Source organism: Marinomonas sp. SBI8L (genome assembly GCF_001624705.1).
Lineage (GTDB): Bacteria > Pseudomonadota > Gammaproteobacteria > Pseudomonadales > Marinomonadaceae > Marinomonas.
Map to the genome: position 1 here is coordinate 1 of NZ_JSEO01000008.1, position 115,343 is coordinate 115,343.

Annotated in this window: 106 protein-coding genes and 2 tRNA genes (1 of these 108 running past the window's edge); 75 read left to right on the forward strand and 33 right to left on the reverse strand. The window is 40.5% G+C overall.

Annotated elements, in window-relative coordinates; translation table 11 throughout:
* The first annotated feature begins 354 nt into the window (after window positions 1–354).
* Window positions 355–1,113 carry a substrate-binding periplasmic protein gene (locus OA91_RS12925; RefSeq protein WP_197477805.1) on the forward strand — a complete coding sequence of 253 codons (759 nt, stop codon included), beginning with the start codon at window positions 355–357 and terminating at the stop codon, window positions 1,111–1,113.
* Between the two features lie 60 nt (window positions 1,114–1,173).
* Window positions 1,174–1,608 carry a hypothetical protein gene (locus OA91_RS12930; RefSeq protein ID WP_063338777.1) on the forward strand — a complete coding sequence of 145 codons (435 nt, stop codon included), beginning with the start codon at window positions 1,174–1,176 and terminating at the stop codon, window positions 1,606–1,608.
* Between the two features lie 70 nt (window positions 1,609–1,678).
* On the opposite strand, the gene OA91_RS12935 is transcribed toward OA91_RS12930, so the two are convergent.
* The 6 genes from OA91_RS12935 to OA91_RS12960 form a co-directional block, all read right to left on the reverse strand.
* Complete coding sequence (locus tag OA91_RS12935) at window positions 1,679–3,037, reverse strand: ATP-binding protein (protein ID WP_197477806.1); 1,359 nt, start codon at window positions 3,035–3,037, stop codon at window positions 1,679–1,681.
* A gap of 83 nt (window positions 3,038–3,120) precedes the next feature.
* Window positions 3,121–3,783: a response regulator gene (locus OA91_RS12940; protein ID WP_063338779.1), complete on the reverse strand. Its 663-nt coding sequence runs from the start codon at window positions 3,781–3,783 to the stop codon at window positions 3,121–3,123.
* Between the two features lie 115 nt (window positions 3,784–3,898).
* On the reverse strand, window positions 3,899–4,711 hold the full coding sequence (locus OA91_RS12945; RefSeq protein ID WP_063338780.1) for an SDR family oxidoreductase: 813 nt from the start codon (window positions 4,709–4,711) through the stop codon (window positions 3,899–3,901).
* Between the two features lie 145 nt (window positions 4,712–4,856).
* On the reverse strand, window positions 4,857–5,747 hold the full coding sequence (locus OA91_RS12950; RefSeq protein ID WP_082827934.1) for a TauD/TfdA family dioxygenase: 891 nt from the start codon (window positions 5,745–5,747) through the stop codon (window positions 4,857–4,859).
* 144 nt (window positions 5,748–5,891) lie between these two features.
* Window positions 5,892–7,364: an AMP-binding protein gene (locus OA91_RS12955; protein WP_063338781.1), complete on the reverse strand. Its 1,473-nt coding sequence runs from the start codon at window positions 7,362–7,364 to the stop codon at window positions 5,892–5,894.
* A 23-nt stretch (window positions 7,365–7,387) separates the two neighbouring features.
* Window positions 7,388–8,101, reverse strand: a complete 714-nt coding sequence (locus tag OA91_RS12960) for a thermostable hemolysin (protein ID WP_063338782.1) — start codon at window positions 8,099–8,101, stop codon at window positions 7,388–7,390.
* 136 nt (window positions 8,102–8,237) lie between these two features.
* Here OA91_RS12960 and OA91_RS12965 point away from each other — a divergent pair, with 136 nt between their 5' ends.
* The gene (locus OA91_RS12965) at window positions 8,238–8,873 is read left to right on the forward strand and encodes a glutathione S-transferase family protein (protein ID WP_063338783.1); all 636 of its coding nucleotides are present in this window, start codon (window positions 8,238–8,240) and stop codon (window positions 8,871–8,873) included.
* Window positions 8,874–8,960: 87 nt separating this feature from the next.
* Here OA91_RS12965 and OA91_RS12970 read toward each other — a convergent pair whose 3' ends face one another.
* The 3 genes from OA91_RS12970 to OA91_RS12980 are packed head-to-tail and all read right to left on the reverse strand — an operon-like array spanning window position 8,961 to window position 11,368.
* Entirely contained in the window at window positions 8,961–10,121 is a 1,161-nt protein-coding gene (locus OA91_RS12970; RefSeq protein ID WP_063338784.1) for a cytochrome-c peroxidase, read from the reverse strand.
* On the reverse strand, window positions 10,108–10,521 hold the full coding sequence (locus tag OA91_RS12975; RefSeq protein WP_063338785.1) for a hypothetical protein: 414 nt from the start codon (window positions 10,519–10,521) through the stop codon (window positions 10,108–10,110). The genes OA91_RS12970 and OA91_RS12975 overlap by 14 nt, the downstream gene beginning before the upstream one ends.
* 4 nt (window positions 10,522–10,525) lie before the next feature.
* The gene (locus OA91_RS12980; RefSeq protein WP_063338786.1) at window positions 10,526–11,368 is read right to left on the reverse strand and encodes a hypothetical protein; all 843 of its coding nucleotides are present in this window, start codon (window positions 11,366–11,368) and stop codon (window positions 10,526–10,528) included.
* Window positions 11,369–11,559: 191 nt separating this feature from the next.
* On the opposite strand from OA91_RS12980, the gene OA91_RS12985 reads away from it, so the two are divergent.
* Complete coding sequence (locus OA91_RS12985; protein WP_063338787.1) at window positions 11,560–12,048, forward strand: Lrp/AsnC family transcriptional regulator; 489 nt, start codon at window positions 11,560–11,562, stop codon at window positions 12,046–12,048.
* Window positions 12,049–12,109: 61 nt separating this feature from the next.
* Here the strand turns inward: OA91_RS12985 and OA91_RS12990 are convergent, their stop codons facing one another.
* Window positions 12,110–13,303 carry a diaminopropionate ammonia-lyase gene (locus tag OA91_RS12990; RefSeq protein ID WP_063338788.1) on the reverse strand — a complete coding sequence of 398 codons (1,194 nt, stop codon included), beginning with the start codon at window positions 13,301–13,303 and terminating at the stop codon, window positions 12,110–12,112.
* A gap of 311 nt (window positions 13,304–13,614) precedes the next feature.
* Here OA91_RS12990 and OA91_RS12995 point away from each other — a divergent pair, with 311 nt between their 5' ends.
* From OA91_RS12995 to OA91_RS24305, 3 genes are all read left to right on the forward strand, one after another.
* A complete protein-coding gene (locus OA91_RS12995) occupies window positions 13,615–14,055 on the forward strand; it encodes a hypothetical protein (RefSeq protein ID WP_063338789.1) in 441 nt (146 codons plus the stop codon).
* A gap of 146 nt (window positions 14,056–14,201) precedes the next feature.
* Entirely contained in the window at window positions 14,202–14,477 is a 276-nt protein-coding gene (locus OA91_RS13000) for an FAD assembly factor SdhE (protein WP_046016706.1), read from the forward strand.
* Window positions 14,478–14,625: 148 nt separating this feature from the next.
* Window positions 14,626–14,946 carry a hypothetical protein gene (locus OA91_RS24305; protein ID WP_157203841.1) on the forward strand — a complete coding sequence of 107 codons (321 nt, stop codon included), beginning with the start codon at window positions 14,626–14,628 and terminating at the stop codon, window positions 14,944–14,946.
* Between the two features lie 53 nt (window positions 14,947–14,999).
* On the opposite strand, the gene nadB is transcribed toward OA91_RS24305, so the two are convergent.
* Entirely contained in the window at window positions 15,000–16,601 is a 1,602-nt protein-coding gene (gene nadB, locus OA91_RS13010; RefSeq protein ID WP_046016704.1) for an L-aspartate oxidase, read from the reverse strand.
* A 322-nt stretch (window positions 16,602–16,923) separates the two neighbouring features.
* On the opposite strand from nadB, the gene rpoE reads away from it, so the two are divergent.
* The 5 genes from rpoE (at window position 16,924) to OA91_RS13035 (ending at window position 21,132) form a co-directional block, all read left to right on the forward strand.
* Entirely contained in the window at window positions 16,924–17,511 is a 588-nt protein-coding gene (gene rpoE, locus OA91_RS13015) for an RNA polymerase sigma factor RpoE (protein WP_046016750.1), read from the forward strand.
* A 1-nt stretch (window position 17,512) separates the two neighbouring features.
* Window positions 17,513–18,157: a sigma-E factor negative regulatory protein gene (locus OA91_RS13020; protein WP_063338791.1), complete on the forward strand. Its 645-nt coding sequence runs from the start codon at window positions 17,513–17,515 to the stop codon at window positions 18,155–18,157.
* A gap of 12 nt (window positions 18,158–18,169) precedes the next feature.
* Window positions 18,170–19,123, forward strand: coding sequence for a MucB/RseB C-terminal domain-containing protein (locus OA91_RS13025; RefSeq protein WP_063338792.1), 954 nt, complete (start codon window positions 18,170–18,172; stop codon window positions 19,121–19,123).
* A complete protein-coding gene (locus OA91_RS13030; protein WP_046016701.1) occupies window positions 19,123–19,587 on the forward strand; it encodes a SoxR reducing system RseC family protein in 465 nt (154 codons plus the stop codon). The genes OA91_RS13025 and OA91_RS13030 overlap by 1 nt, the downstream gene beginning before the upstream one ends.
* A gap of 150 nt (window positions 19,588–19,737) precedes the next feature.
* The gene (locus OA91_RS13035; RefSeq protein WP_063338793.1) at window positions 19,738–21,132 is read left to right on the forward strand and encodes a DegQ family serine endoprotease; all 1,395 of its coding nucleotides are present in this window, start codon (window positions 19,738–19,740) and stop codon (window positions 21,130–21,132) included.
* 83 nt (window positions 21,133–21,215) lie between these two features.
* Here the strand turns inward: OA91_RS13035 and argA are convergent, their stop codons facing one another.
* The gene (gene argA / locus OA91_RS13040; RefSeq protein WP_082827935.1) at window positions 21,216–22,538 is read right to left on the reverse strand and encodes an amino-acid N-acetyltransferase; all 1,323 of its coding nucleotides are present in this window, start codon (window positions 22,536–22,538) and stop codon (window positions 21,216–21,218) included.
* Window positions 22,539–22,604: 66 nt separating this feature from the next.
* Window positions 22,605–23,756, reverse strand: coding sequence for an acetylornithine deacetylase (argE, locus tag OA91_RS13045; RefSeq protein WP_063338794.1), 1,152 nt, complete (start codon window positions 23,754–23,756; stop codon window positions 22,605–22,607).
* 151 nt (window positions 23,757–23,907) lie between these two features.
* On the opposite strand from argE, the gene OA91_RS13050 reads away from it, so the two are divergent.
* The 4 genes from OA91_RS13050 to OA91_RS13065 all read left to right on the forward strand — a co-directional run bounded on the left by OA91_RS13050 (window position 23,908) and on the right by OA91_RS13065 (window position 30,562).
* Entirely contained in the window at window positions 23,908–24,852 is a 945-nt protein-coding gene (locus OA91_RS13050) for a CYTH domain-containing protein (protein ID WP_063338795.1), read from the forward strand.
* Between the two features lie 78 nt (window positions 24,853–24,930).
* Window positions 24,931–27,921, forward strand: coding sequence for a bifunctional [glutamate--ammonia ligase]-adenylyl-L-tyrosine phosphorylase/[glutamate--ammonia-ligase] adenylyltransferase (gene glnE, locus OA91_RS13055; protein WP_063338796.1), 2,991 nt, complete (start codon window positions 24,931–24,933; stop codon window positions 27,919–27,921).
* 89 nt (window positions 27,922–28,010) lie between these two features.
* Window positions 28,011–28,940, forward strand: a complete 930-nt coding sequence (locus tag OA91_RS13060) for a branched-chain amino acid transaminase (RefSeq protein WP_197477807.1) — start codon at window positions 28,011–28,013, stop codon at window positions 28,938–28,940.
* A 287-nt stretch (window positions 28,941–29,227) separates the two neighbouring features.
* On the forward strand, window positions 29,228–30,562 hold the full coding sequence (locus OA91_RS13065) for an MATE family efflux transporter (RefSeq protein ID WP_063338797.1): 1,335 nt from the start codon (window positions 29,228–29,230) through the stop codon (window positions 30,560–30,562).
* A 66-nt stretch (window positions 30,563–30,628) separates the two neighbouring features.
* Here OA91_RS13065 and OA91_RS13070 read toward each other — a convergent pair whose 3' ends face one another.
* Entirely contained in the window at window positions 30,629–31,978 is a 1,350-nt protein-coding gene (locus OA91_RS13070) for a DEAD/DEAH box helicase (RefSeq protein ID WP_063338798.1), read from the reverse strand.
* A 273-nt stretch (window positions 31,979–32,251) separates the two neighbouring features.
* On the opposite strand from OA91_RS13070, the gene OA91_RS13075 reads away from it, so the two are divergent.
* The 4 genes from OA91_RS13075 to OA91_RS13090 all read left to right on the forward strand — a co-directional run bounded on the left by OA91_RS13075 (window position 32,252) and on the right by OA91_RS13090 (window position 35,371).
* A complete protein-coding gene (locus OA91_RS13075) occupies window positions 32,252–32,497 on the forward strand; it encodes a hypothetical protein (RefSeq protein ID WP_063338799.1) in 246 nt (81 codons plus the stop codon).
* A 245-nt stretch (window positions 32,498–32,742) separates the two neighbouring features.
* On the forward strand, window positions 32,743–34,329 hold the full coding sequence (locus OA91_RS13080) for a peptide chain release factor 3 (protein WP_063338800.1): 1,587 nt from the start codon (window positions 32,743–32,745) through the stop codon (window positions 34,327–34,329).
* Between the two features lie 50 nt (window positions 34,330–34,379).
* Complete coding sequence (gene erpA, locus OA91_RS13085) at window positions 34,380–34,724, forward strand: iron-sulfur cluster insertion protein ErpA (protein WP_046016691.1); 345 nt, start codon at window positions 34,380–34,382, stop codon at window positions 34,722–34,724.
* A 95-nt stretch (window positions 34,725–34,819) separates the two neighbouring features.
* Window positions 34,820–35,371 (forward strand): helix-turn-helix domain-containing protein, encoded by a 552-nt coding sequence (locus tag OA91_RS13090; RefSeq protein ID WP_063338801.1) that lies wholly within the window; start codon window positions 34,820–34,822, stop codon window positions 35,369–35,371.
* 28 nt (window positions 35,372–35,399) lie between these two features.
* On the opposite strand, the gene OA91_RS13095 is transcribed toward OA91_RS13090, so the two are convergent.
* Together OA91_RS13095 and OA91_RS13100 are read right to left on the reverse strand one after the other, a co-directional pair.
* Window positions 35,400–36,173, reverse strand: coding sequence for a hypothetical protein (locus OA91_RS13095; RefSeq protein WP_063338802.1), 774 nt, complete (start codon window positions 36,171–36,173; stop codon window positions 35,400–35,402).
* A 124-nt stretch (window positions 36,174–36,297) separates the two neighbouring features.
* On the reverse strand, window positions 36,298–36,600 hold the full coding sequence (locus OA91_RS13100; RefSeq protein ID WP_046016689.1) for a YhbY family RNA-binding protein: 303 nt from the start codon (window positions 36,598–36,600) through the stop codon (window positions 36,298–36,300).
* 100 nt (window positions 36,601–36,700) lie between these two features.
* Here OA91_RS13100 and rlmE point away from each other — a divergent pair, with 100 nt between their 5' ends.
* The 17 genes from rlmE to OA91_RS13185 all read left to right on the forward strand — a co-directional run bounded on the left by rlmE (window position 36,701) and on the right by OA91_RS13185 (window position 53,825).
* Window positions 36,701–37,321, forward strand: a complete 621-nt coding sequence (rlmE, locus tag OA91_RS13105; RefSeq protein ID WP_046016688.1) for a 23S rRNA (uridine(2552)-2'-O)-methyltransferase RlmE — start codon at window positions 36,701–36,703, stop codon at window positions 37,319–37,321.
* Between the two features lie 70 nt (window positions 37,322–37,391).
* Window positions 37,392–39,368, forward strand: coding sequence for an ATP-dependent zinc metalloprotease FtsH (gene ftsH / locus OA91_RS13110; protein ID WP_046016687.1), 1,977 nt, complete (start codon window positions 37,392–37,394; stop codon window positions 39,366–39,368).
* A 58-nt stretch (window positions 39,369–39,426) separates the two neighbouring features.
* Entirely contained in the window at window positions 39,427–40,260 is an 834-nt protein-coding gene (folP, locus tag OA91_RS13115) for a dihydropteroate synthase (protein ID WP_063338803.1), read from the forward strand.
* Window positions 40,261–41,598, forward strand: a complete 1,338-nt coding sequence (gene glmM / locus OA91_RS13120; RefSeq protein ID WP_063338804.1) for a phosphoglucosamine mutase — start codon at window positions 40,261–40,263, stop codon at window positions 41,596–41,598. It abuts the gene before it with no gap.
* A gap of 111 nt (window positions 41,599–41,709) precedes the next feature.
* Window positions 41,710–42,462: a triose-phosphate isomerase gene (gene tpiA, locus OA91_RS13125; protein ID WP_063338805.1), complete on the forward strand. Its 753-nt coding sequence runs from the start codon at window positions 41,710–41,712 to the stop codon at window positions 42,460–42,462.
* Window positions 42,463–42,465: 3 nt separating this feature from the next.
* Complete coding sequence (gene secG, locus OA91_RS13130; protein WP_157196909.1) at window positions 42,466–42,819, forward strand: preprotein translocase subunit SecG; 354 nt, start codon at window positions 42,466–42,468, stop codon at window positions 42,817–42,819.
* 32 nt (window positions 42,820–42,851) lie between these two features.
* A tRNA-Leu gene (locus OA91_RS13135) sits at window positions 42,852–42,937 on the forward strand.
* 45 nt (window positions 42,938–42,982) lie between these two features.
* A tRNA-Met gene (locus OA91_RS13140) sits at window positions 42,983–43,059 on the forward strand.
* A gap of 210 nt (window positions 43,060–43,269) precedes the next feature.
* Window positions 43,270–43,731, forward strand: a complete 462-nt coding sequence (rimP, locus tag OA91_RS13145; protein WP_046016682.1) for a ribosome maturation factor RimP — start codon at window positions 43,270–43,272, stop codon at window positions 43,729–43,731.
* Between the two features lie 27 nt (window positions 43,732–43,758).
* Window positions 43,759–45,249 carry a transcription termination factor NusA gene (nusA, locus tag OA91_RS13150; RefSeq protein WP_063338806.1) on the forward strand — a complete coding sequence of 497 codons (1,491 nt, stop codon included), beginning with the start codon at window positions 43,759–43,761 and terminating at the stop codon, window positions 45,247–45,249.
* Between the two features lie 27 nt (window positions 45,250–45,276).
* A complete protein-coding gene (gene infB, locus OA91_RS13155; protein WP_046016680.1) occupies window positions 45,277–47,841 on the forward strand; it encodes a translation initiation factor IF-2 in 2,565 nt (854 codons plus the stop codon).
* A gap of 9 nt (window positions 47,842–47,850) precedes the next feature.
* Entirely contained in the window at window positions 47,851–48,243 is a 393-nt protein-coding gene (gene rbfA, locus OA91_RS13160) for a 30S ribosome-binding factor RbfA (protein ID WP_046016679.1), read from the forward strand.
* A gap of 28 nt (window positions 48,244–48,271) precedes the next feature.
* Complete coding sequence (gene truB / locus OA91_RS13165; RefSeq protein ID WP_063338807.1) at window positions 48,272–49,198, forward strand: tRNA pseudouridine(55) synthase TruB; 927 nt, start codon at window positions 48,272–48,274, stop codon at window positions 49,196–49,198.
* Between the two features lie 86 nt (window positions 49,199–49,284).
* Window positions 49,285–49,554 carry a 30S ribosomal protein S15 gene (gene rpsO, locus OA91_RS13170; RefSeq protein WP_009835750.1) on the forward strand — a complete coding sequence of 90 codons (270 nt, stop codon included), beginning with the start codon at window positions 49,285–49,287 and terminating at the stop codon, window positions 49,552–49,554.
* Between the two features lie 204 nt (window positions 49,555–49,758).
* Entirely contained in the window at window positions 49,759–51,867 is a 2,109-nt protein-coding gene (pnp, locus tag OA91_RS13175; RefSeq protein WP_063338808.1) for a polyribonucleotide nucleotidyltransferase, read from the forward strand.
* Window positions 51,868–52,033: 166 nt separating this feature from the next.
* Window positions 52,034–52,633: an LPP20 family lipoprotein gene (locus OA91_RS13180; protein WP_046016676.1), complete on the forward strand. Its 600-nt coding sequence runs from the start codon at window positions 52,034–52,036 to the stop codon at window positions 52,631–52,633.
* A gap of 136 nt (window positions 52,634–52,769) precedes the next feature.
* A complete protein-coding gene (locus tag OA91_RS13185; RefSeq protein WP_197477808.1) occupies window positions 52,770–53,825 on the forward strand; it encodes a DUF3080 family protein in 1,056 nt (351 codons plus the stop codon).
* Here the strand turns inward: OA91_RS13185 and OA91_RS13190 are convergent, their stop codons facing one another.
* Complete coding sequence (locus tag OA91_RS13190) at window positions 53,826–54,146, reverse strand: hypothetical protein (protein WP_046016675.1); 321 nt, start codon at window positions 54,144–54,146, stop codon at window positions 53,826–53,828.
* Window positions 54,147–54,442: 296 nt separating this feature from the next.
* Between OA91_RS13190 and OA91_RS13195 the strand changes: the two genes are divergently transcribed.
* From OA91_RS13195 to OA91_RS13210, 4 genes are all read left to right on the forward strand, one after another.
* The gene (locus tag OA91_RS13195; RefSeq protein ID WP_063338810.1) at window positions 54,443–55,507 is read left to right on the forward strand and encodes a GGDEF domain-containing protein; all 1,065 of its coding nucleotides are present in this window, start codon (window positions 54,443–54,445) and stop codon (window positions 55,505–55,507) included.
* A 101-nt stretch (window positions 55,508–55,608) separates the two neighbouring features.
* Window positions 55,609–56,595: a glucokinase gene (gene glk / locus OA91_RS13200; RefSeq protein WP_046016673.1), complete on the forward strand. Its 987-nt coding sequence runs from the start codon at window positions 55,609–55,611 to the stop codon at window positions 56,593–56,595.
* Window positions 56,588–58,066 (forward strand): glucose-6-phosphate dehydrogenase, encoded by a 1,479-nt coding sequence (gene zwf / locus OA91_RS13205; protein ID WP_063338811.1) that lies wholly within the window; start codon window positions 56,588–56,590, stop codon window positions 58,064–58,066. The genes glk and zwf overlap by 8 nt, the downstream gene beginning before the upstream one ends.
* Window positions 58,067–58,127: 61 nt before the next feature.
* Window positions 58,128–58,748, forward strand: coding sequence for a bifunctional 4-hydroxy-2-oxoglutarate aldolase/2-dehydro-3-deoxy-phosphogluconate aldolase (locus OA91_RS13210; protein WP_046016671.1), 621 nt, complete (start codon window positions 58,128–58,130; stop codon window positions 58,746–58,748).
* 75 nt (window positions 58,749–58,823) lie between these two features.
* Here the strand turns inward: OA91_RS13210 and OA91_RS13215 are convergent, their stop codons facing one another.
* From OA91_RS13215 to rpsU, 5 genes are all read right to left on the reverse strand, one after another.
* Window positions 58,824–60,215 (reverse strand): PhoH family protein, encoded by a 1,392-nt coding sequence (locus tag OA91_RS13215; RefSeq protein WP_046016670.1) that lies wholly within the window; start codon window positions 60,213–60,215, stop codon window positions 58,824–58,826.
* A gap of 298 nt (window positions 60,216–60,513) precedes the next feature.
* Window positions 60,514–62,349: an RNA polymerase sigma factor RpoD gene (gene rpoD, locus OA91_RS13220; protein WP_046016669.1), complete on the reverse strand. Its 1,836-nt coding sequence runs from the start codon at window positions 62,347–62,349 to the stop codon at window positions 60,514–60,516.
* Between the two features lie 111 nt (window positions 62,350–62,460).
* On the reverse strand, window positions 62,461–64,440 hold the full coding sequence (gene dnaG, locus OA91_RS13225) for a DNA primase (protein ID WP_063338812.1): 1,980 nt from the start codon (window positions 64,438–64,440) through the stop codon (window positions 62,461–62,463).
* 79 nt (window positions 64,441–64,519) lie between these two features.
* Complete coding sequence (locus OA91_RS13230; RefSeq protein ID WP_046016667.1) at window positions 64,520–64,966, reverse strand: GatB/YqeY domain-containing protein; 447 nt, start codon at window positions 64,964–64,966, stop codon at window positions 64,520–64,522.
* A gap of 146 nt (window positions 64,967–65,112) precedes the next feature.
* Window positions 65,113–65,328 (reverse strand): 30S ribosomal protein S21, encoded by a 216-nt coding sequence (gene rpsU, locus OA91_RS13235; RefSeq protein ID WP_009835737.1) that lies wholly within the window; start codon window positions 65,326–65,328, stop codon window positions 65,113–65,115.
* Between the two features lie 481 nt (window positions 65,329–65,809).
* Between rpsU and tsaD the strand changes: the two genes are divergently transcribed.
* A complete protein-coding gene (gene tsaD / locus OA91_RS13240; protein WP_063338813.1) occupies window positions 65,810–66,853 on the forward strand; it encodes a tRNA (adenosine(37)-N6)-threonylcarbamoyltransferase complex transferase subunit TsaD in 1,044 nt (347 codons plus the stop codon).
* A gap of 9 nt (window positions 66,854–66,862) precedes the next feature.
* Window positions 66,863–67,219, forward strand: coding sequence for a dihydroneopterin aldolase (gene folB, locus OA91_RS13245; protein WP_063338814.1), 357 nt, complete (start codon window positions 66,863–66,865; stop codon window positions 67,217–67,219).
* 60 nt (window positions 67,220–67,279) lie between these two features.
* Here folB and OA91_RS13250 read toward each other — a convergent pair whose 3' ends face one another.
* The 8 genes from OA91_RS13250 to OA91_RS13285 all read right to left on the reverse strand — a co-directional run bounded on the left by OA91_RS13250 (window position 67,280) and on the right by OA91_RS13285 (window position 75,422).
* The gene (locus OA91_RS13250) at window positions 67,280–68,413 is read right to left on the reverse strand and encodes a tRNA nucleotidyltransferase (RefSeq protein ID WP_063338815.1); all 1,134 of its coding nucleotides are present in this window, start codon (window positions 68,411–68,413) and stop codon (window positions 67,280–67,282) included.
* A complete protein-coding gene (gene glpE / locus OA91_RS13255; protein WP_063338816.1) occupies window positions 68,414–68,734 on the reverse strand; it encodes a thiosulfate sulfurtransferase GlpE in 321 nt (106 codons plus the stop codon). It lies immediately after the preceding gene.
* Window positions 68,731–69,561, reverse strand: coding sequence for a symmetrical bis(5'-nucleosyl)-tetraphosphatase (locus OA91_RS13260; RefSeq protein ID WP_063338817.1), 831 nt, complete (start codon window positions 69,559–69,561; stop codon window positions 68,731–68,733). Before OA91_RS13260 ends, glpE begins: the two co-directional genes overlap by 4 nt.
* An 8-nt stretch (window positions 69,562–69,569) precedes the next feature.
* Window positions 69,570–69,944, reverse strand: coding sequence for a Co2+/Mg2+ efflux protein ApaG (apaG, locus tag OA91_RS13265; RefSeq protein WP_063338818.1), 375 nt, complete (start codon window positions 69,942–69,944; stop codon window positions 69,570–69,572).
* Window positions 69,937–70,743: a 16S rRNA (adenine(1518)-N(6)/adenine(1519)-N(6))-dimethyltransferase RsmA gene (gene rsmA / locus OA91_RS13270; protein WP_063338819.1), complete on the reverse strand. Its 807-nt coding sequence runs from the start codon at window positions 70,741–70,743 to the stop codon at window positions 69,937–69,939. The genes apaG and rsmA overlap by 8 nt, the downstream gene beginning before the upstream one ends.
* The gene (gene pdxA, locus OA91_RS13275; protein WP_063338820.1) at window positions 70,744–71,748 is read right to left on the reverse strand and encodes a 4-hydroxythreonine-4-phosphate dehydrogenase PdxA; all 1,005 of its coding nucleotides are present in this window, start codon (window positions 71,746–71,748) and stop codon (window positions 70,744–70,746) included. It abuts the gene before it with no gap.
* A 111-nt stretch (window positions 71,749–71,859) separates the two neighbouring features.
* Window positions 71,860–73,110, reverse strand: a complete 1,251-nt coding sequence (locus OA91_RS13280) for a peptidylprolyl isomerase (RefSeq protein ID WP_063338821.1) — start codon at window positions 73,108–73,110, stop codon at window positions 71,860–71,862.
* The gene (locus OA91_RS13285; RefSeq protein WP_063338822.1) at window positions 73,110–75,422 is read right to left on the reverse strand and encodes an LPS-assembly protein LptD; all 2,313 of its coding nucleotides are present in this window, start codon (window positions 75,420–75,422) and stop codon (window positions 73,110–73,112) included. Before OA91_RS13285 ends, OA91_RS13280 begins: the two co-directional genes overlap by 1 nt.
* A gap of 93 nt (window positions 75,423–75,515) precedes the next feature.
* Between OA91_RS13285 and djlA the strand changes: the two genes are divergently transcribed.
* The gene (djlA, locus tag OA91_RS13290) at window positions 75,516–76,313 is read left to right on the forward strand and encodes a co-chaperone DjlA (RefSeq protein WP_063338823.1); all 798 of its coding nucleotides are present in this window, start codon (window positions 75,516–75,518) and stop codon (window positions 76,311–76,313) included.
* Here the strand turns inward: djlA and OA91_RS13295 are convergent.
* On the reverse strand, window positions 76,310–77,290 hold the full coding sequence (locus OA91_RS13295) for a DUF3530 family protein (protein WP_063338824.1): 981 nt from the start codon (window positions 77,288–77,290) through the stop codon (window positions 76,310–76,312). The two genes, djlA and OA91_RS13295, sit on opposite strands and share 4 nt — an antisense overlap.
* 59 nt (window positions 77,291–77,349) lie before the next feature.
* On the opposite strand from OA91_RS13295, the gene rpe reads away from it, so the two are divergent.
* Window positions 77,350–78,024, forward strand: a complete 675-nt coding sequence (rpe, locus tag OA91_RS13300; RefSeq protein WP_046016655.1) for a ribulose-phosphate 3-epimerase — start codon at window positions 77,350–77,352, stop codon at window positions 78,022–78,024.
* Entirely contained in the window at window positions 78,024–78,704 is a 681-nt protein-coding gene (locus tag OA91_RS13305) for a phosphoglycolate phosphatase (RefSeq protein ID WP_063338825.1), read from the forward strand. The genes rpe and OA91_RS13305 overlap by 1 nt, the downstream gene beginning before the upstream one ends.
* Before the next feature lie 51 nt (window positions 78,705–78,755).
* On the opposite strand, the gene OA91_RS13310 is transcribed toward OA91_RS13305, so the two are convergent.
* On the reverse strand, window positions 78,756–79,853 hold the full coding sequence (locus OA91_RS13310) for a mechanosensitive ion channel family protein (protein ID WP_063338826.1): 1,098 nt from the start codon (window positions 79,851–79,853) through the stop codon (window positions 78,756–78,758).
* 419 nt (window positions 79,854–80,272) lie between these two features.
* On the opposite strand from OA91_RS13310, the gene OA91_RS13315 reads away from it, so the two are divergent.
* The 24 genes from OA91_RS13315 to OA91_RS13435 all read left to right on the forward strand — a co-directional run bounded on the left by OA91_RS13315 (window position 80,273) and on the right by OA91_RS13435 (window position 110,222).
* Window positions 80,273–81,070, forward strand: coding sequence for a hypothetical protein (locus OA91_RS13315; RefSeq protein WP_063338827.1), 798 nt, complete (start codon window positions 80,273–80,275; stop codon window positions 81,068–81,070).
* Window positions 81,067–83,196, forward strand: coding sequence for an MFS transporter (locus OA91_RS13320; RefSeq protein ID WP_063338828.1), 2,130 nt, complete (start codon window positions 81,067–81,069; stop codon window positions 83,194–83,196). The genes OA91_RS13315 and OA91_RS13320 overlap by 4 nt, the downstream gene beginning before the upstream one ends.
* Window positions 83,193–84,215, forward strand: a complete 1,023-nt coding sequence (locus OA91_RS13325) for an ABC transporter substrate-binding protein (protein ID WP_063338829.1) — start codon at window positions 83,193–83,195, stop codon at window positions 84,213–84,215. The genes OA91_RS13320 and OA91_RS13325 overlap by 4 nt, the downstream gene beginning before the upstream one ends.
* A 3-nt stretch (window positions 84,216–84,218) precedes the next feature.
* Window positions 84,219–86,258 (forward strand): type VI secretion system Vgr family protein, encoded by a 2,040-nt coding sequence (locus OA91_RS13330; RefSeq protein WP_063338830.1) that lies wholly within the window; start codon window positions 84,219–84,221, stop codon window positions 86,256–86,258.
* Window positions 86,259–86,828 (forward strand): DUF6931 family protein, encoded by a 570-nt coding sequence (locus tag OA91_RS13335; RefSeq protein ID WP_063338831.1) that lies wholly within the window; start codon window positions 86,259–86,261, stop codon window positions 86,826–86,828.
* Window positions 86,829–86,837: 9 nt separating this feature from the next.
* Window positions 86,838–87,128 (forward strand): PAAR domain-containing protein, encoded by a 291-nt coding sequence (locus OA91_RS13340; RefSeq protein ID WP_063338832.1) that lies wholly within the window; start codon window positions 86,838–86,840, stop codon window positions 87,126–87,128.
* 59 nt (window positions 87,129–87,187) lie between these two features.
* Entirely contained in the window at window positions 87,188–88,564 is a 1,377-nt protein-coding gene (locus tag OA91_RS13345; RefSeq protein WP_063338833.1) for a type VI secretion system protein TssA, read from the forward strand.
* 403 nt (window positions 88,565–88,967) lie between these two features.
* Complete coding sequence (locus tag OA91_RS13355; RefSeq protein WP_063338835.1) at window positions 88,968–89,495, forward strand: Hcp family type VI secretion system effector; 528 nt, start codon at window positions 88,968–88,970, stop codon at window positions 89,493–89,495.
* 220 nt (window positions 89,496–89,715) lie between these two features.
* Window positions 89,716–90,222, forward strand: a complete 507-nt coding sequence (gene tssB, locus OA91_RS13360) for a type VI secretion system contractile sheath small subunit (protein ID WP_046016644.1) — start codon at window positions 89,716–89,718, stop codon at window positions 90,220–90,222.
* A complete protein-coding gene (gene tssC / locus OA91_RS13365; RefSeq protein WP_046016643.1) occupies window positions 90,219–91,697 on the forward strand; it encodes a type VI secretion system contractile sheath large subunit in 1,479 nt (492 codons plus the stop codon). The genes tssB and tssC overlap by 4 nt, the downstream gene beginning before the upstream one ends.
* Before the next feature lie 19 nt (window positions 91,698–91,716).
* Window positions 91,717–93,138: a type VI secretion system contractile sheath domain-containing protein gene (locus tag OA91_RS13370; RefSeq protein ID WP_231870371.1), complete on the forward strand. Its 1,422-nt coding sequence runs from the start codon at window positions 91,717–91,719 to the stop codon at window positions 93,136–93,138.
* A complete protein-coding gene (gene tssE, locus OA91_RS13375) occupies window positions 93,135–93,560 on the forward strand; it encodes a type VI secretion system baseplate subunit TssE (protein WP_046016642.1) in 426 nt (141 codons plus the stop codon). The genes OA91_RS13370 and tssE overlap by 4 nt, the downstream gene beginning before the upstream one ends.
* Window positions 93,553–95,319 (forward strand): type VI secretion system baseplate subunit TssF, encoded by a 1,767-nt coding sequence (gene tssF / locus OA91_RS13380; RefSeq protein WP_063338836.1) that lies wholly within the window; start codon window positions 93,553–93,555, stop codon window positions 95,317–95,319. The genes tssE and tssF overlap by 8 nt, the downstream gene beginning before the upstream one ends.
* Window positions 95,310–96,272 (forward strand): type VI secretion system baseplate subunit TssG, encoded by a 963-nt coding sequence (locus OA91_RS13385; RefSeq protein ID WP_046016640.1) that lies wholly within the window; start codon window positions 95,310–95,312, stop codon window positions 96,270–96,272. Before tssF ends, OA91_RS13385 begins: the two co-directional genes overlap by 10 nt.
* A 3-nt stretch (window positions 96,273–96,275) precedes the next feature.
* Window positions 96,276–98,891 carry a type VI secretion system ATPase TssH gene (tssH, locus tag OA91_RS13390; RefSeq protein WP_063338837.1) on the forward strand — a complete coding sequence of 872 codons (2,616 nt, stop codon included), beginning with the start codon at window positions 96,276–96,278 and terminating at the stop codon, window positions 98,889–98,891.
* A gap of 16 nt (window positions 98,892–98,907) precedes the next feature.
* Entirely contained in the window at window positions 98,908–99,621 is a 714-nt protein-coding gene (locus OA91_RS13395) for a transporter substrate-binding domain-containing protein (RefSeq protein ID WP_063338838.1), read from the forward strand.
* 26 nt (window positions 99,622–99,647) lie between these two features.
* On the forward strand, window positions 99,648–100,652 hold the full coding sequence (locus OA91_RS13400) for an FHA domain-containing protein (protein WP_063338839.1): 1,005 nt from the start codon (window positions 99,648–99,650) through the stop codon (window positions 100,650–100,652).
* Entirely contained in the window at window positions 100,649–101,173 is a 525-nt protein-coding gene (tssJ, locus tag OA91_RS13405) for a type VI secretion system lipoprotein TssJ (protein WP_082827937.1), read from the forward strand. The genes OA91_RS13400 and tssJ overlap by 4 nt, the downstream gene beginning before the upstream one ends.
* Entirely contained in the window at window positions 101,148–102,509 is a 1,362-nt protein-coding gene (gene tssK, locus OA91_RS13410; RefSeq protein ID WP_082827938.1) for a type VI secretion system baseplate subunit TssK, read from the forward strand. Before tssJ ends, tssK begins: the two co-directional genes overlap by 26 nt.
* A 7-nt stretch (window positions 102,510–102,516) precedes the next feature.
* Window positions 102,517–103,710: a type IVB secretion system protein IcmH/DotU gene (gene icmH, locus OA91_RS13415; protein ID WP_063338840.1), complete on the forward strand. Its 1,194-nt coding sequence runs from the start codon at window positions 102,517–102,519 to the stop codon at window positions 103,708–103,710.
* Window positions 103,711–103,742: 32 nt separating this feature from the next.
* The gene (locus tag OA91_RS13420) at window positions 103,743–107,123 is read left to right on the forward strand and encodes a type VI secretion protein IcmF/TssM N-terminal domain-containing protein (RefSeq protein ID WP_063338841.1); all 3,381 of its coding nucleotides are present in this window, start codon (window positions 103,743–103,745) and stop codon (window positions 107,121–107,123) included.
* Window positions 107,123–107,842: a protein kinase domain-containing protein gene (locus tag OA91_RS13425; RefSeq protein WP_063338842.1), complete on the forward strand. Its 720-nt coding sequence runs from the start codon at window positions 107,123–107,125 to the stop codon at window positions 107,840–107,842. The genes OA91_RS13420 and OA91_RS13425 overlap by 1 nt, the downstream gene beginning before the upstream one ends.
* Before the next feature lie 107 nt (window positions 107,843–107,949).
* Entirely contained in the window at window positions 107,950–109,536 is a 1,587-nt protein-coding gene (locus OA91_RS13430; RefSeq protein ID WP_157203842.1) for an ATP-binding protein, read from the forward strand.
* Window positions 109,533–110,222 (forward strand): response regulator, encoded by a 690-nt coding sequence (locus tag OA91_RS13435; RefSeq protein ID WP_046016632.1) that lies wholly within the window; start codon window positions 109,533–109,535, stop codon window positions 110,220–110,222. Before OA91_RS13430 ends, OA91_RS13435 begins: the two co-directional genes overlap by 4 nt.
* Before the next feature lie 430 nt (window positions 110,223–110,652).
* On the opposite strand, the gene OA91_RS13440 is transcribed toward OA91_RS13435, so the two are convergent.
* Window positions 110,653–111,378: a S24 family peptidase gene (locus OA91_RS13440; RefSeq protein WP_063338843.1), complete on the reverse strand. Its 726-nt coding sequence runs from the start codon at window positions 111,376–111,378 to the stop codon at window positions 110,653–110,655.
* A gap of 210 nt (window positions 111,379–111,588) precedes the next feature.
* Here OA91_RS13440 and OA91_RS13445 point away from each other — a divergent pair, with 210 nt between their 5' ends.
* The 5 genes from OA91_RS13445 to OA91_RS13465 all read left to right on the forward strand — a co-directional run.
* Window positions 111,589–112,134 (forward strand): hypothetical protein, encoded by a 546-nt coding sequence (locus tag OA91_RS13445; protein WP_063338844.1) that lies wholly within the window; start codon window positions 111,589–111,591, stop codon window positions 112,132–112,134.
* Window positions 112,127–113,875, forward strand: a complete 1,749-nt coding sequence (locus tag OA91_RS13450; protein WP_063338845.1) for a replication endonuclease — start codon at window positions 112,127–112,129, stop codon at window positions 113,873–113,875. The genes OA91_RS13445 and OA91_RS13450 overlap by 8 nt, the downstream gene beginning before the upstream one ends.
* A 63-nt stretch (window positions 113,876–113,938) precedes the next feature.
* The gene (locus OA91_RS13455; protein ID WP_046016630.1) at window positions 113,939–114,199 is read left to right on the forward strand and encodes an ogr/Delta-like zinc finger family protein; all 261 of its coding nucleotides are present in this window, start codon (window positions 113,939–113,941) and stop codon (window positions 114,197–114,199) included.
* A gap of 62 nt (window positions 114,200–114,261) precedes the next feature.
* Window positions 114,262–115,089, forward strand: coding sequence for an alpha/beta hydrolase (locus tag OA91_RS13460; RefSeq protein ID WP_063338846.1), 828 nt, complete (start codon window positions 114,262–114,264; stop codon window positions 115,087–115,089).
* A 121-nt stretch (window positions 115,090–115,210) separates the two neighbouring features.
* Window positions 115,211–115,343: the start of a DUF4262 domain-containing protein gene (locus tag OA91_RS13465; protein ID WP_231870372.1), read on the forward strand. It continues 440 nt past the right edge of the window; the window shows 133 of its 573 coding nt (coding positions 1–133); the start codon lies at window positions 115,211–115,213; its stop codon lies off the right edge, out of view.

A 115,343-nucleotide genomic window follows, 5' to 3' on the forward strand; every position in this document is an offset into this window, starting at 1 on the left:
TTTAGCTTTAAATTGTCCATAGTCTCTCTTTGTTAAATTTGTTCGTTTTTTGGTCGAAACAGAATTAATTTAACGAAAGAGGGGCGCCTTTTATATACCCCTTAGACACACTTTATGGGACGGTATGGGAATGCATACTCGCCAGCTTTACAGGCTATGAACTTAATACTACTCGTCATACTTAAGGCAGAACTTAAGACTATGCATTACCACGCAGAGCTGTTTAATATGCTAATTACTCTACCTCTCTTAGCGAGTTACTAATAGCTTCAAATCTCAGAGACATTTTTTAGTAGCTTTGTAACTCATCTCAATCTATAAAGTATGAATCTAGATTCATTTATGGTGAGAAAGGTGAAATACGTTTTAACACTGCTAATTTTCTTCCATCCTCATTTCATCAGCTCTCAGACAATAACAATATGTGGTGCAAGCTTTCCACCTTCGACAATTGTTGAAAATGGCAAACTTACGAAAGGTTATTCGATTGAGTTGATTGCTGAAGCATTCAGCCGTTTACAACTAGAGTATAAATTGTTGGTTTTGCCGTGGAGCCGTTGTTTAAAGCAAGTGCAGACTAATGATATTGATGCTGTTATAGATACAAGTACTCATAACCAGCCTATTATCACTGGAGACTTGGCAATAAGTTATAACCAACTTGCAATATATGTGCGTAAGGATTTCTATGAGGATAAATATTCTGCTGGTTCACTAAAAAAGCATCTCTTGGGAATACCTAGAGGTTACACCAGCTATTTGAATATCGCGAAAGACCATGAATGGAAAACCTTTGAAGCTGACAATGAAGAACACATGTTTATTATGCTAAAAAAGGGGCGTTTTGATTATGTGTTTGCTGATACATCAACTGCCTTGGAAGTCGCATCGAAAGTGAATGTCGCCGTTAAGTCACTTAAACCTGTTGTGACCTCTGAAGCCTATTATCTTGGCTTTAGTCCGAATAATAGAAAACTTGCAACCGCCTTTGACCAAGTATTAGATCAGATGATTAAAGATGGTGCTATGGATAGGATTTACTCACGGTATCTACCTTATAGCTACACAGAGATTAAAAAGATAAATACAGCGTTATCATTGGAAAATGATTAAGCTTGCTTATGGTTTTGAAAACGTTACTTCATTGATTATTCTAGTTTGAGCCTATCACGTATGTCACAAATTGAAACAGCCATGAGCATCGCTTTAGATGCTCATAAGGGCCAAGTAGACAAAGCTGGTGCGGCTTATATTTTACATCCTCTTCGCATTATGGGGAAAATGTCGAATGATGCTGAGCGCATCGTCGCTCTATTACATGATGTACTTGAAGATTCTTCTTATACGGCTAAGGACTTATTAGCTGAAGGAATAAGTACTGAGCTTGTTGATGCTGTGATTGCATTGGCTAAAACGCTTGATAGTAAGGGGCTCCCCATTGCTTATGATAATTACCTGATTCAGGTTAAGTCTAATCCGTTAGCCTGTCGCGTGAAGCTTGCTGATCTTGAAGATAATATGGACTTATCTAGATTAAATCAGGTGACTGAGAAAGATATTAAGCGGGTTGAAAAGTATCAAAAAGCCAAAGCTTTCTTATTAAGTTAACTTACTTGCTTTAAAGCCAGCGCTTTTAATTGAGGGCTAAAATCACTGGCAGTTAAGCTTTTTGAGTTTACTAATTACGGATTGAAACAGGAAGTTTAAATTCGATTAGTAGGCCGCCCCATTCTGACTCTGTAAGATCCCAAGTACCATTGTGAATTTGTACTATTTTATCAACAATAGATAAGCCTAGCCCAGAGCCTTGTTGCCCTGAACCAACCACTCGGAAAAAGCGCTCTTTTATCCTATTTCTAAGTTCTGCTTCAACACCTGGTCCAGAATCGGCAATACTGATGATGACATTTTGTTTAAGGTTATCTAGATGGCAAGCTAGTTTAATTTTACCCTGATCAGGAGTGTATCGGACTGCATTGTCTATGATATTGCGAAGTAGACTTTGCATAAGTGGCGCGTTTGCTTCAAGGTCAATATTTTTATCGCTAATGTTTTTGATAAAAGTTTGTTGCTTCTGTGCAAATTTATCCTCTTCAAAACTGATTGCTTGATGGCATAAAAGTCGAATATCTAGGGTTTCAAATTGCGCTTTATCCAGTTGACCTTCAGTTCTACTTAAAGCAAGTAGCTGATTAACTAAGTGAGTCATACGAGAAATGCCTTTCTTCATACTATAAAGACTCGTCTGAAGCTCAGCTTGGCTTTGCTCTTTTTGCTCTTTACTAAGATCTGGATCTATAAGGCTATCATCAATCGCATTTTCAGCATGAATTAACAAAGAGGCTAACGGTGTTCTTAACTCATGTGCCGCATCTCCAACAAAGCGCCTTTCTCTTTGATGAGCTTCGTCTAAACGATCAAATAAGTTATTTAGCTCTAGTAGGAGCTCATTCACTTCTAAAGGTGCTTTTTCATCTTCTAGCTTCTCGAGATTTCTATAGTGTCTCTTTTTTACTGTTGTGCTTAGTCTATTTAACGGCATAAGACCACGCTTTGTGATAAACCAAACAAGAATGATGAGAAGCGGAACAAACACAAGAATGGGAATTAGATTACTTTGTACTATTTCATTAACTAACTCTTGGCGTATCTCGGTTTCTTCTGCAACCACTAACCACCAACGATCGGACTGAGAATAGAGAGTGAATGTACGCCACTCTTCGCCCCCTACTTCTTTGGTGCTAAAGCCTTCTTTAAAGTCTGTTAGTGATGACCTAGGTGCGAAGGGTGAACTTATTATGAGTGTATCTTTGTCCCAGATTTGGAAAGCAAGCTTGCGTTCATATTCATGTGAATAACCCGGGTCAGAGGCATTGCTAAGGTTTAAGGAGTCTAGAATCTGTTGCTTATTGTGGCTAGTTTGACGCGTTATTACACCATGAAGAACACGGCTAGATTGAGCAAGATTGGCATCAAAAATCTCTTCAACTTCATGGCCTGCTTCATAATAAACAACGAGAGCAGGTATTATGGTCATAACTAATGCCCAAAAGGTTAAATTCAGGGTTAAGTAGCGCTTGATCGAATATTGTTTTTTTGACGCTTGGCTCGGCTTATTTCTCATGCTGGCTTTTCTGCCTTATAACCCATTCCTCTTACTGTTTTGATAAACTCTGGGTAAATTTTCTTTCTGAGGTGGTGGATATGAACTTCAATACTGTTAGATTCCACATCACCGTCCCAACCATAAACGACATCTTCAAGCTTTGCACGTGAGAGAATCTGGCCAGGGTGATTTACAAACTCCATCAGAAGCGTAAATTCGCGCCTTCCTAAAGTGAGATCGTTACCATCAAGGGTTACTTGCATACTAGCGGGGTTAATATTAAGTCTGCCAAAAGCAATGGTTGGCTCACTATGACCATGATGACGGCGGCTTAAAGCACGCATTCGGGCTTTTAACTCGGCAATTTCAAACGGCTTAGGTAAGTAGTCATCAGCCCCAAGATCAAGTCCTTGAATTTTATCGTCTAAACTATCGTTCGCAGTCAAAATTAACACTGGTGTATTGAGTTGCTGTTTACGGATCGCACTTAGTAGCTCAAGACCACCCATTCCTGGCAAATTTAAATCGAGTAACAAAAGGTCGAAGCTTTCTGTTTGCAGGGCTGCTAAGCCCTGCTTTCCATCCATCAACCAATCAACTTGATAACCTTCGCGGGTAAGGGACTTTTTGATACCTTTACCAAGCAGGTCATCATCTTCTACAAGTAAAACTCTCATGCTAATTATCTAATCTCAAACAGTTTTTTATTTATGCTAGGTGGTTTCATATGTGAATGCCACCCTTGGCACATCGAAATGAAAATATCTTACTTATTCCTTAGCTAGGCTTGCATTAAACCAAACCTGCATGGCGGCGTATTGTTGGCAATTGTTTATTTATCGCCTTGCTCACTAGGTTTGGTAGTACTTGGTTAAGTTTACTGAAAAACCTCTCAGGCCAGCCAATTGCCAATTCATGCATATCGCTATCAAGTAAGCGTAAAAGCTGCTCTGCAACCTCATCAGGTGAATCCATAGCAACATTTAGTTCTTTATTCATTGCGATAATATTTGCTGTACTCAGCTTTGTATTCGTTGCTCTAGGCGATAAGTATTTTATTTTCACGTTAGTTTGGGACAACTCACGACCTAGCGCTTCAGAAAAGCCTCTTAGGGCATATTTACTGGCGCAATAACTACTAAAACCTGGATAACCAATGCTACCAAAAGTAGAACCTATATTTACTATTTGTGCATCGTCTTGCTGTTCTAAGTGAGGTAATAGTGCCTTACTCAATAAGATAGGAGTCAGAGTATTTAGCTTGATAATCTGTTCTATTTTTTTATCGGGTGTGTCTTCTAAAAAAGAGAACTGGTTATCACCAGCGCTATTAATTAGCGTATTGATTGGTGTGGGTGAATCTTCAATATATGAGATGAGTCGACGGCGTTGCTCTTCTTCAAGTAAGTCACAGCTAAAAATAGCGACTTGTTTTGAGTCTATACCTTGTTGATTAATCAACTTTTCCTTTAGTTCTAGCAAGGCTTGTGTATCTCTTGCGACTAATAATACGTTAGCACCATTCTCAACGAGATGTTGAGCAAAGCGTTGGCCAATACCACCTGTTGCACCTGTAATGATTGCATTGGTTTTTTCAATCTTCATGGTCTTACCTCATTGCTATTGGTTTATGTGTTTAAGTGTTTAAGTGATAGTGTCAGTATGAATGGCGAACCTTAAATCAAGCTTAAGGAAGTGAGATAAAACTGATTAAACTCTGTTATTTGCTGTAGAACATAATGCCAAATATTCATACGCTTTTTCCCATTGCAATGACTAGCTGGCGTTCATCTGGATTGCCTTGAATTGCACGTCGTCCGTGCATGACGCGGGTATTATCAATAATGATCATGTCACCGTTTTCCCAATCGAGCTCATAGGTGTGGGCTTCTGCATATTCAGCTAGCTGATCTAGTTCTGATTGTTCAATGAGACTACCGTCAGCATGATGATAAACTGGTTTCTGGTAATTAAATGAAGGGCCTAGCAAAGCATTAGCAAATGCGGTTTTACCCTTATGTTTTGATAAAGGGTTTATTTTTAAACTGTAATCAAGCTCCCTTTTTGCATTCAGTGCGCCATCTTGACCAGGAACCATCTTAAGAACGTCTTCTAGATGCTGCCTTGTCACATCTTGTCCTACAGCTAGCTTTGGGTGCTCATTACGGACATAGGCCTTCCATAGTAATTCAGGTAAGGTTCGAGTAACCCTGATAGGTGAATCAAAGCGCTCTTGTATCGATTTAGGCAGAGCCTCGTATAGAGAAACACCATCGCACAGGATTGTTTGAGAACCCTGACGGGCACTTTTCTGACTATAAAATGCTACCAAAGAGGGTGGGAAGGGAGTGTTTCCATTTTCAATATGTAGACCAACCGCTTGAGTACCTGCATCCACTTTTTGACTCATACTAGTGGTAAACTCTCTGGCTGGATCAAATGTTATCTGTTGGCAAAAGTGTAATATTAACTCGTTAAAGCTATCTAGATTATGCTGAAAGCCTCTAAATAATGCCCAACCTTGTTCCTCTAATCCTAATTGTGCTTGGGCGAGATGATGAGATTTGATTGATTCATTTTCTTTTGAAGACACTAAAAAATAGGGGTTAAATGCGGTTATCTTATTTCTAGTATTAAGCATGTTTAGTCCTTTTATAATTAACAGTTAGCCTACTGAAAACTATATTCGGCTTAGCTTAAATGAGTCTTAAATCAGCGATTTCTAATTAAAAAAAGAGCCTATGAATAGACTCTTTTAGATTTCTCTGCTTCTACTTCTAACTTGCTAATATAAGGCATCTAATCTTGCTTTGTAGTGTGAAAAAATAGCATCACGACGTATCCGTCCATTGTCTGTTAAAAGTTGGTTTTGGGTGCTGAAAGCTTCATCGGATCGAATCCACGAATTTACTTGGGCATAATCAGGCAAACCTTGATTGATTTCGTTTAGAGTAAGGGTGATTTGGTCATTAGATGTTGATAAATCTGCAGTAATTATGGCATTTAGCCAAGGTTTCGCATCACCAAAAACCGCAACTTGTTTGATATTGCTTGAATGAATCAGTTCCGACTCTATCCATTCAGGGGCTATGTTTCTGCCAAAACTACTGACTAAAAGGTTTTTGCGGCGGCCAGAAATATAGAGGTACCCATCATCATCTATATAACCTAAATCTCCTGTATGGACCTCATTATTTTTTTGCCCTTGGTTTAGGTCATCTTGATGTAAATAGCCTAACATAGCCTGACCAGAAACTATGATTTCACCCGATTCATCAATACGTACCTGCGTATGAGGTAATACTTTACCAACACTGCCTACCTTATTGTTATCAGGTGTATTCAGACTAACGGTCGCTGCACATTCAGATAGCCCATACCCTTCATAGATAGGCATGCCAAGCTCATGGGCTTTTTCTAGGGCTGACTGAGTACTTTTTCCTCCACCTACAGCGGCAAATTTAAGACTGCTAAAGAAGCTTGGTGTCGTCTGTTTTAGCTGAATCACACTTTTTAGTAATTGGGGTAAAAGAATTAAACTGTCAGGTTGGTAGCACTCGATCGCTTGAGCGAATTTTTCAGGATTAAACTGTGAACTTTGCTCGAACCCTAAATCACTTAAGGGTTCGATTTGAATGCTATTTCCCATAATAAGAGGCACATAAATACCGGCAATATTTTCTAGTAAAGTGGCTAATGGCATAATGCATAGATGATGTTTAATGCCATGATTTTCAATTGTTTTAGCAAGAGCTAGGCTAACGTTCTCTATGTTCTCAAGTGAGAGACAAACACCTTTAGGTTGACCTGTTGAGCCTGAGGTATAAGTGATTTTTGCAACTTGCTGCAATTGCTCTGTATTAGGTTTAGTTAGGTTATTTAAAATAACTAACTGAGCATGGCTCAAAGTTAGTGTTTCTTGAATCGTAAAGATTTCTGAATCAAACTTTTGACAAAGAACTGCTTCAATACCAGCGTCTTTTATTAAGTGCTGAATTTGCCCTTTACTAAAGAATAGAGGGATAGGAATAAGGCTAATGCCAAGTGACATCGCGGCAAGATCAGCAATGACCCAATTAATTGAGTTATCCATATAAAGTGCAATGCACTGGAATTGAAAAGGCTTTAGCTGGTCGGCTAATTCGGTTACAGCATTAAACAGAGCCTGATTATTTAGCGTCGTTTTCCCTGACACAATAGCTGTTTCTTGTGGTTCCTTGTTTGCGCGTTGGGATAATGTATTAAGTAAAAAATTCATAATATGACCTTAAGATAAAGTGGTTAGTGGCTGCTGTTTGTTTGGGTTTTAAGTTCCATAAATCGCTGTCTTGCTTGCGCTACATTAATTAAAATTATTTTGGGTTTATCTTCATAAAAACTTCCCCAAGAATGCTGTTCTTTACCTAATCGAGATTTATCAACATCATGAATAATATGGGCTTTAATCCCTAGGCGACGATAAACCACTCGCATGACACCAGTCCCAGTGGATACAAACCACTCAATACCTTGTTGGTGTAGATAATCTGCTGTATAGGCAAACAGGGCTTTACAGCTTTTTGCATCGGAAGAGGCTAGATTGCCAGTTTCACCTATACTGTTTCTTTCAATGTTTTTACCAATATAGTTCGAGACTAAAGATTCAATGCTTTGGTCTAAATAATGCTCTAAGAAAAGCGATTCTTCTCTTGCGAGGCGGTAACCTAGCGCTGTATCAACTTCATTTTCTTGATTGAAAATGGCAAGCAATGACGGCGCAAAGTGAGTGAGTTCTGCACCATGGTGTTTGCGAAAAATATTTTTAATAAAATCTTCTACTTGCGGGCGACTAGTGTCACCTTTTTTAATAGATCGAACTTTGCTTTCTTGTCCGATGACATAAGGCTTGCTTTGTCCATTAACTAGGTTAGAAGATGTTTTAATCTTAGGTTGCTTTAGTGACCAGTGCGGTTGGCTTTTTAGGTGTTTAGTATTATTTAGGTTTTGTTTGCTCATGACATATAATCCATTACTAATTGGTATGTTGAGCAGAATATGAGATTAACCTTATACGAAACTTAAATTATAAATTACTTAATTATAAAATCTTACAATATGGAAACTTGATATACGTTTGAGAAGGACGTCGACTATGTACCAACTATATTATTATCCGCTTAATGCCAGTATGGCTCCTCATTTTGTCTTACAAGCCATAGGGGTGCCTTTTAAGGCTATTTTGTTAGACCGTAACAAACAGCATCATAAAAGTTCAGAATATTTAGCTTTAAACCCATTAGGGCGAATCCCGACATTAGTTAAAGATGACCTTATCATCACAGAGAGTGCTGCTATTTGTTTATACCTTGCAGAACGCTATTCTGAAGCAGGTTTGATACCAGATAGTGAAGATGTGAAGCGAGGTAAGTGTTATCAGTGGCTAATGTTTTTAACTAATACATTACAAGCTGAAATCATGATTTCTGAGTATCCTTCACGTTATGTATCTCCAGATCAAACTCAGGCATTGTTAGCAAATCAAGAAACACGAATAGGGCAGCTGTTAAAGCAAATTGATAGTCATTTGTCTGAGCATGTTTTTTTCTTAGGGAATGATATTAGTGTCTGTGATTTCTACTTTTTTATGTTAGCCATTTGGGCTGATGAGCTAGAAAGGCCTCCTTTAGCTTACCCTAATATTGCTAGGCAATTGCGTTATATGGCGCAACAAGAAGCCGTGATTAATGTGTGTGAGAAAGAAGGGTTTAGCCTTCGGGATTATCAATAAAAGCGATCAAAAAAGTTAACAAGAAGCGCTATAGAGAAAGAAAAGGAGTAAGGAATAACTTAAAGTTTATTTAAATTTTTTCTTACTTTATAAGCTTTCTAAAAATGCTTTTAAGTTTGCCTTTTCTTCTGCTGACAGGTTAAGTGGCTTTAATATAGCGATACCATCAGTGTGTAGGCGTTCCTCATCTATATTTGAATAGTGCTCTATCACTGCATCTAAATTGGCTAAACTTCCTTGGTGCATATAAGGCGCTGTGAAGATTATGCTTCTAAGAGAAGGCACCATGAACTCGCCAAAATTTCTATGTTTTAATGTCACGTGTTTCGCTAAAATTTTACTCTGATTGCTGGTGTCATCATTATGAATACCTAGGCTTGAAAATGGAGATTTCTTAAGGTTCTTAATGCCTTGATATCTACCCTTATCCACCTTGCCTTCACGGTCAAAATAACTCATGCCAATATCCGCAAATTCGTTATTGCTAAAGAGAGGTCCACTATGACAAAAGTGGCAATTTCCTTTTCCGATAAAGAGTTTTAATCCTTTTATTTTGGCTTGGCTATAACGAGACATTTGCTCTTTATCCTGTTTAAGTAAGGCTTCTCTAAATAGATCAAACTCACTTTTTGAAGATATTAATGTACCTTGATAGCTTGCTAATAATTTACCGATAAAGACGAGTTTATCTTGCTCCGTTTGAGCGTTCTTCCATATAGGATGTGTTACGAGATTTCTATATTTATATTGGTTAACCTGTAAGTAATTGCTTACTTTATTTATATCTAGGCTCATCTCGGTAGAACTTAATAAGGCTCTAATGCTTGCTCCCCATAAAGTGTCTGTATCACCGCTCCAGCCGTACCAATGTTTATACTTAATATTTAATAAGGTCGGGGTATTTCTTATACCTAAGTTGAGCCCAATTGAAAGAGGACTTTGGTCTGTAAAGCTTTTATTTGGCTGGTGACAAGTAGCGCAAGACACCTGGTTGTTAGCAGAGAGGTTTGCATCAAAAAATAGCTTTTTTCCAAGCTCAATTGCCCTTGGGTCTTGATCAAGAGAGTTGGTTAAATCTGGTGTATTAGAAGTCGGCGGCCATGGGCCAAACTGACTAATAACGGCTAATTCACTCGGGCTAAATTTTATATTCTCTTGGGTGTGAGAAAAGGATGAAAAGCTGAGTAATAAGATGCAGCTTAGCCATTTTAATTTCGTGCTTTTTCCTATTTCTCTAAGGTAAATCATAGTTATAAAATAATGCCTGAGGGTGAGAATCCAGGTTAAAACTAAATCGCCATAGCCCCGGCATATGCAATAAGTTGCCCTGAATCAGAAAGCGACCTTCTTCTAGTTGAATGATACTAGGTTGGTAATTCATACCATGTTTATGCAGTGGCATTTGCGCGTTGAATTTAAGTTTACCTGAATAGGGATGCAGGCCTTGGCAAACTGAAACAAACAAACTGAAAGGTTCGCTAGTACTTATAGTGCTTGGTTGGCTTTTAGCACTTAAGGTAACTTGGCCCGATGTGATGGCGATCCATGGGGAGTCAAGCTGGTGGCACTCGCTCTCATCTGCGGCCGCGATTAATTGGCTGTTGATTAAAAGACTGGCTCCTAAGATCAGATATTTGTTTGCTATCACGGGCTTACCTTTTATCTTTTAGAGCCCATTGGGCGAGAGTTTGAGCATTTTTATAGGCAATGTTTTGCTTTAATTCTTGAGGTAAAGTGTTAAGCCATTCTCGAGACCAGTCCGCATGATCTATCACATAATACCAACGTTCTGGTGCATAGGTGTCTGTACCCACCATGAAGCGAAAAGGGTACTTTTTGAACAAGGTAAGCCATTCATCATGAACCTTACCATTTGATGAATGTTCATAACGAAAGGCTAAATCAGCGGATAAGTTAGGGTAGTTAGCAAGCATTTCATCGATAACATGAGGTTGTTCAAAGCCTGAATGGGCCCATAGTACTTTAATATTTGGGTTTTGATCGAATAAGTACTTAACGGCTTCGGCATCAGAATGAGCATGTAAAAATATCTTATACTGAGACGCTAATCTAATGACGGCTTGCATAACGGGTAGCTTGGCATCGTCTCCAAAAATATGGAACTCACCGATACCTGCATAGGTATTAGTGGCAAGTTTGTTTTCCAATAATTCAATGACACTTTCATCTTTAAACCAAGTGCTGAGTTCTCCTCTTTTTCGATAGGGGCGAAGAACTGGCACAATCAGCTCTGGTGCAACTTGGTAGAGTAATTGAGTGCCTTGATCACTAGAGCTTGAAACAAAGGCTTTTTTAAGACCCGCATCTTTAAGCACTTGTACCGCCTTTTTAGGTGGCAACATATCCCAAGCATCATGACTGTAATGTATGTGCGTATCAACGAGTGGGAACACGGGGGTATTTGCATAAGCGGTGTTTTTCAAACCGACTAAGAATAGCAATAAAGAGAACACTGGTATCATGAACTGCTGCATAGGGTACCTAGAAGAGTCATTGAATAAGTCTTTATAATATGAGACAGCTAAAGCATAAAATCAATAATCAGACAGGCACAACACTTCATAGGAATTAGCTTGTACAAGGAAGGAATTGCTAGGTGTTAGTTCCATCTATGGTTATGCTATCTCTATATTCATTTTGTACTGAGCTAAGGTAGTAATTGTTTATGAGTAATCAATTAGCCAATGGTATTGATAATTTTGATCGCCATATTCTAGATATTTTACAAGAATCTAATCGTACCACTTCGGATCAAATTGCAGAACAAGTTGGCTTATCTGCTGCCGCTGTGCAGCGTCGAATTAAACGCATGCGAGAGCAGCAGATTATTCGTGCAGACATCTCTGTTGTGAATCCAAAAGCTGTTGGGCAAAACATTAGCTTGATCGTACAGGTAACGCTAGAGCGTGAAAGGATGGATTTGTTAGATAGCTTTAAAAAAGCCATGAGTGATCATAAGTCTGTTCAGCAATGCTATTACGTTACTGGTAGTTCGGACTTTATTCTGCTTGTGAGCGCTGCAGACATGGAAGAGTACGAAGAATTCACCCGTGAAGTTTTCTTTGGCAATGATAACGTAAAAGGCTTTGAAACCAATGTGGTTATGGACTCAGTTAAGTCTGGTTTGAGTGTCCCAGTACTTTTAAATACCTAATCTTTAATCACAAAAAAGAGGAGCTTGTTTAAGCTCCTCTTTTTGTTTCAGTTAGTAGGACTTAGCCATGTACTAGCTGTTGGTATAGTTCAGGGTCAGTTGCCCCCTCAGTACCGATAACAAGCACCTGACTCTGATCAGTTAGACCTAGTGCTGCGGCTAAATCTTTATCTTGGCTTGCTAGCATGGTAGCGGCTAAACCAGGAACGGCTGACTCACCTGCTTCGATAGAAGGTAAACCATCAAAGCTGTTTGCAAGCATTTGCATGGTTGGGGCTATGGTATCTTCACTTAATGTTAAGAAGTCATCGGCGCCATTTTTAAGAATTTCCCACGCAAGAGCTGATACTTCACCACAAGCTAAACCAGCCATCAGTGTTTCTAGGTCGCCATCCACTACGATTGGTTTGCCCGCTTTAGCACTTAACTGAAGACAGTTGGCTTGCTCTGGTTCAACAATAATAATGCGTGGACGTTTGTCACCCCATAAGTCCCAGAAATAGCCAGTTACTGCTGAGGCTAAACCACCAACACCACCTTGAATAAAGATATGAGTAGGAATCTTAGTTTCAAGTTGCTCAACAATCTCAGCCAACATCACGGTATAACCCAGTGCGACATCTTTTGGGATTTCCATATAACCTTCATAGCTGGTATCCGACACTATGATACGGCCATGTGCTTTGGCTTCGCTATCCGCTAAACGTACAGATTCATCATAGTTGCCCGAGATACGAACCACTTCAGCACCAAAAGCCTGCATTGCTTGCTTACGGCCTTCAGATACATCTTTATGGATGTAAATAACACAGCCACAACCAAACATTTGTGCACCCCAAGCAACGGAGCGCCCATGGTTTCCGTCAGTTGCACAGCTAATGGTTATTTGTGCAAGTTCTGCTTTTAAGCTGCCATCTAATAGTTCATCAACACTTGGTTTTGAACCTAGTTTGTTAGCGAGTGTCTGTTGTAACTGACAAGCGACGGCATAGGCACCACCTAAAGCTTTAAAGCTTTTTAAACCGAATCTTTGTGATTCATCTTTGTAGAAGATACTGCCAACACCAATGTCAGCGGCTAATTGGTTGAGTGAATGCAGTGGCGTTTCAGCATAGGCTGGCCAAGTTTTGATATCGGCAATGGCAGAAATGGAATTTGCCACACTCAAGATGTTTTTTTGTTCAGCACTATACTGGTTATCTTTATGGGCCAATGGATTGGCAAAATGAGATAGTTTTCCGTCAAGTCTTGTCATGTTACTTAATACCTTAGCCGTATGTGATGGATAAATATTACGTTAAGCCTGTGCGGGGAAACGGTAATCTCGACTATGGATTTAAGGATATTCTTTAAAGACACAAGGGTTTTATCATTTTTACTGAATTAGAAGGATTATTCGCTAATCGCTTAGGATCTGTTTGAGAAAAATGACGAGATAGTTGAGAAAATTTAAGAAATTGTAAACTAGGCTCGCCATGTGCTGAGCTTTTTTTTATGATGGCGAGCAAATACTATTACCGCTTTGGTTGTGGTCAAACAAGATTAAATTAATAAGGGCAAAGTTAAATGCTGTTTTACAAAATGGGGTTAGTCGTGACCAGTGCTGTTGCCTTAGCAGCATGTTCGAGTACTTTTTACATCGATGTTCAGAATATGACTGACCAACCTATCTCCTATATAGATGCTAATGGCACCAACTCTAAGATAGAGGCTCAATCAACAAGTAAAGAGGTTTACAGCTTTAACTGCATTCGTATTGAGCGTGATGGTGTGACTTATGAATTCAACTCTGATGTGGCCTTTCCATTACGATACAATCAGGTAGACCTTATTGAAGACGGTTTTAACGCTGCAATAGTTGAGAGTGATGAAACTAGCGAGGCTGGTGAGAAAGCGCCTTTGCGTTTGCTGATGGATGATGGCTTAGGTGGCACCATTGAGTTAGAAGAAGGCTGTAACACAGGTGTGAGAGATAAAATTTTCACAGGTGATTTAAAGAACTTCTAGTTGTGTTTGAGTAACTTCTTAAAACTAAGGAAATCCAAGTCATATTGCGAGTAAGTATTCTCGTTTGCTGACTTTACTCATCTTCTTTAGTTTTCCAATCTAAGTTCAAACGTTATAATGCTGACAACTTAAAGTGAGGTGCAGCAATGAGTGAAACAGAAGAGTCTATCGGATTTAAACGTCTAAAGTGGCATTGTCGTCGTGGCATGCTGGAACTGGATGTCTTGCTAGAGCCTTTTTTAGAAGAAGAATTTGAGAAGCTTGACGATGATGATAAGCGTCGCTTTTACAAGCTAATTCAAGTTGAAGACCAAGAGATGTTTGTTTGGTTTATGCAACGAGAAGTACCTAGCGATCCTGATATTGCACGTATAGTTAAGATTATTCTTGATCGTGTACAGCCTGAAAACTACCAGGCTTAAAACCTCTTTCTATGAAGCGGTACCTTGGCTCTGCTTTTGCTGGGGCCTGGTACTGGCTTGTCATATCTGGTTAAGTCCCCAATTATATTTAGAGCTTAGTTTATTCCACGCTGTGGCTGTAACTTGTCTGCTCATTGCAAGGCGCTTGGTGTATCTTGACCAAGGTGCCATTAGTATTAAGACGAATCTGGCTGTTTTAGATACTAACAGTGGCAGATATAAAGTTGAGTTTAAGAGTTTTAATGCTTGGCGTTTATTAGCGGTAATAACGCCAGAAGACGCTATCCAGACGACATCAAATACTTGGGTAAGCTACTTTAAGTTTTCTTTTTGGCTAACCAAGCTGAAGCGTGCTTTGTTTGAGCCAGCCTATCTTAGTATTTACCACAGCATGTTAAGTAAAGAAGAGTTCGCTTATTTACGTTCATTTGCCGCCTACCAATGTCATACAGGAAAAGATAAAGCTTAATAATTAGGCTTTATCTTTTCGATAAACAAATAAGTAAATGGCTAAACTGAATGTTAGTCTTTAAAGGGAGAGAGTATAGTGGGGCTAGATTCTTGCGCTAAATCTGGGTGATCGAGCGTAAAATGCAAACCACGGCTTTCTTTACGTGTCATTGCAGATTTGATGATTAGTTTGGCAACCACAGCTAGGTTTCGTAACTCTAATAAATCATTACTTACCTTATAGTTACTATAAAACTCGTCGATTTCAGACAGTAATAAATCTACTCTGTGCTTGGCTCTAATAAGGCGTTTATCTGTTCTTACTATTCCCACGTAATCCCACATGAAGCGGCGCAGTTCATGCCAGTTATGGGCAATCACAACGTCTTCATCTGAGTTAGTTACTTGAGTTTCATCCCATGCTGGGATACTCGCTGGGTAGTAAGTAAGTTCGCCTGAATTAAGAATGTCTTGCGCTGCTGACCTTGCATATACAATGCACTCTAATAGTGAGTTACTAGCTAAGCGGTTAGCCCCATGAAGGCCAGTATAGGAGGTTTCGCCAACCGCATATAAGTTGGCAAGATCTGTTTGTCCTTGCTGATTAACTAGCACGCCACCACAGGTGTAATGGGCTGCAGGCACGACAGGAATTGGTTCTTTTGTCATGTCATAGCCATAACTTAGGCAACGCTCATAGATGGTTGGGAAATGAGATTTTATAAAATCACTGCCTTTATGCGTGATATCTAACAGCACATGATTCACCCCTAGACGTTTGATCTCATGGTCAATTGCTCTGGCAACCACGTCTCTAGGAGCAAGCTCTTTACGATCATCAAAGCGAGACATAAAAGCACTACCATCAGGTAGTAATAAACGTCCACCTTCACCACGAACGGCTTCAGAGATTAAGAAGGTTTTGGCTTTGGAGTCATAAAGACAGGTAGGGTGAAACTGATTAAACTCCATGTTTGCTACACGACAACCAGCACGCCAAGCCATAGCAATACCATCACCTGATGCGGTATCAGGGTTACTGGTATAAAGGTAAACTTTACTGGCACCACCGGTTGCTAATGCGACTTTGGCGGCTTTGAAAACATCTACTTCACCGGTTTTATGGTTCAAACTGTATAAGCCGATGCATTCATTTTCACTTTGATTCGCCTGATTGACCTTGTGTTTAGTGATTAAGTCTATGGCAACGCGATCAGGGTAAAAGGTAATGTTAGGGTGCTTAGATGCATTGTCGATAAGAGTGTTCGAGATGGCTTGGCCTGTTGCATCTGCACTATGAATAATGCGTCTGTGGCTGTGACCACCTTCTTTTGTCAGGTGATAATGTTCACCGCCTTCATAACGAGTAAAAGGCACACCTTGTTCTATCAGCCAATCAATACTTTGTTTAGATTGCTCAACCGTAAAGCGCACTGCATCAGTATCGCCCAAATCAGCACCAGCTATCATGGTGTCTTTGATATGAGAGTCGACAGTATCCTTGTCGGATAAAACGGCAGCGACACCCCCTTGGGCATATAAAGTCGCGCCTTCGTGAATATCACCCTTGGTTAAAATGGCAACCTGGTGTTTATCTGCAAGCTCTAAAGCAAGGGTAAGCCCAGCTGCGCCAGCACCTACGATTAAAATGTCAGTTTGATATTCACGGCTCATTATTTGTTCTAATTCAACTGTAAAAGATTAATGGTACTATTGTTAACCTCGCTATGGGAATACTTGCCTGTTTTGAAAACGACGTGATGATGCAATTTTATGCAGCTGGGCAGTAATAATTTGATTGAAAATAGTGAGATTGAATTGATAAAGGCGATTTAGTCCTTATTTCTTAGGATTACTTTGTCCTAAATTTTCTTTAAAGTGACTGGCTAGATGGTTTTAGTCAAAATTTATATGAACTAGTTATTGATCCAGTGGTCAACCAATAACAATAAGGTTGTAAAGGCGCTGGAAAATAATGGTTTTGAATGAGGTGCCTATGCAGCACAGTTCATCTTCCGACCAAGAGTTGGTTGAAAGAGTTCAAAATGGTGATAAAAAAGCCTTTGATTTATTGGTTTTAAAGTACCAATACAAGGTGATGGGCCTTATTGGACGATATGTTTCAGATAAACATGAAGTCATGGATGTTGCCCAAGAAAGTTTTATTAAAGCCTATCGTGCGATTGGTAACTTTCGTGGAGACAGTGCCTTTTATACATGGCTATATCGTATTGCTGTTAACACAGCAAAAAATTACTTGGTTGGACGTAATCGTCGACCTCCAAGTTCTGATGTTGCCTTGGATGATGAAGAGGAATATACGGTATTTGATGCCTTAGCTGATGTGGATACGCCTGACGCAACCTTAAACAAGGATCGTCTTGAAGCAGCTATTTATGAAACCATTGAGCATTTACCTGAAGAGCTGAAAACAGCCATCAGGTTACGTGAATTTGATGGTTTAAGTTATGAGGATATCGCTCAGATAATGGGATGTCCTGTTGGAACGGTTCGGTCACGTATATTTAGAGCACGTGATGCGATAGAAAAACGCATTCGTCCTTTTATGGGCGGGGGAGAGTAAAATGGTGAGCAAGCAAGAGCAGAATGATCGTTTAGCTGAAAGCTTATCAAGCTTGTTTGATGATCACTGTGAGGCAGCTGAGATTGATGAAATCTTAGAGCAGGACGCAAAAGAGTGGCAGGAGAAAATGCATGCCTATGCATTGACCAGCTCTATTTTGAGTTCTGATAATCAAGTGGATCATTTGGCGACAGATTTAGTTGCAAGAGTGCGAGAAGGTATAGAGAGATTAGAAGATGAAGATGCCAAGCAAGGTGAAAATGTGGTGTCTTTTGATCAATTTCAAGCGCCTCAAGCCGCGCCTATAACAGAAGAAAAAGCGCCAAAAGAATCAAAAGTACATTTTATCAAGCAAACCGTGTCTGGCTTGGCGATGGCTGCCAGTGTGGCTTTTGTTGTGATTGGTGGTGGATCATACCTGTTAGAAGGTGAGACAAACCCTCAAACACCTGCTTTAGCACAGGCCCCAAGTCTAGCTTTGCCGATAGATGTGAAACCTTTGCAGCAAGTGAGTGCTGAAATCGAGTTAGACAATAAGCGTCTACAACGTTACTTACGCCAGCATGCAGAGCAATCAACTATGGCGGCGGGCCAAGGTATGTTACCTATGGCGCGTGTTGTTAGCTATCCTGTTGAGCAGAAGTAAGGTGCGTTTTATATGCTTTTAAGACGCATTGGTTTAGTTTCGGTCACACTTGTCGCGCTTTTAGCGAATAGTGTGTCAGCTCAGGATGTTTCGGGATTAGGTTTGATGAACCGTATGGTCGAAGCCTTTTCTACCTTGAGTTATGAAGGCGTGTTTGTACGTTCTCATGATTCTCACATGAATAGCATGCAAGTTCGCCATAGTGTGATTGATGGGGTTGAATATGAAAGCTTATTAGACTTAGACGGAGAAAAGATAGAAGTCATTCGAATCGATGACAGTGTTATCTGTGTTTATCCAAATATGTCCTTTGCTAACAATACAGACCCTATTACGGCACCTTTTAAACGCTTTAAAGAGTTTAATGGCGAAAGACTGCAAAAAGGCTATAACTTTGTTGTGACAGATAAAGGCTTGGTTGCTGGCCGCCGTGCGCAAAAGTTAGAGTTAAGACCAAGAGATCAATACCGTTATGGTCATGAGTTTTGGTTAGATATAGAAACGGGCTTTTTGCTAAAGCACGATACGTTAAAATCGAATGGTAAAGTGCTAGATAGAGTACAATTTACCTCTTTAAATGTATCGCCGAATCTAACTAAAAACGACTTCGTGCCACGTATGGGAACCTACTCGGAGCATGTGATTGAAGTCACACCTAAGTCTGTTACCAGTGATTGGGTGTTTGATTGGTTACCAGCAGGGTTTGCGCCTGTTTGGCGTGGTGCAAGGCAGATAAATGATAAAGCGTCTATGATGCTATTATCGGATGGTATGACATCCATTTCGATTTTTGTTGAAGCGACAAACGTGCAAAAACCGCTAACTATCATGAGTATGGGGACAACAATTGCGGGCGAGAAAAGTAGCATGATGAATGGCTCTCCTTTCTTGCTAACGGCTGTGGGCGAAGTGCCTGATGCGACTATTCGTAAACTCCTTACCGTGATTATGCCGAGGCAAAAATAATGGTAGAAGAAAGTGGCATAGTACTTTCTGTTAGTGATGGCTTTGCCGAGGTAGAAACGGTTCGTACAAGTAGTTGCACTGCTTGCCAAGCCAAATCTGCCTGTGGCCATCATGCCATAGCAAAAGTATCCTCAAGTAATCGTATGCGTATGATGGTGAGTGATACATTTGCTAGCCAAGTTGGTCAAGAGGTGGTTGTAGGTATCCCTGAAGATACTTTACTAAAAGCCTCTATATGGATGTATTTAGTACCTCTTTTAGGCTTGGTCTTAGGTGCTGTTTTACCTAGTTTAGTCAGTGATGAGTCAATATTTGCTGCTATTGGTTCCATTCTCGGTTTAGCGACGGGCTTGTACTTTGCGAGAAAAGTGTCCCTTGCGCATGTGAATGATCCAGACTTCCAACCAAAAATTTTGTCTATCAAGACGAAACCAATCCAAAACATTGATGTCTTACAGTTGTAACCAATTGTTTTATAAGCTTTAAAAATACAGCCTTAAAATAACTGGATATTACTTAAGACTTAATTTTTACTTAATAAAAAAGTGATTTACTCTTTTTATAAGACTTAACAACGAGTCTAAATGCTCTGACGTTATAAAGGAGACGAGCTAATGATAAAACGTTTAAACCCTCTTTATATTGGGTTGCTTAGCTTATTTGCTGTGGCAAGTATGAGCGCCAAAGCAATGCAATTACCTGATTTTACTGAGCTGGTGGAAGATTCATCACCTGCTGTCGTTAATATAAGTACAGAACAGCTACCTTCGACAGCACAAGGTCAACCTCAATTGAACCCAAATGCAAAAGAATTGAACGAGTTCTTTCGTCACTTCTTTGGCCAACAACCATTAGATAAGCAACCAAAACGTAAGCAAAGGAACTCATTAGGTTCTGGTTTTATTATCTCTGCAGATGGTTACGTTCTTACTAATAACCATGTCATTGATGGTGCTGATATTATTCATGTGCGTTTAAATGATAGACGCGAATACGAAGCTAAGCTGGTGGGCACAGATAAAAGGACAGACCTTGCTTTATTAAAAATTGAAGCAGAAGACCTACCAACAGTGACCATAGGTGATTCAGATAATATGAAGCCGGGTCAATGGGTATTGGCTATAGGATCACCATTTGGTTTTGATTACACAGTAACCGCCGGCATCGTTAGTGCGTTAGGCCGCAACCTACCTTCTGATAACTATGTACCTTTTATTCAAACAGATGTAGCTATTAACCCAGGTAATTCAGGTGGACCACTTTTCAACTTAGATGGTGAAGTAATAGGTATTAACTCACAAATCTATACCCGTTCTGGTGGCTTCATGGGGGTATCTTTTGCGATTCCTTCTAACCTAGTCATGTCAGTTGTAGATCAGTTGAAAAACGAAGGGCGTGTAACTCGAGCTTGGTTAGGTGTGATTATCCAAGATGTGAGTAGTGATCTGGCTGAATCATTTGGCTTAGACCGCCCAAGTGGTGCACTTGTTAGCCGAGTTATTCCTGACTCTCCAGCACAAGAAGCGGGTTTGATTGATGGGGACATTATTCTTGAGTTTAACAATGAAATCATTGAGCAATCTTCAGAATTACCTTATCGAGTGGGTGGATTAAAAGCAGGTGATGTTGCTAAGTCAATTATTTACCGTAATGGTAAAAAAATGGAATTGAGCTTCACCTTGAAGAATTATCCAAGTGAGCCTGATCAATTGACTAAAACACAACAACAAGAAAACCGTTTAGGTATGGTTGTGGGTGAAATCTCTGATGACATGCTGCGCCGTTTAAACATTCGTGGTGGTGTTGTCATTGAGCAAGTGATTGGTGGCTCAGCGGCTCGTAATGGTCTACAACAAGGTGATGTAATTACCATGTTAAATGGTACTAGCATTGACAGTGTTGAGCGTTTCCTTGGTAGTGTTAGTGCTATCCCTGCGAATCACTCTGTACCTATGCGTGTGATTCGTGATGGTTACCCTATGTTTATTCCTTTTAAAATTGTGGAATAACAAGTACAACTAAAAGTGAATGTAAAAAAGCCTAAGTAGATGTCGCTACTTAGGCTTTTTTGATGTCACGAATTTATGAGTGATTATAGTTTTTTTATGAAAATCTTAGAGTTTCTTTGGTAGTTATAGAGGCTCTGTTTTGCATTTGGGATTGCTGATAGGCTATCTGCCTTAAAGCCACGTTCGATAAACCAGTGAGCGGTTCGTGTGGTTAACAAAAAGAGTTTATTAAGCCCCTGTTTTCTAGCAGACCTTTCTATGCCTTTGAGGAGCCTATCCCCACGACGTCCGCCACGATAGCTTGGATCAACTGCGACACAGGCAAGCTCGCCTAACGACTCATCTTCAAAAGCATATAGAGCGGCGCAAGCAACAATGGCGTTATCTCTCTCTATCAAGATAAAGCGATCTATTTCATTTTCAAGCAACTCTCTAGAGCGTCTTACTAAAGTACCGTTGGCTTCTAGCGGTGCTAAGAGAGCCATCATACCGCCCACATCATCTATGGTGGCTTGCCTTAACTGTTCGTAGCTATCCTCGTCTATCATGGTGCCAGCCCCTTCACGAGTGAATAGCTCACGGATGAGGCCGCCATTTTCATTAAAGGAGATAAGGTGTGCCCTAGGCACGGCATTACGAACGGCTTGGATACAAGCTTGTAAGGCCAGCTTAATTTCATTATTCGATGAAAGCTTTTCGAGCAAGCGTTCGGCGTCCTTTGCTAATAGTTCAGAAACCAGTTCACCTTTATCCGAGAAGATACCTTCTTCAGAATTAAGCATGATGAGTTTGTCTGCTTTCAGCTGAATGGCGGCTTGGGTCGCTACCTCTTCACCTTTTAGATTGAATACTTCACCAGTAGGTGAATAACCTAAATGTGAAAGCAGCACCATGTTGTCATCATTTAGCAATTTATTAATGGCTTCGGCGTCAATTCGTCTTACTTCACCTGAGTGTCCAAAATCTATGCCATCAACCACACCAAGCGGTCTGGCAATAACATGATTACCACTGCAAATTTTAAGTCGTGTACCGGCCATAGGGGTATTTGCGAGCGCCATGGATAATTGCGCTTCTATCTGCACTCGAACCCCTGCAGATGCTTGAATAATAGGAAGCAGTTGCTCTTGTGGGGTAATGCGGCAAGCTTTATGTAGTTTGCTCGTTAATGCCTCTCTCTCGAAAATACGATTGATCTGTGATCGGGCACCGTGAACTATGACGAGTCGAATACCAAGTGAATCCATCAGTGCAAGGTCACTAATGATATTGGAGAATTGTGCGGATTCAGCCGCTTCACCTGGGATAAAAATTACGAAAGTTTTATCCCTGTGAGCGTTAATGTAAGGCGATGAATGGCGAAACCAGTCAACGTAACTCAAGTCAAAGTTCAGATCGTCAGACACGTTAAACCTCTTGGTCTGGGGGTATTAAATAAAATGTTGCTTAGTGTAACCTGTTTGTTCCATGATTTATGCCTCTAGACAATATCGTCGTACTAAAGATCGAATTAAATCTTGCATAGGCGTAATTTGATCTAGTGCTAAATATTCATTTGGCTGATGGGCTTGATCAATAGAGCCTGGCCCTAGCACTAGGGTTTCCATTCCCATTTGATTTAAAAAAGGCCCTTCAGTTGCGAAAGCAACCGTATCAGCTTTTTTCTTGGTTAAAGCTTCACAGGCTTTGACTATGTCGGATTCGAGACTAGTGGCAAAAGAGGGTACATCAGGGAACAAGTGTTCCAATTGAATTTTGGTGCCAGTGCGCTCCGCTATGATTGGTAGTCTCTGTTCAATTTCTGCGATTAAAGCTTGATTGCTCATACCGGGAAGCGCACGAATATCGAAATCAATATCACAGCCTGCACAAATTCGGTTAGGGCTATCACCTCCATGAATACAGCCTAAATTGAGAGTAGGGTAGTCAATGGCAAAGTCAGCATTCTGATATTGAGCTTTTAGTTCTTGGCGAAATGACATGAGTTCAGACATAACGGCATGCATGGCATCCATAGCGTTATTGCCCAAGTTTGGGTTTGAAGAGTGACCACTTTTCCCTGTCACACGGATACGCTCCATCATAATGCCTTTGTGGGCATAAATAGGTGTCAGAGAGGTAGGCTCACCGATCAAAGCATATCTGGCTTTAAGTTTGCCGCTTTCAACCAAGGCGCGTGCGCCATTCATCGAACTTTCTTCATCTGCGGTAGCAAGTACGATAAGAGGTTGTTTGATCGGGCTCTGGCACATGTCTTTGACCGCATCTAAAACAATGGCAAAAAAGCCTTTCATATCACAGGTTCCAAGGCCAAATAGTTTCTGTTCTCGCTCTGTTAATGTAAAAGGGTCGGATTGCCAACGGCCTTCATCAAAAGGAACTGTATCTGTGTGACCGGATAAGACCAAACCGCCATCGCCTTCTCCAAGCGTGGCAACAAGGTTGTACTTCTCCAAGGGGCCTGCAAGCTTGATAACTTCACATTTAAACCCTAAATGGCTCAGCCAGTCCTCGAGCAACTCGATAACGGCTTTGTTAGACATGTCCCACTGTGATTGGCTACTACTGATAGAAGGGGCAGTAATCAGCTGTCCCATCATATTAATAAGTGTTGGCAATGACATAAGTTTCTCCTTGAAGTTAATTATTTTGCCTGAACCAAGGGTGAAAGCTACTGATTCTGATAAACTGCCAGAACTTTTTTTATTTTTCTCTGTTGCTAGGCTTATATATGCCCCTTTTTATAACAGAGAGTGACACTGATGAGGTTTTATCATGGCAATGGAACTTGAGCTTAAGTTAATGATTCAGAAGGATCACCTTAACTTAGCCTATGACTTTTTAAATGCAATTTGCCAACAGGAGCCTGAGTGTCATGCAGAACCAAGTCTTCAACTGATGAATGGCTACTTTGATACTCAAGATAAAACCTTAATGAATGCTGGCATTGCCTTACGCATTCGAGCGATTAACGAACGCTATATCCAGACGCTAAAGACACGAGGCTCTAACCGTATTGGTATGCATGCTCGTGGCGAGTGGGAATGGGATATTAAAGAAGACAAGCTGGAGCTTGAGCGTTTAACAGATGAGATGTTACCTGAGTCCTTACATGATAGAGCTTGGGAAAAAGGTCTAGAACAAGTATTTCGTACCGACTTTGAACGTCAAATCTGGTTGATTAAAGCCACTAACACCTTGATGGAAGTGGTGTGTGATCAAGGTGAAGTGACTTCTCCCTATGGTAAGGACCAAATCAGTGAACTCGAATTAGAATTAAAATCTGGTGATGAGATTGCTTTGTATGATTTTGCCAGTCGTTTAGCCCTTACTGTGCCAGTACAAGTGAGTACCGTGAGTAAAGCGCAGAAAGGAGTGCGTTTAAAAGATAATAAGATTGAACTACCAGATGCACTCAGTGAAAATGCCAGTGCTATAGAGCAGGGGGCTTTTTGGTATGAAACCTGGTTAGTTTACTGGGAAGCCATGTGTTTTTATGATGATATTGCTTTTCTAACCCCTGTGTATGATGCCATGGATCAGCTAGCTAACTTTGTTAGCCCTTTATTAGCTCAGGACCTAGTGAATCTTGAAACCCTAATGAAACGTAAAATGATGCAGCTTGATTCTGAGTCACCATTACCGCTGACTGCACTTTTAGAAACGGGACAGTCCATGCTAGCCATCGCCCGTTGGCTTAATAGACAAAATAGTCAGTAATCTGGCTGTGTCTTCAGTGACTTTAAATCAAATTATAAATTTGTTGCGATCGATATTGCTCTTGTTGTCGAGGTGAAAATGACAATTTTGTTGCCCCAGAATAATCCAAGTTTGAACCAGTTTTCTCAGTTATTAAATGCATCCAATCAGGACGCACGTTTAGCTCAGCTAATAGAGGTAAGACAGTCACTTGCGGATTTCCCTAATCAGGGAGAGTTAGACGCTGTTTTGAATCTAAGTGACTATGTTTTTCAGCAAGCAAGCCGTTTCCCTGAATGGGTGGATGAATGGGCAACCATGGAGAGTGCTGGTCTATTAGCTATGTCTCCAAAACTGTGTTTGCCTATTGGTGCAGATGAGCTTTTTAAATTAGATGAAAAAACCTTGATGTCGCGACTTCGTTTGTTCCGTCATCAGTGGATGTGTCGACTTATTTATCTTGATATTTTGCAGCGTATTGACTTAAAAGACCTCACTAAAATTCTAAGTGAGTTGGCTGATGTATGCGTACAAACCAGCTTAACCTGGCTAAAAAATAACTATCAAAACCTCTATGGGGATGCGCTAGATAGCGAAGGCAAGTTAGTTTCCATGATAGTCATAGGCATGGGTAAGCTAGGTGGCGGTGAGTTAAACCTCTCTTCAGATATCGATTTGATTTTTGCTTTTCGAGAGCATGGAGAAACACAAAACGGTAAAAAATCCATCTCGCACCAGGAGTATTTCACCAAGATAGGTCAAAAGCTGATTCAGCATTTAGATCAGATTACCTTAGATGGATTTGTCTTTAGGGTAGATATGCGCCTTCGACCTTATGGGCAAAGTGGTGCTTTGGTGCTTAATCTGGATTCACTTGAAAATTACTATCAAGATCAGGGACGTGACTGGGAAAGATACGCTATGATCAAATCCCGAGTGATGGCAGGAGAAGAGTGCGATAAGCTGGCTTTTGAGCAATTAAGACGACCTTTTGTTTATCGTAAATACTTAGATTTTTCAGCGATTACAGCCTTGCGTGATCTGAAAAAAATGATTGCAAAAGAAGTTCAGCGTAAAGGCATAGAGCACAATATTAAGTTAGGGCAGGGCGGTATTCGTGAAATAGAATTCATTGTTCAAGCTTTACAAATCTTACATGGTGGCCGTGATACAGGGTTACAAACACAATCACTTTATCAAGTGCTGCCCTATTTGGCTAAACAGGGTTACTTAGATTCAGAACAAGTGGATGCCCTATGGCTGGCTTATCAGTTACTTCGTCGTACAGAGCATGCCTTGCAAGCGATTAAAGATGAACAGACGCAGTTATTACCAGAAGACGAAGTACAGCAACTCAGAGTAGCTATCATGCTTGGCTATTCTAACTGGTCTGAATTACATCAAGCCCTTGATCAAGCAAGAGAGCAGGTGCATCAATTTTTTGTTGCCTTGATTGATGATGACAAAGAAGAGGATGCAGAAAACTCAGATAGAGAAGCTTGGCGTTTGCTATTTCGAAGTGGCCTAAGTCAAACTCTGGCTCCGCTAAAAAATACAGAGCTTAAAGCAGATAAAACGAGTAGCAGTGCCGCTAGTCAGCCACTTAATCAAGAACATGTGGCGGATCTTATCGCTGAGGTAAGCTGGGATGATCAAAGCAATGTAATTGATCAGATCAGCCGCTTTTTAACCTCTAAAGCCGTTGCTTTCATGCAGCCTATTGGGCAGGAAAGGCTAGCAACATTTTTTGCTGACTTTACCTATGCACTTAAAAGTGAAGCACATCCCGATATTATTTTAGAGCGTGTGTTTCCTATTTTAGAGGCCATTTTAAGGCGAACCTCTTATTTAGTACTCTTGATCGAAAACCCGACAGCGATTTCTCATTTAATACGTTTAAGCCGTGATAGTTCTTGGTTTAGTGAGCTGATATCTAGCAGCCCTATGTTATTAGATGAGCTACTCGATGGCACAACTCTCTTCTCTCCACCTGATAAAGGCATGATGGAAGATGAGCTAAAACAAATTTTATTACGTTTACCCGAAGATGATGAAGAAGCCCATATGGATGCTTTACGTCGTTTCCGCCGTTCTATCATCCTACGTATTGCTGCTTGCGATATTACCGAGGTGTTGCCTTTAATGAAGGTGAGTGATCATCTAACTTGGTTGGCAGAAGTCATTCTAGAGCAGGTAATACAAAAGGCTTGGTACTATTTAATTCATAGACATGGCTATCCGACCAAGAAGAATGAGGATGCACAGCTTGAGGCTGTACTTGCCCCTGAATTGGTCGTCGTTGGCTATGGTAAGTCGGGTGGGTTAGAGCTAGGTTATGACTCAGATTTAGATTTAGTCTTTATCCACAATAGCGATAGAAGCGCTAATACTAATGGTGATCGCAGTATAGATAACCTTACTTTCTATACTCGCTTAGGGCAGCGTATCATCCATATGCTAACAAGCTTTACCTCTTGTGGACGTTTATATGAAGTGGATATGCGTTTACGCCCTTCAGGAAATTCAGGTTTATTGGTAACCAGTTTAGATGCTTTTACTGACTATCAAAATAAAGAAGCTTGGATTTGGGAGCATCAGGCGCTAACCCGAGCAAGAGTGCTGTCTGGGAACCAAGCGTTAGGGCAAGAGTTTGAGGCGCAGCGACAGCAAATTCTGTCTATCGTACGCGATAAGACAGAATTAAAAACTGAAGTCATCAAGATGCGTGAAAAAATGCGCAAACACCTAGACAGTAGTAAGACAGATACCAGCTTCGATCTTAAACAGGGTGCTGGTGGTATCATAGATATCGAGTTTATGGTGCAATATTTAGTATTAGCTTGGTCGGCGACTCATCCTGAGTTAATGCAATACTCAGATAATATACGTCAAATTGAAGCCGCTGTTTTGGCTGGTGTATTGAGCCAAGAAGATGCAGAAAGCATGACCGAGACTTATAAATTGTATCGTGCACAGACCCATAGACTGACTCTGCAAAAACAAACGCGTGTGATTCCAAAACAGCAGTTGCAAGCGAATCAGGAACAGGTTAATAATTTGTGGCAAGCATTTGTCTTAAAAGAGAGTTAAGGTCTCTTACTAGGATGCTAATAAATATAAAACAATAATAAGGCTGGTAACTGGCAGCCTTTGCAAATGTATGAGATAGGAGAAAGAGTATGGCAATGCCAACTATGGCAGATAGAGATGGTTTCATCTGGTTAGACGGTGAAATGGTTGATTGGCGTGATGCAAAGGTGCATGTGTTAACACATACATTGCATTATGGCATGGGCGTATTTGAAGGGGTTCGTGCCTATGAAACACCAAAAGGTCCTGCCATTTTTAGACTAGAAGAACATACTGACCGTTTGTTCCGCTCGGCTCATATTCTTAACATGCCAATGCCTTGCACTAAGGAAGAGGTTAATCAAGCTCACGTCAAATCTATTCAAGAGAATAAATTGGCTTCTGCTTATATTCGTCCTATGTGTTTTTATGGTTCTGAAGGTATGGGGTTACGTGCTGATAACCTGCAAACTCATACCATGGTAGCTGCTTGGGAGTGGCCATCTTATATGGGTGAAGAGAACCTAGCTAAAGGAATTCGCATCCGTACGTCTTCTTATACTCGTCATCATGTCAACATTACCATGTGTAAAGCCAAAGCTAATGGTAACTACATGAACTCCATGTTGGCATTGCAAGAAGCATTGCAGTCTGGTTGTGAAGAAGCCTTGTTGCTTGATAACGAAGGCTATGTAGCTGAAGGTTCAGGTGAAAATATCTTCGTGATTCGTGACGGCATTATTTACACACCTGAACTGACATCATGCCTTGATGGTATTACGCGTCGCACCATCATTCAACTAGCTGAAGAGCTAGGTTATACGGTTAAAGAAAAACGTTTAACCCGTGATGAAGTATATGTGGCAGATGAAGCATTCTTTACCGGTACTGCAGCAGAAGTTATGCCGATTAGAGAACTCGATAATCGCCAGATTGGCAGTGGTGCTCGAGGCCCTATTACAGAGAAGCTACAAACCTTGTACTTTGATATCGTAAAAGGTCGTAATAGCAAGTATGACCACTGGTTAACTTATTGTTAATCAAAATAAAAGCAAGTTTATGATGAACTAGCTTTAAATTATATGTCTGAAGAAACCAGCCAAAAGGCTGGTTTTTTTTGTGCTAAACAAAATACGGTATCCAAACTTTTTGTATAAAAAATATACAAAAAATAAAGTGAATAACTTTCAGTTTTTAAACTTATGAATCATATTTAGGGAGTTGGCAAAAAAATATAAGCGGGTTCAGCTTTTCTTTAAGCTGACAATCAGGATGTCTATATGCAATGGAATCGCAATAAGCCTAAGTCTCACGTGGAATTTCGCTTATGAATGCGGTGATGTTGCGATTAAAAGAGCGTCACATATTCGACTTTGATGCTTTTCAGAAAATTGTCCGTCAATGGCTACCTAATGCCGTTTCCTCTATTGGTTTGCAAAGCCTTACTCTAGTAGACCTTTTGATTATTAGCTCTTTGGGTGCAGAAGCCCTTGGTGCAGCCTCTAGCATGAGCTTTGTCTTCCTTTTGTTGCAATCCATTTTTATTGGCTTTTTTATTGTGGTGAGAACGGAATGTTCTCAAGCTATGGGGGCTAAAAACCTAAAACAAGCTCATATTTGCTTTTCTACCTCGGTACTGACCTGTACTTGTATCAGTTTGGTTTTGATGACACTGCTACTTAGCTTAGCTAGCTATATTGCCCAAGGTTATGTCTCTGATATTTCTCATTCAGGTTTTGCGGAAGATTATCTGGTTTCCCGTATTTGGGGGTTACCTTTTATGGCATTGGGCTTGTGCTTGTCTGGTTATCTGGTTTCTTGTGGCCTTTCTTCTGTGAATATGTATCGCAATATCTCGATTAACCTATTTAATTTAGTGAGTACTTATCTTGCTGTTGATATGGGTTATGGGGTGGCTGGGGCAGGGTTTGCTACCGCTTTTAGCCATATTTTGGGTAATCTTATCTTTGCGCTTTATTCTGTTGCCCGCTTTATTCGATTAGAAAAAATTCAATTAGAGGGGGTTAAACCCATGCTAATGAAAGCGATTATGGTGGGTTTAAGCCAATTTCTATTTATTGGTTACAGCGTGGTGTTACTTGCCATGTTTGCTAACATTTCAGCTACCAGTCTTCTCATTGCGAGTTTGGTGATGCGCATTTCACGTATTTATGTGATTCCGATTAGGGGCTTGGGCAGTGTTACGGGCGCTGTAACGGGTAAGGCGGTGGGGGCTGGCGATACTCACGCAATTCGTAGCGTGTTATATACCGCCTTAACAACAGGCATATTAACTTACTTTTTATTGGCTCTAGCCCTTTGGCCCTTCTTAGGGGCGATTTCGGTTTTATTTGTGGAAAGTATTAGTTTGGCGGATGAGATACGTCAGCTGTTGTTATTAGTCTTGTTAGAGGCTCCCTTAGCGGTATTCATGTCACTTTTTACTCAAACCTTGTTTGGAATGGGGCTACACCAAACTGTGCTGAAATACACAGGGGTTTATCATTGGCTAATTCTATTACCCATCATGGGGATTTTTATCTATTTAGGGGTAGAAAATTTAGTCTTGCTTTGGAGTGTGCAGCTGGTGGCGGGTGTGGGTTATTGCGCTTATTTATTCTCGCGAATTAAAGGGCATATTTTTGCTCAGTCGCATGATTGATCTATTTATTGATTCTCTAGTTGAGAGATTCAATATTGAGTAGATCAATCATGCAAAGCAGAGTGATTAACTGTTATCAGCTGTTTTTGCAGGGCGACGACGGCGCGGCTTACGTTTTGGTGCTAATGGTTGTGTTCTAAGGCCTGGCTCAAGTTTGATTGGGCCTTGATTCTTGTTTGCAGGCTTCTTACTTGAATCATTAGATTGTTGATGATTCTTCTTTGGTTTTTTTGGCTTTTTAGCTTTGATTGGTCGAGTATCTAAACGTGTTTCTGGTACTACATGGTTTGGATCAAAGCCCACTAAGGTCTCTCTAGGAATTAACTTTTTAATGAGGCGTTCAATGTCTTTTAGCTGATCCACTTCGTCAGCGCTCACCAAAGAGACTGCTTTACCTGATGCACCAGCACGGCCAGTACGGCCGATACGGTGTACATAATCTTCTGCAACATTAGGTAGGTCAAAGTTTACCACCTGTGGCAGTTGCTCTATATCTATCCCTCTGGCAGCGATATCAGTTGCCACTAAAATTTTAATGTCAGAGTTTTTAAAGTCTGCTAAGGCTTTTGTTCTTGCCCCTTGGCTTTTATTACCATGAATGGCAGCGGCACTGATGCCTGCGTCATTTAGCTTTTGTACAATTTTATTTGCGCCATGTTTGGTGCGGCTAAATACCAAAGCTTGTTGCCAGTTTTGGCTAATAATTAAATGAATCAGTAAGGCCGTTTTCTCTTTTTTATCTACCGGATGAAGCAGGTGATGTACTGTCGGAGTTGCTGCATTAGCTGGAGAAACAGAGACTTCTACTGGGTTATTCATTAAGCCTTTTGCTAACTGTCTGATGTCATCAGAGAAGGTGGCGGAGAAAAGTAGACTTTGTCTGCGTTTAGGTAGGAGTGCTAACACCTTTTTAATATCATGAATGAAACCCATATCTAGCATACGGTCTGCTTCATCAAGCACCAAGACTTCTAATTGATCAAAGCGTATGGCTTTTTGATTATAGAGATCAAGTAAACGTCCTGGCGTCGCAACAAGAATGTCTGTGCCTTTACGCAGGCGCATCATTTGTGGGTTGATTTTTACGCCACCAAAAACAACGTCAGACCTTAAGTTTAGGTTTTTGCCGTAGGTTGCAACACTGTCTGCTACTTGTGCTGCCAACTCCCTTGTTGGGGTTAATACGAGCGCTCTAACTTGGTTCGGACTCGCCTTAGCGCCTCGGCTTAATATCTCAAGTAGGGGTAAGGTAAAGCCTGCTGTTTTACCTGTACCTGTTTGAGCCGCTGCCATGATGTCATTATTTTCAAGAATGGCAGGGATAGCTTGCTTCTGAATCGGAGAAGGTTTGCTATAACCTGATTCTTTGATGGCTGCGAGAATCGGTTTAGAAAGGCCAAGTTCGGCAAAACTCATAGTGCTTACTCGTATTAATTGATATGGATTACTAATGCTTATGTTAGAAAGCGCGCAGCTTAACTTATAAGTGGAGGCAGCGCTATTGAAACTCCACTTCAAAGTTTAAAACAATAGTATCTAATAAAGGTTAGGTTCTTTAGATTCGAGTAATCGTTAAATTAAAAGTCATAAGGTTAAGTGGTTTTGACATTATATTGATAATGATTCCTATTTGCGTTTTGTTTTGATATCATAATTAGTATTAATTCAATATGTGGTGGTTAAAGATATATGCCTAACAACTCTGTATCGATTCCTGAGAACAAGTTAGCTTTGCGCTCATGTTTGTTGTCTTTGCTGCAGGGCGTAAATGATCTCGATGAGCAAGAGAATCTAGTTTATTACGGTTTGGGTTCTTTGCAAATTATGAATTTAAGTATCTATTGGCGAAATGCAGGCTTAGCCGTTAATTTCATCGATTTAGTGAAAACGCCCACCTTAGCTGCTTGGTGGCAATTGATTGAAGAAAAGCATTAACCCAATTTTGTTTTTGTCAGGCCCCCTGTGTTCTATCTGCCGATAGGGGGGCGTGGCACTTTTAGTGATATTTCCAATATTGTTTTAATCTTCTGTCTTTTATCTCTTTATCTTAGATCTTGCTTTTAAATCCCTGCTTGGATTGTGTATCTGCTCAAGATCAGCGAAAATAGCGCCCATTCAAATTTAATGCTCAGAAGGCTTACTTAATCCAGCCCTCTTGAAACCAAAGAAGATACTTATTCATGTCTAATGCCGAGTTTATAAAGGAAGTCGATCAAAGACGTACCTTTGCGATTATTTCTCACCCTGATGCGGGTAAAACCACCATTACTGAAAAGCTGTTGTTACTGGGTCAATTGATTCAAACAGCAGGTAGTGTGAAAGGCCGTAAGGGCGATAAACATGCAACCTCAGACTGGATGACAATGGAGCAACAGCGTGGTATTTCCATTACCTCATCTGTGATGCAGTTCCCTTATCGTGATCGCATGGTTAATCTTTTGGATACCCCTGGACACGAAGATTTCTCGGAAGATACTTATCGTACTTTGACTGCTGTTGACTCGGTATTGATGGTGATTGACGGCGCGAAAGGTGTCGAGGATCGTACCATCAAGTTAATGGAAGTGTGTCGTTTGCGTGATACACCAATTCTAACTTTCATCAACAAAATGGACCGAGATATCCGTGATCCAATTGAGCTTTTGGATGAAGTGGAAGAAGTCTTAAAAATTAAGGCTGCACCTGTTACTTGGCCAATTGGAATGAGTACCTTTTTTAAGGGGGTTTATAATTTATATACTGACACCATTCATGTATATGAAGGAGGTCGTGGTCATAAATTAACGGATGATGTGCAAATTCAAGGTATCGAGTCTGATGAAGCGAAAGCACATCTAGGTGATTTGTATGATGACTTCTTAGATGAAATTGAATTAGTTCGTGGTGCTAGCCATGAATTTGATCATGATGAATACCTAGCAGGCCGTATTACTCCTGTTTTCTTTGGTACTGCCTTGTCTAACTTTGGTGTACGCGAAATGCTGGATGGCTTTGTTAAATGGGCGCCAGCGCCTAGCCATCGTGCAGCTAAAACACGTGATGTCGATGCTCGTGAAGAGAAGTTCTCTGGTTTTGTATTCAAGATTCAAGCGAACATGGACCCGAAACACAGAGACCGTGTTGCCTTTATGCGTATCTGTTCTGGTACCTATAATCGTGGCATGAAGATGAAACACTGTCGTTTAGGGAAAGATGTTAAGGTAACGGATGCAGTATCTTTCACAGCAGGTGATAGGGAAGGGGTAGAAGAAGCTTTCTCGGGCGATATTATTGGTTTACATAACCATGGTACGATTCAGATAGGTGACACCTTTACTTCAGGTGAAGAGCTTAAGTTTACGGGTATTCCTCATTTTGCCCCTGAACTATTTCGCCGAGTGCGTTTGAAAGACCCTCTTAAGATGAAAGCCTTACAAAAAGGTTTACAGCAGTTATCAGAAGAAGGTTCAACTCAGTTATTTATGCCGCAAATAAATAATGACCTTATTGTTGGTGCCGTGGGTCAGTTACAGTATGAAGTTGTTGCTTACCGTCTTAAAGATGAGTACAAGGTAGAGTGTTTGTACGAACCTGTAAATGTGGCAACAGCCCGTTGGGTTGACTGTGAAGATGATAAGATCTTTGAAGAGTTTAAACGCAAAAATGTGGCTAACCTAGCGATTGATGGTGGCGGGCATTTAACTTATATTGCACCTACTAGAGTTAATCTTATGATGGCCGAAGAGAAATGGCCTGACGTGCGTTTTAGATCGACACGTGAACATTAAATGAAGTGATTAGCCTAGTTGGCTAATTGAAATGCTTCACTGGAGTAGTAATGACAGTACAATCTGTAGAACCCTTTGAGTTTACTCATGCAGCAGCAAGTAAACTTAAAAACCTAATTGAAGAAGAAGAGAATAATCGTTTGATGTTACGTGTTTATGTAACGGGTGGTGGTTGTTCTGGATTTCAGTATGGTTTTACCTTTGATGAAGAGTTTCAAGAAGATGATACGACTGTTGAGCGTGAAGGCGTAAAGATGGTGGTTGATCCTTTAAGTTTCCAATACCTTGTTGGTTCTGAAGTGGATTATCAAGAAGGGCTTGAAGGGTCTCGCTTCACGGTAAAAAATCCAAATGCTAGCTCAACTTGTGGTTGTGGTTCGTCTTTTAGTATTTAGCTTAATAGACCGGAATTGTGACCTAGAAAAGCCGTATTTTATGACGGCTTTTTTTGTTTTTAAATCTGTAAAAAAGGCTGTTTAGGGAGGGTGAGATGAATGTTGGAGAAAGGCTTTATCAGCTAAGAAAAAATAAAAAAATATCTCAGCGTGAACTCGCTAAACGAGCAGGCATGACTAATAGTGCCATCTCTATGATAGAGACGAATAAAGTGAGTCCGAGTATTAGTTCTCTTGAAAAGGTATTAGCGGCATTGGCCGTGCCTTTATCCAGCTTTTTTGATACTTCACAAGCGGACGAGTTAGATTATCAGGTGGTATATAAAGAAGATGATTTGCTAGATGTCAGTCATGATCAAGTGAGTAAACAGCTTGTAGGTAAACACTTCATAAAAGAACGGGCTATGTGTGCGACAGTCCAGCGTTATCCTGCTGGTGCTATCAGCGATGTGGAAGAAAACGCCAAGTTAGCAGAAAAGACAGGTTACCTGATAAAGGGCAAATTGGTTTTAGATATAAAAGGAAAAAAGCACTCACTGGAGGTGGGTGATAGTTTTTATTTTGAGTCTCACTTGCCCCACAAAATTTTCAATCATACTTATACAGAAGCTTTAATGTTTTGTGTGGCTGCAACTGCAAAAAGCTAACGTTACTTTCTAGTTATAGCGATTAGCTTTACGTTTTGATATTGGCGATATAGATAGCGCCTAGACCGGGCTCGCCTAATAGAATTATTTTGATTAAGTCATTGTTGCAGCGCCAAACCCTTAAACCACTAAAAAAGTGATTTTCTGGTAAGTCCTTAAATTTAGTTTTATCCCGCATGTTATTTAAAATTGGTAGAGTTTGATTCTCGTCACCATCTTGATCAAGAAAATAATGGTTATCAGTATTGATGCTCTCTAGGAAGCGACCATTGTATGGGCTAGGAATAACCTCTAGCTGAATGGGTTCTATCTCAGGCAAAGGCCAATGGTTGGCTGCTTGTGTAAACCTAGCCACTCTTAACTCCAAGTAAAACTCAAATTGTCTTCCTGCTGTGCTGGTAACAGGCATGACAAACTTATAGTTAAGTATGTCTGTAGGGCAGGGCTTTACGCCAAGTCCATAGTGGTTTTTGTGGCGTGGAACTGTGTTTGGCGGTTGCTGTAGTGCTAAATGCCACTTGTTGTGGCCAAGATCTAATTCATCGAGCGAATAAATCGGCACCAGAGTTTTATTTAGGTGTTGGATTGCTGCTTGTAACAAGCTGGCTTCAATGCTCATATTAGCATCAAGCTTAGTGTAAGCCTCGCTTGTAAGATTAACTTCAACAGCATGGTTTGCTGCGTCACTTAAAAAAACGCTATCAGCATCTGGTTTTGTGGCATGCTGGTTTGAACGGGCTCTAATTTTAACCTTGTCATTTGCTTTTGCATGCATTTTTTCAAGGGCTTGAATAAATATCACGACATTAATCCTAATAAAAAGCTAATGGGTAATATTGTTATCGGCACTTGTTGGTTAAAGTTTAATCAGTTGGTTTGGGGTAGGAGAAGAAGACTGGTGAAGGTATCACCAGTCTTACTAAAAACTAGCGTAGTAGATTTGAAAGCTTAGGGTTTGGTTCTAATGCTTTGCGGTAAAAAAGGGCTACTTTACCAATAGTTTGTACAACTTCACATTTCATGATTTTGCTTGTTTCTGCAATAAGGTCACTGCGAACTTCACGGTCCATGATGCTAAAACGTACTTTAATGAGTTCGTGATCTTCAAGAGCGCGATCAACTTCAGTTAATACGGCTTCTGTTAAACCATTACCTGCAATCATAACAACAGGGTTTAATGCGTGACCAATAAGTCTATATTGCTTTTTTTGAACGTTGGATATGCTCATATTTTAATTTTCTCATGTTTAGTTACTCCTCTTTGATGGAGGCTTTAGAGGTTAAGATATATTATAACGGAATATTGTTGAATTTAGGTATGAAGAAACCGTGGCAAGATCAAAAAGTAGTGAAAGCTGGATGAAAGAGCATTTTGATGACGTTTATGTAAGGCGTTCTCAGCAAGATGGCTATCGTTCACGCGCTAGTTATAAATTAATTGAGATAAATGATAAGGACAAGTTGCTTAAATCTGGCATGAAGGTGGTAGATTTAGGTGCAGCGCCAGGTGGTTGGTCTCAAATCGCGGGGAGATTGATTGGAGACAAGGGTAAAGTTGTTGCATCGGATATTTTAGAAATGGCACCTTTGCCAGGTGTAACCTTTGTTCAAGGGGACTTTACAGAGGATGATGTTTATCAAGAAATCCTAAAAGCGATAGGAGATGAGCATGCAGATCTTGTAATTTCAGATATGGCCCCCAATATGAGTGGTAATAGCGCTGTTGATCAGCCGCAATCCATGTATTTGGTGGAATTGGCTTTAGATATGGCTTCACAAGTTTTACGACCTGGCGGAAATTTTTTAGTAAAAGTTTTCCAAGGAGAGGGCTTTGATGAGTATTTAAAGGCAATGCGCGGCATGTTTGCTAGTGTTGTAACACGTAAACCTGATGCTTCTCGTGCGAGAAGTAGAGAAGTTTATTTGTTAGGTAGACAATTTAAAGGGTAAATTAGGGATGGGCTTAGAGCTGGTATATACTTGCTGAAGGTCATTTATTCAAACGTTAAGAGGTGTGCTCTTGAACGATATGCTTAAAAATATTCTGTTGTGGTTAGTAATCGCAGCCGTTTTATTAACTGTATTCAAAAATTTTAATACCACGACTGAAACAAGCCGTATGACTTATTCGTCATTCGTAAACTCAGTGCAGGACGGCAATATTGCGCGTGTTGTAATTGATGGTTATACCATCAGTGGTTCCGACAAAAATGGTGTGCCGTTTGAAACTGTACGCCCAGCAGCAGCTGATCCAAAAATTATGGATGATCTGTTGAGTAATAATGTGGTTGTTGAAGGGCGTATGCCTGAGCAGCAAAGCATTTGGACTCAACTGCTTGTTGCGAGTTTCCCTATTTTGCTTATTTTGGCCATTTTTATGTTCTTCATGCGCCAAATGCAAGGTGGCGGTGGCGGCAAAGGCGGCCCTATGGCATTTGGTAAGTCTAAGGCGAGATTGCTGCCTGAAGATCAGATCAAAACCACCTTTGCTGATGTCGCTGGTTGTGATGAAGCAAAAGAAGATACTAAAGAATTGGTCGACTTCTTGCGTGAGCCAAGCAAATTCCAACGCCTTGGCGGTAAAATTCCTCGTGGTATCTTGATGTGTGGACCGCCAGGTACAGGTAAAACCTTGCTAGCGAAAGCGATTGCAGGTGAAGCCAAAGTACCTTTCTTTACCATTTCCGGTTCAGACTTTGTTGAAATGTTTGTTGGTGTCGGTGCTTCTCGTGTTCGTGATATGTTCGAACAAGCTAAGAAACACGCTCCTTGCATTATCTTTATTGATGAAATTGATGCTGTTGGCCGTAACCGTGGCTCAGGCATGGGTGGCGGTAATGATGAACGTGAACAAACATTGAACCAATTATTGGTTGAAATGGATGGCTTTGAAGGTAACGAAGGTATTATCGTTATTGCTGCTACTAACCGTCCTGATGTATTGGACCCTGCTTTGTTACGTCCTGGTCGTTTTGACCGTCAAGTTCAGGTTGGTCTGCCAGATATTCGTGGTCGTGAACAGATTCTTAAAGTGCATTTGCGTAAAGTGCCTTGTGATGAAGATGTGAATCCAAAAAATATTGCTCGTGGTACACCTGGTTTCTCTGGTGCTGATCTTGCGAACTTGGTTAACGAAGCGGCACTGTTTGCTGCACGATCTAACCGTCGCTTGGTTAATATGGAGCAGCTAGAACTAGCTAAAGATAAAATCCTCATGGGTGCTGAACGTAAGACCATGGTGATGAAAGAAGATGAGAAGCTAAACACGGCTTATCATGAAGCTGGTCACGCTATCATTGGTTATTTGATGCCTGAGCACGATCCTGTGTATAAGGTAACGATTATTCCTCGTGGGCGTGCTTTAGGTGTGACCATGTATCTTCCAGAAGAAGATAAGTACAGCATCAGTAAGCGTGGTTTAGAATCACAAATCTGTAGCTTGTATGGTGGACGAATTGCCGAAGAAATGATTCACGGGTTTGATGGTGTATCAACAGGTGCCTCTAATGATATTGAGCGAGCAACAAGCATTGCCCGTAATATGGTTACTAAGTGGGGGTTATCTGCTGAACTGGGTCCATTTGCTTATGAAGAAGATGATAATAACGGTGGTTTTATCGCAACTTCAACTGGCAGTAAAGCTAACTACTTCTCACCTGAAACAGGCATGCGTATTGACGCAGAAGTAAAAGATATTATTAGTACTTGCTACCAGAAAGCGACACAAATCCTAGAGGACAACCGTTCTAAGCTGGATGTGATGGCTGATGCTTTGATGCAATATGAAACTATTGATGCTAAGCAAATTAAAGAGATTATGGATGGTAACAAGCCATCTGCGCCTGAAGGTTGGTCTGACTCTAATGGTGATGAGCCAACTGCTGGCGGTAATGCGCCAAAAGAGACTGTTGATCTAAATACTGGTGAAATTAAAGATGAAAATGGTTTTACGGATGCGCCTGATGCGGCAAATCCTAAAACTAGCGGAGAGAGCTAAGCGCTCTCTTTGCTTATCTGTTTAAACTGGTTTTTATTTAAGAGAGATAGGGAGCCTGATGGCTGTTACTATTTTTGGGGATAAGTCACTCGACTTATCCCGTCCTCAGATCATGGGTATCTTAAATGTTACCCCTGATTCCTTTTCCGATGGTGGATCATTCTCCAACCTTGATGATGCTCTTTTTCAGACCCAGAAAATGCTGTCTGAAGGTGCCTCAATTATTGATGTTGGTGGTGAGTCGACAAGACCTGGCGCATCTCCTGTTTCATTAGAAGAAGAGTTGGGCCGAGTAATACCTGTTGTTGCAGCCATTAAATCTCGCTTTGATGTTGTTGTATCTGTAGATACTAGCTCAGCTCAGGTAATGACTGAGGGTGCAAAGCAAGGGGCTGGTCTAATTAATGATGTACGTGCTTTAACGCGTGATGGTGCATTGGACGCTGCTGTGGAGACAGGTTTGCCCGTATGTTTAATGCATATGCAAGGTAGCCCTGAATCAATGCAGATGAATCCAAACTATTCTGCAGTTTATAACGAAGTTATTAGTTTCTTGTTAGAGAGGGCGAGGGTTTGTCAGGCATTAGGAATGAAGCCTGAGCAGATACTGTTGGATCCAGGTATCGGTTTTGGTAAAACCTTAGAGCATAACCTTGAGCTGTTAAATAATATCGACCAAATTTTAAGTCATGGTTTTGATGTGCTGATTGGTGCTTCACGAAAAAGCATGATAGGTCAGGTGTTGAATGCAGACGTTCAAGATAGATTGTTTGGCACTTTAGGTGCCCATGCTGCGGCTTTTTCAAAGGGCGCAAGTATTTTTAGGGTGCATGATGTGAAACCTCACCATGACATGCTAGAACTCATGTATCGAATTAAGAGAGAAGAATAAATGCGTAAATATTTTGGCACAGATGGTATTCGCGGCAGAGTCGGTGAAGGTGCGATTACTCCTGAATTTATGTTGAAACTTGGCTGGGCAGCAGGGCAAGTATTTAAAGAGCATGGTAAAAAAGTTGTAATCGGTAAGGATACTCGTATTTCTGGTTATATGTTTGAGTCTGCTTTAGAGGCTGGTTTGGTTGCCGCTGGTGTTGATGTGCGTTTAGTTGGACCTATGCCGACACCTGCTATTGCTTATCTTACACGTACTTTTCGTGCAAGTGCGGGTATTGTAATTAGCGCATCTCACAACCCTTATACAGATAATGGTATTAAGTTTTTTTCTGCTGAAGGCACAAAATTGTCTGATGAGATAGAAGAGAAGATAGAATATTACGTGGATCAGCCTTTAGTTGTTGTGCCATCTGATCAGATAGGGCGTGCTAAGCGTATTGATGATGCAGCTGGTCGTTATATTGAATATTGTAAAGGTACTTTCCCAATTGGGTTGCAGCTTAATGGTCTTAAAATTGTGGTTGATTGCGCTGATGGTGCAACTTATCACATTGCGCCGAGAGTGTTTACTGAGCTTGGTGCTGATGTCATTGTTCTTGGTGATAAGCCTGACGGTCTAAATATTAATGAGAATAGTGGTGCAACCAAGCCAGAGTTAATGCGTGAGAAGGTATTAGAGGAAAAAGCTGATATTGGGATTGCGTTAGATGGCGATGGCGATCGTTTGATCATGGTTGATGCCGATGGCGAAGTGCGTGACGGTGATGATGTACTGTACGTTATTGCAAACCATTTAAGAAATATTGGTAAGTTCAGTGGTGGCGTAGTTGGTACTCTGATGAGTAATTTTGGTCTGGAGCTAGCTTTTTCAGAACAAGGGATAGGTTTTGGGCGTGCTTCTGTTGGCGATAGGTTTGTGAACGAAAAATTAACTCAGCTTGGTTGGGTGTTGGGTGGTGAACCTTCTGGCCACATTGTCTGTCGTTCAATTACAACTACTGGTGATGGTATAGTTGCTGCTCTGCAAGTTTTGCAAGCAATGGTTGAAGAAGAGAAAACTTTGACAGAGCTCTTGCAGGGCTTTAGTAAATTCCCTCAAAGGCTAAAGAATATCCGCGTAAAAACACGCTTTTCACCTGCAGAAGTGCCTCAATTGCAGCAAGCTATTGCTCTAGCCAATGAAAAGTTAAATGGTTCGGGAAGAGTCTTGTTGAGGGCTTCAGGAACCGAGCCTTTGGTTCGCGTTATGGTTGAAGGTGATGATTCAGCCTTGGTTGATGAGTTGGTTGAATCTTTAGCGAATGAAGTAGAAGCGTACTCAAAAGCACTTTAATTTCTTAATTTGCTGAGACTTCTTGGTTAAAAAATAAATCATATTAAACAAATACTTGAAAACAAGGCGGCATTTCATTAGAATTGCCGCCTCAAAATAAGAGGTGCAAGAATGGCTCGCCAAAAAATTGTTGCAGGAAATTGGAAGATGAATGGTTCTTCGGAATCAATTAATCAGCTTGTTGTTTGCTTAAACGCTGCAATAGAAAATACTCCTGTGGAAGTTGTGGTTGCTCCATCTTTCCCTTATTTAGCGCAAGTGGATAACTTGTTAGAGAAAAGCTCTATCAAAATGGCTTCTCAAAACGTATCCGAGCAAGGCTCTGGTGCATTCACTGGTGAAGTAAGTATCTCAATGTTGCAAGATTTTGCAGTAGATTATGTTTTGATTGGGCATTCTGAGCGTCGCTCGATTTATGGTGAAACAGATCAGGTGATTGCTGAAAAAGCGAAAGCGCTTTTAGCAACTGAGCTGACTCCAGTTCTCTGTATTGGAGAAAGCCTTGAGCAGCGTGAGCAAAACATTACTTTAGATGTGTGTTTTTCTCAAATTGACGCTGTGCTAAACCTTGTTGGTGTTAATGCGTTTGAACAAGTTGTCATTGCATATGAGCCAGTTTGGGCAATAGGTACAGGGCTTTCTGCTTCTGCTGAGCAGGCTCAAGAAGTGCATAAAGCAATTCGTGAGCACATTGCTAAATCTGATGAAGTAGTTAGCGAAAAAGTAAGAATTATTTATGGTGGTAGCGTAAAATCGAGCTCAAGCTCTGACTTGTTCGCTATGCCAGATATAGATGGAGCCCTTGTTGGGGGTGCATCTTTAAAAGTTGAAGAATTTATTGGTATTGTGAAATCTGCAGGTTAAATGATGGAAGCTTTGGTTTTAGTTGTACACGTGTTAGCTGCTATTGCGATTATTGGTTTGGTGTTACTGCAGCAAGGTAAAGGTGCTGATGCCGGAGCTTCTTTCGGTGGTGGTGCTTCGCAAACTGTGTTTGGTAGTCAAGGTGGCGGTAGCTTCTTTGGTAAACTGACAGCTTTATTTGCATTAGTATTTTTCTTAACAAGTTTTGGTCTTGCTTATGTGGCAAGTCAGCAAGCTAAGCAAGTTTCTGGTCAATTAGACTTTGTGCCTGCTGTTGAAGAAATTCAAGATACAGTAACTGTTCCTGATTTGGCTGAGCCTCAAGCTGGCAATTCAGATGTTCCTGTAGTTGAGTAAACTTACCTTTTAATAGGTTAAGTTTTTGGTATGCCGATGTGGTGGAATTGGTAGACACGCCACCTTGAGGGGGTGGTGGCCTAAGGCTGTGCCGGTTCGAGTCCGGCCATCGGTACCAATGTTGATTTGTAGTGATTATGTGTGTATGATGTGCACACTTTGACGCGGGGTGGAGCAGTTTGGTAGCTCGTCGGGCTCATAACCCGAAGGCCGTAGGTTCGAATCCTGCCCCCGCAACCATTGTGTATTGATCTTTCTAAAGGGGTCTGTTTACACAAAAGAATTCCAACTTGCTTGATGCTAAATCTCAAGTAAGACAATGAGTTAGATTATTCTGATTCATTTGAAGAACCCCTTTATGGGGTTTTTTGTTATCTGGATATAATAAAATGGGCCTAGAGCCCGTTTTTTGTTTCTGAACTTTGACATTTGTTAAATCGGAGAAAGTGATTGTCTAGCAAAGATACTATATTAGAGGGCTTTATTCGTCCTGTAGTAGAAGGACTTGGCTACCGTTTTTGGGGGTTGGAATATATCTCTCAAGGTAAAGATTCGGTGTTAAGAGTGTTTATAGAGAGTGACTCTGAAAATGGCACTGATATCGAGGATTGTGCCAAAGTTAGTCGACAAGTGAGTTCTATCTTGGATGTTGAGGACCCAATTACTGGTGAGTATAGCCTTGAGGTTTCATCACCTGGTCTTGATCGTCCATTATTTGATTTGACTCAATTTGAGGAATACATCGGAGCGATAGTGTCGCTGCGTTTACGTGTGCCATTTGATGGGCGACGTAAGTTCAAAGGTCAGTTGACAGCCGTTGAAGGGGAAGACGTTGTATTGCGTGTAGATCAAGAAGAGTACCTGTTGCCAATTGATCTAATTGATAAAGCCAACGTTGTTCCAGTATTTTAATTTACCCTTTAAAGAGAGGCTAAAAGGATGAGCAAAGATATTCTTTTGGTAGTGGAAGCAGTTTCCAACGAAAAAGACGTACCAAAACAAGTTATTTTTGAAGCAGTTGAAATTGCTTTAGCAAGTGCCGCTAAACGCCGTTTTGAAGAAGAAGCAAAAATTCGAGTTGCAATTGACCAGCGTACAGGTGATTACACCACGTACCGTCAGTGGGATATTGTTGAAGACGAAGATTATGCTCAACCTGCCCATGAACTTACCATCGATGACTCAGTAGAGCAGAACCTAGGTTTGGCTATTGGTGAAATCTTCGAAGAAGAAGTTGAATCAGAAGCATTTGGTCGTATTGCAGCGCAAACGGCTAAGCAAGTGATTGTACAAAAAGTTCGTGAAGCTGAACGTGCAAAAGTTGTTGCTCGCTATAGCGAAAAAGTTGGCAAGCCGGTTCACGGTCAAGTTAAAAAAGTAACACGTGATAGTTTAATCGTAGATTTAGGTGAGAATGCAGAAGCTGTATTGCCAAAAGATCAGCTGATTTCACGCGAAACTTTCCGCATGAACGATAGAATTCGTGCTTTGTTGCTTGAGATTCGTGATGACAGCCGTGGCGCTCAATTAATTCTATCTCGTAACGATCCTGCTTTCATGGTTGAACTTTTCCGCCTTGAAGTGCCAGAAATTGCTGAAGAGATGATTGAGATTCGTGGTGCCGCTCGTGACCCAGGTCTACGTGCAAAAATTGCGGTTAAAACAAATGATCGTCGTATTGACCCTATTGGTGCTTGTGTTGGTATGCGTGGCGCACGTGTACAAGCTGTTTCTAATGAATTAAACGGTGAGCGTGTTGATATTGTGCTTTGGGATGATAATCCAGCTCAGTTAGTTATCAATGCAATGTCGCCTGCTGAAGTTGATTCGATTGTTATTGATGAAGACACTCACTCAATGCAAGTGGCTGTTAGTGCCGATAACCTAGCTCAAGCAATTGGTCGTAACGGTCAGAATGTTCGTTTGGCTTCTAACCTAACAGGTTGGCAGTTAAATGTAATGACAAGCGAAGATGCTGTCGCAAAACAGCAAGAAGAATCCGATAAGCTTATTAATCTTTTTGTGAATAACCTTGATATTGATGATGACCTAGCTGGTCAGCTTGTCGATGAAGGCTTTGCCACATTAGAAGAAATTGCTTATGTACCAATGGAAGAAATGCTTGATATCGATGATTTTGATGAAGATCTGGTTAACGAACTTCGTTCAAGAGCAAAAGAAGCCTTATTAAACTTAGCGCTACAAGCTGAAGAGCAGTTGGAAGAGGCTGCACCGGCTGAAGATCTGCTGACAATGGAAGGTATGGATAACCATCTGGCATTGGTATTAGCGTCTAAAGGCATCTGTACAATGGAAGATTTGGCTGAGCAGTCTGTTGATGACTTAGTTGATATTGAAGAAATCAATGAAGAACGCGCAGCGTCACTAATCATGACAGCCCGTGCACCTTGGTTCGCTGAATCTGAATAAATCTGAGTAGAATAAAGGGGGAACTTAATGACAGTTCAAACCGTAAAAACACTATCCGAGCTGGTGAATACACCAGTAGAGAAGCTGCTGACTCAGATGAAGGAAGCAGGGTTGCCACAATCAAGTGAAAGCCAAGAAGTTTCAGACGCAGAGAAACAAGTGCTATTGAAACACCTTCAACGTGCGCATGGTGGTGATGAGTCTGGTGATAAATCGTCTCAACGTATTACTTTGCAACGTAAAAAAACCTCTACCTTGAAAGGTGGCGATAATAAAACGGTAAACGTAGAAGTGCGCAAAAAACGCACCTATGTGAAGCGTAATGATATTGAAGATGAGGCTGCTAAGCAGCAAGAGCTGTTGGCGCAGCGTCAAGCTGAAGAGCTGGCAAAGCAAGCTGCTGAAGAAAAAGCTAAGTTAGCAGCAGAAGAAAAAGCACGCCAAGAAGCAGAAAGAAAAGTAGCAGAAGAAAAAGCGGCTGCTGAAGCTGCTGAGGCTGAGCTAAAAGCTAAACAAGAAGCTCAAGCTGCTGCTAAGAACTCATCGGACGGTAAGAATTCCAACGTAGGAGCGAAAGAGTCCTTGGAACCTGTAAAACAAGCTAAACCAGCACCGAAGAAAAACCATCATATGACTGCTGATAAAGAACCTTCAAAAGGTAAGAAAGCAGCGCCGCAAAAACAAGACGGTAAAGGTAAAAACCGTTTCGGTGCTGATAAAAAGCGTGGTAATAAAAATATCATGGGTGACGATGAGTTCGGTCGTCGCAATAAGCTTGGTAAGAAAAACCGTAAAGCGGCTCCTCAAGAGCACGGTTTCCAAAAACCAACTGCACCAATTGTGCATGAAGTTGCCTTGCCAGAAAGCATTACTGTTGCTGACTTAGCTGAAAAAATGTCAGTTAAAGCAGCTGCTGTTATCAAAATTATGTTCAAAATGGGTGCTATGGCGACCATTAATGAAGTAATTGACCGTGATACAGCAACCTTGGTTGTCGAAGAGATGGGTCACACTGTTAAGTTCCTTGATGAGAACGCAGTAGAGAATGACATCATTGAAGCGATTGACTACAAAGGTGAAGAAATTAAGCGTGCACCAGTTGTAACTGTAATGGGTCACGTTGACCATGGTAAAACATCGCTACTTGACTACATTCGTACGACACGAGTAGCAGCGGGTGAGTCTGGTGGTATTACACAGCACATTGGTGCTTACCATGTAGAAACGCCTCATGGCATGATCAGCTTCTTGGATACTCCTGGACACGCGGCGTTTACTTCTATGCGTGCTCGTGGTGCGAAAGCGACAGATATCGTTATCCTAGTATGTGCTGCGGATGATGGTGTGATGCCACAAACAATTGAAGCAATTCAACATGCTCGTGCTGCTGAAGTGCCTATGGTTGTTGCTATTACTAAGATTGATAAAGACGGTGCAGACCTTGATCGTGTTAAAAACGAGCTAGTTGCACAAGAAGTTGTACCTGAAGAATGGGGCGGCGACGTTCAGTTCGTTGGTGTATCTGCTAAGTCTGGTGAAGGTATTGAAGAGCTTCTAGAAGCACTATTGCTTCAGTCTGAAGTACTAGAGCTAACGGCTGTACCAAGCGCTCCTGGTAAAGGTGTTGTGGTTGAAGCGCGTCTAGATCGTGGTCGTGGTTCAGTTGCTACCTTGCTTGTACAAAATGGTACCTTGAAGAAAGGTGACATTGTATTAGCGGGTCTTCAAATGGGTCGTGTACGTGCCCTTCTGGATGAAAATGGTAAGCCAATTGAAAGTGCTGGCCCTTCTATTCCAGTTGAGATCTTGGGTCTTGATGGTACGCCTGATGCTGGTGAAGAATTCTTGGTTGTATCTGACGAGCGTAAAGCACGTGAAGTTGCTAACTTCCGTCAAGGTAAATACCGTGAAGTACGCTTTGCTCGTCAATACTCAGCTAAGCTAGAAAACCTATTCTCTGAAATGGGTAAAGACGAAGTTCGTACATTGAACGTTGTCTTAAAAGCTGATGTTCGTGGTTCTCTTGAAGCCTTGAATAAGTCTTTACTTGACCTAAACACTGATGAAGTACGTGTAAATATTATTTCAAGCGGTGTAGGTGGTATCACTGAAACAGACGCAACACTAGCTTTGGCTTCTGATGCGGTAATCTTTGGTTTCAACGTACGTGCTGATGCATCAGCTAAAATCTTCATCGAACGTGAGTCAGTTGATCTAAGATACTACAGCGTAATCTATAACATCATTGATGATGTTAAGCAGGCGCTATCTGGTATGTTGTCTCCTGATCTTCGTGAAGATATCAAGGGTACTGCTGAAGTTCGTGACATCTTCCGTTCACCTAAATTCGGTCTTATTGCCGGTTGTATGGTTGTTGAAGGGACGGTTTACCGTAACAAGCAAATCCGTGTATTGCGTGATGATGTTGTTATTTATGAAGGCGAACTTGAGTCTCTACGTCGCTTTAAAGATGCAACTAATGAGGTTAGCAAAGGCATGGAATGTGGTATCGGTGTGAAGAACTATACCGATGTTAAAGTTGGCGATAAGATCGAAGTCTTTGAGACTGTCGAAGTCGCTCGTTCTTTGTAAGAGGCTAAAATGGCAAGCGAATTTAGTCGTACTAGTCGCATAGGAGACCAGCTTCAAAAAGAGCTGGCTTCTATTATACAGTTTGAAGTGAAAGATCCTCGTTTAGGGATAATCACTATTAATGAAGTCAGAGTAGCTAAGGATCTTGGCTACGCTGACATTTATTACACTGTGTTAGGAATGGATGATAAGCCAGAAAAGCTGGCAGACAGCCAAACCGCACTAGACAGTGCTAGTAATTTTTTACGCCGCCGTGCATCACAGGAAATTAAACTTCGTGTGATGCCTCAGTTACGTTTTCATTATGATGATAGCGTAGTGAATGGTGCAAAAATGTCTGCCTTAATTGATGAAGCAATTAAAGCAGATGCTAAGCATAATCCAGAAAATGACAGTGAATAAACTGCTTAAGATCTAGGTTAGAAGTAAAATGGTAAAACGTACATGGCGACCAGTACATGGGATTGTCTTACTGAATAAACCTTTAGGCTTAAGCTCAAATCAGGCTTTGCAAAAAGTTAGACGTTTATTTCAAGCTGAGAAAGCGGGGCACACTGGAGCCCTTGATCCTTTGGCAACAGGTATGTTGCCATTGTGTTTTGGTGAGGCAACCAAGTTTTCTCAGTTCTTGTTAGATGCGGATAAACGTTATATTACTAAGGTGGCTCTTGGCGTGAGAACGACCACGGGCGATGCCGAAGGTGATGTGTTGACGACAGAGCCTGTGCCTGATTTAACGGATGAAGCATTGGAAACCATACTAGATCGTTTTCGTGGCGATATAGAGCAGATTCCTCCTATGTATTCAGCGTTAAAGCATGAAGGTAAACCTCTTTATGAGTATGCTCGACAAGGTATTGTTATTGAGCGTAAACGTAGAGCGGTGACTATTTCTGATCTGACTGTAATAGAAAGAACAGAGAATAGCTTAACCCTAGATATTTCTTGCTCTAAAGGAACCTATATTCGCACTATTGGTGAGGATGTGGGTGAAGCATTAGGTTGTGGTGCACATTTATCAGCATTACACCGAGTTTCATCGGCAGGTTATGATCCACAAGATATGCTTACCTTGGAAGAGTTTGAGACAATGGCTGAAGCTGGTTATCCTGAATTGGATAAACATTTATTGCCAATGGACTCTGCCGTTATGCATCTTAATAGGGTAGAATTGTCCGCGGCTGATGCTAGGGACATTCTTTTTGGTCGTGCATTGGCCAATGGCACTGAGTTTGAAGAAGAAAGTTTAGTGCGTTTATTCGCGCAAGCTGATCAAAGGTTCTTTGGCTTAGGGCAAATTCGAGGTGAATTTATTAAACCTCACAGATTAATAAATACGAGTGAAAAACAGGGTTAATTCCGTTTTTTACTGTATCTAGGGTGCCTGAAAATATGCTCGGCCATCCTATATTTTTAATAGCATATTATATCGGAGATAAGATAATGGCATTAACTGCAGAATCAAAAGCAGCATTGGTAAAAGAGTTTCAAGTAGCTGAAGGCGATACAGGTTCACCTGAAGTTCAAGTTGCTTTGTTGACTAAGAACATCGAAGGTCTACAAGGTCACTTTAAAGCTCATATCCATGACCATCATTCTCGTCGCGGTCTTATTCGCATGGTAAACCAACGTCGTAAGTTGTTGGACTACCTTAAGCGTAAAGACGCAGCACGTTACACTGGCTTGATCAAAAAGCTAGGTCTACGTCGCTAAGACTGAAGAAAGGCCATAGTTTACTATGGCCTTTTTTTTTAGCCTAAATTAGATAGTTTCATCCCCAAGGGACAGCCTGTACTTCAAATTATTTTTTGCAAAAATTAAATTTAACCCTAGATTTGATTGAGAAATAATCTGAGTACTGGCTCTAAAAGAATGTCTTTGGGTGAAAACAGTTTTTAAATTTAATAAGGAATACTTGTGAGTATTACGACTAAAACTTTTCAGTTCGGTAAAGATACCGTAACACTAGAAACAGGCCGCGTTGCACGTCAAGCAACAGGTTCTGTACTTTGTACAATTGGTGATGTGCAAGTTCTTGCGACCGTTGTAGGTGCTAAAAGTGCACAAGCTGGTCAAAGCTTCTTCCCACTTTCAGTTCATTACCAAGAGCGTGCTTACGCTGTTGGTAAAATTCCTGGTGGCTTTCTTAAGCGTGAAGGTCGTCCATCAGAAAAAGAAACACTAACTTCTCGTCTTATTGACCGTCCTATTCGTCCTTTGTTCCCTAAAGGGTTCATGAACGAAGTGCAGGTTGTTATTACTGTTATGTCTACAAACACAGACACTGACGCTGATATTGCTGGCATGCTAGCGACTTCTGCAGCGCTTTCAGTTTCTGGTATTCCATTCAATGGTCCTATCGGTGCTGCTCGTGTTGGATTCAATGATGATGATGGCTATGTACTAAACCCTTCTTACTCAGAGCTAGATGGTTCTTTGTTGGACATGGTTGTTGCTGGTACTAAAGACGCCGTTCTAATGGTTGAGTCTGAAGCACAAGAGTTGACAGAAGACGAAATGCTTGGTGCTGTATTGTTTGCACATAAAGAATTGCAAGCAGCTGTTACTGCTATCACTGAGTTTGCTGCTGAAGCTGGCAAGCCTCGTTGGGAGTGGTCTGCTGAACCAGAAAACGAAACACTTAAAGCGGCTATCACTGAAGGTTTTGCTGATCAAGTTGAAGCAGCATACGGCATTAGTGAAAAAATGGCACGTTACAGCAAGCTAGACGAAGTTCGTACAGCGGCAGTTGAAGCGTTAGTTTCTGAAGAAGCTGGTGTTGAAGAAGCTGATGTAACGAAAGCATTTGCGAAACTTGAGAAAAACACAGTTCGTCGTCGTGTAATCGAAAGCAAGCCTCGTATTGATGGTCGTGACAACAAAACAGTTCGTCCAATCGAAGTTGAAGTTGGTCTTCTAAGCAAAACTCACGGTTCTTCTTTGTTTACACGTGGTGAAACTCAAGCAATTGCAACTTGTACATTAGGCACTAGCCGTGATGCACAGATGAGCGATGGTCTTGCTGGTGAAAATAAAGATAGCTTCATGCTGCACTATAACTTCCCTCCTTACTCTGTAGGTGAATGTGGTCGTATGGGTGGTGTTGGTCGTCGTGAGATTGGTCATGGTCGTCTAGCGCGTCGTGGTGTTCAAGCGGTATTGCCTTCAGAAGAGGAATTCCCATACACAATCCGTATCGTATCTGAGATCACTGAATCTAACGGTTCAAGCTCAATGGCTTCTGTATGTGGTGCTAGCTTGTCTATGATGGATGCTGGTGTTCCTCTTAAAGCACCTGTTGCTGGTATTGCAATGGGTCTTGTGAAAGAAGATGACGGTTTTGCCGTTCTTACTGACATCTTGGGTGACGAAGATCACCTAGGTGATATGGACTTTAAAGTAGCGGGTACTGAAGAAGGTATTACTGCTCTTCAAATGGATATCAAAATTGAAGGTATCAACGAAGAGATCATGGATATCGCTTTGAGCCAAGCGCTTGAAGCTCGTACTCATATCCTACGTGAAATGTCTAAAGTGATTGGTTATGCTCGTCCTGAAGTATCACCAAATGCACCTTCTATGGCTTCTATCAAAATTGATCCTGAGAAGATTCGTGACGTTATCGGTAAAGGTGGTGCAACTATCCGCTCAATTACTGAACAAACAGGTGCTTCTATCGATCTTGATGATGATGGTACTGTTCGTATCTACGCTGCAGATAAGGCGTCATCTGATGCTGCTTTGGTTCGTATCTATGAAATCACTGCTGAAGCTGAAGTAGACAAGATCTATAAAGGTACTGTAGCTCGTCTAGCTGAGTTTGGTGCATTTGTTACTATCTTGCCTGGTAAAGATGGTCTAGTTCACATTTCTCAGATTGCTGAAGAGCGTATCCGTGCTGTATCTGACTTCCTAGAAGAAGGCCAAGAAGTTTTGGTTAAGGTTCTAGATGTTGATGCTCGTGGTCGTATCAAGCTTTCTATGAAAGATGTATCAGAAGAAGAAAAAGCGGCTTTTACTGAATAAGTAAAGACTCAGCTTCTGATATAAAAAAAGGGAGAGCATATGCTCTCCCTTTTTTGTTCTTGCCTGATAGCTTTATTACTTTTAATATTCGGTAAGGCTAAACTAATTATTTGAGCTATAAAATATATATAAGGTCAGTGCTGACGCTTATTAATAGGGAGATCTTATGAAATATCGCTTACTTGGAACCTTAATGGCTTCCGCATTTCTAGTTGCTTGTGGTTCATCACCTGAAAAGACAGAAACTCAAGCTGTTGCAGCTCCAGTTGCTTCTTGCTTGTTTGCTGATGGTTCTGGTGGCGCTGCCCCTGATTGGGTTTGTGGTGCACCTATGCCTGGTTATGATTTGTCTGCTGTAGGTTATAGCGATAAGTCTGGTGCTGGTCCTAACTTTATGAAGCAGATGGCTGCAACGGCTGCTCGTGTAGAATTAGCTCAAGTGCTTAGTCTAGATATTCAGAATATGATTAAGCAATATGCTGAAACAACAGGTGCAGGTGATGCTGAAACCGTTGATCGTGTAAATACATCTGTGACTAAGCAGATTACAGATCAAACTCTAGTGGGCTCTAAGATTATTCGCCAAATGCCAACGCCAACAGGCGGTATTGTTGTGCTAGTTGCTTTAGATCCTTCTGGTGTTGAGCAGGTCACTAAAGATTTATTGAAAACATCAATGAATAATGACCAAGCTTTATATCAACAGTTTAAAGCGGGTAAAAGCTTTGATGAGTTAGCAGAAGAAATTGCTAAGTCTCGTAAGTAATATCCCCTGTAAATAGAGAAGCGAACCCTTGGGTTCGCTTTTTTTATGCTTAAATTAAGCTGTTCGCTTTGTTAGAGAGTTAAGAATGAAGCGACTAAGCTTATAAAGTCTTGTTAATGTGAGTTGGGAAGTGGTCTTGACGTTTTTCTATTTCAGGAAGTTGAAAGTAAGTTGGTTAGTGATCATAGCTTGTTGCCTTTCCTTGGTTGGGTGTCAGGGATCAAGTGACATTTCTGATAGCCTTAAAACCTATGTAAAGGATTTAAATCGTTACGAACAACTAACTATCGAAGAGCCGGCTAAAAGGTTTCCTGCTTATTCTTTACCGTCATACAAGCTTAAACAGCAGAGTCTAACTCAGTTTGATATTGGACTTATTGATTTTTTGTCGCTGCAGCATTGTGATTTAGGATTTTTGGTTGGAGAGAAAAACAGTGTTTTAGGCAAGGTTATGCCTAATAGTCAGCAGCTGCTGTATGAAGTGAGAGTGATTAAAGCGTTAAATGAATGTGATGCTGTTTCGTCATCGCTGCAAGATAAGCTTAGTTTGGTTGCTAGAGTAAAACGGCAAGAACTAAATAAGGTGTATGCAAACGCCGTTTTTAACTCTAAAGAAACTGATGTGTTCTATAGTTTTTCCAATGGTTACCTACCACTTTCTGAGAACCAATCTAGCTTTCAGGCTTTACGAATTTCGTTAGATAAATTGGCGAGATTAGGGGAGATGATTGAGGCAGAGCAAAGTGCAGCGTCAATTTTAAAGTCTGGTTTATTGGATGACTTTGAAAGTCACTTTAAAGTTATTCATGATAGTGAATACGCGGGTAGACTCATACTAAGCTTACTTCTATTGACGGATTACTTGGCAAAAGTAGCAGACCATTTATCTGTATTAGAGACTGATTCTGCTTTTTGTCGAGGGCCGATGGTATTTTTAAAACAGCAATTCAAAACACATTATTTGGAGCGCATCCAGCCCTATATGGCGCGTGTAAATCGAACCGCTTATGAGGTTCTGACAAGCTTGTCTGTCATTGAGCTTAATGCTGCGCCTTCTGGCGTTGAATTAGCTTCGTTTCTTCAGCAGTTTTCTATGAAAAATGAATCTGAAATATGGCGTCTTTATCAAATGAGTGCACAGCAACATGCTACTCAATGGAATCGCTTATTAAGAGGTTGTCACCTGTTTTAATTAAGCGCTAGCAATGAGTGTGCTGACACTTTCAAGGGCGTCGTAAGGGGTAGAGTTGGCTTCGATTAGAGGTTCTGACCCTAATGCTTTTAATAATGCGATATTTGCTTGAGGGTTAGTGTGTATGGCCTGTTTAAAGCTAATAGGGCGGTTAACTGCATGATAGCTATGTTGATTCAGACTATCCTCATCGTTATAGATAGCCGGTCCTGGTTGAGTAAATAAACTCATTAAAAGCGCAAATTGAGCGTTATTAGAGACACTGCTGCCTGCATGTGTACGCTGGGTAATCTGGCTTTCAACAATATTGATTATATTCATCTAGACACAACTTTTTATCTTTCCTTAACTATCGAACAAATAACAGAAAGCTTTAACTTTTTTGTCATATCTTTATCGCATAAATTGTATTTATTTACTTTAAAGACAAGTATTTGCAGAAAGTAAGTTTATTAATTTTAGGCTAGATATATACTAGGGTGATAAGGGGTCTTGTTTTCCATTGAGATATTAGTTAACAAGAGTTTGCCTATGAGGGAATGAATCCCGTTTGATAAATGATTCAAGGTAATCTTTATAGTGTTTTGAAGTGGCGTGATTAATTACTGGTAGCCTATATGCATGATATTAACCAACTGATAGAAAATGTAAGAGAAAACGAGCAAATAGCTCGTAAGTTCTTTGAAATAGAGCGCTGCATTCTATCGATTGGCCGTTGTGACCAGTTTGTTTCGACATTAACTAAAGAGGTGCAGAAGCAGTTTAATGTGCCTTATGTGTGGGTTAACCTGATTAATGAAGCTCCGCTTTCTCATCTCATGGAAAGCTTAGAAAAAACGCCTAATTTACGCGATAGAGTGATGTTTTCACGCCGTAGTCATATGGTTGATGTTATTAAATCATCGGCCAAAACTATCTTAGTAAATGATGATGTCGCTAAATGCCAAGCTATCATTCCTGCTGTGTATCAAGGGGTGGTGCACTCTCTTGCTATTTCTCCTTTAACAATTGATGGTGCTCTTGTGGGGTTGTTTTGTCAGGCCGATGCAACTCAGGAGCGTTATGACCCTAGGTTAAAAGACACATTTCTGTTAGATCAGCTAGCAATTAAAATCTCCATTTGCCTGAGTAATGTGACGGCTCGTGAAAAACTTGAATACCTAGCAACTAGAGATTCGTTGACTGGATTATTAAATCGTCGTCAGTTGGAATTAATGCTAGATAGAGAGTTTCAGAGAGCGAAGCATGAGCAGAGAGATTTAACGGTAGCCTTTTTGGATTGCGATGCGTTTAAATCAATTAATGATACCTTGGGGCACAACTGTGGTGATGAGGTGCTCGAATATATTGCTAAGCGGCTTTTAAAACATGTGCATAAGCAGGGGCTTGCCTTTCGATTTGCTGGTGATGAGTTTGTTTTTGTTTTACCTGGTAAGTCTTTGGATCATGGTCTGCAGATTGCTGAGTCTTTACATGAATACTTGCAATCGAACCCTTTGCATTACAAATCCAACCTTGTGCCTATTACGATTAGTTATGGTGGTGCGAGTGTTGAGACTGATAGGGTAGGCAACTATAAACAACTGTTAAAATTGGCGGATGAGCGCCTGTACGATTATAAAAATAATCGTAAGCGATCTGTACCAACTAAAGTCTTTAAGTTTTTAAATCGTTTGAAATAATTGTAATTTTATTACAATAATCTTGTTTGAAATCCACTTTCTGTATGTTTTTTAGTGAAATTATGTAGTAAAATTTCATTAAATTTAGATCGAGTCTAGTTATGTCCTATGCACTTATTGCTGATTTGGGTGGCACAAATGCGCGTTTTGCATTGTCTCCAATTGGCAGCACTCAAGTCCAAGAAATTAAAGTGCTACCTTGTGAAGAGTTCGATACTCTTTTTTTAGCGCTAAACGAATACCTTTCCCAATCCAGTGTTTCAATTGAGTCTATTTCTGCTGTCGTATTAGCGATTGCAGGCCCTATTAACCAGCCTTTGATTCGTTTCTCAAATAATAATTGGCAGTTTACTCGTGATGATCTAGTTGCTTACTTTGGTCCAGAGAAAAAACTCGCTTTGTTGAATGACTTTGATGCGATTGGCCACTCACTAGATGTGCTTGAAGAAAAAGATCTTGTAGCCGTTGGTGATGGCACGGTTGATTCATCTCAACCTGCATGGGTTGTGGGGCCTGGAACAGGTTTAGGTGTTGCTTGCGTTATCCCTCAGGCAGATATCGGTTATGTATTGCCAGGAGAAGGTGGTCACGTTGATTTAACAAGCTGTACCGAGCAAGAGGACTATATTTTATCTTACTTGCGTGAGCGGCATCACAGAGTCTCTGCTGAACGTGTGCTTTCTGGGATGGGGATGGAAAATATCTATGCCGCACTGGCTCATAAGCAAGGCTTAGATCAAAGTTTAACTGCGCCAGAAATAGGCAAGGCTTTCAAAGAAAATGATCCTTTAGCTGTCGCTTGTATGTCACAGTTCTTTGTTTATTTAGGGCGTGTCATTGGTGATTTAATTTTAAATGTTGAAGCTCGAGGTGGTGTTTATATCGCAGGCGGCATAGTGCCTAGATATTTAACTGAATTTATTGAAAGTGGCTTTAGACAAGCATTGGAAGAAAAAGGGCGTATGCGACATTTAGTGAGTGCTATCCCTACTTTTGTTGTAACGGCAGAGCACCCAGGTTTAATTGGTTGTGCTAAATATGCTTCATATCTAGTGAAAGCGTCAAATAATGGAGAGAGTAATGAGTAATTCCCGTTTAAAAGATTGTGATGTTGTAATTTTCGGCGGAGGTGGTGACCTTGCCATGCGTAAATTACTACCCGCTCTCTATCACTTAGATATGGATGGTCTATTAACCTCAACAACTCGTGTTATTGGTGCGTCTCGCCGAGATATGACGGCACAGGAGTATCAGGCTAAGGTCAGAGAAGCCTTAGATGAGTTTGTGCCTTCAAGTATTGACGATAATGAAACTTGGCCTAGATTTAAAGAGCGTTTAAGTTATGTATCTGTTAACGCCCAAGAGCCTGCTGATTTTTCTCGCTTTAATGAGCACGGTGTAGGTGAAAACAATAAAGATGTTGTTTTCTATCTGGCAACGTCTCCTGATTTATTTGGCCCAATATCTTCTTCTTTGGCTGCTGTAGGTTTGAGTGAAGATCGTATGCGAGTGGTGCTAGAAAAGCCGCTTGGACGTGATCTTGTTTCCTCAAGAGCAATTAATACTGAGGTGAAATTAAACTTCAATGAAAGCCAAGTTTTCCGTATTGATCACTACCTAGGGAAAGAAACTGTTCAAAACCTGCTAGCGATTCGTTTTGGTAATACTTTGTTTGAGCCGCTTTGGAATAGTGCGCACATAGACAATGTGCAAATTACTGTTTCTGAAACGGTAGGTGTTGAGGGGCGTTGGGGCTATTACGATAAAGCAGGTGCGCTGCGCGATATGGTTCAAAACCACCTAGTTCAGCTTTTGTGTCTAGTGGCTATGGAGCCGCCAGGCAGAATGGATGCAGGTTCTGTACGTGATGAAAAAATTAAAGTGCTTAAAGCGTTACGTCCAATTACAGGTGCTAATGCTTATACCAAAACAGTGCGCGGGCAATATGCAAAAGGTGTGGTAAATGGCAACTCTGTACAAGGGTATTTTGATGAGGAAGGTAGTAACCCTGATTCTCGAACTGAAACCTTTGTGTCTCTAAGGGCTGATATTGACAACTGGCGTTGGGCTGGTGTTCCTTTCTACCTTCGCACGGGTAAGCGTTTAGGCGAGCGTTACTCTGAAATTGTCATCCAATATAAAGCGGTTCCTCATAGTATTTTTAGTGATGAAAGCAATCGCCAAATGCAGCGTAACCAGCTCATTATTCGTCTTCAGCCAGAAGAGAAGATTTCTTTGACTGTAATGAATAAAGTGCCTGGAGCAAGCGAAGGCATGAACCTTCAGCCCGTTGATCTTAACTTGAGTTTAACTGAGGCTTTCCATAATAAGCGTAGCCCAGAAGCTTATGAGCGTTTATTGCTTGATGTTATGCGCAATGATGCAACCTTATTCATGCGCTATGACGAGGTTGAAGCGGCTTGGAAGTGGGTTGATGGCATTATGGAGGCTTGGAGCCAGACAAGTGAGCGACCAAAAGAATATGCGTCAGGTTCTTGGGGGCCAGCGGCATCTATGGCGCTGCCTATTCGTGATGGTCGTAATTGGCACGATTACTAATCCTTGTTGTAAACAACGACTTTTGATTTTTTAACAAACAAATTTATAGAGGATAGGAATAATGGCGAGTCAATTAACAGCTAGAGAAGTGATGACTTCAACACCAGTTGTACCTGTAATTGTGGTTGAGAATGTTGAGCAAGCAATTAACTTAGGTAAAGCGCTTGTTGCTGGGGGTGTACCAGTACTGGAAGTGACCTTAAGAACTGAGGCTGCATTGGATGCTATTGCAGCATTGAGAGAGCAGGTCCCAGAAGCGATTGTGGGTGCAGGTACAGTTTGTACGCGTGAGCAATATGTGAAAGCGGTTGAGGCTGGTTCTCAGTTTATTATTAGTCCAGGTATGACGCCAGATCTATTAGCGGTAGGTAAAGAATATGATGTGCCTTACCTGCCTGCTGTAGCAACTATTTCTGATATTCTTTTGGGTATGGAATATGGCTACGATCATTTCAAATTCTTTCCTGCAGAAGTGAATGGTGGAGTGAAGGCGCTAAAAGCTTTCGCGGGTCCATTGGCAGATATTAATTTTTGTCCAACAGGTGGTGTAAGTCCTGCTAACTACAAAGACTATTTGGCTTTGCCAAACGTGCTTTGTGTTGGTGGATCTTGGATAGTGCCTAAAGATCTGATTGAAGCGGGTAAGTGGGATGAGATTACTGCATTGGCTAAACAGCTCTAGCGTTAGTTGATTCACTAAAAAAGGGAAGCCATTGATTGGCTTCCCTTTTTTGTTTTAAGGGTTTATTAAAGTTAGTTAAAGGTTCTCTTCTGCAAACTCTGCTAGTCGGCTTCTTTCTATGCCGTTTACATGCATTACGCTGGCATAGTTAAAGTGTTTACATTTTTCTACTAGGTAAGTTAAGCCTGAAGTAAGTGGGGTAATGTATTTATTATCAATTTGTGCCAAGTTGCCAAGGACAATGATGCGTGAATTGCTACCAATACGAGTAACAATGGATTTTAGTTGGAATTGAGTGAGGCCCTGTGCTTCATCTACTATGATAAGTGCGTTATTGAATGACCTACCACGCATAAAGTTAAGGGATTTGAATTGTATGTTTGCCTTCTGTTTAACATAGTCAATGCTACTGATGGAGTGTTCATCAGCCCCGTGTAATATTTCTAAATTATCATCAAATGCGGCTAGCCAAGGGGCCATTTTCTCTTCTTCTGTACCGGGTAAAAAACCTATGTCTTCTGCCATAGGTGGGGTTGAGCGGGCTACAATAATTTTGTTGAAACGTTTTTCTTCCATACTTACTTGTAGTGCATAAGCGAGAGCAAGTAAGGTTTTACCTGAGCCAGCTGGCCCCGTCATTATCATGAGATCTGAGTTTTCATGGCGTAATAAGTAAAAAGCCATGGCTTGCTCTAAGTTTCTTGGGTTTATACCCCAGAAACTCTGATGCATTAAAGCTGCTCGATTTAAATCAAGTAGATAAATGTAGTTGTCGTCTAGGTTGCAAACAAAGCCAACGAATTCCGAATCGTCTGTGATAAACATGTTAGTAAAAGCTTGTTCGATAGCATCTCTTGGTAGGAGGTGCACAGTATGCCTGCCGTGATTTTCTGTTTTGACTTTATCTATGGTGTCCCAAAATTGTCCTTCATAATGAACATAGCCTTTACTTAATAAATCTACATCATCAAGTACTTTGTCTTTTTTATAATCCTCAACTCTTTCAAGGCCCGAACCTTTGGCTTTGATGCGCATATTAATGTCTTTGGTAACAAGGCAGACTCTGTCTCTTGGGTTGGTGGCTTGAAGGCTAAGGGCGACATTGATAATGCGATTATCGTTGGCGTGGGCGTGATTACCGTTTAAAAAAGGAATGTTATCTTGTTGTTTGATTTGTTGGTCTGGAAAAATGGCTAAACAACCAGAAAACTTTGAATTGTCGGCGGAAGTGGTTTGAATGGATACGCCAGCTTGTAGCTCTTTAGGTGAGGCGTCACCTACGATTTTGTCAATTGTATTTATAGCCAGTCTGGCTTCTCGGCTGACGTCTTTGTCGCGCCTATCTTTAATGATGTCCAGTTCTTCAAGAACTGTCATGGGGATAACTACCTTGTGCTCTGCAAAGGCGTATATTGCGAGTGGATCATGGAGTAGAACGTTAGTGTCTAAGACAAATACTTTTTCCATATGCATGACTCCTGTTGGATCATTATTTAAATATATCGATTTTGTTAACGCTTCCTTGGGATTAAGTTTGTGTTTCAATTAACGTATGACTAAATTATTTCTCTACACTTAAAAGCTTATATGGTCTTGATATTAAAGACTAATTCACTTTTTGCATAATTATGTTTTAGCGTTAATCCTAATTCATTATGTTTTAAGTTTAAGACAAATTTGTGACAAATGCCCAGCTTTATATGCTAAAAATTAGATATAAAAAAACCGCAGACAAGCTGCGGTTTTTTTTTAACAATAGAAAAATCTATTCGTCTAGGAAGCTGCGCAAATGTTCTGAGCGGCTTGGGTGACGTAGTTTTCTAAGGGCTTTCGCTTCAATCTGACGAATACGCTCACGTGTTACATCAAACTGTTTACCCACTTCTTCAAGTGTGTGGTCAGTGTTCATATCAATACCAAAACGCATACGTAAAACTTTTGCTTCACGTGCTGTTAGGCCAGATAAAACACTTGTTGTTGCTTCTCTTAAACCTTCGATTGTTGCTGTATCAATAGGTGATTCAGCGCCATCATCTTCAATAAAGTCTCCAAGGTGAGAGTCTTCATCATCACCAATTGGTGTTTCCATTGAGATAGGCTCTTTCGCAATTTTAAGTACTTTGCGGATCTTGTCTTCAGGCATATCCATGCGAACAGCAAGCTCTTCTGGTGTTGCTTCACGGCCCATTTCTTGTAGCATTTGGCGAGAAATACGGTTCAGTTTGTTGATTGTTTCAATCATGTGTACTGGAATACGTATTGTTCTTGCTTGGTCTGCAATAGAGCGGGTAATTGCCTGTCTAATCCACCAAGTCGCATAAGTAGAGAACTTATAACCACGACGATATTCAAACTTATCAACCGCTTTCATTAGGCCAATATTACCTTCTTGGATAAGGTCCAAGAATTGTAGGCCGCGGTTTGTGTATTTTTTCGCAATAGAGATTACAAGACGTAAGTTTGCTTCAACCATTTCTTTCTTGGCGCGACGAGCGCGTGTTTCACCAATTGAAATGCGGCGGTTGATCTCTTTAAGTTCAACAATGCTAAGACCAGTATCTTTCGAGATATTACGAAGTTTACGTTGGCTACGCATAAATTCAGCTTCATTTTCTTGTAATGCTGCTGCATATCCTGCGCCTGATGCAACTTGATCAGGGAACCACTGGATATTGGTTTCATTATTCGGGAAACGTTTTAAGAACTCTGTACGTGGCATGCCAGCTTTGCGAACACAAACTTGCATTATAATACGTTCTTGTTCGCGTACTTTGTCCATACGACTACGAACGCGATCAACTAGGTCGTCAAAAATCTTTGGAACCAGTTTAATCGGTGCAAAGCAAACGCTAAGTTCTTCTTGTTTTTCTTTAACAATAGAATCTTGGCGTGAGTGTGTTTCAAGTAATTTCAATAACTCTGTGTGATGACGCTCAATTTCACCGAAACGACGGGCAGTTTCTTCTGGATCTGGGCCGTTATCTGTTTCTTCTTCGTCTTCGTCATCGTCACTTTCTTCGGTTGATTCATCAAGTTCTTCTTCAGAAATTTCTTCAACTAAAGGGGCGTCTTCGAAAACAGGCTCTTCGCCGTCACCATCAATAAAGCCGCTAAAGATATCGCTTAAGCGACCTTCTTCTTCTTTCGTTTTTTCGTATGCGTCAAGTAGTGTTTGTACTGCACCAGGATAGTAAGATACAGCGGCCATTACTTCGCGAGTACCTTCTTCAATGCGTTTAGCGATAGCAATCTCGCCAGCACGAGTAAGTAGCTCTACGGTACCCATTTCACGCATATACATGCGGACAGGATCAGTAGTACGAGCAACATCGCCTTCAACGGCAGCTAGGGCTGCGGCAGCTTCTTCAGCAGCAGCTTCATCAGTAGAGTCGCCTTCTTCCATGAGAAGGTTTTCTTTATCTGGAGCATACTCACCAACCACTATCCCCATGTCGTTAATCATGGCGATGATTTGTTCGACCTGTTCTGGATCTGAAAGGTCATCAGGGAGGTGGTCGTTAACTTCGGCAAAGGTCAAATAACCTTGCTCTTTACCTTTTGCGATCAGCTCTTTGAGGCGTGATTGTTGATTGTCTGACATTAGACGACCTATGTTAGAATGCGTTAGAGAGAATTAGCCGTAAAGTTTAGCAAAATCAATGAGATTTATCTAGATTTATAGTGCTTTTGGCGAGGAAAAGTTAAGCTTAGCCTACTTCTTCTTGCGAATTTGCTCCATAAGTCTTCTTAATTCTTCACGGCTGTTATTATCCTTTATGGTTTCATTACCCTTACTTTTCAAGCGTGTAATTGCGTTATTTAATCCTAAGCTTTCTTCCTTGCTTGTGATCATGTCCTTAACCTCTTGTTTTGCATCGACTAATTTGGATTTGGTGTGGGCGTCTTGATGATTCAAAAGATGATAAATTTTTTCTGTTTGTTCTGTATTGTGCCAAGAACCAAGTAAATGCCCCAAGTTTTTGTCTGGGTGTTTACAGAAATAGCGCCAGACCTTACTGAAAATCTGTGTGTCTAAATCTGGCTGTCTAAGCAGAGGGTCACTCACTTCTATCTCGTTAGCGATATGTGGATGTAGTAACAGGCATAAAATGGCATGTTCTGTTTGATTAAGTGCTATTGCCATTGGAGGAGGGAGTTCTTCCTCATCTTGCCATTTACCTTTACCAAACTGTTTTTTGTTGAATGGTTTTTTGCTTTTCTTTTTTGGGCCAGGGTAGCCTTGCTCAACTGGTACGCTAGAATCTGAGTAAGCATAGTGTGAGTCGTCGTGATCATAGGCTAGGTGATCAGGTAGAGGGATGTCATCATACTCAGCGTATTGAGCGCTTTCATAATCTTGAGTTTGAGTGTTGCTCTCTGGGCTTCTTTGATATTTAGGTTTTTGTGCAGATAGTTTGCTGGTATCAATGCCAGCTTGCTCTTCCAGTTGTTTGAGTAAAACAGATTTATAGGTGATGTCAGGCAATGCTTGAATCTGAGACATGACATTCTGGGCGAACTGAGCCTCACCTTCTTCATCGGCAAGGGTAACTTGATTGCGTGCATGTTCAAAAAGGACATGAGACAGTGAGCTGGAGTCTTCTAATTGGTTTTCAAATCCTTCTTTGCCTATCTCTCTTACTAGTGAATCAGGGTCTTCGCCTTCTGGTAAAAATAAGAAGCGAACTTGCTTCCCGTCTTGCATCACCGGTAATGTTGCTTCTAGACCGCGAATGGCAGCGGCGCGGCCAGCTCTATCGCCATCAAAGCACAGGGTAACTTTGCTAACGAGTTTAAATAATTTACGAATATGATTGCTATTAACAGAGGTTCCGAGAGTAGCTACAGCATTTGTAATGCCGTATTGTGCGAGTACTATAACGTCCATGTAGCCTTCAACAATTAGGATGTGATCTAACTGTTGAGTGTTTTGTTTGGCTTCATATAAGCCGTATAATTCTTGGCTTTTCTGAAAGACAGGGGTTTCTGGTGAGTTTAGGTACTTAGGCTTTTCGTCGCCAAAAGCTCGACCCCCAAAGGCAATGACTCGTCCACGAGAGTCCCGAATGGGGAACATGATGCGGTCACGAAACCTGTCATAATAGTGACCTTCTTGATCTTTCTTTTCGATCAGCATGCCAGCTAATAAAAGCTGCTCTTTTTGCTCTATTTTTTTACCGAGTGACTGTAGTAGGTTATCCCAGCCTGGAGGAGCAAACCCTAGTCCGAATACCTTGGCAATTTGTCCTGAAAGTCCGCGTTCTTGTGCTAAATATTGGGTAGCTTTAGACTTTTGTTCATGCTCAATTAGCTGTCTTTGATAGAAGGTAGCGCTTTGAGTAAGTTGATTAAGGAGGTCTGCGTTTTGCTCGTATCTATCTGGTGCTCCCTGTTCTCTAGGGACTTCCATACCTGCATCTTTAGCCAGCAATTCAATTGCTTCAACAAAATCAAGATGATCATTCTCCATTACAAATGAAATGGCATTTCCACCTGCACCACAACCAAAGCAGTAATAAAATTGTTTAGCGGGATTGACGCTAAAAGAAGGGCTCTTTTCGTTGTGAAAAGGGCAAAGAGCAGTGTAGTTTTGACCTGTTTTTTTCAGAGTGAGGCGAGATGCGACAATATCTGTGATATCAACACGAGCGAGTAGCTCATCAATAAACTGATCTGGAATACGTCCTGCCATAAAACGAAGCTCACTCTAAGTTGCTGACCCCAAAATAGTATAAATCAAACTAATTTGGGGTGAAGGCTTAAGGGGTGGATTATCCTAAAATGGATTTAACTAGTTTGCTAGCTTGGCCCATGTCACCACGACCTTGAACCTGAGGTTTTACGATAGCCATGACGCTACCCATTTCTTGCATTGAGCTTGCGCCTGTTTCGGCAACCGCTTTCTCAATAATGTCTTTGATTTCGTCTTCTGTAAGTGGTTGTGGCAGAAACTCTTGAATGACACTGATTTCAGCCGTTTCAACATCGGCAAGGTCTTGACGACCACCGTCAGTGAACTGTTTAACTGAGTCTTTACGCTGCTTAACCATCTTATCAAGAATTGCCAGAACTCGTGCATCATCAAGCTCAATGCGCTCATCAACTTCAACTTTTTTACATTCAGCTAGCATGGTGCGAATTAAGGTGACGCGAGCTTTTTCTTTAGCGCGCATTGCAACTTTAAGTTGAGCTGAAATTTCTTGTTTAAGTGCTGACATTGTTTGGCTCCATAAGGTGTCTATAAATAAAATGGAAAAAAAAACGGCTAGTATGAACTAGCCGTTTTCTTGCTATAAGTAGAAACAAGTTCCTCTTATAGATCAACATTTGTTTTGTAAGTAAGACTTACAAATAAGGCAAAGGCCTAGTACAAACGTTGGAATTTTTTCTGCTCACGAGAAACTTTTTTCGCGTGACGCTTAACTGCAGCAGCAGCAGCACGTTTGCGAAGAGTTGTTGGTTTTTCGTAGCATTCACGACGACGAACTTCTGCAAGAACACCTGCTTTTTCACAAGAGCGTTTGAAGCGACGTAGAGCGATGTCAAATGGTTCGTTATCTTTTACTTTTACAGCTGGCATGTATTTACCTATATTAAAAATGTTTTAAATTTGTTCACAAAAAACGCGCAGATAATACTCTCATTTTTGTAAGCTTTCAAAAAAAGAATGCTTAATCTTTAAAAGAGTATAAAACTCATTAAAAACGTTCTGTGAAGACATAATGATTGGTCTCTATCTTAATAGTTAGACCTAACTTCATCTCTTTTATCTACCTGTTAAGGTATAGCACTAATTCAAAGCGCTTATATAAAATATTTGACCTAATAAAGAGTGCTTGGCTTAGCCAAAGCGAAGAAAATCACCTGCCTTTTAATTTAATCTATTTAAAACGGAGCGCATTTTAGGCGCTTTGATGTTCAAAGTCCAGTTGTTATGGGGTTAACAAACTAATTTGACTGGATAAAGTGAAATTTTGTCTTGCACTAACCTTTCTACCTGTATGAGATCAGGTACAATGCTTGGCAAATCTATATCGAATTTATAAAGAGAATAAGCCGTAATGAAAGTGCTAGGTCTTGAAACCTCTTGTGATGAAACGGGTATTGCTATTTATGATACTCAAGCTGGCTTGCTAGCGCATAAAATTTATTCACAAATTGAACAGCATGCTGAGTATGGTGGTGTAGTGCCTGAATTGGCATCTAGAGACCATGTACGTAAAACTATTCCTCTGATTGAAGAGGTGTTAGCAGAAGCGGGTTTGAATAAAAAGCAGTTAGATGGCATTGCTTTTACTACAGGGCCGGGCCTTGCGGGCGCTTTAATGGCAGGAGCAACTATTGGCCGTGCATTAGGGTTTGCGTTAGATATACCAGCCATAGGTGTACACCATATGGAAGGGCATTTACTGGCACCTATGCTTGAAGAAAAACAGCCTAAAATGCCATTTGTGGCGTTATTGGTTTCGGGTGGTCATACCCAATTGGTAAGAGTTGACGGTATTGGGGAATACAAGTTGCTAGGCCAGTCTCTTGATGATGCTGCTGGTGAGGCGTTCGATAAGGCTGCAAAAATGATTGCTCTACCTTATCCAGGCGGTCCACAGATAGCAGCGCTAGCGGCAAAAGGTAAGGCAAGAGAAGGTCTGAAATTTCCTCGTCCTATGACTGATAGACCCGGATTAGATTTTAGCTTTAGTGGTTTAAAGACTGCCTTTTTAACGTCTGTTCATAAAGCCATGGATGAAGGTGAAATGAATGATGAGTTTAAAGCTGATGTTGCGTTAGCTTTTGAAGAGGCTGTGGTGGATACTCTCGTGATTAAGTGTAAGCGAGCACTAGAGCAAGAGGGTTTGAAACAGCTCGTTATTGCCGGTGGGGTAAGTGCTAATAAAAGGCTTCAAGCTAGTCTTCAGGCTAAGCTAGCTAAAATACGCGCTAGCGTATTCAATGCCAGACCAGAATTTTGTACTGATAATGGTGCCATGATTGCCTATGCAGGTGCTCAACGATTATTGGATGGTCAGGAATCAGGTTTGCCTCTGGATATTAGGGCAAGGTGGCCTTTGGCTGATCTGCCGGCATTAACGACGAAAAGAAATTAAAGGTTAAATATGACAGATACTGTTTTCATTGAAGGTCTTCAAACAGAGGCCGTCATAGGGGTTTATGATTGGGAAAAAAAGATCAAGCAAGAGCTGGTCTTTGATCTAGTGATGAGTCATGACAACCGTGTGCCAGCTGCCACTGATGACCTATCTAAAACATTGGATTATGAAGCTATTTCAAACTACATAACGGCTTATTGCCAAGAGCATGTATTTGAATTAATTGAAACACTGGCTGAGCGTTTACTTGAATCCTTGATGGTGAAGTTTGCCCTAACTGAGGTTGAGTTAACACTGAGAAAGCCAGGAGCAGTGCCTACAGCAAGAGCGGTTGGTGTAAAAATTAAACGTAGTCTTAATTAAATAGCTGCTTAGTTAAGATCAAAAAAATGCCCAAGTTTTACTTGGGCATTTTTGTTTGTGTTAGTTTATTTCAACTGCTTTTACTAAAGGATTAAGGCTGTTTTCAAGTTTTGTTATTCGTGCCTGTTTGATGGCTTGCCCTAACTCTGCCCCTTTATGTCCCTGTTTCATCATATCTTTTGCGCTAATGCTGGCGATACGTGATCTAAGGTCATACCAGTCATTTTTGTCGGTATTTGTTAGTAGGCTTAAAAGTTTGGCAAACTCATTAAACACTTGAGGCTTTTTTATCGCCGTAAATGATGTTAACCATTGATCCCATTCTTCCGCTTTCATAGGTAGTGTTGCGTTATGCATAAACTCGCTAACAAGGTTGGCATAATGCTTAAATTGATTGGGGCAGGTTAATTTATCAAGTGCGGGTGTCAAATTATTTGGTAGGGTTTTATGGCAAATATAGGCCCATACTAAATATTTGTTATCAAGAGAAGATAACAAATTTTGATCTGCTTGCTTTAGCAGGGTAGCAATCGCAGGCCACTCAAAACCTGCTAAAACATGATCAAGCGCTTGGCAGCTTTTCAATACATTAAAGAAACTTTCAGGATTTGGGTAGCTAAGAGATTTCTCTAGTTCACGCCAAATTCGCTCCTGGTTTAGGCTTTCTAACTCGCCTGATAGGCTTATCTGAGTCATTAGTGCCAATGTTTCTGGTGCTATGCTAAACCCAAACTGTTCAAAGCGAGCACTAAAGCGAGCGACTCGTATGACTCTTAAGGGATCCTCAATAAAGGCGTCGGAAACATGGCGAAAAATGCGTTTATCTAAATCTTTTTTACCTTGATAAGGGTCGATGAGCGTACCGTCTTTATCCTTAGCAATCGCATTGATGGTAAGGTCTCGACGAGCTAAATCTTCTTCAAGACTTATAGTGGGTGAAAAATCACAAATAAACCCAGTATAGCCTTGTCCTTTTTTAACTTCAGTTCGAGCTAAAGCATACTCTTCTTTTGTTTTTGGGTGCAAAAATACAGGGAATAATTTACCTACTTGTTGGAAGCTGTGGGAGAGTAGGTCATCAGGTGTTGCACCCGTAACGACCCAATCTCTATCCTTAATAGGCAAATTTAATAACTCATCTCTCACAGCGCCACCCACTAAATAGTGGGTAAAAGGAAGGTCTGTTTTAGTCATTTAGGATTCAGACTCACAGCGCTCTGGGTGTAGCGCTTGCCACTGGGTAAAGCCACCATTAAGTGAATATACGTCTTTAAAGCCTTGGGCAGCTAGGTATTCTGCCGCGCCTTTACTGCTATTGCCATGGTAGCAACAAACAATTAGAGGTGTTTCAAAGTCATTGTCGTTCACAAAAGCTTCAAGGTTATCATTGCTTAGATGAACTGCATTTTGCATGTGGCCGTTTTGAAAGCTTATTAGGTCGCGTATATCTGCAATGTTAGCTTTTATATCGATAATAGGTAGGGCGTCTTGTATGTCTATGCATTTAAATGTCATGTTATTGGCCTAATCATGGGGCATGGGGTGCTATGGGTCTGCCAATCATCTAGACATAAGGCAGTTAAGCTACCTCCCCAAACACATCCTGTATCGAGTGCATGCACTCGCTTCTTTTTAACTTTGCCTTCAAGTGATGCCCAATGTCCAAATATAATTTGGCAATCCTTGGGAAGTTGAGAAGGAAATTTGAACCACTTTTTAAAGTCTTTATCGCCTGACTTGTTAGTGGCTTCTTTTGATTTAAGGTCTAGTTTGCCCTTTTTATCGCAAAAGCGCATGCGGGTAAGATAATTGATAATGGCTCTAATTCGATCAAAGCCAATAAGTTCTGGGTCCCACTTGTTAGGCTTGTTGCCATACATGACGTTAAAGAAGTCGTTAGCATACTCAGATTGCAATAAGTTGCTTGCCTCTTGAGCATAAGAAAGCGTTTCTTCTAGGTTCCAGCAAGGAGGAACTCCGGCATGGGACATAATCGCATTAAGTTCAGGATCGTAATGACACAATGGTTGAGCTTGGAGCCAATCAAGTAAAGTGTCTCTATCCGGAGCGTTTAGTATTTCTGTCAGGGTGTCGCTGCGTTTCAGGTTAGCTTGGCCTCTTGCTATAGCCAATAAGTGTAGATCATGGTTACCCAGTACAACTTTAATATTATCTTTAATAGAGTAAAGATATCTCAAGGTTTCTAGGCTCTCTGGACCGCGGTTAACTAAGTCTCCCGCTATCCATAGTGTGTCTTTTTTAGAATCAAATGATATCTGTTTTAACAGACTAAGTAGTGGCTGAAGGCAGCCTTGAATATCGCCTATTGCGTAGGTTGCCATAGCTTTTCCTAGTGAACCATATTTGGCACAGCAAGTTTAAAAATGGGTATTTCTACATCAAAATGCTCGCCATTTTCACCTAGCATTTGATAGCTACCTTGCATCACACCTACTTGGGTATCTAATACGGCACCACTTGAATATTCAAAATGACTACCGCTTTCAATTTGTGGCTGTAAACCAATAACTCCCGCGCCTTTTACTTCCTGTACCTTGTCATTCCCATCAGTAATTATCCAATGACGAGAGATAAGCTGAGCTTTACTTTTCCCCTCATTAATAATTTTAACATGATAAGCAAAAACAAATCGTGAAGCTTCTGGAGTTGACTGGTCAGCAAGGTAGTCAGTACTTACTTCTATTCTAATGTCTTGGTTAGGCACTAGTGGCTTCCTTGTTATCAAGGTAATTTGCTATCTTGACGTAATCTGGCACATCAAGTCTTTCTGGTCTTAAACCAGGGTCTATTTCGAGCGCTTCAAAATCTTCATTGTTTAGGATGCCCTTATAGTTGTTTCGCAACGTCTTGCGTCTTTGCTGAAAACCTAGTCGTACAGTGCGCTCTAGGGTTTCCAAGCTATTTGCAAAATATGGCTTCTCTCTATAAGGCGTCATACGAACTATTGCTGAATCTACCTTTGGTGCTGGGTCAAAAGATTCTGGACCAACAACAAATAAAGATTCTACCTGACAGTAGTATTGAGTCATGACGCTTAGGCGACCATAAAGATTGTCTCCAGGTCTTGCTGCTAAGCGATCAACAACTTCTTTTTGTAACATGAAATGCATGTTATCTATGATGTCAGCTTGGCTTAGTAGGTGAAAAATAAGTGGTGTCGAAATGTTATAAGGTAAGTTACCAACAACACGAATGTTTCCTTCTGTTGCAAGTTGCGAAAAATCAAATTTCATCGCATCAGCTTCATGGATTCTAAGATCTGGGTAGCGGAAAAGATTCACTTTTAGGATAGGGATTAAGTCTCTATCTAGCTCTACAACATCCATGGACTCCGTTGCAGCAATAATGCCTTGAGTTAAAGCGCCTTTACCCGGGCCAATCTCAACAATACGTTGACCTTTTTTCGGGGCAATACAGGCAACGATATTTCGGATTACGCCATGATCATGAAGGAAGTTTTGTCCAAAGCGTTTTCTCGCCTTGTGGGGTTGTGTTTTGCTCATTTAGGAAACTTTTTTCGCATTATTAGCCATTTCAATGGCGTGGTTGATCGCAATTATTAAACTGCCCTCGTTGGCTTCGCCTGTACCTGCAAGTTCAAGTGCTGTGCCGTGATCAACTGAGGTTCTTATAATAGGTAAACCAAGAGTGATGTTGACGGCATTGCCAAAGCCTTTGTATTTTAACACAGGTAAACCTTGATCGTGATACATAGCAAGAACACAGTCGCAGTTTTCTAAATTTTTCGGAGAAAAAAGTGTATCAGCAGGTAGTGGGCCAATTAGTGACATGCCTTTTGCGTTTAACGTCTTTAAAACAGGAATGATGGTATCTATTTCTTCCATACCAAGGTGGCCATCTTCTCCGGCATGGGGGTTTAAACCACAAACGAGAATTCTTGGTCGCTCAAGGCCAAAACGAGTAATTAAGTCTTGATTTAAGGCTTCAATTACTTGGGTCAGAGACTCTTTAGTAATAGCGTCACTGATATCTTTCAAGGGGAGGTGGGTTGTTGCCAGAGCGACTTTTAAGCCTTCTGTTGCCAACATCATAACAACTTGATCAGAATGGCATCTTTGTTGGAAGTATTCTGTATGGCCGCTAAAGTGATTGCCTGTATCGCATAATATGCCTTTATGCACAGGTGGCGTAACTATGGCGTCAAATTCATTGTTAAGGCAGCCATCAGCAGCAAGTTCTAAAGACTTAATAACAAATTCAGCGTTACTAACATCTAGTTTACCTGGCGTGACCTCGCATGTCTGTGGGATGTTGATTACATCAAGTTGACCTGCTGAGTGAATCGGTACACTTTCACTGGATTGATGATTTTTTATCTTAACATCAATGCCTAACTGCTTTGCTCTTTGCTCCAGAATAGTTGAAGAGCTTAATACAAGAATTCTTGCGTTAAACGGCTGCTGTAGTGCTTTTAAAATGATATCTGGTGCAATACCTGCTGGCTCGCCACTGGTAATACAAATAGTTGGTACGGATGATGTATTCACTGATCTACTACCTAAATTTATGTGCTGTCTAAATTAAAGAGCTAGCTAAATAAAGAGTGCCTACGAAGAGTAGGCACTTGATTCGGGTATAACTAAATTGATCAGACCGAATTAAGAGTCTGTCTTAATATCAATAAATGCTTTGCTCTTAAGTTCGTCAAGCCATTGGCTTAAAACTAAATCTTGTTTTTGAGCGATAAGAGCTTGTTTGGCATTCGCTTCTTTTATCTTATCACTAATATCTTGGCTACGACGTCCCTCTACTTTAAGTACATGCCAGCCATATTGAGACTTAAATGGCTTACTGACACCGCCGACACTTGTTTCGTTCATGACGGCTTCAAATTCAGGTACCATAGTGCCCTGTACTGTCCAGTCTAAATCTCCGCCTTTAAGAGCAGAACCCTTGTCTTCACTAAACTCTTTCGCAAGGCTTGCAAAGTCTTCACCTTTTAGAATACGCTGGTAAATAGCTTCCAGGGCTTCTTGTGTTTGCTTTTGGTTTCTAATGGCATTGGCTGAAAGCAAAATATGGCGAGCTTTAGTCTGCTGTTGAAGAGCTGTTTGTGATGACTTCTTATCAATTAACCATAATAAATGTTGCCCTGCGCTACTTTCAATTGGTCCGTAAAGTGGCCCTTTGCCGGAATTCAAAGATTTAATGAAAAGTAGTGGGAGTTGGTTCATTGGGCGCCAACCCAGATTACCACCCTCTAATGCAGCTTGGCCGCTTGAATGTGAAATAGCTTGATCGGCGAAGTCTTGCTCTGTTTGTATTTTATTTTTGATCAGCATGACTTGTTCTAAACTTGTGCTTTCAGCTTTATCTCGAACCAGAATATGTCTTAAGTGAACTTGATCTTTGTTGTTAGATAGAGCTTCGTCAGAGTTTAAAAAATCATTGATTTCTTGTTCACTGATAATGATGCGTTGGCGAATAACTTGGCTTTTCACCTTGCCTAATAAAATCTCATTTTTAATCTGGTTTCTATAAATTGTATAGTCAATATCTTGCTGTGCTAAAGATCGCTTTAAACCATTGAGGTCTAGCTTCATTTTTGCTGCCACATTTAAGATGGCTTGGTTGACTTCTTGATCACTAATACGAATGCCAAGTCGATTAGCATAGTTGGCTTGCAATGTTTCATTGATCATCTGAGAGAGTATTTGGCGACGGATATTATCTGTCATTTGCCCATTTGGTACTCTGTCTTTAATGATGTTGAAGCGAGTTGAAATATCGCTTTCTAAAATGGCTTTAGAATCCACAATGGCTGAAATACCATCAATTTTTGTTGCTGCAAAACTGAAACTGCTTGCCATGACTAGGCTAGTGCAAATTAAAGTAACTAGTTTGTTCATTATTCGTATCCAACTTTTCCTGAGTTCCAGTATGTATCGCCTATGCTGCTAACACCATTGTCTTGGCCAATGGTGCTTAAGCTGCGTAAAATAAATTTAAGGTAGATTCCTTTTTGAAATACCTCATCATCATCGCGCCAATGTTGATAACTTAATTGCGCTTTTACACAGCAATTTTCATATCCAACAGCCGCTGTTCTTTTGCTTCTAATGCGATCAATGTAGTCATAGTCTTCCTGGTACATGAAGGTCCAGTTTTGATTAAGAGGTACTATGGTACCAAAGGTGCTTTGCTTGGTATCTGTCACTCTTGTATCTTCATCTATGCTATATAGATAACTTGCATTTAGCCTGATGCCGTTATTTGGAGCAAAGCTGGTAGATATTTTACCAAGTTCTAAATCGTCATCTGAGGTGTCATAATTAAGAGCTAAGGAAGCATGAAAAAGTTCACTATGCTTATAGCTAATTTCACTCAAAAGCGGACTCTCTTTAGATCTATCTGTGCTAATTTCATAGCTATCGTCAGAGTCGTTACTTGGAACACCAGGGTTGATGTCGATTTTTCTATCAGACAGATAAAAAATTTGACCTAATTTGAAGGCCCAACGCTCATTGTTATTTGGGTCATATAAACGACTTTCAACACCTAAAGTGACTTGTTCTGTATCACCAATCCAATCATTGCCACTAAATCGAGTGTGACTAAAAGCTTGTGAATAGGTCAGAGACTTCTCGCTCGTATCAAAATAAGGGATATCACTTTGATCTTTAAACGGCGAGTTCAGGTAGCTGACTTTAGGTTCGAGTGTTTGTCGCCAAGCTTGTGAGTTTATGTTTAAAGTTCTTTCAAACTCGATACTTGAATCCAGGTAGTAGCTAACGTGATTTATGCTTGCGTTATAGTTTGAGTTATTTGTATAACTATGAAGATCGTACTCTCTGTACTGATGCAATATGCCTGGCGTGATAGAACCCCAACTATTTGCTATATCAAAGTTGATGTCTTGGTTTACCACTGTACGGCTACCGTCTGTTACTTCTTCGTCAGGGTCTTCAAAGTTTGTTAATTGAAGCTCTGGACGATAATTTAGCCAATTATTGTAATAAAAGTAAGATGCATCGAACCTAGGGTTCCATTCAAACGGGCTATCGTTTGTGCTAAGTGGTGTTTGGTAGCGTTTTATTGCTGCTGAAGAGGATAGATTGCCTTCTTGATAGTTAAAGGTGAGACTTCGCTCGTAACTATCTTCTTCTTTTAAGCTAATTGAATTAACTTCAGGGACTTTATTGGCCGTTGGATTATCTTCAAACAATGCATGAGCACTAATGTTTTCTGTAATTGTTTGCTTAGATTCTAACTTTCTGAGTGTTTGTTGCTTCTCTGTATCATGGTAAAAGCTCGATTCTTCAAAAGTAGTTAGCCCTCTTTCATTTAAGTATCTCATTTCAAAATCATAGCCAATACCTTGATGCTCAACGAAGTTTGGTGTGATCGTCGCATCAAGTTGTGGTGCAAGGTTGAGATAAAAGGGGGTTGATAGGCTGACACCGTCATCGCTTGAGTAACCAAATGAAGGAAATAGAAAGCCTGTTTTGCGGCGTTGATCTAATGGAAAAGAAATCCAAGGGAAGTAAAAAACAGGGAAGCCTGCCACTCTAATTTGAATGTGTTTTGCGGTGCCAAAGCCTATGTTTGGGTCTAAGACAATTGAGCTGCCGTACATCTGCCAGCCGCCAGAGCCGGGTTCACAAGTTGTATAGAAGCCTTCTTCAATGAAAACAACCCCGTTTTTTGCTTTGCCAATGGACCCTGCTTCGCCTCTTATACCTGTATCATGGAAGACAAATTGAGCGTCTTCAAAGAGAACTTCACTGCCTTCTTCAGAATTACTTACTTCAGCGTTAGAGGCTTTAATTAGTTGTCCTTGTCTACGACTGACGACATTGCCTGAAAGTTGAAGATGTTTATCTAATTCACCATTAATTTCATCTGCAGCGAAAGACTGAGTTGGTTGGAGAATTTCAGCGCCACCTTGAAGTCGCATCTTGCCTTCATTGGTGCGAACAATGACATCAGCTAAAACTCGGGTATTTGGATCTGTGCTGGTTTGCCATTGGTCTAGATAAGCGCCTTGGCAGAACTGCCTAACCGAAGACAGCTGCTCTTGGGTCAAAGCTTCTTTCGGATACCAGTCTAATTCTGCAGCAGAAACAGTGGAAATAAAGAAAATACTGTGTAAAAAAATGAACTTGATACGAATCTTGTTGGTCATGCGATGTATACTGGTTGCTTTAAACAAATTGTGCATAGCAAGGTAGAAATCCCTGTTAGGGTAATAAGTTGGGCTAGATGATAATCTAACCTGTGCTATTTGGGCTACTGATTCTGGAGAAAAGTTCACATGTGGAAGCTGGTTGCGGCTGTTTTGGGTTATTTGCTAATGGGCCCATTGGGTATTTTGCTCGGTTTGGTTGTTGGTCACATTATTGATGCTGGGAAGGCGAACTTAGCCGGCCTCAATATTAAGCGTGGATCAGTACGTCAACAACAAGCTGCTTTCTTTCAAACCTTGTTCCTTTTGATGGGGCGTTTGGCAAAAGCGGATGGTGTTGTATCAACCGAAGAAATTAAACTTGCCTCAGATGTTATGGATCGAATGGGGCTTAAAGGTGATGCAAAAAAACAAGCAATAGAGCTTTTTAACCAAGGTAAAGCGGCTTCTTTTGATTTGGTTGAAGTCTTGGCTAATTTTCAAAGTGTGGTTGGTGAAAGAAGTATTCTTACTCGTACTTTAATTGAAATTTTATTGGTATCAGCCTACGCCGATGGTGATTTCAGTCTGCAAGAAAAGTCTTTAGTTTCACAAGTGTGTGCTCATTTGGGAATCAGTGTTGCGGAATTTGAACAGCTGCATTTACAAATTAAGCAACAGGCTCAATTTAGGCAAAATGGTGGCGCGGCTAATCACTTAAATGATAAAGAAATGTTGCAAGCTGCCTATGATGCAATCGGTGTTAATGCGACTATGACAGATGCAGAGATCAAAAAAGCTTACCGTAAGCTGATGAGTCAAAACCACCCTGATAAGATGATGGCGAAAGGGTTACCAGAAGAAATGGTATTAATCGCCAAAGAGCGGACGCAAGAAATTCAATCCGCTTATGACCTGATTAAGAAAACGCGTAAAGCCTCTGCTTAAGGTGATTGATAAAACAGTGATTTACTGAACTCAGGGAGCGTTTTTAATTGTTCCCTTTGCTGAGTGTTCTGTTTTAAAAAGCCTCTAATACGTTGTACTAGCTGTTTTTGGTCGATCGAAAACTGACTGTTACTGGTTACTTTGATTTGCGTATAGTTAGGTGTTTGACTTTCTCTTTGTAGCATAGCGATACGGCGAGCTTGAGCATAGTGTTTATCAAATTGGTTTGGGCGGATGTAATAGTCAAGGACAGGTTGTGCGCTTCCCTTTAGTAGCTCGGCAAAAGGGAAGTAAGCTAGCTGATTTGGCACGCTCGCGGAAATTAAAATAAGAGCGCCTGTATTTAGTTGCTTGCTAGCACTGTATTTAAGTGCGTAGGTCGCACTTGTACCGTAGCCTAATAAACTAATATTAGAAATTCCTTTCTCATTCGCAAAATCAATGCTGGCATCTATTCGGCCAAAAACCACTTCTTCGTGTGTTAAGAGGGTCTTGTCCTCTGTTTGTTCACTTTCTTCTTTGGGAGTAAAACTAAGAGCTTCTTTTTTTAGGCTATCCGGCACCTCAATAGATATTGTGCACCAGCTGCTTTTAGTAAGTTCTGATCTAACTGGACTGATGACATTCGGCCAATCAGGGTGTTCATTGTTACCATGAAGCAAAATGATGCATCCCTGAGGATCGTTGGTTTGTGCAGCCTTATGCAAGGCTAAAAATGGGTCACCTTGAAAGCTTAAATTTTCTATCTCATTAGCGGCATTCATTTCGAGTTGGCGGGTTAATGCTTCTATACGTTTTACTTGCGATGGTGTGAAGCTTCTTTCCTGAAGTGGTTTGCTGGCAGTTTTATTATCTGTCTCGATTGCGTCTTCATTAGTCTGTGTTTCATCACCTGTCGCCTCATCCGCTGCGAATGCAGAAAAAGAGAAGAGAAATAGAAGAAGGATGAATCCCTTTATCTTATTTTTATGTCTCATAAATACTTATCTTTCAAGCCTTGTTAGAATAAGCCAAATTTTACTCTGGAATTAGCGATATGAATGATTTTGTAATAGCTCCATCAATTCTTGCTGCCGACTTTGCGCGTTTAGGTGAAGAGGTCGACTCTGTTCTTAATGCTGGTGCAGATATTATTCACTTTGATGTAATGGATAATCATTATGTGCCTAATCTAACGATAGGGCCAATGGTATGTAAAGCTTTGCGTGATTATGGCGTTACGGCTGAAATTGATGTGCACCTTATGGTTAAACCTGTTGATAGTATGATAGAGGACTTCCTAAAAGCGGGAGCTAGTTATATTACTTTTCACCCAGAGGCAACTGAGCATATTGATCGTTCATTGCAAATGATTAAAGAGGCTGGCTGTAAAGCTGGCTTAGTATTTAATCCTGCTACGCCTTTACATCATATGAAACATGTTATGGATAAATTGGATATGGTTATGTTGATGTCTGTTAACCCAGGATTTGGTGGCCAAAAGTTTATTCCTGCAACTTTAGACAAACTGAGAGAGGCGAGAGCCTTGATTGATGCTAGTGGCTACAATATTCGTCTTGAAGTTGACGGTGGTGTTAGTGAAAAAAATATCGCTGAAATAGCTGCTGCAGGGGCTGATACCTTTGTTGCAGGCTCGGCAATTTTTGGTAAGCAAGACTATAAAGCTGCGATTGATGCAATGCGATCAGAGTTGGCGAAAGTGGAGCGCTAATGAGAACTCCTAAGCATTTTAAAAAATGGTTCGAAGCTTGGCCTCAGTTAGTGTGCTTTGATTTAGATGGTACCTTGGTTGATAGTGTGCCTGATATTGCTTTAGCGGTGGACAGCTTTCTTGTTGAGCAAGGTCAGGCGCCGGTAGGTGAAGATCAGGTGCGTCAATGGGTAGGGCAAGGTGCTGCGAGTCTTGTAAAAAAAGCAATGTCAGATGCGGGTCTTGATGACGCACTTTATGAAGATTGCTACCGTAGTTTTTTACTTGCTTATAAAAGTAACTTGACGCAAAAAACACGTTTGTATGCAAATGTTCTGGACTTACTGAAAGCATTAAAAGCGAATCATGTGCCTATGGCTTTGATTACTAATAAGCCAAGTGCGTTTGTTAAGCCAATACTTGATCACTTTGAGATCAGTGACTATTTTTCTTGGATCTTAGGCGCGGACACTTTGGAAGAGAAGAAGCCTTCTCCTTTACCTTTGTTGTTCTGTGCTGAAGCTATTGAAGCACAGAAGGATCAATGTGTCATGATAGGAGATTCTCAGACAGACAGTCGAGCGGCTATTTCGGCAGGTTTTAAAAATGTTTTGGTGACTTATGGTTATCATCAGAATGTTGATTTGAAATCTTTAGAAGCGGATTTACTCATAGATGATCTAGTTGAGTTGCTTCTTTAAAGTAAGTGTTTTGTCATTATAAGGCCGCCAAATTTTGTTTGGCGGCTTTTTTTATGGCTCTGGTTGAATGTTTTGCTCTGTTTGGATTTTTAACGTTTGAGTAGGGAAAGCCAGCTCTGCGTTATGGTGAGCAATGATGTCGATAATTTTGAGTAAAATGTCTTGTTTTACTTCATGAAAACGAATCCAGTTTGTCGTTTTAGTAAATGTGTAGACGAAAAAGTCTAAGGATGAAGGGCCAAATTCATTGAAATTAACTATCATTGTTTGGCTGCTATCTATGTCTTGGTGCGTTTTAAGCATGGCTTTAATATCATCCATTATGCTTGCTAAAGCATCAACATCATCGTATCGAATACCTATTTTTTCATAGATTCTACGGTGTGACATACGAGAAGGGTTTTCCACAGAAATAAGTGAAAAAGTTGCATTTGGTACATATAAAGGGCGTTTGTCAAACGTTCTTATGCGAGTTTGACGCCAGCCTATGTGTTCTACAGTTCCTTCGATTTCTTTGTCAGGAGATCTAACCCAATCACCTACTGAAAAAGGGCGATCGAGGTAAATCATCAAACCACCAAAAAAGTTTGCAAGTAAATCTTTTGCGGCAAAACCTACCGCAATACCACCGATACCACCAAAGGCCAATATCCCTGAAATACTAACCCCTATGGTTTGTAAGACTACGAGTGCTGAGATAATAAGTAGGCTTGCTTTAATGAGCTTACCAACGGCAGATACCGTCGTTAAATCCATCGGGTGTTTCATTTTTACTGGGGAAATGAGTATTTGTTCACAGCGTTTTACTAAACGTGAAATAAACCATGTAATGAGAGCGATAAGGCCTATTTTACGAAGTGCATCTATGCTGGTTTGAGAGAATGCGCCTGTTTCATTGTTTGAGGTTTGAGAAATGATTAATAACCCTAGGCCCCAAATAAAGTACTTAATAGGTTGTCTTGCGGCTATTAGAAGTGCTTTGTCCCAAGGGTTTTTGGTAACTTTTAGTTGTAACAGTATGCGAGAAATGAGCTTGGAAATAATGAGATGAATAAAAAGGGTTATGAATAATATAAACGCAATTTTAACTAGCCAATGCATTTGAGACTGTCCAAGCCCCACATAGTTAATAAAGGTATCCCAATTCATTGTGTCTTTCTCGTCTTATGCTTAGGTAAAGTGTGCGCGAATATTTCTTAATAGTGTGAATGTTGAGTAAGTGACATGTCATTTTAATTGGTTTTAAGGAATAAATATCTAAATTCTCATTTTCTGCAAATAAATGTCTTCTAATTAGTATTATGTGAAATATACCTGCTTAATGTCACGTTTTTTTAAGAAACTATGATTAAATAGCTCTTTTACGAATTTTTTTTTGAATTACACGCTTTCTACACAATGATTCAATAAGATAAAAAGTATCTAATTAATCCAATTTTAATATAAGTAATTGGTTTGAATATCGGTATTTTTTGTTTTATGTGTGCTCGATAGATTGATCTATCCTTGATAAGAGACGAAATTGCTAGTGGGTTTGTTTATCGATTATGCATGGAAATAATTGAATAATGAAAATTTTTATTGAGATTCACCTCAGGTTTGTAGCAACTGTTTGGCTGATTCTTATGGCTGTTTTGAGCCTACTTTACCTCATTAACTACATGAAATTTGATAGCTTGATGTCCAGTGTTGTTTCATCAAAGTTAGAGGTGATTTCTTCGTCATTAGAGTCTTCCATCCTAAAGGCAGAGCGCTTAGGCATACATCTTAAATCAGCAAATAACCTACCAGACTTAATGGAGAGGGCGAAATCTAGAGACGTTAATGTGAAGTTAATACACATTATTGGCGATGATGGGGTCATCATTTTCTCGACTGACTCTCAGCTTGTAGGGCAGACCGTTGAAGAAAGCTTAAGTAAAAGAGCGCTTCGCTCTACCGAGGCTAATTGGATGTTGGCAACAGATAAGGATCTTTATAGCGGTTTGCAATTAAAAGACAGCTTCGATGAGCTAATAGGCAGTGTCGTAATCCAGTACGACAAGTCCTCTTTTTCAGGAACTTATGCTCAAGTTAGGTTGCATTTACTCGAAATGACAGTGGGTATCTTCTTAATATTTTCATTGATTGTCTTCTTGGTTATTAGGTTGTGCTTTGGTGATATTAGTGGGGTTATTCACCTGATTGAGCAATATACGGGCGGAGAGAAAGTGACTAAAACATTTGACGCACCAGAAGGCTCGCTAGCGTTTAAATTAGCAGAGCAAATGAAACAGGGTGAGCAAATGAAAGCTCAAGTAACGAGTGAGTTGGATGCCATTCAAACTCTTAAGGAACAACAAAAGACTGAGGGTTTGTCTAAATGAATGAAGTGAAGAGCATGTCCGGCTTTATTAATAGCCGCTTAATCTTAGTAACGGTATTAAGTGCATTATTTGCCTCAGTTTTGAGTACTTTATATACCTTGATTGAATTTGATTTTGCGCTTGAGCCCGAGCTTCTTAAGAAGGCTAACGCTGTTGCAGAAGTTATTCATGATGATGTGCAATTAGCAACAAGTGTTGGGATTCCTTTTGATCAAATTGAAGGCATGGATTCATATCTCTCAGACACACTTTATAAGTACCCTGAGCTAACGTTTGTTGCCATAGTATCTGAGAAAAACAGCCTTCTTTACAGTGCTGGTACAACACCTAATCTGAGCCGAATTAAGCCTGAATCATTTAATATTGAGCACCCGAACTTTTTACAAGAAAACATTGTTGAGCGTTTAATTCAGGGGTCGAAAGAGTTATATGGGATCTTCTTTAGTGATGCCTCTGCTAATCATGATAGAGATCTTTTTAAACTGGAAATGACACTTGAAGATAAAACGCTTGGATATGTACTTGTTGGATTGGATTCTGGTTTTATTCAATCTCAGCTTACCGACGTGTTTTTTGATGTTGTGATCGTTTTGGTTGCTGTATTACTTGTTTGTTTTGAAGTTGTCATGGTTGTGGTGATGTTTTATGTATCAGAACCACTTAAAGAGTCCGAAAGTTTATTGCAACGACAAGCAGAAGGTGACTTTTCGGTTAATGAAAAGGTAATTACAAAAGGGGTTTTTGGAAACTTTATCGGAAAACTCAATCAAGATTCCAAGGATTTACAGGCACAATTTCAATCAGCAGTACAAATTGTTGAGCAAGAAAATGTGCAAAAAACCGAAGTGTCGGCTAAATCTCATTTGCAAAAAATTGCTGAGAAGTTTCGTCTACAAAATGTACTCAATGTAAAAAGTGGCGATATTGTAGACGCGCGTATTCCTTTATTTGTTTTCTCTTTAGCAGAAGAATTACAGAAATCCTTTATGCCCTTATTTGTGGCCGAGCTCTATGAAGCTGATTCTTGGATCTCGAAAGATGTGATGCTGGGCTTGCCGATTTCTATTTTCATGCTTGTCATTGCATTAGCTACGCCATTTGCTGCTGGTTGGGTGGATAGATGGGGGCAGAAACCATTGTTTTTAATTGGTTTAATACCTGCCATTCTAGGATATTTAGGCTGCTATTTTGCACAAGATGCCATGGATATCGTGATTGCTCGTGGGGTGACTGCGTTAGGATATGCTGTTATCACGATCAGCTGTCAGAGCTATATTGCAGCGGTTGTTTCGTCAGAAAACAGAGCTAAAGGTATGGCGATATTTGTTGGTGTTCTAATGACTGCGACCATGTGTGGTACAGCTTTAGGAGCGATTATCGCCGATAGAATTGGTTATCAACCAGTGTTCTTGCTTTCAGCAATTTTATCGAGTTTCGCTGGCGTGTTAGCTTGGAGAATGTTCTCAGGTAAGGTGAGCACAGCATCATCTGCGGCAAGTCAAAAAGCTAAGGGCGGCCTTCTGTTATTAGCTCGTAATGTTAAATTTGTCTGCATTATTATCTTTTGTGCGATTCCGACTAAGATTATTTTGACTGGCTTCTTGTACTTTATGGTACCTCTATATTTGGTATCACTCGATGCAAGTCAATCTGAAATTGGCCGTGTCATGATGGTTTACTCTTTAATCATTATTCCTTTGAGTCCATTAGCGTCTGGCATTGCAGATAAATCAGGCAAGATGAAAGAGCTAGTATTACTGGGTACAGTCCTATCTGGCGGTATTTTGGTTTCTCTTTATGGTGAAGCTTCCTTCTATAAACTTTTGCTGGCAGTTGCTTTGATGGGTGTTGCTCACTCTATTTTAAAGGCGCCACTTATTGCTTCTGCACTTGAAGCTGCTGAGGCTACGCCTGAAGTTGGGCGAACTAAGGTGTTAGGTATTTTAAGAACAGCAGAGCGTATTGGTAGTGTATTAGGTCCTGTATTGGTAGCGACTCTTCTCACTCTATATGATTTTGGTGAAGCTATGGCCATTGTAGGTACAGGTGTTTTGGTATCGGCCCTATGTATGTTTATTTTCCTTCGTGTGCCAGATGCAAAGCAGGATGCAGGAGCTGAATCATGAAACTCTTTATCACACTAATACTCCTATTTACTCCATTTGTAGTGTCCGCGGCTAAAGTTTTTGATGCCGCTAATCCTGCCACAATTTATATGGTGGTTTGGCGTGGCTGTGAGGATGCTTGTCTAGGGTTTAAGAGCTATCTCAAAAATAATGATTTACCTGTTAATTTAATTGTGCGAGATGTGGCAAGGGATAAAACACGTATTGCTGAGTATCTTGCTGAGGCTAAAGAATTAAAGCCTGACCTTGTGGTGACTTGGGGAACGAGTGTATCAAAGGGCATGATAGGTACTATGGGTGAGTATGGATCTCAGACCAAGCTTGGAGATATTCCCGTCATGTTTATGATAGTTGCTGATCCTTTAGGCGCAGGAATTATCTCGTCTTATAAAGAAAGTGGTCGTACTAATGTTACTGGTATTCGTAATCGTATTTCGGAAGATGTGCAAATTAGAGCAATGAGAGAATACTTCCCCTTAACTCGTATGGGGGTTATTTACTCTGAAGGTGAGCTTAACTCGGTATTAAATACCAAGAAATTGCATGCTTTATCTATCGATATGGGGTTTGATTTAATCGAAAAAACTTATCAATTAGATGATAACAACACGCCTTTGCCAGGCCAGTTCGATCAAGTTATGGCTGACATGGCAAAGGAGAATGTCGATGTTGTTTATGTTGGTTCAAGTTCATATAACTTAGAGAATAAAGATGAGTTTACGCGAGCTGCAGTAAAGTATTCTTTGCCTGTTGCCAGTGCTTACGATGTGATGGTTACGGAATCTAATGGTTTAATTGCTGTGGCTAACAAATATTATAATGTTGGGCGTTTGGCTGGAAATCAGGCAAATAAAGTCTTGTTTGAACAGTCGACTCCGGGCGCTTTGCCTATTGCCGAACTGAGTCGCTTCTCTATGTTTATCAACATGGATGTGGCGCGAAACTTATCCTTGTATCCCCCTATTCAGTTATTACGATTTGCTGAATTGATTAATCCTGACTCACATATTGAAGATTAGACTATGGATGAATTATTAGAACCGCAAAGTAGTAATTTGGTAATTGCCAATAGCAGTGGTGATGAATTTGTTGTGACTAGTATGTCAGTAACAGAAGGGCTATCAGAGCTTTCTGTGATAGAAGTTGACGTGCTTTGTCAGGATGTTTCTCCTGAAGATTGGGTAGGTGATCAAGTTACCTGCTCACTTTATTCTGCTCCTGGTGATAGCCGTAGTTCAGTACGAGAGTACTCTGGTTATGTTGTTGCCGTAAATGGCCTGACACAGAGTGTGCAATCTCGTAGTCGTGGTATGCGACTGATAATCAAGCCTTGGTTGGCATTGCTAGCCTATAGCGGTAGCTGTCGTGTGTTCCAAGAGGTCTCAACACAAGATATTGTGACCTCTATCTTTGATGAGCTTGGTTTTAGCGGCTGTTATACAGTAAATAGTATGCCGTCGACAACGAGGGCTTATTGTTTGCAATATAACGAATCTGATTTAGATTTTGTAACTCGCTTGCTGGCAGAAGAAGGTGTTCATTTTTACTTTGATGCTGATGCTAATTCGGCCAAGATGATACTTCAAGATGCTTCAAAGCCCTTCTCTAAAGACGGTAAGGCTACCCTAGATCATGTTGCAAAGCCGAGTGGCGAGAATGATCTAGCGACACTTTGGGAACCACAAAACCAAATGCATAGCGCTAGTATTGAATTAGCTTCTTATGACTATAACCAGTCCAAATTGATTACTAGTAAAGCGCAATCGTCTAAATACAGCTTGTCTGGGAATACAAAGTTAACTCAATATCGTTATCCTGCTTCTAGTATAACGGGGTTAATGGATGACTATTCTAGCCCTTTAGCTGTGACAGAAAGAGCCCAGCTTGATTCGCATTACACCAGCATTAAAGCCAGAACAGACACTATTTCTATTTCAGCTGGACGTTATCTTGACATGAACTCGCACCCAAGTAGTGATCAAGAAGGTAGTTATTTGGTCACGCGTGCTGCTTATCAATTTGATGCAAATGGAAGCTCGGCATTTGATAAAGAAGCAGAACTTATTTGTGTACCTGAAGATCATTTATATTATCCGGATATCGTTGAAAAGCCTGTTATTCATGGTTTACAGACGGCTGTAGTCGCTGGAACTACAGATGATGAACCTGCAGCAGATGAGCTGGGTCGAGTACGCATTAAATTTCACTGGGATTCAGAGACGGGTGATAAGACAAGTTGTTGGGTGCGTGTTGCTCAACCTATGGCTGGGAATGGTTATGGTTTTCAGTTTTTACCAAGGGCAGGTCATGAGGTCTTGGTAAGCTTTATTAATGGCGATCCAGATCAGCCTGTGGTGGTTTCTAGTGTTTATAACAGTACTCATAAGCCACCTTATCCAACGCTAAACACCACTGAATCAGGGATTAAAACCCAGCAGAAAGGTGAGTCCAACGAAATTCGCTTTGATGATAAGGCTGATGAAGAGGCTTTTTATACCCACGCAGCGAAAGATTATACCAATGAAGTTGTGAATGATTCATTTGAGATTGTGGGTAATGAAAAGTCCGTGGCTGTAACACAAAGTATTACCCAAACGGCAGATGTGAACTTTTCTGTAACAGCGAAAGAAAATATCGCTCTAGCTGCTGAAAAAGCTTATACCTTGAGTGCAACAGATTCTATTTCAGAAGACAGTAAAGAGATTACTTTGACTGCATCTGACACCCTTAAGCTAGTTGTTGGGGACAGTGAAATTGTTATGTCTAGCTCATCAATTGATATCAGTAGTGGTAGCGTAACGATATCAGGCAGTTCAAGTATTTCAATAGAAGGAGGAAGTCTGTCCCAATCTGGCACCTCTGTCTCCATTGACTCGGATGCTTCTATGGATTTAAGTGCGGGAGCTAGTCTAACAGCTAAAGCTACGGCAACTCTAACTGCTCAAGGGTTGAATGCTACTTTGCAAGGTGATGTTGGTGCGACTGTAACAGGTAGTGCGACAGCCGAAATTTCGGCAGATGGTATGACAACCGTTAAAGGCGGTATAGTGATGGTGAATTAGATGCTAAAGAAAATACCCTTAACATCATGTGAAAAAGTGTGGGAAAGGTTTAAATCTTCCGATGAAGCAAATGAGATAGTCGATCTAAGTTCTGAGCCGAGAGTTATTATTGATAGTTTACTTGAGGCTGGCTTATATCAAGATTTGGTGCATTTCTATTGTCATGCTTTGCCAATGCGAGAAACCATTTGGTGGAGCATCTGTGTACTTGAGTTAAGGCAGGATGTGTTAACAAAAGCTGAGCAATCTTTATTTAATGCTTGTAAGGATTGGGTGAGAGAGCCGCAAGAGCCTAAACGGCGTTATATTGAGAAACAAATGCAGCAACTTAAGAATGAGAGTTTTATTCGATGGTTGGCCCAAGGTGTTTTTTGGAATGGTAGTGGTAGTGTTGCAGAAATTAGTTTGCCAGTTGTTATGCCAGCCGAGTTTTTATATTCCAAAGCCATTGCGGGGGCGATTAATACCGCAGCTGTTTTGCCTGAGTGGAAGGGACGAGATAAATTTTATAAACAAGCTTTCGCCAGTGCGTTTGATATAGCACAAGGTGGTAAAGGGTTGATTGATTAGGAGGACGCTATGAGCTTAGCTGCAAGATTAGGAGACACTTGTGTATGTCCAATGGTTACTGGAACAGTACCTCATGTTGGAGGTGCAATCTCTGGGCCTGGCTTGTCTACAGTTTTAATTGGCAGTCTACCTGCTGTGTGTGTTGGTGATATGTCTGTTTGTGTGGGTTCCGTTGACTCTATTGCAATGGGAAGCGCCACAGTGCTTATTGGAAGTAAAATGGCTGCACGTATGGGTGATCTGACATCCCATGGTGGCTCTATCGTTCTTGGTTGTGCCACCGTTATGATTGGTGGGTAAAGCGAGCCCGTGCGCACCTAGAAATGAATAATAATTAAATATAATTGAGATGATATTTTATGGCGCAATTATTGGAAGCAATTTCTGCGGATGCACCTTGTGGTGAATATTTAAAAGATAATCGTACCTTGTTTCGAGGTTTGCGAAACTACTTTAACCAAGCTCAATCCTCTTATCGTCAGCTAATGGAATCTCCCGATGCCATGCATGATGAAGAGTTACTGACACAGAATGCAGCAAATTGGAATGAACTCTCTAATCAGTGTGAAAAAACCATTGAGACAGTCTCTAAAGATGTTGAGGTTATGTGTTGGTTGAGTGCTGCTCAGCCTTTTTCGCATCAGCCCTTGGAAAATTTAGCCAGTGTATTGACAAGTTTTACACAATTGATTGATACCTATTGGGATGATTTACATCCAAAGCCGCCAATCAAAAAACTGAAGTCAGAAGATGATGCTGGTAGAGCTCGTGAGTGGGCTGAATTTAGAGTTAAGCCATTTTTGCAGTTGGTAGGGGAAAGGGATGGCACTGGTCTTTTATCTATGCCATTACAAAGCATAGGCCTGATTGGTGCTATTGATTATAGTCGTTACTATTCGGCCGAAAGAGATGGGCAGTTAGATGCATTAAAAGCTGAAGCATCTCAGTATATTTCAAGTAATAAAGAGCAAGTAAAAGAAACTATTTTATCCCTTGGGGCGATTAAGCAACAGTTACTTGCACTTGAGGCTAGTGTCGTTGAGAAATGCCGTGGTGTTGGGGCTCAGCCAGTTAGCTTCCGGTTTATTAACCAAACCGTTGACCGACTAATTAATGCTAGCCATTATTTGGTGGGTAACCTCATTGTACCTTGGCCTTTGGATGCTCAAGAGCCTGAGCCAGCTGATGTATCTAATGCAGGTGAATCGGCCCCTGTAATAAACGAAACACCTACACAAGCCCCTATATCTGGAGAGATGACTATGTCTAATAAAGTGACTAATGAGGTTGTTTCCTTACAGGGTAAAGTTGGTGAGGAAATCTATACTCGCGACCAGGCTTTTCAGCAGCTTAGACATATTTCCGATTACTTTAGTCGCACTGAACCGCACAGCCCTGTTTACATGTTGTTAGAAAGGGCAATTAGATGGGGTTACATGTCTCTGCCAGATCTTTTAAATGAGATGGTAGGTGAAGACGACAAGATGATGGGGCGCATGTATCAATTAGCGGGCCTAGAAAGTGTTGATAAAACTGTGATTCCTGACCCAACAATATCTGCCGCAGAGTTGTCTCATAAGCAACAAGCTGCACCCGTTAAATATAACGCTCCACCTGTGTCTGTTCCAAAAAATGAAAAAATGGAGCCTGCAGCGGTAACAGAGCCAGTGAAAAAAGAAGAAACTGTGCAGGAAGACAATGCTAACTCAAATAACCTTTCTTCTTTTGAATGGTAGTGGTTCTGTTATAGTTTGTTGTTTTTTATGATAAAAAATATCTTTTAAGTTTTACTTAAGAAATAATTCATATACTTGGCTAGTAGCGTTTAGTATCAAGAATAAATGAAATATGAAGAAGTGGTGGATCTTTGGTGGGTTAAATTTACAGTTAATGGATATAACAGTAATCTATTTATCAACAGAGTAAATATTACGAAAGAAGAGCGAGAAACTATTTCAGTATCAATTAAATACTTGTTAGTTGATCATCAGCTTTCATTGAATTGTCGCGAGACAGGTCTATTGTTAATTGCTTAGTAATTATTGGAATGAGTGATAGAGAATTGAACGACTCATTTACAGGCTAGGTTATTGTTTGAATAAAATTGAAAAAACAAAATTTAAATAGAGGAAATAAAACATGGCTACTATTTACATGCGTATTGACGGTGTTGACACAATCAATGGTGCTGCGACTATTGGTGAAGTTGGTGGTAAGAAAGGATTCTTCGCAATTGACTCTCTATCATGGGGTGCTGTGCGCGGTGTTACTGTTGATGTTGGTAATGCAAACAACGCTGACCAAGGTATGGTTGGTTTGGGTGAGTTGAGCATCTCTCGTCAATCTGATGGTGCAAGTCCATTACTAACCACTTTCTTGTTCTCACCAGGTGCTGAAGGTAAAACATGTGAAATCATGATTACTAAACCATCTCGTGAAGGTAACGGTGCTGATCCATACCTAGTGATTACAGTTGAAAAATCTCGTATTGCTAGCTACAACGTAGGTTGTGGTGACGGCTCTTTGCCAAGCGAATCTTTCGCTCTAGCTTATGCAACTATGAGCTTAACTTACTACTATGAAGATGAAGCTGGCAAAATCCAAAAAGGTGATGTTATTAAATATGACGTACCTACAGCGACATTAGCTTCTAAAGCAGCTTTATAAACGGCTTATTAAATAGAGTTAATCATTAAGCTTGTTGACCCAGTGTTTACAAGCTTAATTGCTGTTAACTCAATATCAGTTTTGTTTGTTGTTACTTGAAGGTTTGGCTATTAAAACAATTGGTTAGTAACATTAAGACAAGCGTTTTGATTGTATTCAAATTGTAATGACTAACTTAGTAATGCTTATTACTAGTGTGTACAAATAACGGAGAAAGATTATGGCGTTAAACTCGCAGCATAAACGGGTCAGTAAAAACCGTGTCAGCATTACTTATGATGTTGAGACGAATGGCGCGGTAGAAAACAAAGAACTGCCATTTGTTATTGGCGTAATCGGTGATTTTTCAGCACATAATGATGACAGAGAAGATTTAGAAGATCGTACTTTCTATCAAATTGATAAAGACAATTTTGATACTGTAATGAAGCGTGTTGGCCCAGAATTAAAACTTAAAGTTGATAACACACTTTCTGATGATGATAGTCAGTTTGAAGCTGAGCTTAAGTTTAATTCAATGAAAGACTTCGAACCAGACTCTTTAATTGAACAAGTAGAGCCGCTTAGTAAATTAGCTGAAACAAGACAGCAGCTTAAAACCTTATTATCTAAAGCCGATCGCTCTAGAGACTTAGAGAAGCTATTAAAAGAAGTGCTTCAAAGTGCAGATACAATTAACGCTCTATCAAGCGAATTAGGTATTGAACCGAATGGGGGAGAAGAATGAGTACTGAATTAGAAAATCAAGCTGGTGCTGAAGGCGCTGAAGGCTCTTTAAGCTTTCTTGATCGTGCTATTGCTGCAACCACTCAGACCCCAGAAGATACAACAAAAGAGCTTTTCTCTGTTTTAGCTGAACAAGCATTAGACGGTACTGTTGTTTGGGATAAAAACTTAACAAAGACAATCGAGAATGCGATTGCTGAAATTGATAAGCAAATGTCTCGTCAGTTATCAGAAATCATGCAACAAGATGACTTTCAGCGTTTAGAAGGTTCTTGGCGTGGTCTAGGCAAACTGGTTCGTGAAAGTGAAACAGGTCAAAGCCTAAAAATTAAACTAGTTGATTTCCAAAAAGACGAATTGTTAGAGCAATTTGAAGATGCGCCAGCGGTAGATCGTAGCCCGTTATTTGATGCTCTATACCAAAAAGAATTTGGTACAGCTGGTGGTGAACCTTACGGTTTATTACTTGGTGATTTTAACTTCTCTCATAAAGATGAAGATGTTTCTCTATTGCGTTATATGGGTGAAACGGCGGCGGCAAGTCATGCACCATTTATCGCTGCAGCTAACCCTGAAATGTTTGAAATTGATTCATTCACAACCTTCGATGAAGGTAAGCCGGTTGCCGCTGGATTCGATTCCCCAACCTATGCTGCGTGGAACGCCTTTAGAGAAAGTGATGATGCACGTTATGTAAGCTTAACTCTGCCACAAACTTTGGCTCGTCTTCCATATGGTGAGAAAGGTTTGTCTACAGATTCATTTAATTATGAAGAGCTAGGAACAGATGCAGAAGGTAACCCTTTACCAAAAGATAACGATCAACTTGTTTGGTCTAATGCTGCTTTTGAACTAGGTCTGAAAATGAGTCAGTCTCATACGGCGTTTGGCTGGTGTACAGCGATTCGTGGATTAGAGAATGGCGGTAAAGTTGAAAACTTACCTAACCTAACTTATCTGTCTGATGCGGGTGATATCCAGCAGCAGTGTCCAATTGAAGTGAACTTAACAGATGAACGTGAGAAAGAGCTAAGTGATCTTGGTTTCTTGCCACTTGTTCATTATAAAAATACTAATTTTGGTGTTTTCATTGGTGGTCAAACAACACAAAAACCAAAAGTGTTTGTTGATCCTGATGCAACAAGTAATGCTGCAATCTCTGCGCGCCTTCCTTACATCATGGCAAGTAGTCGTATTGCGCACTATCTGAAAGTGATGGGTCGTGACATGTTGGGTTCTAACTTAGAAGCTTCTGACATTCAGAAAGATCTACAAACTTGGATTGACCAGTATACAAACTCTGGTGCAGTGGGTAATGAAGAAAGATCTAAGACACCTTTGTGTGAGTCTCGTATCCAAGTGGTAGAGCAGCCTGGTCGTCCTGGTTCTTATTCTGCAGTCGCTCACTTACGACCTTGGTTACAACTAGAAGAGCTTACTACGTCTGTTCGAATGGTAACTAAAATACCTGGTTAAGCTTTTTAAGTGGTAGTCGATGATGTTGCAGAATGATTTTCAGGATGATTTGAATCGACTTGATGCAAAGGGCGATGATTTTTTAAGGGAAGCGTTAGCTTTACTTGTTCAACTAGATGAACAAATCTTATCGAATCCTAGTGTGTTAAGAGCGACAATTCAGCGCCTTATTACTGAAATTGACGTTAAGTTGTCCGAACAACTTTCTGCCATTATGCACCATGAAGATTTTAAGCAATTAGAGTCTTCATGGCGCAGTATTGACTCCCTTGTTCAGTTGCCAATTAATAAGCAAAAAACTAAAGTCAGAATTATTGATATTTCATGGAATGAGCTATCTCATGATGTGAATTCATCTGTCTCATTAAAACGCAGTCACCTATATAACTTGTTAGGGAACAAAGAGCTTAATACATCAGGTGGTCAGCCGTTTGGCATGATAGTAGTTGATCATTTTGTGTCGATTGATTTTGACCAAGATTATGATGATGTATACACCTTAGAGTTACTGGCCAGTTTAGGTGAGTCATGTTTATGTCCTTTTGTTTTATCACCTTCAGATAATTTTTTTGGCGGTGGTGATGCTGATTGGCTATCAGACACGGATCGAATTGAAAAAATTCTATATGGTCCTGAGTTTGATGCTTGGCAAAGGCTGAGGAAAATACCAGCCTCTCGCTTTTTAGGTTTGGCTATGCCTAAAGTTAAGCTAAGAAATAGCTATCAAAACTTTTGCTCTAACTTTGTTTTTAACGAAACCTACCAAAAAGAAAATGGCCTATGGGGCAGTGCCGCTTTTATGCTGGCGTCGGTAGCAATGCGTGAATTTAACCGCATTAGCTGGTTTGGTTTTATGAAGTCCCGTTGGCAAGATCAGTATTATGGTGCACTCGTTAATGTTCCTCCCACTGGTGCAGGTTCTTTTTGTACTAAAAAGCCAATTACTCAAGTGAATGTTATTACGGGTATGGGGGCTTTTTATGCAGATCAAGGTTTTGTCCCGATTTGTCATAGTTTAATGACCGATAAGTATTATTTACGTGGTAATAATTCTATTTGGGACAGTGGTACCAATGAAACAGATAAGGTAATGGGGCAGTTACAAACTACTTTGATGGTGTGCCGTATTTCCCATTATTTGAAAGTACAAATTCGTAGCATGATAGGTAACTTTCAAACAGCGCAAGAGTGTGAAGTTTATCTAAATAACTGGCTCGATAAATATTCAAGTAACCTTTTTAATGCAGATGAAAAAACCTTAGCCAAATTTCCATTAAGTAAAGGCAAGGTGACAGTCCGTGAAGTTGCTGGCCACCAAGGTCGATATGTTTGTGATGTTTTAGTTCAACCTCAATACCAATTCGATCATGTATGTGGGGAAGTTCTATTATCGACCGATATAGGGCCAGAAGATGTGTCTTCTAGAGGAGTTTTATCATGATTTTTTGGAAAACCTTTTTGCAAGAAGATGGCATATCACATCACGATGAAACCCTAGAGGCAATTCGTTATCAGCTGACAGTGTTATTAAACTCAGAAGCCCCTATGTTGAGCTTACCAAAAAACTTAAAGCAGGTAGAAAAGTCTACTGTTAGGTTTGGATTAGACAGTATTTATAGTATCAGCAGCCAAATGGATAATGATCAGTTTTCTCGCTCAATGGAAGGTTGGATCAGAGATTTCGAGCCAAGACTAACCGATGTTCATGTTGAGATTGAAGAGGCGGAAACCCATAAGAATATTATTAGCTTTTCTTTAATGGCTCGAGTAACAACCGAAACTGGCAACCATGCCTTAATGTTTGATTCTAATATTTGCTTAGCCAATCAAACAGTTAGTTTAGAGGGGCAGGAAGTTGTCTGATCAATTAATGCGTTATTACGAACGTGAGCTCGCTTATGTTCGAAAATCTTTAGATGAATTTGTTAATCAATTTCCAGAACAAGCAGGTACGCTAAGGCTTAATCAAAGTGCTAATGAAGACCCTAATATCAGTCGTTTGATTGATGCAATGGCACTATTAACAGCAAAAACTGAAAAGCGTATAGATGAGCAATTTCCTGAGTTAGTACAAGGGTTATTCTCCTTGCTTTACCCAGGTTATTTACAAGTTTCACCTAGTTATACTGTGCTGGAATTAGAAGCTGACCCAGACAAATTAAGTGATATTGTCTTTTTACCAAATGGCAGTCCTTTAACGTTACCTGTTAAGTCGGGCCACGAGTGTGAATTCACCACGGTAAGTGATTTACAGATCCTGCCTTTAGAAATCACTCAAGTAAAAGCGCAAGCAGCACCTTTTAACTTTATTACCCCAGCTCAACTCAAGCACTCTGATTCTGTCATACAAATCGAGCTTTCAGCGCTTGAAAATATGTTTAGTCAAATTGCTTTTAATGATTTTAATTTTTATATCCGAGGCTTTGAGAACAACTCTGCCAGCGTGATTGACCTTTTGTTACTACAAACAGAAGTGATTAGTGTATTTCATGGAGATCAACAAAAAGTCATTGAAGTTGATCGTTTAGTCTCTCGTATTGCTGATGAAGATTTTCAGTGGTTACCAAAATACGCAAGCCACTTTAAAGGTTATGACTTACTGAGAGATTATTTTACCTATCCTGATAAATCCGCCTTTTTTAGTATTAAGAGCCTAGGACGAGAGTTATCAGAGTTCTCTACTGATAAAGTCACCATCAACTTCTTTGTTAAACAGTTACCTGCTGAGTTTTTACGCCTTTTTGATAAGAGCGTATTTGCCTTAAATGCTGTACCTAGTATCAATTTGTTTGAAACCAGAGGCGAGCCTCTCAATTACGATTTTTCTAAGTTAGCTTTGCCTGTTGTTGCTGATGTGAATGCAGGAGAGCAACTGGAAATCGTTTCAGTTGAAAGTGTTAGTGAAGTTTTACCAACGGGTGAAATAGCCCTAAGTCCTGTATATGAATCTGGTTACTGGCATGATGATAAGTCTCCTCAGTGGCAGGCCAAGCAATATTGGAATGAGCAGGGTAAACGACATATAGATTTATCCATCAGCTATCCATATAGCCAACCAAGTGATTCAATCGTCTTATCTATGATGTTGAAGGTTTGTAATGGCCGTACCCCATGTTTAGTGCCAGCGGGAACAGAATCAGACTCTCTAGCCGCAATTGACTTACCTGGTGTTTTAAAAACTTTATCAGCACCGACAGCACCTCATTACCCTGATTTAGATAATCGTATGAATTGGCGTTTTATCGCCCTATTAAATTCAAACTTTTCATCTTTGCTGCAAGCTGATGACCCTGTGAAAGCCTTGCAACACGCATTACGCTTATGTTGTCCACAAACTTTATGTCCTCAGGCAGATGCGATTAAAAATGTTGAATATCAGCATCTAGTGTCACCTATGACTATTATGCAGCAAACCATTTTTGCTTCAGGTACTGAGGTCACTATTACATTAGATGATGAACTAATTGCCAATCAGGTGGCAGTTTTTGCCCATGTGCTAAACCATTTTTATCAACAGTTTTGTAGTTTTGATCGCTTCATACAATTAAAAATTAAACGCTTTGGTAACAGCCAATCGAGTATTGATTTCCCTAAAGTACATGGGAGTCAGGTGTGTCTTTAGTCACCTCGGTTCTAGCTAACCCTAGACGCTATGACTTTATTCAAGTCATCAGGTTGTTGCGAATGGCTGCTAAAGAGAAGCAGCTAAGGTTTATTCCTGAACCTATGCCAGAGGGTGATAGTGAAGAAGTCATCGCTATAGAGCTAGGGGTGACCAGGTGCAAAGTGACTTTAGGTATTACTGCTTTGTCTGGTTGTAGAGGCGTTATTCCTGATTACCTTTATCAAGAGTTATTGAATGCGTTACATCAGGAAGAGTTTTCATTACAGACCTTTTTAGATGTTTTTAACCATAGGTATTACCAGCTATTTGCCGACTCGGTTACCAGTAATTTGCTCTTAAAAGAAGAGCAAGAGGTGATGCAGTCATCAAACTCAAATAGTTTGAAACAAAAAGATGCGTTGGCTCAGTTATCTGCATTACCGCAAAGCCTGACAGAGGGCTCAACAACTAGCCTGTTAAGATTTAGCGTGTTGATTGGCTTAAAAACGAGAAATTTAAAGACACTAAAACAATTGCTCAGTGCTTACTTTGACTTAGATATTTCGGCCAAGGTGGCAGAAAAAACAATTTACAGAGTGCCATCGGATTGTCTGACCAAGCTTGGGCAGCAGCAAGGGCAAAACCAACAACTGGGCCGTGGCTTTTTATTAGGTAAGCAAGCGAGCCAGTATTTTCAATCATTAGAGATTTTAGTAAAGCCAAGAAGTCATCGTGAATTTTTAGGCTTACATGCAAATTGGCATTTTGCTCGCAGTTTAAGAGCCTTGGTGTCTGTTTATTTGAGAGAACTCACGGATGTGAAAGTTTATTTATACGTTAAACGCGCTTATATAAATGAGCCTAAATTATCCGCATTGAATGGTGGTGTTCGACTGGGCGAGGCAAATTGTTTATTGCCAAAACACGCACCGGATGAATATCGAAAAATCCTTCTACAACCAGAGAGATAAATTATGTCCCACGTAAAACTAGGAAATTTAGTTAGTAAATTAGAGCCAGAATTACGAAGTGCTTTAGAACAAGCCGCTGGTGTAGCAATGAAACAAAAAGTTGCCGCGATTGAAGTAGAGCATTGGTTAGTGCAAGTACTTGCGGTAAGAGATCAGGCTTTTGAAACCTTTTTGAAAGTACAAAATGTTGACTCTACAGCCTTGATGAGCGAACTGACATCACGTCTAGATCGAATCCCTAAAGGTGCCGAAGGTCAGCCTACAGTTAGCGCAGGTTTAAGTGAATTGATAGAAGCAGCTTGGATGCAAGCATCTGTTAACTTCGGTCATGGTCAAGTGAATGCTTTTCACCTATTACTTGTGATGGTTCAGGCTGACGCGTTTGGCATGAAGAAAGTTAACTTGCCTAGTTTATCAACTGTTTCAGTTGAAGCTTTGCAGTCTAAAATTAGTAAATTACAAACCGTTGCCAGTCTAAGTACTGCGACCGCGGGTGAAGTGGGTGCTCCTGCTCAAGGTGGCGAAGGTGGTGCACTTGATAAATACACTATTAACCTGACTCAACAAGCGCGTGATGGCAAGATTGATCCTATTTCAGGCCGTAATGCTGAAGTTCGTTTGGCAATAGACATTCTTTGTCGTAAACGTCAAAACAACCCTATTTTAGTTGGTGAGCCAGGTGTGGGTAAAACTGCTGTTGTAGAAGGTTTAGCGCTGCGTATTGTGAGTGGTGAAGTACCTCCTGTGATTCAAGGGGTTGAACTACATACTTTGGATTTAGGTTTGCTTCAAGCGGGTGCGAGCATTAAGGGGGAATTTGAAAACCGCCTTAAAGATGTTATCAACGAAGTGAAGAACTCTGAAACCCCTATTATTGTTTTCATTGATGAAGCGCATACGCTTATTGGAGCAGGTGGCGCGGCAGGACAAAACGATGCTGCAAACTTGCTAAAACCTGCTCTTGCTCGTGGTGAGTTTAGATCATTAGCTGCGACAACTTGGGCTGAGTATAAGAAGTACTTTGAAAAAGACCCTGCATTAACACGTCGTTTCCAAGTCGTAAAAGTAGAAGAGCCAAATGCGGTTGATGCTTTGCAAATGCTACGTGGTGTTGCTAAGTCTTTAAAAGCACACCATGGCGTCTTTATTAAAGAAGATGCATTAGATGCAGCAGTTAATCTCTCTATTCGTTACCTACCAGCGCGTCAATTACCAGATAAAGCTATTAGCTTGTTAGATACTGCCTGTGCACGTATTGCTTTAACTCAAGGTGCCAAGCCTGAGCGTATTGAAAGTTTAGAGCAAAAGATTCGCTACTTTAATAGTGAGCTTTCTGCATTAAACGTAGAAGATGCTGTTTTTACGGAAGCTGCGGAAGACAGACAAGCCCTAGCTGATCAAGTTGTTGAAATGGAAGCTGAGTTAGCTGGTTTAAATGATAAGTGGAACAAAGAGCTGGATCTTGTTCAGCAAATTATTAGTTTAAGTGACACCATTCAAACGCAATACAAAGATGATGCATTGGATGCAGAAGAGCAAGATGCTTTGCAAGACTTACTGAGCCAGTTAGAAGAGGCCCAAGGTGACGAGCCTTTGGTTTTCTCTATGGTTGATTCAGGTGTGATCGCAGAAGTAATCTCAAGCTGGACCGGTATTCCAGCTGGCAGCATGGTGAAAGATGAAGTTGCGAAACTTCTGAATCTCGAAAATGCTTTGCATGAGAGAGTAATTGGCCAAGACGCTGCGATAGGTGAGCTGGCTAAGAGTATTCGTATTTCCCGTGCAGGATTAACCGATAATCGCAAGCCTGTTGGTGTTTTCCTCATGTGTGGACCAAGTGGTGTGGGTAAAACTGAAACTGCGATGGCACTGGCTGATCAAGTATTTGGTGGTGGGGATAACCTAACTGTTATTAACATGACTGAATTTAAAGAAGAGCATAAGATCTCCATGTTACTTGGCTCTCCTGCAGGTTACGTTGGTTTTGGTGAAGGTGGTGTTTTAACAGAAGCAATTCGTCGTAATCCATATTCTGTTTTGTTATTGGACGAAATGGAAAAAGCACATCCAGGTGTACACGACCTTTTCTATCAAATTTTTGATAAAGGGCACATCAAGGATAGTGAAGGTCGTAATGTCGACTTTAAAAACACCATTATCATAATGACATCAAATGCCGCAGACCAAGCTATCTGTGATATTTGTGATGAACAAGAAGAGCGTCCATCGACAACAGATTTGGTTGAGCAAATCCGCCCGGATCTACAAACTTTCTTTAAACCTGCTTTCTTAGGTAGGGCGACTATCGTGCCTTATTATCCTCTGAATACAGAAGAGCTAACTAAGATTACCGAAATCAGCTTAAAACGTATTCAGAATAAATTGGATGAGCAATATAAAGCGACATTCGAATGGGATCAAAGTTTTATTGATTTCGTGGTTTCGCGTAATATTGACCCGACAACTGGCGGTCGTGCTATTGAGCAAATTATTAATCGCTCTCTAATGCCTAGACTAGCCGAAGAATGCATTCAAAGGTTGAGTGAAGGTTTAGCAATCACAAGTGTTAAAGTGAGTGTCGAAGCTAGCTCGGGTGATTTAGCTCTAACCATAGATTAATAAAAAGAGGATAACCGTGCAGATTGCTAGAACAGGGTATCATCATACTAAGTGGGTTCTCAGTCTTGTATTGTTTTTACTAAGTGGTTCAGCCTTTGCGCTGGACCGCTTGTACTTAGCAACGCAGGAATGGCCACCATATCAAACGGTAGATCGTGGAGAAATTGGCGGTGTTGCTGTTGAGCGTGTGCAATGCACTTTGCGCCAGATGGGGCAGCCTTACGAAATTACCATGATGCGTTGGGATAAAGCGCAGCTATTAGTTGAAGCAAATAAAATGCACGGTTACTTCTCAGGTTCACGTAGTGCGTCAAGAGAGCTGTATTCTGATGCCTCAGACCCTTTAATTTCAGAAGAATTGTCTTGGTTTATTTCACCTAATGTAAGTCTGGATTTAGATGATGAAAGTGCCAAATATAAAGCACGTTTCAGCGCTAAATTTAATACGAATAAATGGCTTAATTTAAAAGAAGAAGGTTATAACGTGGTGAAAAAGCCACGTGATTCTGACTCTTTGTTACAAATGTTATGGCAAGGAGATATAGATGTTGCTTTAGAATACCGTTTGGTATTTGAGCATTCTATGGCTCAGGAGAATATCCCACTAGATTACTTCCGTCGTGTTCCTTATGGCACACAGGATTTAATGGTGCATTTCTCAAAAGAATTTTTACGTAAAAACCCTGTTTTCTTAGGCAATTTTAATAAAGCCCTAAAGCAGTGTCTTTAATAGCGGACTTGTAAAAGAGCAAATTTATGTCGATAAGTTTACAGCTCGTTGAGCTACCAGAAAATGAACAAGTCAATAGTAGGCAGCTTTCTTTACCTGATACAGGAGGAACAATCGGGCGCTCTTTCGATTGTACGATCCAATTACCTGATTTTAATCGTACTTTATCTCGTGTCCATGCAGAGATAGTGAAACACCCTAAAGGCTCTTATCAAATTATAGATCGGAGTGTGAATGGTGTTTTTGTTAATGGCCAATTATTGGGAAAAGGGCTACGCCACTTTTTAGCTGATGGCGATACGATTGTGATGGGGGCCTATACCTTACTTATTAGTGATATGGAGTCCTTGTTTGCCGCCGAAGAGGAGCCACCGGTTTTAGATGATGTTTATTCAGAAGAACTAGACTCTAAAAGCTTTTCAATTGATAGCTTAGACATAGGGGAAAAGAGCAAAGTACAGGAAAGTCCTCAGAACCTAGGGGATTACTTTGATAATAAAGATGATGACTTTTCAGAGGAAGCAAACTTGTTCTCCAAGAAAAATGTGTTAGCTGATGATGAGTTTGGGTTTGATCCATTTGAAGAGTCTCCAGGGGATTCCGAGTTTGAGATTAATGAAGAAAAAATTGAAGAAGTAAGCTCGCATGATGAAGAGATCGTCATGTTAGAAGAACCAAATGTGAGCCTGCAAACAACTCAATCATCAAACTTGTTAGACGAACATCAGATGTTGAGCGATAGCATCATGGCCTTAAGCCAGATGGTCGATCAGCAAAAGTTGGGACTTAATAGTGCGATTGCTCATGAAAGGTTAATGGAATGCATTGATAAAGCCGTTGATCGTTTTCTGGAAGATTTAGAACCTGATCATATGGAAGATGTATTTAACGATTATTTAACAGGCTGGGGCAACAGAGATAAAAAGTATTGGAAGTTGTACCGTAAAAACTTTATTCGCAAACAGGAAAGAAGAGAGTTTCATCGTTCTTTCTCCGCGTTATTTTTAGAAGAATTAAGAGGCAATAAGTGAGGCTTTTGAACCTACCCGCCATTTTGTGTGTGGCTTTATTAATGTTAGTGACTGGCTGTAGTAGCAATAGTGCTACAAGTGCCAATACAAAAGCATTCATTGCACCTTATCAAGTTGAGTTTAACGTTGAGACCCTAGACGATATTAATGCTTATGGTGATCAACAGGCTCGACCTATTGTTATTCGTATTTATCAACTCAGTGAATTTGGTGTGTTTAATAACGCTGAATTTTTAGACTTATATTCAAAAGATAGAGAAACATTAGCTGATTCGTTAATTGATGTGACATCACTGGCGCCAATGCTGCCGGGTAAAAATCAAAAAATAACCTTAGATGTACAGCAAGAGTCTCGTTATATCGCTGTGCTAGGTGAGTTTGCAGATTATGCTAATGCCGAAGTTAAAGCTTATGTTGCTTTAGCGGAAACCCCTGAACAATACCCTGTTTATATTCGAGTTAGTGGTAAGAAAATAGCGATATCACAGCCCGTTGATGAATCTTGGTGGAAAGTATTTTAAGGAGTCTGATTTGAGACGTCATCGCAAGGTAGTTTGGAGCGAGGGTATGTTTATTGCCCCTCAACATTTCCAACAACAAGAGCGTTATAACCACCACTATTTAGAGCAGTATATCGCTTTGACTCAGGGTGGTCAGCGTTATGGTTTATCGACGCTTGAGATTGATCAGCATAGATTACAAATTGGCAAAATTGCGGTTACTCAGTGTCGCGGTCTATTTCCTGATGGTACCTATTTTGAAAGTACCCGTGAGCTTCTGCTAGATGTTAAGCAAGGTGCATTAGAAAAGACTGTTTACCTCGCTTTACCAATGAAGATCGAAGGCGAAAATGAATACGGTCTAAGAGAAGAAAATAAACGATATTTAAAAGAAACTGTTAACTTATTTGATGCCAGTGATTCAGGCCAAAATTCAGTTGAAACGACGGTAGCAGAACCAAATGTTAGGCTGTTACTAGAAGGCGATGAGATGACAGGGATGACAATCATCCCGATCGCTAAAATTCTGGAAAGTCGTGAGAGTGGGCAGCTAGTTCTAGATCAAAGTTTTATTCCTGCTTGCTTACAATACGGTGCTTCTAGCTTATTAAGAGAAAGAGTAAAAGAGTTATTAGTACTGACTCAAACCCGTGCTAATTCTGTTGTACAGCGTATTGGTGCTGGTCAAAACCGTAAAAGCGAGCAAAGTCTGATGCGAGAGTATCTATGGCTGCAAACTTTGAATCGCTGGTTGCCATGGTTGCATTTAACTGCAAATAATACAGAACTTAGTTTAGATGAGTTTTACGATGGTTTAGTGCGCTTCTCTTCAGAGCTAGCAAGCTTTAAACCGAGTGTTGCCGAAGCGCCAGACTTACTAGTAAGAGATGATTTACAGCATGTGTTAGGTAAACTATTTACCCGCCTACGTGACCAGCTGTCTATGGTACAAAGTGATAATGTTGTTGAGTTTGCTTGGGATACCAAGTTATTTGAACGCCGTCGTTTATTAAGAACCTCGGTTAAAGATATTCACTTAATGGAAAACCGTCGTTTTGTTTTGGCTGTAGAGTCAAGCATAGGAACATCGGCATTAGCACAGATCTTTCCAACAGCATGTACCTTGTGTGGTTTGGGGCAAGTCGCAGAACTTGTGCGTAATGGTCTTTCTGGCATTAGTTTAAATGTATTACCAGTTGCCCCAAATGAGCTAAAACCTAGGGCAGACATTTGTTATGTCGAAATCGACACACGCCATATTTACTGGCAAGAGATAAAGGAAAAGCGTGAAGCCTTAGCTATTCACGTTGATAGCCGTATCCCTGATTTGCACCTGCAACTCTATGTCTTAGGTTGAGTTATTTATGAATAATTATCTTGATGAAGCGACAATTGCTGTCGCTCCAGCATCCTCTGCTGCAACTGCATCTCATTTTAAAGACGCCGTTTTTTTAGAAAGTTCGAGCGCCTTAAAAAATCAGGCGAAAGATGCGGTTGATCTGCAAAATTATCTGCATTTTGATAATGCCATTATGAGTGCCAGTGCCGAGTTATTAGCCTTAACTGTTACTGTTGCACGTATGCAGAAACCGGATGATCTCTTTCTATTTAAGAAAGGCATCAAGCGAATTATTTCAGACTTAAAACATAAAATCGCTGCTTTAGATTATCCGCCATCTGTGGCGGATAAAACCTGCTTCTTATTTTGTATTGTGATTGATGAGCAGATTCTCCATAGCGCTTGGGGCGAAGAGTCCAGTTGGGAAAACCAAACTCTGGTGAGTGAGCTGTTTGGCATGCGTAATGGAGGAGAGCAATTTTATACGGTAGCAGAGAGAGCATTATCTCAACCTGCTATGTTAATTGATCTACTAGAACTGATTTATGTTTTCTTAAAAATTGGCTTTCGTGGTCAATACCGAGTGCATGGTAGTGATAAATTAGAAGAACTCCTTAAGCGTTTAGAAAAAAATATTTTTGAAAATAGAGATAAACCAGAGTTGAAGCTTTTTAATGGTGAGAGTGATGCTAATGTTTCATTTTTCCATAAAGCTAAAAAGCCGCAAAGGCCCGCTAAATTCTGGCGTCAAGGGCTGCTATGTGCCGCTTCAATTGCCTTGGTTTTTACGGGTATTTCCTATTGGTATCAAACCACTTTGCCGCAAAAAGCGAGAAGTTTTATTCAATTAAGTGAGTTTACCCAAGCATACTTTAATGAAGTTGATGGAAAAGACATTGAGTACACTTATGTCAGCACCGATGAAGAAATGCTTAATCCAGCCAATGCTAATAAGAGTGTTAACCCAGTAACACAGACAGTGGTGAAAACGAAAAGTCAGAATACTTGGCGATTACAGCTAGCTACTTTATCGAGCGAGAAGTCTGCTCAATCCTTTATTCAAGAGTTAGCCTTTTATAAAGGCACTGCTGAAATAGTTAAATGGCGTAGTAAGTTTCGTGTAGTTATTAATTTTAGCGATAAAAATACGGCGTATGGTGCGTTGGACAAAATACGTAAGAACGGCATTCCTGATGCCTTTATAGTCACCCTAAAATAAGTCGCTAAAACGCTATAAGGTAGGTTGTTTAAATGATGAAGAATAAAAAAGCTATTTGGTCTTTTATCGGGCTATTATTTTTATTCGGTACGTTACAGGCTTCATTTGCGTGGGGATTTGGCCTTTTGGCTATGACACCTTGGTGGCAGGGGGCTTTGGCTGTTGCCACGATTCTTTTCACTTCTATTGTGTCTAGCTTCTTAGTTGTTAAAAGTTTATTTAAAGTTAAAGATCCTAAAAAAGAAGAGTTGAAACTTCAAGCCAGTTTTTACCGGGCTTATTTTAAGAAAAGCTTTGATGCGCTGTGGCGTATACAGGCAAAAACATCGACAAACCCTTATCACACACCATGGTATTTATATTTTAATGAAAACTATGATGATGATAGGGAATTGATTCAACAAATGGGCTATGAGCCTATAGAGTTAGAAGAAAAATATAATAACGAAAACGCACCTATTAGTTTTTGGTTGAATGAAAATAGTGTGCTTTTATGTATCCATCAGAAAAGCCCTGCTGAGAAACTAAAACAAGCGACCGAGTTACTGACCAAACATTTGCTGAAAAAGCGCCCAAGACAAGCTGTAAACGGCATTATTCTTGGGGTGAGTATCCGTGAGCTGCTAGCCAATGACAGCGGTGCAATTTCAAATAAAGGCAAACAAGATAGAAACTTAATTCGCCACTTCAATCATGCATTTGGTTTGAATCTACCTATCTATTCAATTTTTACTCATATGTCTGAACTAAGAGATTTTTGTGAGATTTTCTCTACCCTAGATGAAAGACAAAGAGATCAGGCCTTTGGCGCCTTAGTTCCTGATATTGCTCAATTAGAGTTTAATAAAACTTGGTTCGATGAGTCATACGATAGCTTGCAAAAAAGTATTTCTGATAGTTTGAGTAATGCTCTAAGAAGCCAACTTAATACAGATTATCGTGATGCGATTGTCGCCGGTACTTTCCAGTTTTCTATGTTGAAATCGACCATAGAAAACTACTTTAATAGTCTCTTTATCGATCATCAGTTTGAAGGTAAAGCACTTTATTTTCGCGGTTATTTCTTTGTTAATGCGGGTGGTGAAGCAAGGCCTATTGACCCTTTGACCATGATGCAAGCATCGGATTTGGGTTATGAGCAGCTTGCTAAACAAGAGCTAGTTAAGAAAAACCTTAGCTTGTTTGGTAAGCGCTTAATGCGCTCTATTCTTGTAAAAGAAGCGCCAATTGTTGGGGTTCAGACCCGTCGAGAGTTTACTTATCGTGTGACGAGAGTAGCGGTAACAGGCGGACTTCTACTCATCTTTGCTGGTTTCTTATGGATTTTAAAGTCGAGTTTTGATTACCAGCAAGCAATCGATCAACAAGCAATCGTGCAACTGGATCGCTACGAAGAAAACCTAGAGTCTAATCAGTCAATTTCTGATGATTTATCATCACCTATTTTTAGCCTGTCTGAAATTCGTGATATCTATTTGTTGTATCGCGTTGAAAAGCCTTGGTTTATGTTCTCATGGTTGCCTGATTCGAGTATTCAGGTTGAAGTAGATAAAGCTTACTTTAGAGAGCTAGAGGAAGTTCTTCTTGTACGAATGAGAGATTACCTTCTTAAGGATCTATTTGTTTATAACAAGCTAGGTGACAAGGTAAAAACCTTAGAACTCTTTAACTTACAGCAAATTTTGTATAACCCAGTCAGAGAGAATAGCGAAGTTCTGGTTGAGTATTATGTCAGCGCGCTAAGAGAAGAGGGTGAAGGTGATAGTGTGATTCTTGAAAGGTTTAGGGAGTTATCTCACGACCTTTTGGCAACCACGGCTATTCCGCAACAGGATAATCAAGAGTTGGTTGATCTAGTTAAAACCTCACTCTCAACAGAAGATGTGAGTGAGCTTTTATATCAGCATATTTTACAAGAAGAGAGCTTAGCTCAGCGAATTGATCTAAGAGAAAAGCTGGGTCAGTCCTATAAGAAAATCTTTGATTTCAAACCTGGCTTTAATCAATATGTTGTTCCTTTCATCTTTACCCGAGATGGCTTCCAAGAATTGATGGCAAGTACAGGCTTTGAATTAGCTGATGATGCGATTAAAGGTTACGAAGGTGTGATGGGGAGAGTGAGCGAAGCAGAGCTGAACCGAATCAACCGACAATTACGTCAACGTTATATCGATGACTACATCAATTTTTGGCAAAACTTTGTTTCTAATATTGAGTGGGTAGAAAGTACAGGTTGGGCGGCTACGAAGCAGCAACTGGCGATAGGTTCAGATCCTATTTTCTCACCGCTTGTCAGGCTTTATAACCTGATTGGTAGTCATACTAATATTAGTGCTTTGTTTAACCTTAAAGCGGCACCTAAGGAAGGAGAGGCAGAAGCTGATAACAAGCCAAGTGAAATGGTTACCAAGATAGCCAATGCCATCGAATTACCTTTTGTTAGTTACCATAAGTTAATTGAACTGGATGATGCTGGACAAAGCCGTTTGGATATTGCTTTGGGACAAATGGCGAACACTCTAAGTTGGGTGCAGCAATCTGATGAAAGCCAATCACGCGAACGCTTCTTCTTAGATCAAGTCTTCAAGCTAGATACGATTAGTCCTATTGCACAAATGGATACCTTGAGTCACAGCTATACAGATCCAATTTTGCCTAATCTATTAAAAGGCGTGGCTACTACGTTTAACCAGTTAGCTCTGGTTGATATAAGAGCGCTTATCAATAGTGATTGGTCTCAGGTGAGTGACTTTTATCAGGCAAGGTTAAGTAAAAAGTATCCTTATACAAAGACAGCATCAGATGATGTGAGCTTACAAGATTTCCAGACATTTTATGGTCCAGAAGGGAAAGTCGCCGCCTTTGTAAATGTGTACGGCAAATATTTCACCAAAGGTAATGATGGCCGCATGATGATGCGAAGCTTCTTATCGAATCGACATTTGATTTTGAACTCTGCCTACGCGACCTCTGTTGATGATGTTTCAAATATAAGAGACGTATTCTTTAATGATAAGGCGATTCAAATTCCTTTCTTAGTGAAAGCTCAGTCTATGACACCAACCCTAACTGAGTTTACGATTCGTGATGATGGTTTATTATTCTCTTATCGAAATGGACCTACCTTATGGCAGAACTTAACTTGGCCTATGTTGGATAACCAATCTTTTAATCTCGACCTACAAATTAAAAATGTTGATGGTGTTGTAAATCGCCAGCGTTTTGAAGGTTTTTGGAATTGGTTTAGGTTAGCTGACTCTCTTGATGGCTCTTTAATTACTGGCACGAAAGACGTTTCACTCTTATATGCAGATAAAGACAATCAAGTGAGATTTATTTTGCGAGTTGAAAATGGTGTGAACCCTTTCACTGCAAACTTCTTTGCAGGTACTAGAGTGCCTGCGTCTTTATAATGTTTGACCTTAATGACTGGCTTATTCGTCAGTCAGTTTATGATGAGCAAGTACAGAATTTAGATAAAAACCTTGTACTTGTTCATCATAAAGAGCGAGATGTTTGGCATAAAATTAAGGTGGCTGTTGAAGCTTCTGAGCGTTATTTGATTTCACAAGAAACACTTTGGTTAAGGCGTAGTTCACAGTGTCAGCCAATAAGGTGTTATGCATCCGAAGCGAATGATGATTATCAAATTATCATTATGGATTACCTTGAGGGAAGGAGTTTATCTGATCAAATCAGGGAGACTAAAAACAACAAGGTTTCAAACGCTACTCTGCTATCTTTATTTAATAATATTAATAAGTTGCATAAAGAAGGTATTATTCATAATGATATCAAGCCTAATAATATTATTATTCAAAATGAGCAGGCTTATCTAATCGATTTTGCAAGTTGTGGCTGGTTAAATCAAAGTTATACCTCGAAAAAATATCAATCATATACGCCGGCCTACACACTTGCTGAGCCTTATGCCCTAACAGAATTTCGACCCCTTGCTGACTGGTATGCCTACCTTTTGTTGTTAGACCTTATTCTAAATGAGTCTGTTTTAATCCTGTCGAGTGATAATTTGGCGGCTTTTACTCAGCATCAATTTAATGTCATTCGTACTTATCAATTTCCAGAAAAAATTGAGGCTTTTCTGATTTCTCAGTTAGATGCAATTATTTAACTTTTTGTTTTACTAATAATAAAAAGCAGCTTCACACTTAGTTTTAATATTGTGGAGATGTGGTGAATTTTAATTAATAAGTATCTGAATAGGTGGAGGCTAAATTTTTGAAAACATATAATGCATGGATGGCTTTAACAGTATTTCAAAAACTCATGCTTACCTTGTTAGGTCTCACAGCCGTTATTTTAATAGCGACTTTAGGTCTGGCAAGATGGAGCTTCGAGAGAGGTTTCTTAGACTATGCGAATGCATTGGAACAAACTCGTCTCGAAGTTGTATCAAACAATCTTACGGAGCTTTACTTTGAAGCAGGTGGAGATTGGAAAAAAATCCCTAAAGAAAGTTTAGAGAGCCACCTTTATTTATTGCCTAAGCGTAACGGTAGCGGTTCAGAAAAACCTCTTCCTCCAGGTATTCATAAAAGACAGTTTGATAGTAAGCATCACAATACAGCGTCTCAGTCTGAGAAACTGATACCTCTAACCTCTTCTGATACGGAATATGGGGGCACTCGGGCTAATGGTAACTTAGATGTCAGACCCTTAAATGCCGACATAGGTACTCCTCCTGCTGGTCGCATTGGCATTAATAGAGATAAAGCCGCACCCTTTACTGCGCTTTATGATGAAAATCATAGCTTTGTAGCGGGTGATTGGATGGATGATGCGGAGAACTTAAGTATTGCTATCCCTATCATCGCAATGGGTAAGCAAATAGGAGAGTTGCACAGTATACCGCCACGCTTTTTTCAAAGCCCCCTTGAGACAGAGTTCTCCAAGCAGCAGTTAATGCGAAGCATTGTGATTGGAACCGTGGCTTTGATATCTGCCGCTTTGTTATCTTGGATGCTTGCCACCTTATTTTTAAATCGTCATCGCTATGTCTTAAAAGCAATTAAGTCTCTGACTCGTGGAGATTATTCACCGAAAAAACTGCTATCAGGGCGTGATGAAGTGGGCTTGTTAATGGAAGACATTAATTATCTGGCCAAGACTCTAGAAGAAAACCGAGATTCAAGAAGGCGCTGGCTGGCGGATATATCCCATGAATTACGAACGCCGTTAACGATTTTAACCGGTGAAATTCAGTCACTCAAAGACGGTATTCGAGAATTTGATTATGCGCAGATTTGCTCCTTAGAGCAGGAGATTAACTTTATGCGCAAACTAACAGATGATTTATATGAGCTGTCTGTTTCTGATATTGGTGGTCTTAACTATGAATTTAAAAAGATCGATTTAGAAACAGTATTAACCACAACATGTGCCAGTTATAAAAATAGAGCGCTAGCTAACGACATTAAATTTGATGTGTCTTCCATGCCTCAAGTCTTTAGTGGTGACTCAGCACGTTTGGCTCAATTATTTAAGAATATGCTGTCTAACTCACTGGCTTATACTGATAGTCCTGGTGTAATAGAAATTAGAATGATTTCAGAGGACAATCTGGTCACCATCATTTTTGAAGACAGTGCTCCAGGTGTTAAGCCAGATGACTGTGAGCGTTTATTTAATCCACTGCACAGGCAGGATGAATCAAGGACTCGACGTCGTGATGGTTCAGGTTTAGGATTAGCGATAAGCCGCAATATAGTTGAGGCGCATCGTGGAAAAATATTAGCATCCCCTTCTAAGCTAGGAGGATTAAAAATAACAATTACTTTCCCTATTATAAATGGATATAGAAGATGAGTGCCGGGCTAATTTATATAGTTGAAGATGAAGTTAAAATCGCACAGATCCTCGTTGATTATCTGGTTAAAGATAATTATGACGTGAAGGTTTTATATCGTGGAGATGAAGCGGTAGAGCGTATTATGGAAAGCAAGCCAGATCTTGTGATCCTAGATGTTATGTTACCAGGTAAAAGTGGTATCAATATTTGTAAGGAACTTAGAGAGCATTCTAACGTACCTATTATGATGTTGACGGCACGTATTGATGAAATGGACCGTCTAGTAGGTCTCAAAGTTGGGGCTGATGATTATGTCTGTAAGCCTTTCTTACCAAGAGAGGTGGTTGCTAGGGTTAATGCTATCTTACGTCGTGTGAACCGCATTGACGACGAAGAAGAGAAGTCAACCGAGTTGGTATATCGTTCAATCACATTGGACCTTGAGTGTTTTAAATGCCACGCCAATGGTCAATATGTGGAACTCACACCTGTTGAGTATCGTTTGTTGCAAATTATGGTTTCCCGCCCTAAACGTGTTTTCTCTCGCGAAAGCCTGATGCAAAAGTGCTACAAGGATGACCGTATTGTCAGTGACAGAACCATTGATAGTCATGTGAAAAACTTACGTAAAAAACTTGCCGCCGCTGATCCTAGTGAAGAAATTATCCACTCTATCTACGGCGTTGGTTACAAGGTCGAGTAAGCCTTCAGAGCAAAGTCACCTCTCTTCTTTTTTAGGGCCATAATTTAAGTATTATGGCCCTTTTTATCTTTTGTTAGCCTGTAATACTTATGCCATGATGAAAGAGCTGGTTTAAAATTCGGCTCATGCGGTAAAAGCAGATGATGGACGAAAGGTTGGCTTAAAAGTATCAGGGTCACTGTCTGTAGAGCATGGAATGTTACCCTTGGTTTAACCCTAGAAGAGGCCAAAAAGCTAATGTCAGATATGGAAAAGGCCATTGAGTTCAAAGAAAGCTTTGAAGGTGAGGATAAAAGCCTTTAGGCGATGATTAATTGCTTCAAACTGAAGCAGTATGAACTGATTGATGGTTTAACAAAGTACTGAAAGTATCTTTAGTAGAGAATTTGATAGCTGCGAGAAGCGGCTATCAAATACAGGGTTTTATAAATTAGAGCAGTACTGAATACCAAAAAACGCGACCGATGACTCTGACGTCTAAGGCACTCTCTCCACTAAGCTCTTCATCATGATGGTCTGGGTTAGCTGAGCGAATTCTTAAACCATTAAAAGGTAGTCGATATAGGTATTTTACCCTTAGCATGCCGCCATGCTCGATAGCGTACATTTTTCCGTCTTGAATCTTGGTTTGGCTGGTATCTAGGCCAACCGTTGAACCGTTAGGTAGTATTGGCTCCATGCTATCGCCATTCACTTTACAGCAAGCCACTGTCTCACTTGAAACACCTGCTTTATTAAGGGTTGAGACATTAAATCTAAGTTTTTGGGTGGCAATATCTAGCACGTTGTTAAATCCGTTTCCTGCTGACAACTCAATTTCACTGAAAAAAGGTATTTCTACCTCGTTTGGGTTTAAAGGGGTATCACTGTCCCAAGCATCAATATGCCCTAAGTTAAGATGGCTATCTCGCTTGTTGTCCTCTTGAGTTTGAGTTGCCTGCATTTCTCCCTTGCCATATTCAAGCCATTCTGTTCTAACGCCTGTGGCGACAGAAATGGTTTGTACTTTTTCGCGGCGTGGTTGAGATTCACCATTAAGCCATTTATTTGCTGCCTTAACGGTAGTACCGGTTTGTTTTGCTAGCCAAGCCCCAGCGCCATGACGCTGTATGCCTGCTTTTTGCAGTGCTATGAGAAGCCGATCTGAAAAAGACAAAGTGATTACCTTAAATTTATGAACCAAGAGTTCAATTATGATTCATTGTTGCGGAACTTTCAGTTCATATGTATTATGTACTAAAAGTTCATTTAATGATTTTAAAAATGTACTCAATCATTAATATGAATTGATAGGTGACCTTAAGTTCACATAGTTCGATCAAATGCAATAAAGGTATGGCAGAAGCCTGCTGCTGGAGGAAGGAAGATGACAGCTCACGCTCTTCACGTTAACTATCCAAAAACACTCTTATTTTCTTTTACGACAAGTGAAAGGAATCTTTTGAAGGAAATAGCAGGGCATTGGATGAAGATGTATGCCTGTCATGAGATTGATCGTGGCAATTTGGTTGGATTTCATTTTTTAACCGTATGGGACCCTTTAGTCACCTTAGAAAAAATTAGGCTTCAGCCTTGCTTTAAAACTGATGCAATCAGAAGAGATGGCTATGAATTTGATATTGGTCGTCAGCGAGATGTCCCTCTATGTGTCTACGAAGTGCAGATGCTGAGTGAAATGGTGAAAGCCGCTGTGGAATGTCGCTTAAATCGATTTTTGTTAATAGATAAAGGTTCTATGGCAGATGTTGTGGGAAGACGCTTAACCTGGTCTTGGATGAATAGTCAGGTCACCATTGCCTTATCTCAAAAGCTGGATCTATTAGATCAGGTTGCAGGTCTTTTTTATGGACACAGCGCTTATCAATCTAGTTGTTTAGCAATTGAGACATTAGCAGGTGTTGAATATGCCTAAGCAAATATCTTTAACTCCATCCAAATCAAACGCGACAAATGAATGTTTTAAGTGGCGTCACTCTTTGTTAAGTTCGCTGCATCCAGATGACGCAAGATTACTTGGCGCTAGGCTATCAGAGAAAGATCAGATTTTCGGCTATATTGCTGCTAATACTTGGCTAAGAAAGGTGATAGGTCGCTATCAGCTGTTAGCTAAGCTTTCTACGCTTAGGCCAGTGGTTGCTAAAGAAGCGAACCGTCTAGCGCACTACCTTGATGAAGAAAGTGCCTATGCTTGGTTGAAAAGTGTAGTTCAGCGTTTGCAATATTGTGACACCTTAATTACCGATTTAAGTGGCGAGACGTTAGCGGCTTGGGCTTGGCAAAAAAGTCATGGCTTTGAAGTCGAATTGGTAAAAATAGGTACTCAATCCAATGCTGAAGCGGTGAAAGCTTATATAGAGCTTCATTTGCGACAAGCTGACGTTGATTTTCACAACTGGCAAGATAATGACAAGGTTGCAGGCCTTGCTGCTCGCATGATTACCGCTAAATGGTGGGTGAGACAAGCGAGAAGGCAATGGATCAAGGTTGAGCAGGTATTAAGAGAGTGTGGTCAGGTTCACAAATATGCTTCACCTTATGTATCCCACTGGTCTCTTAAAAAAGAACAGCAAAAGCAAGCGAATCAAATGGCTTTTCTAGAAGGCTGGGAAGCCATAAATGATCAAGGTCAAGCTTATAGTTTGGCACAACTTGCTGAATTAGGTGTGGCTAGCCCTGACAAGCGTTTTGCTGAGCTTATGGTCCGAAGCCGTGGCTTGGAAGAGGTCGCGAAAGAACAGGATCATGATGCTTGGTTTATTACCCTGACTTGTCCTTCAAAATATCATCCTATTTCGCAAGGTAGGCGTAACCATAAATATCGATTGGCAAAGAGTCCAACCGTGCAAGAGGCTCATGCTTATCTAAATCATGTGTGGCAATGCTTTAGGGCCTGGTGTCATCGTCACGGTATTGCATTTTATGGTGTTAGAACGGTGGAGCCTCATCATGATGGTACACCTCACTGGCATCTAATTGTGTACCTAGATAAAGCGCAATCTGATCACTTTTTAGCGGCATTTAAACGTTACGCGCTAGCGGAAGATGGCCAAGAAGCGGGCGCTGAAAAATACCGATTTAAAGTGCTTAAAATAGTGCCTGAAAAGGGAACGGCGACCGCTTATATCACAAAACACATTTCAAAAAACCTCCATGGTAAACACCTTGATACAGACCATGAAACAGGTCGTTCTGGGGTGGATGCTGCTAAGCGTATTGTGGCTTGGGCAAGATTAAATCGAATCAAACAATTTCAATTTATCGGTGGTGCTTCTGTCACTGTATGGCGTGAATTAAGGCGACTACAGATTAAGGCTGCTCCTCGTGCATTTGCGGCCATTTATCATGCGGCAAATCGAGCGGATTATGCTGCTTTTATCAAACTTATGGGCGGAGCTTTTGCGGGGCGTAAACAAACGCTAGTTACCCACTATAGTGAACCAGAAGAAAATCAGTATGGGGAAATGGTGAAAAGCATTAAAGGGGTAGCAAATGGCATAGAGGTTGTTATTACGCGTCTTTATGAATGGCGAGTACAGCGTAAACATCTGGAGGCTATCGAAGAAACAGTCTCTGAACTTACTTGGACTAGTGTCAATAACTGTACGCCAAGCCGATTACTCATGAATACTCACATCACTAATCAAGCATTTTAATTTTGGCACAAATCTCATTTTTTAATTTAAGCAAACTCATTTAAACAAAGTAAGGAGTCTTCCATGGCATTTCGTATTGAGTGTCCTAACTGTCAGTCTAAGGCTGTCATTTCTAACAGTAATAATATCGCAAAAGATATTGACCAGGTTTTTATGAAGGAGCTGTATTGCCGCTGTTTGAATATAGAAACCTGTGGTTGTACCTTTGTGGTCTCGGCCTCATTCTCCCATTACCTGAACCCACCGCAACAAGATATTGTGGCTATGGCCAAGGAGATACTAAAGAAAGAGCAACAGCTTAAGCTGGAAGAGGGGAGGTGTTAAACTCTCATTTAATTTGATGTGAATCGGTTAAGTTTATTGAATAAGCATGAGAACTAGATTTAATGGCAAACTTTGATAAAGCGTTTAATTTACGAAGGCGGCATCCAACTGGCATGTTGCATATGCTTGCTAACGAAGTGCAAAGTAGGCTTACTCGGTTAAGTTATCGTGCAAGCTTAGATGTGAGCTATGGACCAAGCCCTGGTGAAAAACTGGATATCTTTCCTGCGGCGAAGGAGAATGCTCCTGTGTTTATTTTTATTCACGGCGGTTACTTTAGGGCGTTAGACAAAGCTCAATATAGTTATTTGGCACAAGCTTTTGTGAAAGCTGGTTGTACCTTGGTATTGGTTAATTATGACTTAGCGCCAAAAGTGACGGTTAAAGAAATAGTTGATCAAAACGTAAAAGCCTTTGCTTGGGTGCATAAGAATATACATAAGTGGCAAGGAAACCCTGAACACCTTGTTGTTGGTGGTCATTCTGTGGGTGGTTTTTTAACCGCTAAAATCCTTGCTCATGATTGGCCTCAAGAAATAAAACAGAGTATCAAGGGGGCTGTTATGCTAAGTGGGCTTTATGACCTTAAACAGATGCAGCAGTCCTTTTTAAATAAAGTGTTAAACCTGAGTGATCAGGAGGTGGCTGAATTAAGCCCTATTTTGGAAACAGGTGTATTTAACTTTGTTCCTCACATCATTATGGCAGTGGGAAATGATGAAACGAACGAGTTCATTCGACAAACCCAGGTTTATAGTGAGAAGCTAAAAAAAGAGAATTGTCGTTTGGACTGTTTATTTTTAGAGGGCAAAAATCACTACACAGTATCGCGCTTATTAAGTCATAAAGAGAATACCTTAATGGAGAAAATATTCACTTTGTTGGTTTGATCCTAAGTTATTCACTCAGTGTTTTTTGAAGATGGATTGCAAAAAGGATGTTGATATTTTGAAGTGGGTTTTATTTATTTTACTGCTTTGTACTTCGCTACAAATACAAGGGAAAGAAGCTATGTCTCAGGAACATATATCTCAGGAAAAGGTGTCAAAGGAAAGTGACTTGAAAGCAGCCATATTCATGGAGAGCATGCCAACAGGTTTTGTTGTTCCACCTGCTGAAACACAGCAAGATAGTCTGATATTAG

Excerpts from the sequence above, each read along its gene's own strand:
- OA91_RS13445 (WP_063338844.1), top strand. The coding sequence starts at position 111,589 with ATGACAGCTCACGCTCTTCACGTTAACTATCCAAAAACACTCTTATTT.
- rpsU (WP_009835737.1), bottom strand. The coding sequence starts at position 65,328 with ATGCCAGCTGTAAAAGTAAAAGATAACGAACCATTTGACATCGCTCTA.
- zwf (WP_063338811.1), top strand. The coding sequence starts at position 56,588 with ATGAGTAATTCCCGTTTAAAAGATTGTGATGTTGTAATTTTCGGCGGA.
- OA91_RS12935 (WP_197477806.1), bottom strand. The coding sequence starts at position 3,037 with ATGACCATAATACCTGCTCTCGTTGTTTATTATGAAGCAGGCCATGAA.
- OA91_RS13260 (WP_063338817.1), bottom strand. The coding sequence starts at position 69,561 with ATGGCAACCTACGCAATAGGCGATATTCAAGGCTGCCTTCAGCCACTA.
- OA91_RS13250 (WP_063338815.1), bottom strand. The coding sequence starts at position 68,413 with ATGACTAAAACAGACCTTCCTTTTACCCACTATTTAGTGGGTGGCGCT.
- argE (WP_063338794.1), bottom strand. The coding sequence starts at position 23,756 with ATGTCATTGCCAACACTTATTAATATGATGGGACAGCTGATTACTGCC.
- rbfA (WP_046016679.1), top strand. The coding sequence starts at position 47,851 with ATGGCAAGCGAATTTAGTCGTACTAGTCGCATAGGAGACCAGCTTCAA.
- erpA (WP_046016691.1), top strand. The coding sequence starts at position 34,380 with ATGACAGTACAATCTGTAGAACCCTTTGAGTTTACTCATGCAGCAGCA.
- OA91_RS13320 (WP_063338828.1), top strand. The coding sequence starts at position 81,067 with ATGAATGAAGTGAAGAGCATGTCCGGCTTTATTAATAGCCGCTTAATC.
- OA91_RS12965 (WP_063338783.1), top strand. The coding sequence starts at position 8,238 with ATGTACCAACTATATTATTATCCGCTTAATGCCAGTATGGCTCCTCAT.
- OA91_RS13195 (WP_063338810.1), top strand. The coding sequence starts at position 54,443 with ATGCATGATATTAACCAACTGATAGAAAATGTAAGAGAAAACGAGCAA.
- infB (WP_046016680.1), top strand. The coding sequence starts at position 45,277 with ATGACAGTTCAAACCGTAAAAACACTATCCGAGCTGGTGAATACACCA.
- OA91_RS12955 (WP_063338781.1), bottom strand. The coding sequence starts at position 7,364 with ATGAATTTTTTACTTAATACATTATCCCAACGCGCAAACAAGGAACCA.
- tpiA (WP_063338805.1), top strand. The coding sequence starts at position 41,710 with ATGGCTCGCCAAAAAATTGTTGCAGGAAATTGGAAGATGAATGGTTCT.
- OA91_RS13075 (WP_063338799.1), top strand. The coding sequence starts at position 32,252 with ATGCCTAACAACTCTGTATCGATTCCTGAGAACAAGTTAGCTTTGCGC.
- tssB (WP_046016644.1), top strand. The coding sequence starts at position 89,716 with ATGGCGTTAAACTCGCAGCATAAACGGGTCAGTAAAAACCGTGTCAGC.
- OA91_RS12980 (WP_063338786.1), bottom strand. The coding sequence starts at position 11,368 with ATGCAGCAGTTCATGATACCAGTGTTCTCTTTATTGCTATTCTTAGTC.
- rpoD (WP_046016669.1), bottom strand. The coding sequence starts at position 62,349 with ATGTCAGACAATCAACAATCACGCCTCAAAGAGCTGATCGCAAAAGGT.
- OA91_RS12945 (WP_063338780.1), bottom strand. The coding sequence starts at position 4,711 with ATGAAGATTGAAAAAACCAATGCAATCATTACAGGTGCAACAGGTGGT.
- glk (WP_046016673.1), top strand. The coding sequence starts at position 55,609 with ATGTCCTATGCACTTATTGCTGATTTGGGTGGCACAAATGCGCGTTTT.
- OA91_RS13460 (WP_063338846.1), top strand. The coding sequence starts at position 114,262 with ATGGCAAACTTTGATAAAGCGTTTAATTTACGAAGGCGGCATCCAACT.
- OA91_RS13080 (WP_063338800.1), top strand. The coding sequence starts at position 32,743 with ATGTCTAATGCCGAGTTTATAAAGGAAGTCGATCAAAGACGTACCTTT.
- rsmA (WP_063338819.1), bottom strand. The coding sequence starts at position 70,743 with ATGAGCAAAACACAACCCCACAAGGCGAGAAAACGCTTTGGACAAAAC.
- OA91_RS12960 (WP_063338782.1), bottom strand. The coding sequence starts at position 8,101 with ATGAGCAAACAAAACCTAAATAATACTAAACACCTAAAAAGCCAACCG.
- dnaG (WP_063338812.1), bottom strand. The coding sequence starts at position 64,440 with ATGGCAGGACGTATTCCAGATCAGTTTATTGATGAGCTACTCGCTCGT.
- OA91_RS13335 (WP_063338831.1), top strand. The coding sequence starts at position 86,259 with ATGCTAAAGAAAATACCCTTAACATCATGTGAAAAAGTGTGGGAAAGG.
- tssK (WP_082827938.1), top strand. The coding sequence starts at position 101,148 with ATGAATCTTGGTGGAAAGTATTTTAAGGAGTCTGATTTGAGACGTCAT.
- OA91_RS13420 (WP_063338841.1), top strand. The coding sequence starts at position 103,743 with ATGATGAAGAATAAAAAAGCTATTTGGTCTTTTATCGGGCTATTATTT.
- OA91_RS13050 (WP_063338795.1), top strand. The coding sequence starts at position 23,908 with ATGGCAATGGAACTTGAGCTTAAGTTAATGATTCAGAAGGATCACCTT.
- OA91_RS13305 (WP_063338825.1), top strand. The coding sequence starts at position 78,024 with ATGAGAACTCCTAAGCATTTTAAAAAATGGTTCGAAGCTTGGCCTCAG.
- OA91_RS13370 (WP_231870371.1), top strand. The coding sequence starts at position 91,717 with ATGATGTTGCAGAATGATTTTCAGGATGATTTGAATCGACTTGATGCA.
- OA91_RS13330 (WP_063338830.1), top strand. The coding sequence starts at position 84,219 with ATGGATGAATTATTAGAACCGCAAAGTAGTAATTTGGTAATTGCCAAT.
- tssH (WP_063338837.1), top strand. The coding sequence starts at position 96,276 with ATGTCCCACGTAAAACTAGGAAATTTAGTTAGTAAATTAGAGCCAGAA.
- OA91_RS13285 (WP_063338822.1), bottom strand. The coding sequence starts at position 75,422 with ATGCACAATTTGTTTAAAGCAACCAGTATACATCGCATGACCAACAAG.
- OA91_RS13215 (WP_046016670.1), bottom strand. The coding sequence starts at position 60,215 with ATGGAAAAAGTATTTGTCTTAGACACTAACGTTCTACTCCATGATCCA.
- OA91_RS13315 (WP_063338827.1), top strand. The coding sequence starts at position 80,273 with ATGAAAATTTTTATTGAGATTCACCTCAGGTTTGTAGCAACTGTTTGG.
- OA91_RS13325 (WP_063338829.1), top strand. The coding sequence starts at position 83,193 with ATGAAACTCTTTATCACACTAATACTCCTATTTACTCCATTTGTAGTG.
- glmM (WP_063338804.1), top strand. The coding sequence starts at position 40,261 with ATGCGTAAATATTTTGGCACAGATGGTATTCGCGGCAGAGTCGGTGAA.
- OA91_RS13060 (WP_197477807.1), top strand. The coding sequence starts at position 28,011 with ATGGCAATGCCAACTATGGCAGATAGAGATGGTTTCATCTGGTTAGAC.
- tsaD (WP_063338813.1), top strand. The coding sequence starts at position 65,810 with ATGAAAGTGCTAGGTCTTGAAACCTCTTGTGATGAAACGGGTATTGCT.
- OA91_RS13100 (WP_046016689.1), bottom strand. The coding sequence starts at position 36,600 with ATGAGCATATCCAACGTTCAAAAAAAGCAATATAGACTTATTGGTCAC.
- tssC (WP_046016643.1), top strand. The coding sequence starts at position 90,219 with ATGAGTACTGAATTAGAAAATCAAGCTGGTGCTGAAGGCGCTGAAGGC.
- tssE (WP_046016642.1), top strand. The coding sequence starts at position 93,135 with ATGATTTTTTGGAAAACCTTTTTGCAAGAAGATGGCATATCACATCAC.
- OA91_RS13400 (WP_063338839.1), top strand. The coding sequence starts at position 99,648 with ATGTCGATAAGTTTACAGCTCGTTGAGCTACCAGAAAATGAACAAGTC.
- OA91_RS13020 (WP_063338791.1), top strand. The coding sequence starts at position 17,513 with ATGGTGAGCAAGCAAGAGCAGAATGATCGTTTAGCTGAAAGCTTATCA.
- OA91_RS13340 (WP_063338832.1), top strand. The coding sequence starts at position 86,838 with ATGAGCTTAGCTGCAAGATTAGGAGACACTTGTGTATGTCCAATGGTT.
- OA91_RS13425 (WP_063338842.1), top strand. The coding sequence starts at position 107,123 with ATGTTTGACCTTAATGACTGGCTTATTCGTCAGTCAGTTTATGATGAG.
- OA91_RS13295 (WP_063338824.1), bottom strand. The coding sequence starts at position 77,290 with ATGAGACATAAAAATAAGATAAAGGGATTCATCCTTCTTCTATTTCTC.
- OA91_RS12950 (WP_082827934.1), bottom strand. The coding sequence starts at position 5,747 with ATGCTTAATACTAGAAATAAGATAACCGCATTTAACCCCTATTTTTTA.
- nusA (WP_063338806.1), top strand. The coding sequence starts at position 43,759 with ATGAGCAAAGATATTCTTTTGGTAGTGGAAGCAGTTTCCAACGAAAAA.
- OA91_RS12985 (WP_063338787.1), top strand. The coding sequence starts at position 11,560 with ATGAGTAATCAATTAGCCAATGGTATTGATAATTTTGATCGCCATATT.
- OA91_RS13280 (WP_063338821.1), bottom strand. The coding sequence starts at position 73,110 with ATGAACAAACTAGTTACTTTAATTTGCACTAGCCTAGTCATGGCAAGC.
- OA91_RS13310 (WP_063338826.1), bottom strand. The coding sequence starts at position 79,853 with ATGAATTGGGATACCTTTATTAACTATGTGGGGCTTGGACAGTCTCAA.
- OA91_RS12990 (WP_063338788.1), bottom strand. The coding sequence starts at position 13,303 with ATGACAAGACTTGACGGAAAACTATCTCATTTTGCCAATCCATTGGCC.
- OA91_RS13035 (WP_063338793.1), top strand. The coding sequence starts at position 19,738 with ATGATAAAACGTTTAAACCCTCTTTATATTGGGTTGCTTAGCTTATTT.
- rpe (WP_046016655.1), top strand. The coding sequence starts at position 77,350 with ATGAATGATTTTGTAATAGCTCCATCAATTCTTGCTGCCGACTTTGCG.
- secG (WP_157196909.1), top strand. The coding sequence starts at position 42,466 with ATGGAAGCTTTGGTTTTAGTTGTACACGTGTTAGCTGCTATTGCGATT.
- folP (WP_063338803.1), top strand. The coding sequence starts at position 39,427 with ATGGCTGTTACTATTTTTGGGGATAAGTCACTCGACTTATCCCGTCCT.
- glpE (WP_063338816.1), bottom strand. The coding sequence starts at position 68,734 with ATGACATTTAAATGCATAGACATACAAGACGCCCTACCTATTATCGAT.
- OA91_RS13180 (WP_046016676.1), top strand. The coding sequence starts at position 52,034 with ATGAAATATCGCTTACTTGGAACCTTAATGGCTTCCGCATTTCTAGTT.
- rpsO (WP_009835750.1), top strand. The coding sequence starts at position 49,285 with ATGGCATTAACTGCAGAATCAAAAGCAGCATTGGTAAAAGAGTTTCAA.
- OA91_RS13210 (WP_046016671.1), top strand. The coding sequence starts at position 58,128 with ATGGCGAGTCAATTAACAGCTAGAGAAGTGATGACTTCAACACCAGTT.
- OA91_RS13000 (WP_046016706.1), top strand. The coding sequence starts at position 14,202 with ATGAGTGAAACAGAAGAGTCTATCGGATTTAAACGTCTAAAGTGGCAT.
- OA91_RS12940 (WP_063338779.1), bottom strand. The coding sequence starts at position 3,783 with ATGAGAGTTTTACTTGTAGAAGATGATGACCTGCTTGGTAAAGGTATC.
- OA91_RS13230 (WP_046016667.1), bottom strand. The coding sequence starts at position 64,966 with ATGTCAGCACTTAAACAAGAAATTTCAGCTCAACTTAAAGTTGCAATG.
- OA91_RS13070 (WP_063338798.1), bottom strand. The coding sequence starts at position 31,978 with ATGAGTTTTGCCGAACTTGGCCTTTCTAAACCGATTCTCGCAGCCATC.
- truB (WP_063338807.1), top strand. The coding sequence starts at position 48,272 with ATGGTAAAACGTACATGGCGACCAGTACATGGGATTGTCTTACTGAAT.
- folB (WP_063338814.1), top strand. The coding sequence starts at position 66,863 with ATGACAGATACTGTTTTCATTGAAGGTCTTCAAACAGAGGCCGTCATA.
- OA91_RS12970 (WP_063338784.1), bottom strand. The coding sequence starts at position 10,121 with ATGATTTACCTTAGAGAAATAGGAAAAAGCACGAAATTAAAATGGCTA.
- OA91_RS13435 (WP_046016632.1), top strand. The coding sequence starts at position 109,533 with ATGAGTGCCGGGCTAATTTATATAGTTGAAGATGAAGTTAAAATCGCA.
- OA91_RS13030 (WP_046016701.1), top strand. The coding sequence starts at position 19,123 with ATGGTAGAAGAAAGTGGCATAGTACTTTCTGTTAGTGATGGCTTTGCC.
- OA91_RS13345 (WP_063338833.1), top strand. The coding sequence starts at position 87,188 with ATGGCGCAATTATTGGAAGCAATTTCTGCGGATGCACCTTGTGGTGAA.
- icmH (WP_063338840.1), top strand. The coding sequence starts at position 102,517 with ATGAATAATTATCTTGATGAAGCGACAATTGCTGTCGCTCCAGCATCC.
- OA91_RS13025 (WP_063338792.1), top strand. The coding sequence starts at position 18,170 with ATGCTTTTAAGACGCATTGGTTTAGTTTCGGTCACACTTGTCGCGCTT.
- OA91_RS12930 (WP_063338777.1), top strand. The coding sequence starts at position 1,174 with ATGTCACAAATTGAAACAGCCATGAGCATCGCTTTAGATGCTCATAAG.
- OA91_RS13065 (WP_063338797.1), top strand. The coding sequence starts at position 29,228 with ATGAATGCGGTGATGTTGCGATTAAAAGAGCGTCACATATTCGACTTT.
- OA91_RS13455 (WP_046016630.1), top strand. The coding sequence starts at position 113,939 with ATGGCATTTCGTATTGAGTGTCCTAACTGTCAGTCTAAGGCTGTCATT.
- OA91_RS13355 (WP_063338835.1), top strand. The coding sequence starts at position 88,968 with ATGGCTACTATTTACATGCGTATTGACGGTGTTGACACAATCAATGGT.
- djlA (WP_063338823.1), top strand. The coding sequence starts at position 75,516 with ATGTGGAAGCTGGTTGCGGCTGTTTTGGGTTATTTGCTAATGGGCCCA.
- OA91_RS13090 (WP_063338801.1), top strand. The coding sequence starts at position 34,820 with ATGAATGTTGGAGAAAGGCTTTATCAGCTAAGAAAAAATAAAAAAATA.
- OA91_RS13190 (WP_046016675.1), bottom strand. The coding sequence starts at position 54,146 with ATGAATATAATCAATATTGTTGAAAGCCAGATTACCCAGCGTACACAT.
- OA91_RS12995 (WP_063338789.1), top strand. The coding sequence starts at position 13,615 with ATGCTGTTTTACAAAATGGGGTTAGTCGTGACCAGTGCTGTTGCCTTA.
- OA91_RS13450 (WP_063338845.1), top strand. The coding sequence starts at position 112,127 with ATGCCTAAGCAAATATCTTTAACTCCATCCAAATCAAACGCGACAAAT.
- nadB (WP_046016704.1), bottom strand. The coding sequence starts at position 16,601 with ATGAGCCGTGAATATCAAACTGACATTTTAATCGTAGGTGCTGGCGCA.
- rpoE (WP_046016750.1), top strand. The coding sequence starts at position 16,924 with ATGCAGCACAGTTCATCTTCCGACCAAGAGTTGGTTGAAAGAGTTCAA.
- glnE (WP_063338796.1), top strand. The coding sequence starts at position 24,931 with ATGACAATTTTGTTGCCCCAGAATAATCCAAGTTTGAACCAGTTTTCT.